This window comes from Bryocella sp., from assembly GCF_058498515.1.
Map to the genome: position 1 here is coordinate 1 of NZ_JBMHYI010000064.1, position 97,846 is coordinate 97,846.

Sequence of the window (97,846 nt, forward strand, 5' to 3'; positions counted from 1 at the left end):
CATTTACGCCGTTGCACGATCGCATTCTGGTTCGCCGCCTCGAAGAGGGCGAAAGCATCCGTGGCGGCATCATCATCCCCGACTCGGCCAAGGAAAAGCCGCAGCAGGGCGAAGTCATCTCCGTCGGCAAGGGTAAGTCCAACGACGAAGGCAAGACCTTCCCCCTCGACGTCAAAGCTGGCGACACCATCCTCTTCGGCAAGTACTCCGGCACCGAGATCAAGCTCGACGGCGAAGAGTTCCTCATCATGCGTGAAGAAGAAGTCCTCGGCATCCTCAAGAAGTAGCTCCTGAGCGGACGGTGGGATGCGGCTCTGCCGCATTGTTCGCCGGTTCTAGCCACAAAGGTAAGCGCACGGTTTTCAGCCGTGACACACAAGAACTCCCTGGTACGGCTCTTTAGCCTCACAGGGCAAAATTCAACGCAGCCTGATCGCTGCGAGGAGAACACAAATGGCAAAGCAAATCCTGCACGGTGAAGATTCCCGTCAAGCAATTCTCCGGGGCGTAAACGTCCTTGCGAATGCAGTTAAGGTCACTCTCGGTCCCAAGGGCCGCAACGTCGTCATCGAAAAGAAGTTTGGTTCCCCCACCATCACCAAGGACGGCGTCACCGTCGCCAAGGAGATCGAACTCTCTGACCCGATCGAAAATGTAGGCGCACAGCTCGTCAAGGAAGTCGCCTCCAAGACCTCCGACATCGCCGGTGACGGTACCACCACCGCGACTGTCCTCGCCCAGGCTATCTTCCGCGAAGGCGTGAAGACTGTTGCCGCCGGCGCAAACCCCGCCGCCCTCAAGCGCGGCATCGACAAGGCTGTTGAAGCCATCATCGGCAAGCGCGATGAGAACGGCGCAGTTGTCGGCGGCGCTCTCGCTGCCTTCTCCAAGCCTGTAACGGGCGACATGATCGCCCAGGTTGGCACTATCTCCGCCAACTCCGATGAGCAGATCGGCTCCATCATTGCAGCCGCGATGAAGAAGGTCGGCAAGGACGGCGTTATCACCGTTGAAGAGTCGCGCACGATGGAGACGCAGCTCGACGTCGTCGAAGGCATGCAGTTCGATCGCGGCTACCTCTCGCCCTACTTCGTCACCGACGCAGAGCGCATGGAAGCTGCCCTCGAGAACCCCTACATCCTCATCTACGAGAAGAAGATCTCCACGATGAAGGACCTCCTCCCGCTGCTCGAGCAGGTCGCCCGCACCGCCAAGCCCCTGCTCATCATCGCGGAGGACGTGGACGGTGAGGCTCTCGCGACTCTCGTCGTCAACAAGCTGCGTGGCACGCTCAACGTCGCGGCCGTCAAGGCTCCTGGCTTCGGCGATCGCCGCAAGGCCATGCTCGAGGACATCGCCAAGCTCACCGGCGCCAAGGCCATCACTGAGGACCTCGGCATCAAGCTCGAGGGAGTCAAGATCGAAGACCTCGGCACCGCCAAGCGCGTCACCATCGACAAGGACAACACCACCATCGTCGATGGCGGCGGCAACGAGGGCGACATCGAAGCCCGCGTCAAGGAGATCCGCGCTCAGGTCGAGAAGACCACCTCCGACTACGACCGCGAGAAGCTCCAGGAGCGCCTCGCCAAGCTCGTCGGTGGAGTCGCCGTCATCAAGGTCGGTGCTGCTACCGAGACCGAGATGAAGGAGAAGAAGGCCCGCGTTGAGGATGCGATGCACGCAACCCGCGCAGCCGTCGAGGAAGGTATCGTCCCGGGCGGCGGTGTGGCCCTCATCCGCACCATCCCCGCAGTCGATGCCCTCATCAAGACCCTCGAGGGTGACGAGAAGATCGGCGCCAACATCATCCGTCGCGCCATCGAAGAGCCCCTCCGCACCATCGTCGGCAACGCCGGCGAAGAAGGCTCCGTCGTCATCGGCAAGATCCACGAGTCCAAGGACACCAACTTCGGCTACAACGCCGGAACCGGCGTCTACGAGGACCTGGTCAAGGCCGGCGTCATCGACCCCACCAAGGTAACCCGCACTGCCCTGCAGAACGCAGCCAGCATCTCCGGCCTACTCCTCACGACCGAAGCGATCATCGCCGAGATCCCCGAGAAGAAGGAAGCAGCTGGCGGCGGACACAACCACGGCGGCGGCGGCATGGACGGCATGTACTAAACCACTGCGTGGTGGCCGGACGCGCTTCGCGCAAACTGCCAACACCAACAGCGAAGGCCCCGGAGAAATCCGGGGCCTTCGTCTTTCGCACCTGCCTTTCTGGTTTGTCATTCCCGAAGGGAATCTGCTTCTCAAACGCGAGGCGGCCCCGGAGGAATCCGGGCTTTCGCTTTTGCCCTTCTGGCTTGTCATTCCCGAAGGGAATCTGCTTCTCGACCAAGCAACGACCTCGGGTGGCCCATCCTTCGACAGCACCATCGTCGAAGGGTGGGGTCGGCCCAGCAACAAACAAGGCCCCGGAGAAATCAGGGGCCTTACTCTTGGGGATCTGACCATTAACTATGCGGGGATTTTGTAAATCGCCCTGTTTTCAGTAAAGTCCTTGCATCGGTTGCAAGTTCTTGTCGATTCGAGTCCACAGCATGAGGAGGCCCCATGCCACCCGCTCCAGACACGCTGGGCGATACGCTCAAACTCATCCAGATTGGGTTTTATTCAATCGGCGCAATCACGGCCGTGTTGACGTACCGCGCGGCAAAGCGCGGCCTCCTGAACAGCTCAACACTGAATACCAGAAACGCGTAATGGATCGCCTCCAAAAGCTCTCTGACGACCTCTATAGCGAGTTCGACCCATCCTCCGAGTTCTACTGGGCGAGAAAATCCCCGGTACAGTACGCGATAGACGAAATCAACAAATCCTTCGAAGACCACAAGGAAGAAATCCTCTCATACGGAGACTATCCCTTCGGCACTCCAAACACGCCGGACATGGAACGAGTCCAGCGCCTACTCGGTCCGATCATTTCCGATCCTTTTATTCCAGATGAGGTCCGCAACGCAGTGGTAGATCTGTTGGATAATCGTTTCGCCGTAATGCTTAGCACTTATTCCACAGTTTTGGAGAGATATTCAGAAGGCCTTGCGAAAGGCAAGCTCCAGCCCCTTATCGCCCCGGGTGACTGGGGTGGAATCCACAATGAGATTAAAGACGCGTTATATCTACGCGGCTGCGGCGTCTCGCAGATAGAAGCGGAAGTCAAAGAGATTCGACTCCGGATACAGGATTACTTCAACTCGTTCAACCCACACCGTCGCTGGTGGAGCACGAGGAAGTGGAGGAGACCGGGAAAGAAGCAGGAACAACCCACCGAGAGCGTTTCAGAAGAATGAACCCGTGCCTGCGCCCGACTCATGACGGGTCATCGTTATCAACGGTCACATCAACCACCCGTGGCCCCACCACAAACCGGGTGCCCCACGTCTCGCTTCTGAGACGTGGGTTCGCAGGATCTCCCAGGCAAACCACGAACGGCAGGTCACCCCTTCAGGGGTGACATCAGACACGCAACCAATCCGGCTTCAGCCGCCGAGGGACCAGCTCTCCGCGACCGGGCGAGACGCCAATCCCTACGCCGCCACCCGCTTCCTCTTGCCCTTCACCTCACGCCCCAGCGCCCGCATCACCGCCTCCGGCTCCTTCGCGATCACGGTCAGGTACGCCCGCGCCGAGACCTCTGGCTGCCGCCGCCCGCCCTCCCAATGCTTGATCGCATCCAGGCTGAACCCGAACGCCTCCGCGAACTTCGCCTGTGTCATCTGCAGCCGCCCGCGGATCTCCTTCACATCCACCGCCGCAGGCACATGTACGCGATAACCGTCCCGTTTCCCTTCCAGGAAGCCCTGGACCTCATCCAGCCCCTGCATCATGTCATCGAACATCTCGCTCATCGCCCCACTCCATACCCCGCAAAGATCGCGTCCGCCCGAGCCTTCAGTGCATTCCGCTCCGCAGCCGTCAGGTTCGCCTTCTCGTTCTTCGCATACACCGCGATCAGAAACACCGGCAACGACACATTGCGATACAGATAGATCACTCGAACGCCGCCGCGCTTGCCCATCCCCGGTCACGCCGCACGAAGCTTACGAAACCCACCCGTCCCAGGCATCACGTCCCCAGCCTCAGGGGCTTTGGCAATCGCATCGACAATCGCCTTCATCGTCGCCTCATCCAGAACCGACTCTGCACGCGTCAGGTAACTCGGCGTTTCCACAACCGTGTGCATTCCACCTTGTACTCCATTGGACACCTTAAATCAAGATTCCGATTTATCGCGCCAGCTCTTCAACGAATTCTTCGCCAAACGTGGCAGACTAACTCGCCCCGATAACTACACTAGACATAGGCCCGCAAATCACCCACAGAAGCCCATCTGCTCCAGGCCGGACAAGATCGACGCAGAAATCCAAGGTCCACCCTTAAAGTATCCATTTTCAACATTTGCGCAAAATGGGGGGGGAGGGGGGTACCTCGAATCACTCAACCGGAATCACCCTGGCTCCAACCAGGCCGTAACAGCCACAACCAATCCGGCTTCAGCCACTGAGGGACCAACCCGTCACCCCTCTGCCTTCTCCCGCTGAATCGCACCACCAGACACACCACGATCGCCACATTCAGCACCAGCACCACCACCTCCGTCGCGCTCGGGTGCCTCCAAATCTCGAAGAAACGTGGGTGCGCAGGATGCGTGCTGGCGCCCTCGATCCCAGGTGCCCCCGGGTCCCTCAAGGGAACCGGGTTTGCCGTCTAATGTCATTCTCGAGGGGGAACCTGTGTGCGCAGATCATCCTCGACTCTCTGCATCACTTCCGCCCAGTCGCCCGCCTTCTTTTGCCGGAGCAAGCGCATGCTCGGATACCAGGGCGTCGACAGGACATCCGTCATCCACCGCCAATCCGCCCGATCATGCAACAAGTTCCAAACAGGCCTGCCAAGGGCTCCGGCGACGTGCGCAATGGAAGTATCCACGGTAACGACGAGATCCATGCGTTCTATCGCCGCAGCCTCGGAAGCGAAATCGGTCAAAGCACTTCCTAGCGAGTGGATGCCCATCAGTTCCAGCTGATCGGGCAGTATCTCGCCATCCCGATGTTGCAGACTGAATAACTCCACTCCAGGGATACAAGTAAGCGGAGCGAACGTCTCCGGCGATAGAGACCGTTCTACATTCCTTGGATTCTTCTGCGATCCCGTCCAGACAATTCCAATCTTAAATCCGGATATATCTTCGATCGCCGCATCGATCGCGGAAAGATCTCCAGCTTGCGTCCCCAGATAAGGAATCGGCCCCGGAAGGTCTTCGATACGCAGTCCCAGCACACGCGGTACGCTCAATAACGGGAATTGCAGATCGGCTTCCACACAAGGTTCCGCCGCTCCGACCACACCCGACACGCCAGGGCAGCTAAGCAGGAAACGCTGCATACTTTCAGGGCACTCCACAAAGACTCTGAAACCCATCTGCGCGACAGGTTCGGCGAAGCGAAGAAACTGGATAAGATCCCCGGCCCCCTGCTCCGCACAAAGCAGCAACGTCTCATGGCTTCCGGCTTTTTCGTTCCAGAGTGGCTGCGGTCGGCCGGAACGCTGTGCAGGCATTCCACCGCACCCAAAACGCCATTCGTATTCCTGAAATCCCTCTTGGAAATTGCCCTGCCTGAGTAACACCAGGGCTAGATTGAGGTGGGCCTCACTGAAGGTCGGCTCCTCACGAATCGCTCGGCGGAGTGCCCCCTCCGCGATCCGATCCTCTCCGAGACCTATGTGGGCGAGAGCAAGGTTGAAGTGGGATAAGTGCCAATGTGGAGATAGCGTACAGGCGCGCTCAAATGCCGTTGCCGCTTCCGCAAGCCTGGTCTGCTTCAGGAGAGCGACCCCAAGAGAATTCAGAGGATAAGACCACTCCGGACGAGCTGCGATGACGCTGCGAAAGGCATCTTCCGCATCATCACATCTTCCTTCTTCCAGATAGCGATTCCCAAGGTTATAGAGGGACTCTATGCTGCTTGACATGCTTTGACCGCCGGCCTGAGAAACCTCATGTTTCCGCTTCTAGAGAAACGAAAACCTGCGTGCTAAATTTCAGCACGCAGGCCCGTTGCCGAATCACCGAAACATTAAAGCCGCATATCGGTCAGAATTGGCTCAGTGGCGCTCCCCTTGTTTTCGAAGGTAACCATCACGTCCGGGCTCTTGATTCCCTCCACCGTGAACCCATTGGAAGCGCTGATAACCACTGTATAGGGCGGTGCACCGACTGGCTTGAACGGTTTCGTATACTCTCCGTAAGTAAGTTCACCGGTGAGTTTCTCCGAGCTGTTGCCGCTTTGAGTCCACTTCAGCGGCCCTTTTCCACCATCGTTACCGTTCACATTGTTGACAATCATTCTCATTGCTCCTCTCTGATGTTTAGCAGTTTGAAATGAAGTTAAAACGAGCTCACGTACGGTTGCTGCTCATCCTAAGGTTTCGGGGGCCATGTAGACCTGAAAACCGCAAGAAGTTTTGCCCGAGTTCCGTTTTGGGAGTGATCCTCCTCCGAGATCTGCCTCCGCGAAAGACAGCGCTGACTCCTGAGGGACTCGCCCCTCAGCCCTCTGCCTTCTCCCGCTGAATCCGCACCACCAGATACACCACGATCGCCACATTCAGCACCAGCACCACCACCTTCGTCGCGCTCGGGTGCCGCACAATCTCAAACACCTCCAGCGGCACCAGCGAGCTCGTGATGATCACCGTGAACCACTCGCCCCAGCGCTTGCCCAGCCACAGCCCGGTCCCTTCCGTCAGGAATAGCGCCGCATACACAAAGCTGCCGATGCCCAGCTCCTTGTACCGCTCCGGCGAAACATGCGACACCATCGCCAGGAAATGATCGACGTATCGACCGCCCGGATTGAATCCCAGCCGCAACACCATCTGCGACAGTTTGTCCGTAGGATCGCCGCTATGCCCGAGCCTGATCGCGCCAATCCCGAGCACAATCAGGCTCACAGTCTTCACCAGTTTGAAGACCGCAATCAGCTTGAGGAACAGGGTGTTTCCTTGCTTCATCAGCGCCAGCCTCGCACGTTGATCATAGCCGCGCGGCCGCCGGCCCGTTCCTAATGTCATCCTCGCCGCATCACTCCACCGGGATCACCCGTCCCCCATCCACCGCCGACACGGTCATCACCTTCGCCACATGACGATCCGTCGCGCTCGTGATCGTCACCTTCTCACCCGGCATGACTTGCAGCACCACCTTCTCGGCAACCGGCAGCGCGATCACCGTGTGACGCACATGCGCCTCGCGCGACTTGCCGGACAGATTCATCAGCACCACCCGGATGGGCTCCACGCGACCGGACGACGGCCGCTGTTGAATCCCCTTCGCCGCTGTCGCAGCAGAGACAGGAGCCATGACGGCAAGGACGAGGACGAGGTACCGGAGACTACGCATCAGCAAGCCCTCCCAGGCTTCGAGCGCCAGCCTAGATCCCTACCCCGCCATTCCCCGCCCGCATTGTGTCCACCGGAAAATGATAAGGACGAGTAGCAATAGGCAGTGACGAATCGAAGTTCGCCCCAAGCCAGCCGGCCGCCGCTTGAGGCATCATCGTCCTGTGGAGAAAGAGCGAGTCTCATTCTGGCGATCCTTCGGCGTCGCGGTCGTCTGCTTCACCGCGATCGGGATCTTTCAGGGTTGGGGCATGTTCAGCGGCGACCGCGACGACCGCAACTATCTTCCCTACGCGCATTACTTCGTCTGGTCCGGTGCCGAAGCCTACGCCTGGGCCATCGTCACGCCCTTCATCTTCCTCTTCTCCCGTCGCTTCCCCTTCCAGCTCGACCGCTGGTTTCGCCGCCTGCTGCAGTACATGGTGCTGACGCTCGCCGTCACCTTCGTGCAGCCGCTGCTGAAGAGCGTCGGCTGGCTGTACAAGCCTGATCAGCACCAGACCTTCGTCGACACCTTCGATCACTTGCGGGAGAAGGAGTTCATCGGAAACATCCAGCTCTGCGTCTTCCTTTACGTCCTCGCGGCCTATCAAAATCACCGCCGCGAAATACTATGGCGCGACCGCTGGCGCGAACGCCGCGAAGCCGAACTCGAGGCCCGCGTCGTCACTGCGGAGCTGCATCTACTACGCACACAGCTGCAGCCGCACTTCCTCTTCAACACCCTGCAGGCCGCCATCGTCCTCGTGCAGGAAGACCCCGCCGCCGCCGAGGACGTCCTCCACCGCCTCAGCGAACTCCTCCGCGTCGTCCTCGACGACATGCGCAGCATGCAGGTCCCACTCGAGCAGGAGATCACCTTCCTCGAGCACTACGCCGAAATCCAGAAGCAACGCTTCCGCGACCGCCTCACCGTCCGCTTCAACATCGCTCCGGACACACGCTCCATCCCCGTCCCCAGCCTGCTCCTCCAGCCACTCGTCGAAAACGCCATCCACCACGGCATCGGCCGGCACAAAGGCAGCGATGTCGTTGAGATCTTCGCGCAGCGCGTCGGAACCACCCTTCTGCTCCAGGTCAAGAACTTCGCAAGCTCACTCACCGATGGCGAAACTTCCGGCCACGGCGTCGGTCTCAGCAACACGCGGGCCCGCCTGGACCAGATGTACGGCGATCGCGCCTCGCTCAGCCTAATGCCGCTCAGCCCCAGCGGTGTTTGCACCACCGTCATCCTCCCCGTGGAGAGTCCCGCTTGATCCGCGCCCTCATCGTCGATGACGAACCGCTCGCTCGCCGAGCTCTCGTTCGTATGCTCCAGGAGCATAACGACGTCCTCGTCGTCGCCGAGTCCGGCGATGGCGACTCCGCCATCGAGGAGATAGATCATTCGCGCCCCGATCTCGTCTTCCTCGACATCCGGATGCCCGGTCAGGACGGCCTCGGAATCGCTCGCCAACTCTTCCGCAACTATCGCGGGGCGCTCATCTTCGTCACCGCCCACGACAGCCACGCGCTCCAGGCCTTCGACCTCAACGCGCTCGACTACCTGCTCAAGCCCTTCACGCGTGAACGCCTCGCCCAGGCCCTCGCTCGCGTCCGCGACCGCGCCGCGCAACCCGTCTCCGCTGAATCATTGGAGCGATTGCTCGCCACCCTCCGCGACCGCCACGCCCAGCCCCGCTACCTAGAGCGCATCCCCGCCAATCGCAACGGTCGCATCCACCTCATCTCCGTAGCCTCCATCGAGCGCATCGACGCCATGGGCAACTACGCACAGATCCATGCGCGCTCCGAACGCTACGAGATTCGCGAAACGCTGCAATCGCTCGAGAAGAAGCTCGATCCCGCCTGCTTCGTTCGCGTCCATCGCTCCACCATCGTGAACATGGACTTCGTGCGCGAGATCCAAACCTGGTTCCGCGGTGGACACCAGGTTCTGATGAAGGATGGAGCTCTCGTGCGTCTCAGCCGCTACCAGACCGATGCGGTCGAACGGCTCACCGGAAGACGTCGCTCCAGCGGCTGAACTGGTCTGCGGAAAGCACTCTCCATCAAAGCTAGTTCCGCAACACAAAGGCCCCGAATCTCTCCGGGGCCTCTGCTCTTTCCAATCCTGTAACTGACCAGGGAGTTCTTACTGCTGGCTAGGTGGAGGCGGAGTCGCCGCAGGCTTCGCCGCCCCATTCTGCGGCACGTTGCGTTTCGGAACGTCCTTCCCGTGCTCTGGATCATAGTCATGGTTGACCATCCAGCGCTTGAAGTCCTCCACCGGCTCGGAGTTCATCCGGCCCTGGTTAGACGCATACGCAAAATCCTTCACGTCCGTGTTGATCGTGCACGTGAAGTAACTCCCCGACTTACCAAACTCCGGAAAAAGCACGACAAGTTGCTTGCCTGGTTTCTTCCACTTGGCAGGATAGGTCTCATACCCGAACGAAGCTTTGATCTTCTGCGAGCAGTCGAAGTTGAAGTCCAGCCCATGGGCCTCGCCGCCCTCGAAGAGGTTCGCGCGCCCCTCGCCCTTGGCGTTGTCCACCCACTCGTGGTGGTAGAAGGTCGTCTCGTTCTTGCTGAAGATGTGAAGTCGCAGCGGATATTCCGCGATGTTTTTGCTCTCCGCCTGCGCGGACAAACCCGCTCCCAGCGCCACCATGACGACGGTCAACCACATCAGCTTCGCGCGCATTCTCAGCTCCTTTGTTGAGGACGTTCGTGAGGTCTATGGACTCTTACTATCAGAAGCCATCCTCGCATGCAAGCGGCAGTTCGCAGGACAAGAAGCGACCGCAAGATCTTAAGATGCTGAACGCCTTGGAGCCTCCAGCCGGCGTCCGCACTGATCTCCCTGTCACGAGCCGTGACGCCACCCGTGACAATTCATGACAAGGCGCTACCCTCCGTGTGACCGCATCACCTCTCGCCACCTTCAGGAAGTTGACGTCACCGCCAACTAATTTCGCGCGGCCACGCATCTTTACCATGAGGCGCAACGTAGCATGCGGATGCTCTAGAATCACCCCCATGCGCCCCCTCCTCCTACTGCTCTTCTGCGCCTCCGCCATGGCGCAGGCGCCCATCGTCCTGAACGTCGGAACCCTGCTGGACGGAACTGGGAAAGTGCTCAGGAACCAGCAGGTCGTCATCGACCACGGCAAGATCACCTCCGTCGCCCCGGGCCACGCCAGGGCCGACTACGACCTCAGCAACGTCACCCTGATGCCCGGCTGGATCGACACCCACACGCACCTGCAGTGGCACATGAACGCCGACAACAAGGCCGTCGCCGGCGGCGTGCCGCCGGAAGAGATGGTGCTTTACGACGAGGCCGACGCTTGGCTCTCGCTGCAAGCCGGTTTCACCACCGTGCAGAGCCCTGGCTCACGCTTCGACAAACCCGTCCGCGACATGATTAACCAGGGCCTGCTCCCCGGACCGCACGTGCTCACCTCCCTCATCCAGATCCAGGGCACACGCGGCCAGGGTGCGGACGCCCACGTCCTTACTCCCGACGAACTCCGCGAACTCGTGCGTAAGACGAAGTCCGAAGGCGCGGACTTCGTTAAGCTCTTCGCCACCACCGGCCTTGGTGCAGGCGGTGGTCAAAGCGCCACCGACGAACAGATTCAGGCCGTCTGCTCTGAAGCCAAATCCGTCGGCCTCCGCGTCATCGTGCACGCCATCGGCGACGCCGGAGCCCGCGCTGCCGTGCTCGCCGGCTGCACCTCCATCGAACATGGAACCTTCGTCACGAATGAAACGCTGAAGCTGATGATCCAGCACGGCACCTACTTCGATCCCAACATGATCGTGCTGCATAACTATCTCGATACGCGCGACAGCTTCACCTTCACCCAGCAGCAACTCGACACCATCGAGAAAGGCATCGCCCCCACCGCCGACGTGCTAAAGCGTGCCCGCGCCCTCGGCGTCAAGATCATCTTCGGCACCGACGCTGTCGCCGGAACCCATGGCCGCAACGCCGAGGAATTCGTCTACCGCGTGCGCGAAGCAGGCGAGAAGCCCATGGATGCCATCATCAGCGCCACCTCAACCTCCGCAGAGTCGCTCGGTCTCGGCAAACAGATCGGCACCATCGCTCCAGGCTATAACGCAGATCTCGTCGCCGTAGCCGGCGACCCCCTCACTGACATCACCGCCGTACGCCATGTCGTCTTCGTGATGAAGGACGGCAAAGTCTACGTCGACCTACCACACTAGTTCTCCGTAGGAGTCTCCTCAATGTGGTCGATCACCAGCACGGGATAAGGACGCTTGGTCTTTTCTAGCTTCAACCCTAACTGCCGATAGACAGCGTCGAAGACCGAGACGGCCCCGTTGGGATCAGACCCGTTCGTGGCATCCGGAGTTGTCGGAAGGATCTTGTCGGCAGAGCTGAAGCTGAGAGTGAAGTCGTACGAACCCTTGATCCCTGTGCCATCGACGACGGGATTGTAGATATACCCGCCAGCCACGTGCTGCAGCTCGTCGCCAATCTGCGCGATCGTCATGTTCTGGCAGGTGATGAGCCGGTTGAGAATGGGATTCGCGACGCGTGGATCTTTCCCATCCGGGCCGGGGCCTTCCTTGCATTTCGTACGCTCGGTCGGGTCCGCGGTCGGCTTGAGTTTTGGCTTCACCGCCGTCAACGTGTACGCCGTCACCGGACGGTCCTCCATGTGCCACTTCATCTGAAACCGTTCCGAGATCATCGCCCGCAGCATGCTCCGCAAATCCTCATAGTTGATAAGGGTGCCGGAAGGGATCCGGTCCACGCGAACGTTCGCCCCGGCCTTCGCCAGAATGTCGAACTTAGCCGTGTCCAGCCACTTCGGCGCGTTGGCGACGCTCTCCTTGTTATTCGGATTCAAGTCCCACCCGAAGTCGATGAGAAACATAAGCGGGGTGGCGCGCGTCTGGATTTGGTCACCGGTGATGCGCCCGAAGCCCTGCTCGTCGGGGGCGCTCGGTTTGATGACGGTGGCCTCGAAGGGCAACGCGGGCGGTTCCGGAAGAGCTTCCGCTAAATTGGCCGCATTGGGCGTCGGTGTCTCATCCACGCTCGCAACCTCAAACACCGGACGGGGCGCAGTCTTCAGTTCGAGCTTCAGGCCCAGCTGCTTCTCGACAGCGGCGAAGATAGAGATACCATCCGCGCCCTGCTTTTCCAACTGGCCGCGGCCAGTCCACTTGATCGTGAAGTCCCACTCGCCGGCAAGGTTGGTTTCATCAACCACGGGCTGATCGAGATACCCGCCAGCGAAGTCATGCAGCGTGGCCGCAAGTGCAGCCATGGTGAGGTTCTTGCAGTTCACGATGATGTACGACGGCGCACCAGCAGGAGGGTTCGGCGGAGGAGGCACAGGAATGCAGGACGCATCGCCCGTACCTTCCGACTCGGTCATCTTCGGCTTTCCCGGCCCGGCGGAGAGGATGTAAGTCGGCATAGGAGCTGTGCCCGTCTTCACCACCAGGTGAAACCGATCCACCAGCAGGCTGCGAAGCATCAGCTTAATATCGTCCGGCGTGGTCTTGGGCGGCACCTTGGCGCGGATGTCGTAGCGATCCCGCTCCAGCCACGTCGGCCCCCCGTGCACGTTGACCGCATCGACTCCATACGCCGTGGCAATAAGATCGACCATGGTCGCCTGGGTGAGGAAGTAGCGGTCACCCTGGATCGAGTTGCCGTGCATGAACGGGTTCGCCGTGAACGGGCTGACGTGGACGTCGGCGACGACGAAGGATTTGGAGACGGCGGGGGTCTGCGCCATCGATGACACGGAGAGAAGCGCGAAGAGGGCGAAGGCTGCTCGCACAAGAACCTCACGGAGGTTGCAGAGTCAGGACAAAATCCCACAGGCCCGGAAGCGGCGACAGTGTCCGCCTGAATTGCCCCGCGCGAACGCACCACTGCAATCCAGAAACGGTGTTGGAGGCAACTGTACTTGCTGATAGACGCGGCGGCAGTAAAATCGTCGTGACAAATACTCCGCCCGCCGGCAGGAACCGTATACCTGCCCCGAAGCTTCTGCCGCACTAATTCGCCTTAGGAAGCTTCGCGTTCAGAATCACCACGGCCTGAACCTCCGCCTTCTGCGACACCAGACGAAGCCCGAGCTGCTCCTGCAGCGCTATAAACAGCGGCGGCAGCTCCTCCGCATTCGCGTCGGTCCCTCCCATCGCCTCGCGAGCCCACCGCAGCTTCCAGTCGAACTTCCCTTCCAGCCCCGTCCGATCCACGACCACCATGCCGTTCGCGTCGGGATAATCCGTCAGCCTGTCGGCTAGCTGCGCCATCGTCGTCGCGCGAGCTTCGAGGCTCCCCGTCGGCCCGACAATCCCATAGAACGTTCTTCCATCACCGGGATTCGTCGCCTTCACCTTCGATCCCCCCTTGGCTTCCACCAGCGCGAGCACCGGCATCACCACCTTCTTCTGCTCGACCTTCAGTTGGAATCGCTCCTCCAGCACACCCCGCACCAGCTCCCGCGTCAGCCGCCTCCACTCTTCCCGCCGCGCCGCAGCCAAGGTCTTCGCAAGTTCGTCCTCTTCTTTCGCAGTCACGTCAAAATGCTGCGACACCATCCATCCCTGCGCGCCCACGACCTGCCGTTCCGCGGAAAGTCCGTACGCAAACATGATCATGTCCCGCAGCGTGCGGTTCTCAAACCGCATCCGACCGGGCACAAACTCATTGCGCCAGTTCGTCGTCGTCGCCGGCGTGTCACGGATAACGATCGCCTCGAAACCAGAAGCAGCGTTCGGCTGCTGCCCCATCGCGCCCTGCGCCAGCAACGCCACTGCCACACCAGCCAGAAAACCCCATCGCTTCGGTTTCATGCCCGCAGTCTATAACGCCCGGGGAGCCTACTTGGCCTTCTCTCGAGGATCAGGCTTGATCGTCACCGGCTGCGTGTAGCTCTGGCCATCCACCGTCAGCCTCACGGTGTAGTCGCCCGACTGCAACCCCGGAGCCTGCCGCCCGCGGCGTTCCTGTGGTGCCGGAGCCGGCGTTCCCGCAGGATTGCAGGCATCCACCGGAGGCGGCGCGGGCGCACGCCCAAAACCTCCACCACCTCCGCGGCCCGTACGAACGTTCAGCGCCACACGATGCGACCCCGCCGCAGCCGAAGGTGGAGGCGTCGGCTCTTCCCAGATGGCCTGCACGTTGATCGCTTCGGTATCCACCGGCTTCACCGGAGTATCACTCGCGACGCACGCACGCACCGCCCCCTGCTTGTCCAGCAGCTCAATCTTCAACGCTCCCACAGGCGCACTCTGCAGCCAGTAATAGACCACCACACCCGCGGGCGGGTTCAGCTCCTGCGGCTCCTCGTGCGGCAGCGGCGTTCCATTCATGCCGCCTGTGCGCAGCGCGAACGTCCCGCCCGGCACGAACAGGTGCACCTTCGCCGACGCAATCCCCTGCCCCTCCGCCGCAATCTGCCGCAGCGACGTCATCTGGTCCAGCACCCAGAAGCCGCGCCCATACGTCGCAACCGCAAGATCGTCGCCATGCACCACGATGTCACGCACGGACGTCACCGGCATATTCAGCTGCAGCGGCTGCCAGTGGTCGCCATCATCAAACGACACATACACCCGGAGCTCGGTCGCCGCATACAGCAGCCCCTTCTGCTTCGTGTCTTCCTTCACCGAGTTCACATACGCTCCCTCGGGAATGCCATTGACCACGTTCTGCCAGCTCTTGCCGCCATCATGCGTGCGGTAGATATACGGCTTCATATCCGCCAGCCGATGCCGATCCACCGACGCATACGCTGTCGCCGCATCGAAGTGCCCGGCCTCCACTTGCGACACCTTGCTCCACGCCGTCATCGCCTCCGGCGTCACGTTGTTCCAGTGCGCTCCATCGTCGGTCGTCACATGGATCAACCCGTCATCCGTACCCACCCACACCGTCTTCGCCTCCAGCGGCGAAGGCCCAATCGTGTACACCACACCGAAGCGGTCCTTCATCGGCTGATCGATGTCCGTCGCCGTAATCGGGTCAAGGTTCCTCGGAACCTCCGGGTTCAACCGCGTCAAATCCGGGCTGATCTTCTCCCATGACTTGCCGCGATTGCGCGTACGAAACACAAACTGGTTCGAGTAATACAGCGCCTGGTCCGCCAGCGAGAACACCTCCGGCAGTGTCCACGTCTTGCGGTTCGGGTCCGCAGGATCGGGAGCCGGAAGCTCGCCCTGCATCGGCACGTTCACGTTCAGCTGCTGATCGCAACTCGCCGCTCCGCCACCGTACAACACACGCGCCCGCTTCGGGTCAGGATCAGGCACCACCGTGTTGCTCTCGCCCGCCAGGCACGTCGGCTCCCAGTCGCGGAAGCTCAGCACGCCGAACGGCGACCACGTATCCACACCCACGCCGCCCGAGTCCTGCTGCGCTCCATACAGGTGATAGGGAAAGTCGTTGCTCGCCGCCACGTGATAGATCTGCGCCGTCGGCTGGTTGTACCACGTACTCCACGACTGCGCTCCGTCCACCGACACCACCGTGCCCTGATCCGTGCTCAGCACCATCCGGTTGCCGTCCTTCGGATTGATCCACATCTGGTGATCGTCATCGCCACCCGGCGATCCCTTCACCGGAACAAACGTCTTGCCGCCATCCGTCGTCTCGTACGTGCCCGTGTTGATCACATACGCCCGGTCAGGATTCTTCGGATCCACCGTGACCGACTCGAAGTACCATCCGCGACCCCACAACCGCTGCTCCGCGTTTACCAGCTTCCACGTCGCGCCCGCATCATCGGAGGTATACACGCCGCCGCCCGTAGGCTTCGCAATCGCAGCCGCACCATTGCCCGGAGCTGCCGTCATCGCCTTCGCCACCGGAGCACCCAGGTCGTCCACCACCGCCCACAGCCGCTTCGGATTGCTCGGCGCCACAGCGATCCCGATCTTGCCCACGAACTCATCCGTCGGCAGACCGCCCGCAAGCTTCTTCCACGTCTCGCCGCCATCGGTCGACTTGAACAACCCACCGCCCGGAAGGTTCGTCGGCGCATATACCGACCACGGCGGACGCCGTGTTCCCCACAGTGACGCATATACCGTCTTCGGATGCACCGGGTCGATCGCCACTTCCACCGAGCCCACATCATTGGGCAGCTTCGGATCGCTCAGCACCTTCTTCCAGTGCGCTCCGCCATCTACCGAGCGATACAGCCCCCGCGTCGGATTCGCGTCATACACATGCCCCAGCACTGCCACGTACACCCGGTTCGCATCCGTAGGATCGACGGCGATGCGCCCGATCTGCCGGCTGTCTTCCAGGCCAATCGTCTTCCACGTCTTGCCCGCATCGGTCGACTTGAACATCCCAATGCCATACGAGTGCTGGCTGCGAATGTCCGGCTCGCCCGTCCCCACGTACACCACATCCGGGTTCGAAGGAGCCACGGCGATCGCGCCGATAGATCCAATCGGAATCCCCACATCGGAGATCGGGAACCACGTCCGCCCCGCATTCACCGTCTTCCACACGCCGCCACCCACCGATCCCATGTAGAAGGTGTCCGGCTGGCTCGCCGCCCCGGCCACGGCATACGCCCGGCCGCCCCGCATCGGACCCACGTCCCGCCACTCCAGGCCTCCCAGCAGGGACGCTGGATAAGGTCCAGCCGCCTGCGCGTGCAGTTGCGGCACAACGCCGCAGACCAAGAGGAAGAACAGGACGAAATGAATCGAGCAGAAAAAGCGCATGCACACCCCTGAACGCCGGCGATCACGGCGCCGGCGAGAAAAGCAGAATCCTATGGTCCCTGTTGCGTGTTCAGTGTAGACGGACGGCGACCTGCTCAAGACGCCGTTCACCACGTCACCTTGAAGGTGAAATCCGTAGGGCCCCACTTGCAATTGCCGCAATCTCACGCCACGAACTCGTCTCCCGCGGCGCAAGCGATCAGTCCGCTCCAGGCGATCTCTATAATGGAACCCAACGCCACCGACCCAACGGCTCCAGATGCCCACTGCCATCTACAACGAGTTCTTCTTTAACGATCAGCGAGACGCATCCCTGATTGCGGCTCGGGAAGTCTTACCGATCGCACTCGGCTACATACCCGCGAGGAGCCTCCTCGACGTCGGTTGCGGCGTTGGCACCTGGGTCGCCGCAGCCCTCCAGTCCGGCGTCTCCGATGCCAACGGGGTCGACGGAGACTACGTTCCCCGCGACCTGCTGATGATCCCCCCCGATCGCTTTCAGCCCAACGATCTCACGCGTAGCTTCGACCTGGGCCGCCGGTTCGATCTGGTGATCTCCATGGAGGTCGCAGAGCATATTCCTGCAGTGGCGGCCGACACCTTCCTAGAGAACCTCACCCGTCACGGCGACGCCATCCTGTTCTCCGCGGCGATTCCCGGCCAGGGCGGAACAAATCACATCAACGAACAGTGGCCACAATACTGGGAGGCCAAGTTCGCACGCTGTGGGTTTCGCATGTTCGATCTGATCCGCACCGCCATCTGGACCAATCAAGCAGTGCCGGCGTTCTACCGCCAGAATGCTTACCTCTACGTACGCGAGAGCGCGCTCGAGAGGTATCCGGCACTGGCTGGTTTGGGAGACAACTATCCCCGCCCGGTGGCGGTCGTCCACCCTGAGGTCTTCACCCGCCTGCTGAACCGCCCCGTCCGCGTACGCCGCATGATGCATGATCTCCCCGCCGCACTCCGGACCTTTCTTCGCGAACGCATCGGCAAAATTACGGGACGCTGACGATCTCAGGAAAATGGCCGCAACGCGCGTCCTGCGCATTGCGGCCATTTTCTTTGTGCTCCGGCTTCATCAGCCGCTGATATTTCCTTACTCGGTCATTCCCGGATGCACCATCTCCGGCGCATGCACCTTCACACCCTGCTGCGAGGTCTTCACCTTCAGCCGGTCCAGCGTGTTCGGCTTGCGGTTACCGGTACTCGCCATGAAGGTCACGAGATAGCTCTCTTTGATGGCACGCCCGAACTGCTCGAGGTACGGCCCAATGCTCACTGGAGGAATCGATCCATTGTTGAACACCTGCCCGCCGGTCGCGTCGCCCACCTGCGCGAGGTATCCCTGGCCGCTCAGGCTGCCGCGACCGCCGCGGAAGCCCGCATCCGGAAAGTAGATCGAGTACACCGGCACACCCGCACGCGCTGCATCGTTCTGCGCCGTCTCGACGTACGGACTGTCCTGGTTCATCAGCGACGTCGATCCGTTATACGGGTCCACGCCATTGGTGATCATCAGCACAAACCGCGCCGCCCGATGATCCGAAGGCCAGTTCTTCACGAAGTCCGAAAGGCAGAAGTACGGGCTTGCGCTCAGGCCTGGGATCGCAATCGACATATGCAGGCTCCTCAGGAGCCGCTCCCGATCCGTCGTGAATCCATCCGGCGACACCACGCGGCCGTTCTCCATATACCCGATCAGCACTTCGGTCGTCGGAGGAATGCTGCCCACAAACTGGCGAACATCGTTCAGCTGCTGATTGAAGGACGAGCGAAGGCCGCCATCGATCAGGATCGCCACCTGCGCGTGCTCCGCCATCACTGGCTGCACGCCGGTGATCTCGGCGTTATGTCCGTTGACCTGCACCTGCAGGCCCTTCGGATCGAGCTGCGCTCCGTTCTTCGACTCGACGTACATAATGGCAGTCGTCGGCGCAGGGCCTTCCACAGGGATCTCCTGCGCACACACAGCTGCAGACGCAAGACCCATGAGACCGATAAGACCCAGCGGGACGAGGAGGAATGGCTTCAACATGATCGCTTCCTTCTTTCTTCGAACATCTCTCTGAAGAGTTAGACGAGGTCTCGCCCCAGCAGGTGCACGAATGTCGACGATACGCCTTTGGAGCGATCTGCAATCGAAAACGGCCTCCGAGCCACTGTTGCGACGCAACAATCGCTCGAAGGCCGTGTCTAAGCCGCTACATCTTCTAGCGAGTTACTTGTCTCCGCCAAGCCGCAGCTTCAAGCCTGCACGCGCCGTCAGCGGTAGCCCCGGGAAGCCGATCGGCCCAATGTGCTGATCGTTGAGCAGATTGTTCACCTGCCCGAAGATCGTCAGACCGTACTTCCACGAGTACGTCGCGCCGAGGTCCAGCTTCACATAGCCGAAGTCCAGGTTGCGGTTCGGCAGGAGCAGAGTATTCGTGCCGAAGTAATCTTCCCCGTCCAGAAACGTGGAGTCGTCGCTGCGGCTCGCCATCGCGCCCAGCATCTGCAGTCCGAGGTGCTTGTACGTGTACTGCACGTCGAAGTACCCAGTATGCGGAGCACGCCGGAACGGACGCGCTCCCACCAGTGGACTTTCGGCGCCAATCGCAATATTCGGAAACGCCGGATTGATGGTCGGCGCTCCGCTGTTAGCCTCCACCGCATCCGACGCGAACGACTGCAACACCTGAGCATCGAGGTACGTGTAACCGCCGCGCACCAGCAGGCGCGGCAGAGGCTGCCACACGAGTTCCAGCTCCGCGCCCTGAGCGCGATACGCCAGCGAGTTCACATACGCCGAATACAACGTCGAAGGAGCGAACGTGTAGTTGAAATACTGGCTCAATGCCGTTGCACTGACGCCCTCCAGCTGGCGATCGAAGACGTTGTGGAAGTAGCCACCCTTCAGAACCAGCTTTTCGCCGAGGATGTTCTGGTCCACACCGACGTCATACGTGCGCGAGCGCTCCGCCGACTGCGGCCTAATGTGATACGCCTCAATGTCCGCGGTATCACCAATCGAAAGCAGCTGCTGGTACAGGCTCGAGTACTCGAGCGCAAGCGTCGGCTCCTGCACGCCCGTGGCGGCGTTAGCGCGCAACCTCGTGCCATGGAACCAACCCGCCTTGGGTCGCACTGGAACATAGCTCAGGCCAAAACGCGGTGTTCCCGCGATACCGTAGAGGTGATTCTTCTCTACCGCACCTCCAACCGAGTAGAAGAGCCGGTTCCAGAACTCGCCCTGGAAGCCAAGGTTGTATTCGAAGTTAGTGCGCCGCACCTTCTCGTTCTCTACGTAGGCATAGGCAGGAAGATAGTCGTTGAACGCGCCCCGCTCATTGTCGTAGCGGAAGCCGAAGAGTCCGATCAGATGCGGCGACCACGAATAGTCGCTCTGGTAATAGAGCTGGTCGCGATTGGAGGCCTGGTCGTCGTTGTTGCCGAAGAACAGCTGGGCCTGGCCCGTCGCCGTGTAGCCATTGGCGCCGCGGATCGTCACCACATTGCCTACATAGCCGAAGCCGCCAGCCACTCCTACTGGATTGCCTTCGTCGGCCTGCTCACGCTTGCGCGCGATGCCGTAGCGCACGAGGTTGTGCCACTTGTCGTGGAAGCGGTTCTCCAGCGTGATGCCGCTGTAGAGATCCTGATCGGCCTGATGGCCCGCCTCGGCGAGGCCCTGGAAGTCGTACCCGCCAGGAAGCCCCGCACGTGAAACCGTGCGGCGGATGGTGAAACGCAGCGTGGTATTGCCGTCAAAGTCATAGCCCAGGTTTCCGACGGCTGTGGCATTGTGATAGCGGTCGTTGGGCACGGCGTTCGACATGTCGAAGCGTGAGAAGCCGCCGAAGTAGTCCAGCCGCTGCCATGTGCCTCCGCCGGTCAGCTCGTCACGCCACTCGTGCAACGTGCCCGCGTCGCCCGAGTAGTTCAGCACCGGCTTCAGCGTGGTGCCGCGCTGCGTCTCGATGGTGACGACTCCCGCGCCGGCATCGGTGCCGAAGAGTGCAGAGTTGGGTCCGCGATAGATCTCCATCCGGCTGATAGCGGTCGAGCTCACATTGCCATAGTCGAACGTGCCGCCGACATCTTCCGCAGGAATCCCATCGATCGTCACCAGGTTCGCGGTGGAGTTGCCTCCACGCAGGAACAGCGACGTCACGCCGCCAGCCTCGCCCGTCTGCACCACGAACGCTCCCGGCGACTGGCGCACCAGGTCGTTCACGCCAAGCTGGTCGGCGAAGAGGTCGCCCGGAATCACCGTGACGGGAGAGGTCAGCTGCGGCAGCGGCGTAGGAATACCCGTCGCGCTCACCGAAATGTCCTGGCGCACGGTGTTCATCGCCAGCACCACGTCCTGTTGCAGGACGTCGGTGGCTCCGCCGTAGAAGTCGGGGCTGACGTACGGCAGAAACGGCGAGCCCGAGCCCAGCAGCGTAAACCGGCCGGCGTTGGAGTAGCGGATCTCATAGGAGCCATCCGTCCCCGCATACGCGAAGGCCACGGACTTGCCATTCTCGATCAGCTGCACGCGAGCGCCGGAGAGTGGAGCGCCGAGCGCGTCCGTGACGCGGCCCCGGACCACAACAGCATGGGCCGCGTGCATACCAAGCAGCGCCACGGCGAAGGCCGCTGCAGTGCGAAATGATCGTCGATTGGGAAAGGAGGTTGCAGCCGCTCGATGGCGGCACGAAACGAAGGATGTCATAGGTTCTCCTCACCTCCCCTTCGGAGGCGTGGCAGGCTGTACGCAGACGAACCGGTCTCCTGACTGGCGCGGTTACGGGCTGGACCTTGTAGAGAAGCCTTCCCTTCCCGATGCGCGAAGGCAACCAGTGGGAGCTTCGGTCCGGCCTCACCTGCAGCATCGCTGCAGGTACGCGCTTCACAGTTGCGGGGCAGTGGCGGAGTTTCACCGCGCTTCCCGAACATTCGCCAGCGGGTAGCAGTTGAAGGGTTCACGAGGCGCAGGTGCGCGGTCGCGAAGAATAGGCTGAGCTTCCAGTGTACGAGAGCCCTCGGCCGTGGAGAATCGGGCCCGTGCGATCCTCGAATTCAGGATTCGCGCCTACGGCAGCAGCAGGATCTTACCTGTGGTTTTGCGACCTGCCAAGTCGATGTGAGCTTGTGGCGCCTCTGCGAGTGGATAACGATGGCCGATGCGAACCTTCAGCTTGCCTTCTGCGATCCAGCGGAAGAGGTCGCCGGCACGCCGCTCCAGCTCTTCGCGAGTGGGCACGTAGTCCTTCAGCGTCGGCCGCGTGAGATAGAGCGACCCCGTCATGAGCCGAATGGGATCCATGGCAGGGACAGCGCCGCTGGAAGCTCCATAGAGCGCCATCAGGCCACGCGGGCGCAAACACTTCAGCGAGTCCTCAAAGGTCGTCTTGCCCACGGAGTCATACACCACCGGCAATCCCTTGCCTCCGGTAATCTCCTTCACCTGATCGACGAAGCTCTCGGTCGTGTAGTTGATGACGAAGTCTGCACCTGCGCCACGCGATAGCTCGGCCTTCTCCTCGGTAGAGACCGTTGTGATCACCTTCGCCCCCAGCATCTTCGCGACCTGCGTCAGCAGCAACCCCACCCCGCCAGCACCGGCATGCACCAGCACTGTATCGCCAGGCTGGATCGCGTAGGTGTCATGCGAGAGATAGTGAGCCGTAAGGCCCTGCGTCAGCAGCGCAGCAGCTGTGTCGAGATCGACGCTGTCCGGAACCTTCACGCACTCCGATGCCGGAGCGCAGGCGAGCTCCGCATACGTGCCGCGGCTTCCACCCCACGCGACGCGATCGCCAACCACGGACCCGGTGACGCCCTCGCCAAGCTCCACCACGGTTCCCGAAGCCTCTTGCCCCGGAATAAACGGCAGCGGCACGGGATAGCGGCCCTCGCGCAGATACGTGTCGATGAAGTTCACGCCCGCGGCGTGCACCTTCACCAGTAGCTGTCCAGCGGCAGGCTTCGGGTCATCGACCTCCACGAGTTGAAGTACCTCGGGGTCGCCCGTATGCGAAATCACAATTGCGTACATGTCTAGGTTGTCTCTTGGGAGAATAGGGATACGCGTTGTGCGCTAACGGGTCATGCTCTCTTCGCTGGGCTTCAGCCGCACCACGCGGTCGATGACATACGGCGTCCGCGCGGAGTCCGTGAAGTAGTGGCGCACCTGCAGTTCACCCAGCAGGCCGAAGCCTATCATCTGGATGCTGCCGAGCAACAGGACCGCAGCGATGATGAACCAGGGTCCATGGAGTCCGACGACGCTCTGCCCGGTGACCAGCTTCAGCACAAGCAGCCACATCGCAATGCCCGCGCCGGAGACGAGGCCCAGCGCGCCCAGGCCGCCGAAGAAGTGCAGCGGCCGCGTCATGTACTTCAGCAGGAACCGGATTGTGAGCAGATCGAACATCACGCGGAAGGTGCGCGAGATGCCGTAGTGGCTCTTGCCGGATTCACGTGCAGGATTGGAGATCGGGATCTCGCAGATCGACGCTCCATACCAGCTCGCGAGCGCCGGGATGAAGCGATGCATCTCGCCATACAGCGGCACGTTGCGGATGACCTCCCGGCGGTAGGCCTTGAAGGTGGTTCCAAAGTCGTGGATGTCGACTCCCGACAGCCGCGCCATCAGCCAATTGGCGATGGTCGATGGGATGCGCCGCATCACCACATTGTCCGCACGCTGCGCGCGCCAGCCACTCACCACGTCGTAGCCCTCTTCGAGCTTGGACAGGAACGCCGGGATCTCGGCTGGATCATGCTGGAGGTCGCCATCCATGGCGAGAATCGCCTCGCCCGAGGCGTGATCGAAGCCGGCAGCCAGCGCTGAGGTCTGCCCGAAGTTGCGGCGCAGTTTGATCAACAGCACGCGCGAATCGACGGCCGCAATCTCTTCCAGCAGCCTATAGGTGCGATCGCGTGAGCCATCGTCGACGAAGACCATCTCGAAGCTCTCGCCGACCTGCTCCATCACGTCCTTGACGCGGTCGTAGAGCTTCGTGACGTTCTCCTCTTCATTGTGGAACGGGACGACAATGGAGTACTTCGGCACGTCTTCGATGATACCCCCGCCCGCGGGTGCGATGGGGCCAAGAGAGCCCCACGACGACCCTGAACCCATGCAGGTCCCACCCTGGCCCTTGACCCTTTGGGTACCGCAACCGCCAATTGATCCCCACTGGGGCCCGGAGCGAGTCATCATAACGAATAACTTTGGCCGAAGCAGGGCCCGGACCAGCACGCGGTGCCGGTGCTCTCTTCGGCGGTCCTCCCTGGAGCAAGGAGTGCGGTCTTCATGAATCGTGTCGTGACGTTGGTCCTCTTGGTCTGTGTTGTGATCGGGGCATTCTGGCTCTATAAACAGCACGAGGCAGGCTCCACGCTGGGGAATGGCACAGTCACCTCTGCGGACGGCAGCGCTGTCTCCGGCGAACCTCAGGGAACCGGCGGCGGCCGCGTCAGCAATCAGCCTCCGGAGAGTTCCAAGGCCCAAACCGCCCAGGACAGCAACGGGCCGGTCGTCCTCCCTGCGAACTCCACTCAACTTCCCGTAGCCGACACCGTGGTTCCAAACCCTCCCAACGGACTCGCTTTTGGCGGCACCGGCCGCTACCAGTGGTACCGGCAGGACAACCTCACCTGGCGGGTAGATACTACCAGCGGTGAGGCCTGCATCGCGTTCGCCACGATGGACGAATGGAAAAAGCAGATCGTCTACAGCCACGGCTGCGGCAACGCCTAAGACATTGCATGACGACACCACAACGATTGATCTTCTCCTGTCCTTTTCACTCCCGCTCCCAAGGCGGGAGTTCTTATTTGCGAGCGACAGGAAGGCAGGTACACTGACGATGGTGGATCCGCTGGCCTCTGCGGCGCGCGTGTCCTCCGCCGCCACCTCAGGCTGGCCCGGTAGCTCAGTTGCATAGAGCAGCGCACTCCTAACGCGAAGGTCGCAGGTTGGACTCCTGCCCGGGCCACCACTCCAAAATCCCTATAAACATTAGCGATTTGCGGATCCCCTTCCAAGCCAGAGTGAGACAGGAAAATGGCCGTGTGATACAAAAGTGATACATCCTCAAATTATTCATGCACACCATCGCATCCAGGCGTTCATCGTCGCACTCCTGATCTTCTCCTTGAACATCATCACGGTGGACAGCATCTTCCACGCCCGATGAAGCCGCAAATCTGTGGCGGAGCTGGACACGCCAACGAGTCGTGCGATCTCTTCCACAGTGCATTCCACTGACCACCGGATGTCAGTCACCTCAACTTCCAATCAGCGGGTTATGGGCTGACCGTGGGGGCAGCCCAATCCTTTGTTTCCATTTCGGCGTCGATGCGTCACGTCATGTTGGCTCAGAGCGGATACCCGTATCGATCGCCTGCAGGCCAGCCATTGCTCGGAGGAAAACACCGATGACCAGCGCCACAGCAGTGAGCCTGAGAGATTCTCAGCCCCTCATGGCGCCGCCTGCTCCGAATCGGAAGCCAAAGGTAACCGTAGCTTTACGCAGGTTCCTTCCTCCGCGGCTCGGTCAAATTCGATTGTTCCCCCGACGCGGTTCACAATCAATTTGACGATAGACAGACCAAGGCCATTCCCAGACTCGGAGGATACGCCGCGTCCCCTATAAAAGCGCTCAAAGACCGCATCGAACTCGTTCTTCGCGATACCTGGTCCCTGATCCATCACATTCACGTAAGCGAAGGCCTCGTCGCTTGCGAGCTCCATTCGGACGGTGCCCTCTGGAGGAGAAAACTTCAGGGCGTTATGCAGAAGATTGATGATGGCCACGCGGAGCAGGCTTCTGTCGCCGCGAACTTTAGCGCTATCTTCGCTTCCTCGCACCAGAACCTGAATTCTTTTTTCTTCAGCGAGTACAGAGAGTATCGATGCAACCTCCAAAAGCAAAGGAGCAAGCGCCATGGCCTCCACGGTCGCGGAAGAATTTCCTGCTTCGGCGCGAGCGAGAAGAAGCAGGCTGTCGATGGTGTGATTGAGACGCTGAGTTTCTTCCAGAATGCTGCTGATGGCGTCTCGATATTGCTCGGGTGGCCGCTGCTGCGCGAGAGAGACCTCCCCGACGGTGCGCAGGGAAGCAAGAGGCGTGCGGAGCTCGTGAGCCGCATCTGCGGTGAAACGCTGCAGCTGCTGGAACGATTGCTCGAGGCGTTCCAGCAAGTGATTGAATACTGTTGCGAGAGCTCCTAGCTCATCTCGCGGATTCGCCACGACAAGACGATCATGGAGATTGTTTGCCGTGATTCCTTCCGCGCGTTCCGCCATAAGGCCGATAGGCCTCATGGCTTTGCCTGCAATCCACTGCCCGGTAATGCCCGCGAGGAGAATGGTGGCAAGCAGAGCGATCCCCAGCAGCCAAACGAATTGCCACATTCTCTCCCGAAGAGGCCGGAGACTGTAGCCAACACGGATGACGACGTCGCGACCGTGCATGCCGTGGATATGGCTGATAGCCGATACACGGGAACCATCCCTCAGCCGGACGATCCGCTCGTTCGCCGAGCCGTCCCCTTCACCGGCAATCAGGGGGCCCCCCAGGGACTCCCCGTCAAGACCTTTGCTGCGATAAAGCACCGTCCCGTTCAGATCCAGCACTTCCATCAGACGATCTACGAGAAGGTGGGACTGCGGACGGGAATAGTAGTCCTGCCGCAACTGCAGCTGCCCCGCGCCATCGAAGTACAGAAGACCTTCGACGGTTACCGCATCTTGCATCTCGTCATGAACAATCTGACGCGTCAAGGTCACGTACTGAAAGATGAAAACGATGATGGCGAAGATGAGGAGCAAGAAGGCAAGGACGCAGACGTACCAGGCGGTCAACCGCGTTCGAATGCTCCATCGCGCATCGACCTTCATCTCTACGGCTCCTGCAGGCAGAAACCGATGCCGCGAATCGTCCGGAGCAGCTTGACTCCAAAGGGATCGTCTACCTTCTTCCGCAACCGAGCCATTTGCACGTCGATCACATTGTCGATAGGCGTGTAGCGTGATGTTTCCTGCCAGACATCTTTCGCTAACATCTCGCGGGAGACAGTTCGCCCCTTGTTCTTGGAAAGGTAGAACAGCAGGTCAAACTCCCGAGCGGTGAGATCCAGCTTCTGGCCGTCTCTCCAAGCGGACCTGGCGGCGGAATCAAGTTCGAGATCACCGACTGTCAGTCGCCGCGGAGTCGATGGAAGTACCCTTCGCAGCAGGGCTTCAATGCGGGCAATGAGCTCAGGGAAAGAAAAGGGTTTGCCCATGTAGTCGTCGGCCCCGGTCTTGAGCCCGGCCACGCGGTCTTCAACCGTGTTGTGGGACGTGAGGATGAGAACCCGCGTGTCCAAACCCTCCTCGCGAAGCTGCTGAAGAATATCGAGACCGTTTCGCTGCGGGAGGGTCAGGTCAAGCAAGACCAGATCGGGGTGCAGGCGGTGTACCAGGAAGAATCCTTCCTCCGCGGACGAAGCGGCTTTGACTTCGTAGCCCGCCCCCTCGAGGCCGGAAGCAAGGGCTGTAGACAGTTTTCGGTCGTCTTCGATGATGACAATACGCGCGCGCTCATCCACCCTTTTGGGCCTCATGCCCATGATTTCGCAGGTTTAGCTGAGCCGCAAGAGAGCAATGTCGAATGTCAGAAAGATGTAAGGGTATGTAAGCGAAAGAGTTGGTCTACTCCGGTCAAGCGTTTTTGCTTCGGAGATTCCGTGCTTAGTCCCCTTATCGCTCTTGCTTTCGCTTCAAGCGTCGCAATTGCCCAGAATCCGACTCTTACGGCTCCGGCCACCCTGCCGATAACCTTTACCAAAACCGTCAGTGCGAATCGTGCGAAACTTGGCGACACAGTCGAAGCCAAGACCGTCCAGCGTGTTCAGCTCCCGGGTGGACGGAGCATTCCTTCCGGTGCGCGAGTTGTGGGTCACGTTGTCAACGCCAACGGCTTCATGTATGACAAGACTCCCTACGCACACCAGAAGGCGTCCGCTCTCAGAGTTCACTTCGACTCTATCGAGGTTAACGGTCAGGCAGTTCCGCTCAACGTGACCGTGCGGGCCATCGCCACACCAATCGCGACGTGGGATGCCGAGAAGCCACAAGCCAGCGACATGGACCCCTTGGCCACGACAACGCAAATCGGCGAAGATCAACTGATTCCGTCGCAGTCCGAAGTTCGCAACCTGGATGGTGATGTAGTCGCCTACAACAGGCGGGATGGAGTTTATGCCCATCTGATCGCACGAGGCGGCTGCGATGGGAGTGACGTTGAGGTGTCCGTTGGAATCTTCTCCGCGTCGGCTTGTGGCGCTTACGGGTTCGCCGATGTCCGCCTCGCAGAGCGCGGAACAGCAGCACAACCTTCCACGCTGACTCTTGTCTCGACTCACGGCTCTCCGGAAATCTGGAAGCACACCACCGCTTTGCTCGAAGTCATTCCACAGCAGACGGCATCACCGGGGCGATAATCGCGCATGACCTTGCGAGCCGTTGTCACCTTTTGCCTGCTGGGATGCGCCATGCCGTTCTGCCTCGGGCAGCAACCGGCGGTGCCCCAGCAAGCTACGCTGACCTTACAAGAAGCTGAGAACGTCGCTGTGGCGAACCAGCCGCGACTGCTCGCTGCTCAGCTTCGCGCGCGCGCGTCGGCTGAGCGCATCCGTCAAGCTCGATCCGGCCTGTTCCCAACGGTGCAAGCGAACGCAACGGGAACGTTAGTAGCAGACACAGGTACGGCTACCGCAGCTGGAAATCTTACGACTTCGTCCGTTTCGGATCGCTTCGCTTACGGGGGAAATCTGACCCAACTTGTCACGGACTTCGGTCGTACAAGCGCGTTGGTCGGCAGTACGCGTGCCACAGCTGCGGCGCAGAATGACGTGGCCACCCTCACGAGCGCACAGGTGCGGCTCAATGTACGTGAAGCCTACTTCCAGGTGCTCGGCGCGGAGGCTGTTCTGCGTGCTGCCAAGGCTGCGCAGGCGAACCGTCAGCTTGTCACGCGTCAACTGAGTACATTGGCTCAAAGCGAGTTGCGTTCGACGCTGGATGTGAACTTTGCCAAAGTTTTGGAGAGCGAAGCTGATCTAGCCGTTGTGCGCGCCGAGAGCGGTGTCGCCCAGGAGAGAACGCGGCTTGCAACCGCGATGGGAGCATCGCAACCGATCATCGCCGTGCTGGGCGATATCTCGCTCAGTGCTGAAGCACTTCCACCTTCGCCCGATGATCTACAGCAAGAAGCTGTGGCACAGCGTGCTGATCTCGGAGCTGCGCAGTCCGAGGAGAAAGCGGCAAAAGAATTTGCTCTCTCCGAAAAGCGCCGGAGCTACCCCTCCTTGAATATTCTCGGCGCTGCCGGCCAGGTTCCGTATCACGACCACACCCTGCACGAGCGTTATGTTGCAGCCGGTTTCAATCTCAACATTCCGATATTCAACGGAAATCTATTTTCGGCCCGACGCGCTGAGGCCGAACTAGAGGCGCAGGCCAGAACGCGCGACACCCAGGAACTACGGTTGCAGGTGAATCAGCAGGTTCTCAATGCGTGGTATCGAGCCAATGAGGCATTTCAGAGTCTTGATGTGACGGCACGGCTCGTGGCACAGAGTAAGGAGGCCCTGCGTTTGGCGCAGGACCGCTACCTAGCCGGTCTGGGTAGCATTGTCGAGTTGAACGAGGCACAGCTCAACGAGACCTCCGCCGAGATCAGCGCCGCCGATGCGAACTATACCTACTTGACTCGCCGCGCTGAGCTGGACTTCGCATCGGGATTACTGAATTGAAAGGACGCGCACCTTTGGAGCATTCGAAACGAGTCTTGGCTGCCGTCCTGATTAGCGGTGAGATTCTCACGCAGGGCTGTAAATCGGCGCCACTGCCGGTTGCGGCAATTCCGACTGTTCCAGTTGCCATGGCGGAGCCCGCAAATTTGGAAAACAATCTCGTGCTCTCCGCAGAGTTCCGCCCCTTCCAAGAGGTAGACGTAATGGCAAAAGTCGCGGGGTACGTCCGCGCGATCAATGTAGATATAGGTAGTCACGTCGGGCAAGACGCCGTCCTAGCGACGCTAGAAGTCCCAGAGATACAAGATGATCTCGCAAAAGCCAAGGCAGGAGTGGCAGCAGCTGAAGCAAACATCGCCACAGCCCAAGCGGGAGTGCAACGTGCACAGGCGGGAGCAAATATAGCAAGACTGTCGTTCCAGCGTATCCAGGACGTGGCCAACCGCGATAAAGGCTTGGTTCCCAAGCAGGATCTAGACGTGGCTCAGTCCAAGCAGCTCGAGGCCGATGCGCAGCTTGCAAGCGCCAATTCCATGTTGAAGTCGGCACAGCAAAGCAAATTCGAAGCGGAGTCAGAGTATTCCCGCGCTGAGGCGATGGTTCAGTACGCCACCATCCGTGCGCCTTTTACCGGTGTCGTCACAAAGCGCTACGCGAACACGGGCTCCATGATTCAGGCAGGGATCTCGTCTCAGACGCAGGCAATGCCGGTGGTGCGCCTGGCGCAAAATGATGTCCTTCGTTTGAGCCTTCCAGTTCCGGTGAGTGCCGTATCGGAGATTCGAGACGGCCAGGTCGTGGATGTCGATGTGACAAGCACAGTCCGCCACCTTCAGGGCAAGATCGCACGCTATGCCAATGCTGTGCAGATGGCCACAAGGACTATGGACACCGAGGTGGACGTTCCAAATTCCGATAGCTCGCTTGTGCCCGGGATGTACGCGGAGGTTCATCTTCATCTCACAGATCATCCTGCTGCCCTCAGCGTTCCTCTGGACGCTGTCGATGGCTTGGGAACGAGCGTGCAGCAGGTCTACGTCGTGCGCGATGGGATTGTGCATCTCGTGACCGTGAGCGTTGGCTTACAGACGCCGAACCGGGTCGAAATTCTTTCCGGCCTTCAGCGTGGTGACCAGGTCATCGTCGGTCGCCATACAAGTCTGTCTGACGGCGAGAAGGTGGATGCACGTCCTGCGGCATACGAGAGCAACGGCCAAAACTAACCCGAAAGGAAACATCACTGCCGCATGTCAGGTTTCTCCATCCGCAACCCGTACTTGATTGTGGTGCTATGTTTGGTCGTCACAATTCTTGGCACAGTGAGCGCTGGGGACATGCCGGTCGATATGTTTCCGTCGGTCAATCTTCCTGTGGTAGCTGTCGCGACCTTCTATTCCGGCATGCCGCCGCAGCAGATCGAAGCGAATATCACTTATCACCTTGAGCGACAGTTCACGCTGGCGGCAGGCATCGACCACATGGAGTCCCGGTCGCTCCCCGGCGTATCTCTGATCAAGGTCTACTTTCGCGCGGGCACTGATGCCGATGCAGACGCTGCGAGTATCTCGTCTCTTGCAAGCAGCGATCTCCGCGACATGCCTCCGGGTACATACCCGCCGATCGTGCTGAAGCAGGACGCTTCCAGCACGCCCGTCGCACTGGTGACTCTCAGTGGTTCGGGACTGAACGAAAGCAAGCTGAAGGACATCGGGCAAAACTTTGTCCGCAATCAACTTGCCAGCGTCCAGGGTGCATCTGTTACGCAGCCGTTTGGCGGGCGCTGGCGGCAGATCATGCTCTATGCCGACCCTTATAAGCTGGAGGCGAATCAACTTAGCCCGATGGATGTAGTTCGTGCCGTGAACGATGCCAATGTCATTCTGCCGGCTGGTGATGTGCAGATCGGCCGCTATGACTACAACATCTACACGAACTCGATGCTCGGCGGAGCTGCTGATATCGCCCAGGTTCCGCTCAAGATGGTCGGACAGTCGCCGGTGCGGGTCGGAGATGTAGCCAATCCGCAAGATTCGTTCGGCCTGCAATACAACATTGTTCGTGTGGACGGACAGCGTGGCGTCTACCTTCCGATCTTCAAGCAAGGGGGCGATTCGAACACCATCGCCATCGTCAATGGAGTAAGGGCTACGCTCAAGACACTTGTCGATGTCCCGGCGACACTGAAGACGGAGGTCGAATTCGACCAGTCGCGCTTCGTGAAGACCGCCATCGAAACCCTGGTGCACGAGGGGGCCGTGGGACTGTTTCTGACCTGCGTGATGATTCTCATCTTCCTGGGCAGTTTGCGCGCAATGATTGCAGTCTTCTTTTCCATCCCACTGTCCCTGCTCACCACGTTCTTCATCCTGAAGCTCACGGGCAGTTCCATCAACAGTATGGTTCTCGGAGGGCTTGCTCTTGCACTTTCCCGACTGATCGACAACTCGGTTGTGGTGCTGGAGAACATCTTTCGGCACATGGAGGAGGGTGAACCTCCCGTCGTCGCAGCAGAGAACGGCGGCAAGGAAGTCGCTCTGCCGGTACTCGCAGGTACGCTGACGACAGTCGTTGTCTTCTTCCCGGTCACGATGCTGTATGGCGTCAGCAAGTTCCTGTTTTCTGCCCTCGCGCTGGCCGTCGTAATTTCGCTCTTCGCCTCGTATTTTGTCGCGCTCACGGTCGTTCCCTTGTTTTGTGCGCGGTTCATCAAGAGCCCTCATGGCGAGGTGGTGCATGAGTCTGCTGAAGATGAAGTCGCTGTCACAGCAGATCCGAAGACGACACATCATGGACTGTGGTCACGCTTCAATGCTGCGTTCACCCGCGGCTTCGACGCCATGCTTCATCGTTATGACCGGCTCGTGGCCAGTGTTCTTGAGCGTCCCTGGGCGACGCTTGGGGCCGGGGCGGCCCTGCTCGCAGTTTCACTCTGCTTCTTCCCATGGATTGGGTTGTCCTTCTTTCCGCGCACCGATGCCGGGCAATTCGTTATCAGCTTCAAAGCGCCGTCCGGCACGAAACTCGAGGCCACCGAACAGGAAGCTGAGCGGATCGAGAACATCATTCACAGAATCGTCAACGAACATGACCTTGGCATCGTGGTTACCAACATCGGCGTTGATCCCGGATTTTCTGCACTCTTCTCTCCCAATGCGGCGATGCACACCGGTTTTACGCAGGTAGCTCTCGCAGAAGGGCACAAGGAGAGCAGTTTCCAATACATCGATCAGGTAAAGGCGGCAGTTGCAAATGAACTGCCGGAACTTCAGACGTTCTATTCGTCCGGCAGCCTGGTCGACGGTGTTCTCAATATGGGAGCGCCGGCGCCGATTGACATTCGAATTATCGGGAACGATGTAAACGCCGACTACGCACTTGCACAAAACCTTGCTGGCCAGATTCGTCCATTGCGTGAAGCGGCTGATGTCTTCATTCCGCAGGACATCGACTATCCTTCACTGCGAATCTCCATCGACCGTACTCGAGCCAGCGAGTTGGGTCTCACCGAGAAGGAGACCGTCTCCAACATCATCACGGCCCTGACCTCCAACCAGATGATCGCTCCCTCCATCTGGATCGATCCGACGAGTGGTAACAATTATTTCCTTACAGTGATGTACAAGGAAGGCCAGATCAAGTCCCTCGAAGACTTGAAGGCCATCCCACTGCATGGCACAAACGTCGCGCAACCTACACGCCTCGACATGGTTGCGAATATCGAGCAGTTCAATGCGCCCACAGAGATGGACCATACCCAGATTCGCCGCAACCTGGACATCTATGTTCGGCCACAGTCCGAGGATCTGGGCACGATCACGAAGCAGATTCAGAAGATCGTAGACGGAGCGAACGCGCCTCGCGGCATTAGCGTCTCTCTTACGGGCAGCGTGACCTCGATGAACGCGTCGTTCAAGAGCTTCGCAATCGGCCTCACCCTCTCGATCAGTCTGCTGTACCTGATCCTTGTCGCTCAGTTCCGGTCTTTCCTCGATCCGTTCATCATCATGCTTGCCCTCCCTCCGGGAATCGCGGGTGTCATCTTTGCGCTGTTGCTGTCGGGGACAACACTCAACGTGATGTCCTTGATGGGCGTCGTGATGCTTGCCGGAATCGCGCTATCGAACAGCATCCTGATCGTCGAATTCGCACACCATCTGATCAAGCAAGGGCGAGGCGTCCGAGAAGCGATCATCACCTCCTGCCGCGTCCGTCTTCGGCCCATTCTCATGACCTCTCTTGCCACGCTCATCGGGCTTCTGCCGATGGCTCTCAAGCTGGGAGAAGGCAGCGAAGCCTACGCTCCGCTCGCACAAGCGCTGATTGGCGGCTTGACATTGTCCGTCGGGCTGACCATCTTCTTGGTGCCAGCAGGCTTCTACCTTGCCTACGCTGGGCGCGCGGAAAGAAGCAGCACTCCTCCTGCGCTTGCTGATTGAAACCACCGCAAGCAGGACCGCACCTTCCGCCAACTGCACCCTCCACCCGAGGTGGCTGAGGTCGCCTGACCCATCCCGGATTGGACAACAATCTGGAGGCGATTTCCGTCGCTGGCACGCCAGCCTCCGCAAGCCAGTGGGCGAGGCCATAGATCTGCCCCACATCCATTACTGAAATCACCCATTGCGCGGGCCACCAGGAGACGACGGACGACTTCCAACGGTTGAACAATCGCATCGTCGGTCTTGCTCTTCGATGGCACAGGGTTTCGCTTCGTGGCGTTCAATATTGCTCCCGAGCCACGTAGGATTGTAGTCGTTACGAATTGCTTGAACCGGATGACGGTGTGGGTACTCTCACGCCTGTTCGCCACGAGTGCAATCCCACTCTTCCGTCGTTCTCCGGGCGAGATAGTAGTAACCCTGCTTACCGGCGAAATTCGCAATCAAGGTGATCGCATGTGGGAAGCCTTCTGATCTGGCGGGGTCGCCCCCAGCAAGCAGGTCATGTATCTGTTGCCTCGGGGCCATCCACCGCATCGGGGGGAGGCCCCGTCTGCGCATACCCCAGACAGTCTTCATCTTCGCCGGAGGCGTTCTTCCCCGCCGAAAGGGCCGGGGAAGATCCGATGAGTTAGTATTCGAACTTGATACCGAACTGGATTTGTCTTGACTGGGTCTGTCCAAGGGAACGCTGTGACGTAGACTGACCGAATGTCGTACTGATGATGCTTGAGGTCACGGGATTGAAGTTGCTGTGATTGAGAATGTTGAATACGTCCGCGCTGAACCGCATGTGAAGACGGTCGGTCAACGTGGTCCGCTTGTTTAGCTGGAAATCCCAGTTGAATATTCCAGGGTTGTGCAGGAGACCACGTGCCATTTTGGCGGTCGGGTCGATCACTCCTTTGCCCTGCGACAGCGGACAGTTTGGCAAAGTGATACATTCAGCGAAGTAATTGACCGTTCGCGAACCCCCGGTGAGCACTTTTTTCTGAGAAACGTTCAGGAGGCTCAGGGGACCAGTGACGACTGCCCGGTCGTTCGTGTCGCCATCGTAGTTGGCGTCGATGCCGGCCGTCGGTACAAATGGGAAGCCAACCTGAGCATCGATGATGGAGCCAAGGTTCCAGCCTGAGATCAGCCGATCCGTGACAGGGCCCGCGCTTGTCGCCAGCATTTTATTTCGGCCAAACGGGAGCTCATACATCACGCTGGACGCGAAACGGTTACGTACGTCGAAGTTCGAGTCGCCGTAATTCGCATGGAGCGGCTCGTACTGTGTATAGGTACCGACAAAAGTGGCTGCCGCCTGATTCAGCGTCAGCGTGGTGTTCCCTGTCACGCACCGCACCGCTGCCTGCATAGCAACGGCGCTGTTTGCACTTGGCGTAACAGCGACACCTCCATTGAGGGCCGCGGTCTGCGCTTGCATGCAGGCTCCATTGGCTGCCATCAGGGTCCCTAATTCGTTCTGAATGGTCGACTGCGGAAAGGCGGAATCTGACGAGCTCGAGATCTCGTCAGAAATGGTGTCTTTGCTGTGGGACCAGGTATACGAACCCTGCACGGAAAGCCCATTGGCGTAGCGGTGGTTAATGTCCACCAACAGGCCATGGTAGTTCGATCTACCGCTCGTGGTGCGTGTCTGCCAATCGGCGAACGGTGCGCGCACGATTCCGGCGTTGATGTCTGATTGCTGACGGGTGGCGGTGCCTTGGTTCGTCATGCGGAACTGACTCGCGAACGAGGTGCCGAAGTTGGGTTCGGTCGTCGCCAGGAGCTTGGTGCCCATGGCGCCCACATAGCTGACGTTGAGTACGGTGTTCTTCTCAAGTTCCTGAGAAATGCCTAGGGTGAAGCGCTGTGTATACGGGGTGCGGGACGCAGGATCAATCGTGACCAGGCTGAAAGGCGTCGTTGTATCCACCGCGGGCGCTCCGACATGTCCATCGTAGGATCCGGTGGAGAGTGTAACGTTCACCACATCCGGCGGGTTGAAGCGGGAATTCTCATACACGTTATTGAAGATGCGATCGAAGTAGACACCGTATCCACCCTTTAGGATCGTTTTGGCATTGCCCCGAGTGTCCCAGGTGAAGCCGACACGCGGAGCGACGTTGTTGTTATCCGCGCACATTTCACCTATGCCGAATTTCGTCGGATTGATGACTGCCATGGTGGAAAGCGCGGGCCCATAGGGAGTAGGTGCGCAGGCTTCGGGCCGGTTGTTTGCGTCCATCACGAAAGCGTTCGAGAGTTCGTTATTCTTTTCGGTGAACGGGGGAAACCGCTCGTAGCGCACGCCGTAGTCAATCTGAAAGGTCGGGAAGACGCGCCAGCTGTCTTCCGCGAAAAAGCCCATCTCCAGCGCGCGATAGTAGCGCATCGAGTTTCCGGTCAGGAAGAAGTTCTGGATCTGGCTGGTGAGCACGGCATTGCGAATGGAGGCAAACGCCGTGGTGGCTGCGGAAGAACTGTCGTTGAAGGTGACCTGCGGGCGGACATAGCGCGCGAAGACATCGTTATCCTGATCCAATTCCCATGAGAAGCCGATCTTGATCTGATGCTTGCCCTTTTGCCACAACACCGAATCAGCCACCTGGAACTGGGTATTAAAACGCGCCTGAGGCATGTTATAGGCTTGCCCTGTGCTGGCAAACGTACTGGCCGTGAAGACAAAGGAAGGAAAGCCATTCGGGTTGCCGGTGTCCGAGGAGTAAGGCTGGCCTGCATTCGGGCCGCTCGTACGCAGGACACCGGAGGCCAACATCGCAGCGCTTGGACTTTCCAAGGGATAAGTGATTGGCGTGTGCTGCACCGCAAAGCGCGCCTGGTTCACGATGGAGCTAGTGAACGTCTGGGTGTCGCCAAGCACGACGTGCCAGGGCGTCTCAAATGTGCCTACACCCTGATACGGCAGATTGCCAGTATTGCCAGAAACAGCTGGCGTTTCGTTCTGATAACTAAGCGTCGCAAACGCCTGGTTCTTTATTCCGATGTTCTGATCGATACGGCCGAATCCAGTATCGGCAAAGCTGTTATTTGCCTTGATACGGGTAAGCTTTGTTGTCCAGGTTGCCTTGTTCGTCGGGTCGAAGGCGACGCTGGAGATCGCCGGGTATCCTGCTGCAAAGATCGCATTCATGAGCGGGTTTGCGGCAGGCGCAGCGGGTTGACCCGCTACGCCGTAGTTTGTGGTGTACCAGGCGGAGGTTGTATCCGTCAGTGAGGCCGTGAATTGGCTAGTCGGAATTACTACCTGGCTCGAATTTTGCGAAACCTGGCGGAACCCTTCATAGGCTCCGGAGAAAAAAGCCTTGTCGCGGATGATCTTTCCGGCGACCCATGCACCGAACTCGCTCTGTTTGAACGGAGTCTTCGTTCCTACGTTGTCGAAGAATCCGCGGGTGTTGAGTACGGAGTTACGGAGAAACTCCCACGCGGTGAAGTGGAGCGCATTCGCGCCAGATTTGCTGACTACATTGACCACAGCCCCCGAGCTGCGGCCAAACTCGGCTGGAGCGTTGCTGGTAATCACGGTAAATTCGCCAAGAGCATCCAACGGGATCGCGCTGACAGAGTTCGAGACGTTCCCTGCGGTACCTGAAGGCACTGTCGGATCGTTGGCGTCGCCACCGTCTATCAAGTAATTGTTGACGGTCGACCGCGCCCCAGCCGCGGTCACACCGGAACCCTGTCCCGATGCACCAGACGAACGCGAGGTGCCAGGGGCAAGGAATACGAGGGCCTGATAGTCGCGGCCATTCAGCGGCAACTCTTTAATTTGACGGGAATCGACCAGCGCCCCTGTCGCAATCTGCTCTGTCGTCACGCTAGCGCTTGTTGCGGTCACATCGACTGTCTGGCTGATCTCGCCAACGGTCAAGAGCACATCCAGACTGCGGGTCTGATTCAGGGTAACTTCTACACCTGTCACCTTGGATATCTCAAAACCCGCTGCTTCGACGACTACCGTGTAGATACCAGGAGGCACATCATCTAATGCGTAATGCCCCGCATGATCTATCTTGTCGACTCTCTCGGAGGAGGTGGCTTCGCTGATAAGCCTCACCGTGCCACCGCCCACCATTGCGCCGCTTGTATCCTTAACGGAACCAGTCAGTCCGCCGCCAGTCTGACCTTGTGACCACGCCTGCCCCTGACCCAACAGCATCCAGAGAAATGCCACCAAACCAGCCCTAAACGTGCTTCTCATTCATTACCCTCCCGGGAAAGTAGAGTACGCTGTGCCTCCTTCGAAGGCAGGCTGCTTTGAACGTCTATATCTGCACCATGGACACGCCTGCGCATACCCTCTGCCAAATGGCGGACACAGGAAAGACGGGACAGATGGGCAACAGCCGACGTCGGCATCAGCCAAAAGCTGGGCATGCAAAGCAGAGATGTTTCGCGATATAGGCTACGGTAATGAAAGAGCGTCAAGGAAGTCTTGCACTTGCCTAACAAATATTCGCAAAATTAGCATTCGCATGATGACGGTATTCAGACGGTGTTAAGCCCAGGTGTTTTTTGAAGGCCACGGAGAAATGACTCTGGTCTGAATACCCTGCAGAGAGAGCAATCTCTACGATGGAACGTGACGTATTCCGCAGGTCCTTGCATGCGACTCCGAACCGAAGCTCACGTAGGCGCTCTCCGACGGTGCGTTTGTAGTGCTGCCGGTATTCACGTGCCAGATGCACCGGATGGACTTTGACGGCTCTTGCGATTTCATCAAGCAGCACGTGCTTCGGATAGTTGTTGCAGATATACGTTTCGGCCTCAGCTAGCCAACTTGGCCGCCGCTTTGGGCCAAAACTTTGTTGCCGGAAGATCTGGACCAGAAAGCGCATCGCCAGGCCATCGAGGAGTAAGGGCGAGAATGTGTCCGGGGACTGGAATTCCTTGTACAGTTGCTGGGCCGCAAGTTGAGGTGGACCTCCGCGAAGTACTATGAACCTCTGGCTGTCCAGCCCAGCTGACGTGAAGCGTTGCAGGACACGTGCCGACACCTCTATATGGAGCAGGCGAACTCCTGTCTCAGAATAGTGGCTTTCATGCGGCACGCCGGCAGGGGTGAAAGTGATGTTGCCGGGCCGAAACTCCTGCCTTTCACCCTTCCGCATCTGCGTATAAACACCGTGCAGCGTCACGCCCACAAACGCTCGCGTGTGAGCATGAACCGGCAGGCGTGTGTTCGGCGCATAGTTCCTTTCCGTGACCCGAAATGCTTCGCCTGAAAACTCTCGAACTGCTGCACCAGTGAAAGGCATACAACCGACATGTTGCAGACTCATGCCACCATCCAGTATTTGTAAATTTTCAGTTAGTCAGGCCGCCAAGCGATGCCGAATCGCAGCGAAGCAAATACAAACAACGCCCTGGGGCGCGATGTGAGTAGATACCATTTGTGACCCTCGGCACCAAGACCGCTCTTCTGGAACTTCACATCATCGAGAACGACCTTTGCGGCTTTTCGGCTATGTCGTGGATCGTGACGGATCGCATCGCGCATTCTGTGAAAAAAATGGAGTCACGCCCGCTGAGACGTGACTCAATTCCCTCTCTTCAAGGCATCGGCCGTCCGCTATCTAAGGCCAAGGGCACTGGCTCCGGGTGCGGATCGTCTGCCGATGCGTTGCTTTGGACCACCTTCGCTAGACGATCGACTGACCGGCAAAGGGATAGCGTTGGGCCGCATCGCGACAGCGCGTATTACTTGCTGTACTCGTCGCGCAGGATCGTCTGGCGGCTGACCATCTCCATGGCCTTGCCGTCGATGAAGACCTGCTTGACGTCCGTGCGCGCATCGAGCGGGTCGCCATTGGCAATGATGACGTTCGCGACCTTGCCTACGTCGAGAGAGCCGTACTTATCTCCCATGCCCAGCATCTCTGCCGGGTTCAGGGTGATTGACTTCAGCGCCTCGTCATACGGCATGCCATAAGCGGCCGCGAAGCCCGCGGCATACGGAAGGTTGCGATCTTTCTGCATGTTATCGGTAGCGATCGCCACCTTGATGCCGCGCTTCGCCATCTCGCCAGGCATGGAATACACCGCATCGAAGCGTTCATCCGCATCAGGCAGTTCCCAGATCGAACTGAAGATCACAGGCACGCGATAAGCAGCGATCTTATCCAGATCGTCTTGCGCGTGACTGAGGTGATTGAGGATGACCTTGAGGTGAAACTCCTGCGCCACCTGCATGAATGGCTCGAGATCCTGCGCGTCGATGATGCCCGCGATGACAGGTTTTTCGCCCGCGAGGTAAGGCAGCAACGCCTCATACCGCAAGTCAACCTTGAAGGCCGGGCCGGGCTTCTTTCCCGCGGCTTCTTTCTTGGCCTTGTACTCCAGCGCATCGTTGAACGCCTGCCGCAGCTGTGTGATCAGTCCCATCCGAGTCATGGGATAGGAACCGCCGCCCCCGCGACCTCCTGTGATCCGCCGCTGTGCCGGAGTGAAGTTTACGGCGAGCGCGATATCCCTCTGCAGGATCATCTCATCGCGGTCCTTGCCATCGAGCTGGATGAACATGTCCTGCCCGGCAATGCTGTCCCGAGCAGCCGGGGCGACGACCGCGGTCGTGATCCCGTTGAGGCGGGCGATGGGAATTCGCGTCGTCTCCGCGTGGAAGGCGTCGTAGACATGCATGTGCGGCATGATTTCGTCGCTGGGTTCGGCCGTGTCCGTGGTCATCTGGTCGGAACCAATCTCCACGAGCCCGAGATTGGTTTCGGCATCGACCAGCCCGGGATACACGGTCATCCCGGAGGCATCGATCACCTTCGCGCCCTGCGGGACCTTGACGGTCCCCGCCGAGCCGATAGCAGCGATCTTTCCATCGATCAAGACGATGGTTCCCTTTTCAATCACACCGTGCGAGATGGTGAGCAGCTTGCCTCCAATGATGGCGACCGGGCCCGCCACCGGAGTTGGAGCCGGTGGGATTGCAGCGGAGGCCGCCGCAATGGCCACGTTCAAGCCAACGAAAGACGTGAGTTGTGCGAGTGTGCGCATGGTCATACTGGTCTGCATTAGTTCGCTCCCGTCTGGTCATCGTCGCCATCATCGTCTGCGCCGCCGAAGCCGCCCGTATGCATTGCGCCATGGAAGCGCGTGGTGCCGTAGCCAGGCAGAGACCGGTCGAAGTACAACACGCCATCGATGTACACCTTCTCCGCATGGGCGTAGATCGACAGCGGATCGGCGCTCCAGAGGACGATGTCGGCATCCTTGCCTGTGTCGATCGATCCAACCTTGTCGTCCACGCCGATGATCCAAGCGGGGTTCAGCGTGATCATCTTCAGTGCCTCTTCTTCGGTGGCGCCGCCGTAGTGAACCATTTTGGCCGCCTCCACGTTCAGGTGCCGGATGTCATCCTCCGAGTCGCTCTTGAGAGCAACGCGCATCCCTTTACGCATGCTCAGCACGGCATTCCAAGGAATCGCATCCGCAGCCTCATCCTTGAATCCAAACCAATCGGCCCAGGTTGCCATTCCTGTTCCATCGGCAGCAATCTTGCCAGCGACTTTGTACATCTCCACCGCATGATGGAAGGCGCGAATCTTGTATCCATACTCGTGGGCGATCGCCTCTTCAGTGAGGAACTCGTCGGCGCGGTAGCAATGGATCTGCACCTGGAGCTTGCCGCGCAGCACATCGGCAAGAGCCTCCATCTTCAAGTCGCGATGCGGAGTCGTGACATCCTTATCGCCCTTGGCGATCTTGGCGTTGTAACTGTCCCACTCCTTCATATAGGTACGCGCATCCTCGAAGGACTGCCGCATCACTTCGAAGTTGCCCATGCGGGTCGATGGAAGCTCGCCCTTGGCGCCATAGACGCGCTTGGGGTTTTCGCCGCTGGCAAACTTGATGGAACGCGGAGCACCTACGAAGAACATAGCGTCGCGATCATCGCCGAACCTGTTCTTGATGATGAGCGCTTGTCCGCCGATCATGTTCGCCGACCCGTGCAGCAGCATCTCGGTGGTGACGCCTCCAGCAAGCGCCTGGTAGAGCGACTTATCGCGGTTATCGAAGGCATCGCTCATGATCATGTGCGGCGTCACCGGTGACGTCATCTCATTCACATCGTTACCGAGCGCCGAGTGCGAATGCGGATCGATGATGCCAGGCGTGAGGTACAGGCCCGAGGCGTCGACGACCGTAGCAGCCGCCGGCGCGTTGACGGAAGGCCCGAAGCCCGCGATCTTTCCCTTGTGAACCCAGACACTGCCATGCTCGATCGTGCCATGGGTGACGGTCATGACGGTTGCGTTCTTGAAGACGATGTCGCCGGTCGCAGGCACGCTGGATTGTGCCCAGCCGCTACAGGCACCGGTCAGCAACAGCGGAGCGGCGAAGACTGCCGCCATGCGCTTGCATGAGGACGAAGTCATCCGCAACCGTCGGATATGAGTTGTCATTTCGAAATTCGCTTTCACGTTACGTTCACCTTTCGATCTCGGAGGATACGAGTTCTGTGGAAATGCACGCTGGCCAGAACGGATTGGCCGGAGCGAGCCTGTAGCGAAACAAAGAGTGCGGAGTGTTATTCAGTCGACTTGATATAGAGGATGTTCGCGTCGCGCATCGCTGCGTTGAGCTTGACGAGATCCACATCCACGAGAGTGCGAAGCTTCCTCAGTGCCTCCTCCTGGACAGGAACAAGATCATCAAGCTGATCGACGTCCTCCTTTCTCGGCGCTGCCGTGTAGCTCTCCACGATGAAGAGCACGCGCGCGATCCGCTGCGTTACGGGTGGAGGAACATACTTCACTGCCGTATCCTGGCGCGAGGTGATGAAGAGTGGAGAGAGCGAGTCCAGCTCCTTCGAGAAGGCATCGAGGCTCGCCTGCATTGCCGGCGAGGCCTTGGCCGCGCCGCTCTTCTTCAGCTCTTCGGTCACGGCGGTGAAGTTTGTCTTCACTGCCTTGAACTGCTTGTCTGCTTCGACCCCAGTCTTGTAAAGGCCATAAGCACGAACGATGACCTGCCGCCGCGCCGCGCGATCCTGGGGTGAGATCGTGACCTTGGGATCGTCGACGACCTCGACAGTAGTGGAGACCTTGTCAGGCCCGGTGGCGACCTCAACGGTGTACGTGCCTGGCTCGGCGAGAGGGCCTTCTACACTCTGGTAGAAGAAGCCCGTGGCCACAGCCCACTCCTGCTCGGCGGTGGGCTTGACGAAGGTTGGATAGTGAAGATCCCAGCTGACACGATTGATACCCGCATCGCCAGTGCCCTCAAACTCGCGCACGAGGTTGCCCGCAGTGTCGCTCACCTTGATCTTCACGGGCTCCTTCGTAGCCCGCTTCAGGCGATAGTTGATCAGCGCACCATAAGCGGGATTCTCGCCTTCGAACGGAAGATCTCCATCCATCGCCCCAGTGGTTTCAATCTGGCGATAGCTGATGGCCTTGCGAATACCAAAGAGATCGAGCTCTCCATCCTGTGACGTGACGCCCGGGTTCTCCAGCGCCATAAGATCATCGAGAATCCAGAGCGATCGGCCATACGTTGCAAGGATGAGGTCGTGCTCACGAGGCTGGATGCGGATGTCGTCGACACGCACGGTAGGCAGGCTGCCAGTCATCAGCGTCCAGTGATGCCCACGATCGAGCGAGAGAAAAGCACCGAACTCCGTTCCCAGGAAGAGAAGGTTCGGGTTCACCGGGTCTTCGCGCACGACCCGTGTGACACCTGCGCTATGCGGAAGGCCGTCGGTCAGAGATTGCCACGTCTTGCCGAAGTCGGGTGTGAAGTACACATGCGAGTTGAAGTCGTCGCTATTGTGGCCATCCAGCGTAATGTACGCTCCACCGCGGCTGGCATGCGAAGCATCGATGCCGCTGACGTAAAGATCCTGCACGCTATGCGGAAGCGTCGCCGCCACGGAGTGCCACGTCTTGCCGCCATCCTCGGTGACCTGCAGGCTCCCGTCCTCAGCGCCGGCCCACACAACATTCTCATCGACAGGAGACTCCGAGATGCGCGTGATGGTCGGATACCATTCCACGCCGTAGTTGCGCGAGAGAATCGGCGAAGGCGGAGTCTTCCCAAGGATCGGCAGCTTATTCCTGTCGACGCCAGTAGTCAGATCCGGACTAATGCGCTGCCAGCTATCGCCACGATCGTCGGAACGGAACAGATACTGCGCACCGAAGTAGATTCTTCCCGTCTTGTGCGTGGAGACGATCATCGGAGCATTCCACTCGAAGCGGTAGGGCTCGTCGTCGGGCTTTGGCTGCGGCACCACGTTGGCCCACTCGTGCGTCGTCAGGTTCAAGCGAAGCAGCGTGCCATCCTGTGACTCGACATAGATAAGGTTGGCGTCGTCCAGATCGGGTTGGCAGGTGAAACCATCACCGGCCAGCACATCCATCCACTCTCCGTTGTGGATGCCGTTGATGCCGCGCGTCCGCGAAGGCCCCCAGGCGGAGCCGTTGTCTTGGAACCCTGCGCACACGTTATACGGCTGAGCCATGTCGAACCCGACATGATAAGCCTGCCCGATGGGAATGTTGTTGAGGTGCTGCCAGTGGTTGCCGAGATCGCGCGAGACATACATTCCGCCATCCACGCCGATGATCATGTGGCCCGAATCCGCGGGATCGATCCACATCGCGTGGAAGTCGGGATGAACCCGAACGCCGCGATTGGGCATGAAGGTCTTACCGCCATCCTCCGAGAGCGCGACACCCGCAAGCTGTCCGCTGCCCTGCAGCGCGGCGACCCAGATCCGCAGATCGTTGTTGGGATCGATATAGAAGTTGCTGAAGTAGGGAGCGTTGGGATCGACGTCGCTCATCTTCTTCCACGTGACGCCAGCATCGTCGCTGCGGAACAAGCCACCCTTCTCGTGCTGCACCTCGGCGTAGACGATGCGCGGATCACGCGGATAGACAGCGATGCCGATGCGCCCCGTGTCCCCGCCGTCCGCATAAGGCAAGCCCTGCGTCAGCTTCGTCCATGTTGCGCCGCCATCGGTGGACTTATAGAGCGCGCTCGCGGGTCCGCCACCATTGAAGCCGAACACCGTACGCCGGCGCTCGTAAGCTGCGGCATAGAGCGTAGAAGGATTCGAGGGATCAAGCTTGACGTCGACGACGCCCGTGTCCTGGTTGAGGAACAGTACCCGCTTCCAACTCTTGCCGCCATCGATCGTCTTGTAGAGCCCGCGATCTTCATTCGCTCCCCACAGATGGCCAAGAGCCGCCACATAGACGACATCGGTGTTCGTGGGATCGATCACGATGCGGCCGATGTGCTGCGTCTCGGCCAGCCCCATGAAAGCCCATGTGGAACCGCCGTCGCTCGACTTGTAGACACCCCCACCCCACGAAGAGCTCTGCCGGTTGTTCGCTTCCCCTGTCCCCACCCACACGGTCGATGAATCGCGCTGACTGAGGGCAACGGCGCCGATGGACATCGGACCCACATGCTCGAAGACAGGCTTCCAGACGATCCCACCATCGGTGGTCTTCCATACGCCGCCGGTCGCGGTGCCAACGTACATCAGGTTCGGGTTCGCATTCAGCACGGCAAAGTCATCAATGCGGCCGGCGACCGACGCGGGACCGATCGACCGCCACTGCATGGCTCCCAGCACAGCATCTCTGCCCTCGCCTTCCACCGCGGGAGAGGCATCGTGAGGCAAAGGACCAATCTGCGAGACGGCAGCGCACGGCGCGTACGTCAGGACCACGAGGACGAGTGACTGCAGAAGACCGTTGCTGCGCGCGAACAACTTCATCATGGCTGGAGCCTTCAGTGCCGTTCCTGGGAGTGGGTGGTTGCAGGCGCAGCTTGTCGCGCTCGCTGTGCGCAGGGTTATTGGTTCGCCGTGGCTGCGTCGTAGAACTTGCGCAGATCGGCGCGGAAGCTCTTCAGCGCCTCGACATTGAGATAGACCATGTGGCCAGCCGGGTAATAGCCGAAGCTGATGTTCTGCTGTCGCTCGCGGCTCAACGGAAGCCCCTCCAGCGCAATCTCCGTCGCGGTGAAAGGCGTGGCCAGGTCATAGAGCCCGTTCGCGGAGAACACCTTCAACCCGGGGTTGCGCCGCATCGCCTCGCCGAGGTCGGCAGCCGTGTCTGGCTCGTGCTCCTGCGCCTCCGGCTGCAGATACGTCGAAAGGTTCTTGTGGTTCCAGTCCCAGATGTTCGCTACTGGAGCAGAGGGAGCAAAGTCCGCAGTTGACTTGTTGAGGTCCTTCTGCAGGTACTCGCGGAAGCCCGAAGCGTAAGCCCCGCTCATGCCCGCGTTGGTGGGATCGAAGCTCGCGTCGCTGCCGACCGCGTCAGCCTCGAACTGGGCGAAGCGCCCATCGAAGCGGCCAATCACCTTGCCCTGCTTGCGAAGCAGCTCGCGGCGGAAGCGCACCGGATCGATCTTCAGGTTCGACCGTTTGATGTAGTCGACATCGAGCCCCGTGAAGTGGCTGATCTTCTGTGCAAGTTGGTCGACCTGCTGTTCACTGAGGCGGTTGCCCTGCAGTAGGCCTTCGACATACTCCGTCAGCGCGAATGTTCGCGCCTCGTTGACAAAGGCTTCCGTGCTTGGCGCGTCCTGACCCGCAAGCTTGTAATACCGAGCAATCGCAGCGTACGTTGGGAGGTAGCCAAAGTAGGTGTTCACCAACCCCGAGGCGCGCCAGTTATAGTTCAGGATCGACGACAGCAGGATGACGCCGTTGCACTCGACACCGTGAGCCTGCAGCGTGGCGGCAAGCGCGGCCGAGCGCGGCGTGCCGTAGGACTCACCGAAGAGAAACTTCGGGCTGTTCCAGCGATTGTTGACCGTAATGTAGCGCCGGATGAAGGCGTCGAACGCGGCAACGTCCTGGTCAACTCCCGCAATGTCCTTGATAGTCCCCTTCCCGATAGGGTGGCCGAAGCCGGTAGAGGGTGCATCGATGAAGACCATGTCCGTCTGGTCAAGCAACGTGTACTCGTTCTGGACGAGCTGATACGGCGGAGGGCCTGAGGGATCCGGGCTCTTCGTGATGACGCGTACGGGCGCGAACGATCCGATGTTCAACGTCGCCGTGCTTCCGCCGGGCCCTCCGTTATAGATGAAGGTGACAGCCCGCTTCGCTTCCTCCGCGCCATCTAGCATGTAGGCCCGATAGGACATCACATGGTACGGCTCATTCTTCTCGTTGTAGATGACGATGTTGCCGACCGTCGCCGTGTATGCGAGCTCCTTACCGCCCAGCTTCAGGGTGTGGTGCGTGGTGACCACAGCCTCCAGAGCTGCGACGTTCACAGCATCGCTTTTCTCATGCGGCTCAGAAGCCGAGGGCTTATCAACAGCCTGGGCATAGAACGGCGCAGGCAGCAGGAGCACTGCAGCCAACAGAGAGAGAGCCTTCATCGTTGATCCTCGGAGTGGAAGTGCATGGGGTGGAGCGCCGGGTATAGCGCGACAAGAAGGTTGATGGAAAGATCGAACGGGCTTCCGCGCCGGCTCACACGTTTTGCGAGCCGGCGGGGTGACCGCCGTTCCTATTCGGGGCCTGGCAGCGTTAGAACAGTATCTTGCCGGAGACCTGGATCTGCCGGGCCGTGCCGAAGCCGATGCTGCTGCCGACAGTGGAGGTGATCTGGCCGAAGGTCGCTGAGCCGGCCGAAGAGTAGGTGGCCGAGGGAGCCGCCAGATTCGGATGGTTCAAGATGTTGAAGAACTCCCCGCGAAGCTGGAACCGGGCATGCTCTCCGATCGGAGTCTCCTTGGTAGCCGAAACGTCCAACTGCGCGAACTTCGGACCGTAGAAGAGACCGACAGGCGAGTTACCGAACTGGCCAGGGATGCCGCCCGCACCGCCGACTGGAGCGACTGCTGCCTGCGGCAGAGCGAAGGCATTGAAGTTCAGCCACGGCACCGCGTTGGCAGTCGTCTTCGAGTGGCTGGTGGTGTAGATGCCTACTCCGGCCACGCGATTGGGACGCTGATTCGTGGTGTCACCGTTTCCGTACGTGCTGCTGCTCTGGTAGACCGTGGACGCTACGCCGGAGTGGATGATGCTCAGACCGGAGAGGCTCCATCCGCCAATAAGCGAACGGACCACCGGCGGCGCGCCCCCGAAGAAAGGCTTACCAGCCCCGAAAGGAAGCTGGTAGAGGACGTTGAGGGCGAGGTTGTGGCGGACATCATTGCTCGCATTGCCATACTCTGCAGCAAGGTTGAAGGACTGCTGCGGGTTCTGCGAGTAAAGGCCACCATCGTTCTGGTTGGCCAGAGCGTGCGCGAAGCTGTAGTCAACAGTCCCCGTAAGGCCCTGGGCCACGGCCTGCTTCACTTCTATCTGCATGGCGTTGTAATTGGACTCGCCTGCCCAGGTGGTGACGGTGATGTTCGAGTAGCTCGGGTAGGGACGAACGCCGGTGACAGGGTTCACGTAGTTGATCCCTTCCGGCACTGACAACCGCGTGGCGTGATTCCCCACGTAGGCGATCGACGCCGTCGTCTTCGGCCCAACCTCAGCGCCGATGCTCGCCGACCACTGATTGTTCAGCGGGTTGCGGGGCGTGGGTTGGAAGCCACTGACGCTCGGAAGTGCCGTAGACGCAGAGTTCAAGTACGGCGTCACTGGATACGAGAGGCCTGGAATGTTGGCGCTGCTCAGGGTTGTGGTTCCAGGAGTCGTGTTGGTGATCTCGTTATAGAAGCTCCCGATCTGGAAGGCTTCGTTGTAGACGCCATAGCCGGCCCGGGCGACGATCTTGGCTGTGGGCGACCAAGCCACAGCGACACGAGGTTGGAAGTTCTTGTAGTAGCCATTGAAGTACGGGCTCCCGGGCGTCGTGAGCGAGTTGGTCGACTGCGCCCACACAGACGCGGCGGTCTCGTCGTGAGGCACCTGGTTCCAGTCCCAACGCATGCCGAGGCTTACCGTAAAGTTCGGGCGAAGCTGCCATGTGTCGGCGGCGAAGGTGCCCACCTGGTTCATCCTCGTCGTGTTGTTTGGGAAGATAGCAGTGATCGAGGCGCTGTTGACCTGGTTGTTATAGAAGGCCGTGAGCGAAGCAAAGCTGACGGAGGGAGCGCTGATATAGCCGTGGAACGGCTCAAACAGTGTCCACACCCCCACGCCGAACTTGAGCGTGTGCTTGCCCTTCACCCACGTAACGGAGTCCGAGTACTGGATGTCCTTCGGCTCGCGTCCATAGAGGCCACGATTGCCGGGCGAGAAGTTGAGGCCGCCGATGGTGATCGTCGGCAGCGTCTCCGCCTCGTCGAACGCGGTGATGTACTGCTGGATGCCGGCCAGGAAGTTGTTCAGCAGGGTGGGCGAGAAGATGTGAGTCTCGCTTACGGCAACGTTGGTCGTGTTCGATGGCACGAGCTGATGATCGTTGATGCCGAAGGCGGTCGGATAGACCGTGATCAGAGGGCCGTTCACGATGGAGTAGTTGGTGTTGTAGCGAATGAACGACGTGTCCTTCGAACCCCAGATGTTGTCCAGGCGCAGGCTGCCCAGGTTCTCGCGAACGTGGTTCGTAGCCATGAAGTTTGCCGTCACGACGTTCGGATCCGTTGTTGGGCTCAGCGTCACGCCGTGGATGTAGTTCGACACGGTGCTCGACGTGGGCATCGCCTGCAGGATCGGGGTGAGCGCAGGCTGCGTCGCCTCTAGGCTGGCGACCTTAGCCGGACTCAGCTCAGTGCCCGAGCCGACGATACCGATAGACTGGCGCGTAGCCTCGTAGTTCGCAAAGAAGAACATCTTGTCGTGCAGGACCGGGCCACTAACGTTCCCACCAAAGTCATTGAAGCGCTTCGGAGCGGGAGTGCCCGGCTGCTGGAAGTAGTTCTTCGCATCCATGTAGTCGTTGCGGAAGTAGTCGTAGGCCCCCCCATGGAAGGTATTCCCGCCGGACTTGGTGACGATGTTGACGATGCCGCCGGAGGCCCTCCCATAATCCGCGGTGTAGTTGCTGGAGAGCGTCTTGAACTCCGCGATCGTGTCGAGGCTGCCCGTCAGCAAACGTGCGCCACGCTCTGATCCGTTCGCCATGTAGGCTCCGTCCACGCGGGTGGCGTCGATGCCGTCGATCGTGAACTGATTGTTCGTCGACTGCATACCGTTGAAGGTGATGTCGGCGATCTGGCTGGTGCGCAGCACGGCGCCCGGCGTCAGCAGGCTGAACCGACCATAATCACGCCCGTTGATCGGCAGGTCGGCAATCTGCTTGGTCTGGAATGTGCCGCTGATGGAGGCGTTGGAAGTCTCCAGCGCCTGGGCTCCAGCGGAGACCGTCACATCCTCTGTGCGTACCCCAACTTCGAGCGTCAGATTCAGGCGCAGGTTCTGGTCGACGTTGAGCGTCACGGTAGCGACCGCTTCTCCGAAGCCGGCACCCGTCGCCGAGATGGTATAGGTCCCGATCGGCAAGCTCGGAACCACATACAACCCATCGCCGTCAGTCTTCGTCTCGCTGACATGCCCGGTGCTGACGCTGACAACCTTAATAGCGGCGCCAGTGATCGCCGAGTGAGTCGCATCGGTGATCTGGCCATTGATCTGGCCAGTCGTCGTCTGACCAACAAGCCGGTGTCCCCCTGCCAGGAAAACCAGCAGGAGGGCAAGAGTGCTTCCAAGACGAGATGGACGGATTAGGGAACGTACGTTCAACACGACCTCCAAGTAGAAACAAGACGACTTCAGTGATCAGTTCCGGCTTATGGGTCCGGAGCAGAAATGGGGGACGAGAGAGGAATGGAATGGCGCAGCCGCCACTGGGACGGGCAACCACCGAATGGAGAGCTCCTGCTTGTGCGATGTTGCGACTCTAGGCTGGAGTGCAGAGGCCAACAAGGTGCGCTACGGTGTCCCTGGCAGGTATTGCACTGGAACTCCCGCCACAACAACGAGTTCCACACTTCGTCCCGAGGTGGCGAGAAAAAGGCGATACCGTGCGGTCGCTCCGCGCTACGTAAAAAACTGATGATTTTTCAGCGCGACAAGCTCTTCCGGCGGTGCTACTATCGGGACCACAGCTTTTGTCGTTTTCGCGATTTCGACAACAGCCTATCTAGCTCATCTACGGCTCTTCCCCACGCCACCGCATGGCAGTTCCACATGTGGGATGGCGGTTGCGTCTCCAGATTCAGCTTGCAAGCAACAACTTGTCCTCGCGCCGAACTAACGATGTTTCAGCCGATGGCTCTCCCTTCGAGCCGAAGAGCGAAGAGCAATGGTTCACGGAAGCGGAGAGCGCCATCACTCTCCGGGAAGATGAGGTCCATGCGGATTGTCACGCAAAACGCCCCTCAACCGATGCAGCTCCTGCTGCACCCTGCGGTCGCCAGGCCATCACTCCGCCTGACCACCTGTTGACCGGACGCCCCCAGCCGCTACCGTTCTCCAGCAGAGCCTTCCCGGAACTTAGAGCAACCTGCGGCATCGATCCGCCATCGTGGCCTATTCGCCGGGAAGAATTTCTTCTTGCGCAACATGGACGAATCCGAAGGTGTGGCAGCGCAGTAAGGGAGTGACCCCGCATGGTGAGAAGCGCCAGTAGCATCACCAATCCCGTTTTCCCCGACTTCACGGAATCCGAACGAGCCGCCATCCAGGAAGAGCTTCATCGCATCCTGCTCAGCAAGCACTTCAAGAGCAGCAAGCGCTGCCCTCTCTTTCTCCGCTTCATCGTCGAGCGAACGCTCGTCGATGACACCGAGCGAATCAAAGAGCGGATGCTTGGCATTGAGCTCTTCGGAAGGTCGCCGAACTATATAACGGCAGATGATCCCATCGTTCGCGTGACGGCAGGTGAGGTGCGTAAGCGGCTGGCCCGCTACTATCAGGATTTGGCCCCTGGCCCCCAGGTCCAGATCTATCTTCCGGTCGGCTCTTATATCCCCGAGTTCAGATTGCCAGCTCCAGAGTCCGAACTCCGGGCACGCGTCGCTGTGCCGGAGGAACTGCGTCAGGCACCGGTTCCGACGCCCATGCCCACCCCCAGAAGGCCGGTCGAACTCCAGGCCGTTCCCCGCCCCAACCGGCTCTCGTGGCTGCAGCGATCTAGGCTTCACCTGACCTACGGCCTTGTCATCCTGCTTTTGCTTGCGAGCCTCGTCACCCTGCTTTTCCGGCAGCGGCAGGCCTCCGCTACAGCAGTCGCCGCCCGTGCCAGCACACCCAGTCCCGTCGTCCTCGACCGTCTGTGGGAACCGATTCTGGATTTCTCGGGAACGCTGAATCTCTACTCCGAATCCGTAAGTGTTCCGCCCGATAACGGACGCATCACGCTCGATAAGTTGCCCATCGCTGACTTCGAGACGAAGGCCGACCTTATGCCTGAGTCAACCGCGTTCGCAGGCATGGCGACATTCACTTACCTGATGGACCACAAAAAGCACTTCGTGCTCCGGGTCGGCCAAAGGGCGGACTTCCAGAGCTTTCAGAACGGTCCCTCCATCATCCTGGGCCTATCGAATGACTTCTGGGTCAGGAAAGCGACGGACCAGATGCGATATGTGATTGTCTCCAGCGGAAAGGGAGTAGTCTCCATCCAAGATCGTGAGCACGCCGGTCACCCTCTGGCCTCAGTCAACACCAACACGCCGTATGGGGCGACCTCGGACGACTACGCCATCGTCGGCCGTGTCCGGGACCATGACTCAGGCCACTGGCTGCTGGTCGCCACCGGCATTGGCGATGCCGGTATGCTGGCCGCCGGGCGCTTTCTTCGCAATCCCCAATACTCCGAGGGGCTCCTGAAGACGGCACACCAGCAGTGGGGCACCGACAAGAATGTGGAGATCATTCTCTCCGCTCACGTCATCAACGGCATGGGCGGCCCGCCGCAGATCTTGACGACAGTCGCCTGGTAAAGCGACGCCGCCGGAGTATCCGCACGACTACTTCACCGCCCTCGCGATCCTCATGACCGCAAAATTTATCCAATCCGCAAATGCATAACAGGCTTTAGTAACGATGGCATTCGCGCTTCACCGAGCTTCCCACCTCACCAGCGACGGAACGGAGGATGGAGCGGTCGGCCGGGCAGCCGCAATCGGTTTGAAGTACTTCGTGAATCGCGGTCCAACGTTCGGTCCAATGCGTCCCGAAGACCACTGCCTGATTAGTCTTAAGTCACTGAAATTGTTTTAGCAGGAAGATTGGGAGGCGGCGCATGCGCCGCTCTAACCGAGGGTCAAAATATCGTCTTAGCTCAAAGGCCCTCCGTTGTAGAAATGGAAATCGATTCGAGACGGGGATCGTTGATCACACTTCCCTAAAGGCCACAAGTAGAGACGTGGCCACCTGGTTTCGGCCTTCGCGCTTGGCCTTATACAGTGCGTTATCCGCGGCAAGAAGCAGACTTTCTGGCATTCGCATCGTGCCACCATGTCGCGAGACCGCCGTGGCTACGCCGACACTCGCCGTGACTCTGTTTCGTCCCTCAGGATTGTCCTCATGGGTGATTTCAAGGGCTTCGACAGCTAACCTGACTTTTTCTGCTACTGCGATTGCACCTGCCGTGTCCGTGGAAGGGAGAATGACGGCGATCTCCTCGCCACCATAGCGGGCTGCGATGTCGGTCGCGCGCACAGCCTCTCTTACTGCTGCAGCGACCGCTCGTAAGCAGTCATCTCCTACTTGATGCCCGTAGTGGTCATTGAATTCCTTGAAATGATCGATATCAAGCAGAAGAAGTGAAATCTGAGATCCTTCCCGCAACGTCCTCTTCCATTCCCGATCCACTGACTCATCGAATGCGCGCCGATTTGCAAGGCCGGTCAGGCCGTCAGTGAGAGCCAATTCTTCGGTGCAGGATACGCAGGATGATCTGGAAATCGCCAAAGCGCAGCTTGGACTCGACACGGACCAGTTAGATGATGCACAGGAAGACTTAGCACGAGCCTCTGGAGATGACCGGGCGCAGATTCAGAGCGAGCTGCAGGATCATGAAGCCGCGATGAAGGGCTACGACAGCGGACAGGCTGCTGGAAAACAGGTCGCAGTACTCTCGGCCAAGCGCTATGGGACACTTTCCGCGCTGATCGAAGCATGGAGCAGCCAGCGCTCGCGACACACGCTGATCCAACAGGCACAGCAGCAGGCGCTTGCCGATGTCTCCACACTGACCTCCGAGCACAACGCTTTGCAGGCCAAGACCAACGCCACTCTCCAAGCGGGCACAACGCCCGACAGCTCAGATCACGCCACGCGACTTGCGGCCATCAATGAACGCAGCGCGCAACGTCAACTCCTCAGCATCTACGACGACCGCATTCAGACCGAGCAGCAGTTGGCGGCTGTCTACAGCAAGTGGGCCAGCCAGGTGCTCCTGCAGCACCGCATCGTGATGCACTTGATCCTCGGGGCGCTCAGCTGGATTGCGGTCATTATCATCGTGATGCTGCTATGCGATGCCCTACTGGCCAGGTTGATGGCGTGGCCAAACCGCGACCGCCGCCAGCTGCTGACGCTGCGTGCGATGTCACGGCTCTCGCTGCAGATCCTGGGGGGGCTGCTGATGGCGCTGGCCGTCTTCGGCTCCCCACAGCAGATGCCCACGATCCTGGGCCTCGCCACGGCCGGCCTCACAGTGGTCCTGCAGGACTTCATCCTCGCGTTCTTCGGCTTGTTCGTGCTCATGGGCAAGCATGGCATCCACGTTGGCGACTGGGTGGAGATCAATGGCGTCGGCGGCGAGGTGACGGAGATCGGGCTCTTCCGCACCACGCTGCTAGAAACCGGCAACTGGACCGATACCGGGCACCCCACGGGACGCCGCGTGACCTTCATCAACAGCTTCGCGATCCGAGGGCAGTTCTTCAACTTCTCGACCTCCGGCCAGTGGATGTGGGATGAGCTCTCGGTGAGTGTTCCGTCAGGCGAAGATACATACGCCATGGTCGAAGATATCCATAAAACAGTGATCGAGGCGACCGAAAAGGACGCCGAGATAGCCGAGCAGGAGTGGAAACGCGGCTCGCGGTCCGATGGACTGGGACAGTTCACTGCAAAAGCCACCGTCAATGTACGCCCCTCAGCCTCCGGCGTGGACGTGTTTGTACGGTATGTCACGCGAGCCTCGGAACGCGCGGAGATGCGTAACAAGCTCTTCCAGAAGGTGCTTGAGGTCCTACGCCAGCCTGGACTTTCCAGCAAGTAACAAGTGCTCTGCGGGCTGGATGCGGAGGCCTGTCCCACGAAGTGCACACGCCATCCAAGGACGCTGCCGCGTCACCCCTCAGCACGCGATCCGGGATGTGCAGGAGAGTGTGTCTCAAATCCTCAAGTTCCACTTGGATTAGCTTTGGGTTTTGGGGTCAGCTGCGGTGGCGCATGGTCTCAATATTTCTTTCTGAATGAGGCAACCGGTTGGCACAAAGTTCTCCGGCCTGCTGCACATAGAGGAAGGAGAACTCTACATGAGAAGGATCTACCCCCTGCTCGGGGCATTAGCAATGTGTGCCATGTCCTGGTCTCAGACACCCGGCTATGAGAAGGCCCCTGCCGTGATGACCGCGATGCTGGAAGCCGACCATACCCCCACTGTCTCACTCTCACCTTCCGCTCCAGGTCCGCGCCGGCTGGCCATCCTTCAGCCGGCGGGCCTTCCTACCATCCAGGACCTGGCGCAGCCCGAGTACCGCCTGGCCGGTCTGCGTTTCAATCCGGAGATGCGGTTCCTCGGCCGCAGGCAGGTGAAGTATCTTTCGTTGAAACTAAAGGCCCTGCCCGACGGCAAGGAAGTTGCCGTAACAGGCTTCCCCGCGGAGGCAAAGCTGATCGAAGCTGACTGGTCTCCCGACGGGAGGAAGCTGGTGGCCGTCGCGGCCACGACCGCGGGCCTCAGTCTATGGATCGTCGATGCCGTCACGGCCCATGCAATGTTTGTCCCGGGCATAAAGCTCAATGCCATTCTGAACAAGCCCTGCATGTGGGTCAGCGATAGCAAGAAGGTCGTGTGCCTTGCAATTCCGGCGAATCCCGGCGCCGCACCGAAGGAGGGTGGCGTACCGACAGGGCCTGCGATTCAACAAAACCTTGGCCGCGTGACACCTGCCCGCACCAATGAGGATATGCTGCAAACGCCGCTGGAAGAGAGGATCTTCGAGTACTACGCGAGCTCCGTCCCCACGGTCATTACTCTCACCGGTGCCACGCGTGCACTCGCCAGGCCGGCGCTCTACGAGAAGGCGACACCCTCCCCCAACGGCAGGTATGTCCTCCTTGAAGCGAGGCACCGGCCTTTCTCCTACCTGATCCCGGTACATAACTTCCCGCTTCTCTCCACCATCGTGGAGACGAGCACCGGGCAGCAGGTCAAGCTGCTGGGCGACAAGCCCATGTCCGATGCGATCCCGATCTCCTTCGACGCCGTAGAACCTGGTGCTCGCGGTTACGGCTGGCGCTCGGACGCCCCGGCCACGGTGAGCTGGGTCTATGCCGAGGATGGCGGCGATCCGAAGAACAAGGCTTCGGTCCGCGACGCCATCTATACCCTGGATGCTCCGTTCCGGGGAGAGCCAAAGAAGATCGCCGCGCTGCCTCTGCGCGTCATCGAAGTGACCTACCTGAAGGGAGACGTGGGCATCACCTGGGGCAACGACCACGTGGCTCTGGCCCAACAGGAGTGGCACAAGGATCGCGAGCTTCGGTTCACGGCAATCAATCCTTCAACCGGTGACACGCACGATGTGATCTCCGTATCGCTGGAGGACCACTACGCAGATCCCGGCCTGCCGCTGAGCCATGTAAACGCGTCTGGCGCCCCGGTGCTCGATCTCACTGAAGATGGCACCAGCGCATATTTCACGGGAGTTGGGTCCACGCCCCGGGGCGATCATCCGTTCATCAGCAGCGTCAACCTCGACACCGGCAAGCGGACAGAGATGTGGAGGTCCGCGGACAAGATGTACGATTTTCCCTATGCGCGGGTAGAGGCTTCGACGTTCCTGGTGCGGCGCGAGAGCCCGACCATGCCGCCGAACTACTTCCTGACGACGCTTCCCGCAAATGACTGGAAGCAACTCACGGCCTTCGCGAATCCGTACGGCAATATTCCATTGCCGGAGAAGAAGGTCCTGCACTACAAGCGTAAGGACGGTGTAGAGCTGAGCGCAGATCTGTATCTGCCGCCCGGGTACAAGACAGCCGACGACCCCCTGCCCACGCTGATGCATGCGTATCCGGTGGAGTACAAGAGCCGCGACGCTGCGGGTCAGGTCACAGGTTCCGAGTACATGTTCCCACGCTACACCTTCACAACCATCCCAATCCTGTTCACGACCCAGGGCTACGCCGTGATGCAGAACACCGCCATCCCGATCGTAGGCCAGGGGAAGGAGGAGCCGAACGACACCTATGTGGAGCAGATCGTTGCCGGAGCGCAGGCAGCCGTCGACGAAGGCCGCAGGCTGGGTGTGGTCGATCCGAATCGTGTGGCCGTGATCGGGCACTCCTATGGAGCATTCATGACATCGGACCTGCTGGCACACAGCAACCTGTTCAAAACTGGCATCTCGATGAGCGGCGCCTACAACCGTACGTTGACGCCGTTCGGATTCCAGCGCGAAGAACGTGTCTACTGGCAGGTGTCGAAGCTCTACTATGACATGTCACCCTTCTCCTTTGCGGACAGAATCAAGACGCCGATCCTGCTCTTCCATGGAGCCGCCGATGACAATCAGGGAACCTTCCCCATCCAGAGCGATCGCTTCTATGCCGCGCTGAAGGGCAACGGAGCCACCGTACGATTCGTGTCGCTGCCGCTGGAGGCGCATGTCTATGCTGCACGTGAATCACTCGAAACTGTCATCGCGGAGACGAAAGCGTGGCTCGATACCTACGTGAAGAACGCGCCGGCCAGTCGCTAGAGCATTTTCCTATAGGTGTATAGGAGAGGTTTGATTCCCATGGGCGTTTCCTCCCCATGAAAACGCCACTGCAAGCCTCTTTCGGGATACCCGGCAATTGGGGAAATGCTCTAAACCTTTCCCATTCGCAAAAGGAAAGGCGCTCCTATAAAGGAGCGCCTTTCTTCCATTCTGTTACACTTTCATCCGGTTTACTTCGCGCTGGCAGCCCGGGCTTCATCATCCTTCTGCCACCAGGACTCGGGATGCACCGTGGCCTTGGGATAGACCTCGTTGAGGGTATCGCCGTCGTAAAGTATGCCTCCACGCATCACCCAGTGGATCGAGTTCGTGTTGTGGATGTCCCGCAGCGGACTCTTGTCGAGAACGATCAGGTCAGCCAGCTTGCTAACCTCGAGCGAGCCAAGGTCCTTGTCGAAACCGATGGCCTTGGCGCCGTTGAGCGTCGCGACGCGAATGACTTCGAGCGGGGTCATGCCACCCATGGAAAAGGCCCACATCTCCCACTGGCATTGAATGCCCTGCATCTGCCCGTGACCTCCTAGATTCACCAGCCCTCCCGCACGCAGGATCTTCGCGGCATCGGCAGCCTGCTGCGGGAAGATGTACTCAGGGTCACGGACCCACTGGGCTCGTTCGGCGTCCATGTGAAGGATGAGCGGCGGCGTGAAGTGCCTCAGCTTCTTATCGTTGAACAGGTCCGTGTGCTCGACGAAGTACTCGGTCGCTGTAGGGCCGCCATAGGCAACGACCAGCGTCGGCGTGTAGCTGGTACCCGACTTCGCCTGCAACTGAACGATGTCGTTGTACAGCGGGGTCTGCGGGAGGTTGTGCTCGTTCCCCGTGAAGCCATCGATGACCTGGCTCATGTCCATCTTTGTATCGAGACCGCCCTCGGTCGTAGGCATCGCGTGCAGTTCGGCAGAGGCCTGCACCATCCATTCACGCTGCTGGCGGTTGCCGACCTCGTAGCTCTTGAGCAGGTGCGTGCGATAGTAGCGCGTGTAGCGCTCAATCACGTGACGCGCATCGTCGAGCGAATGCAGATCGTTCTCGGCGAAGATGCCGGGACCGGTCGAATAAGCTCGGGGCCCAAGGACGCGGCCCGTATCGGCGAGGTCCTGATAGGCGAAGATATCGGTGGAGAAGGTCTGGGGATCGCGCGTGGCCGTGACACCGTAGGCAAGGTTGGCCTCCATGGGCCAACTGTTGAGTTCAAGGAGGCCGCGGCGTAGAGGTGTGAAATGTGCGTGCGCATCAATGATGCCGGGCATGATGGTTTTACCTACGACGTTGAGTACCTTAGCTCCGGCAGGCACGGAGACCTTGCCCTGGGTTCCGATTTCCACGATACGATCGCCGGTGATGACGATGTCTGCGTGCTGCAGAACCTCATCGCCCTTCATCGTGATGACCGTTGCGCCGCGCAGAACAACGGAGCCTTCAGGCACCAGGCGAGGCTCCTCGACGTGCAAGGGCATCTCGGTGGGCTTCAGCGCCGCAGCCTGCGTAGCCGCATCAGTTGGCGGTGCCGGGGGCGTGGAAGGAGCTACGGGGATCAGATCTGTCGCTATCGCAGACTCGACCTTCGCAAGCGGTATGCGGAAGAGTGTAGCGCCGATGGTCCACAGGATCTGATCTCCCTTCGGTGACCACGACAGGGAGTCTGCGCCATCAACGGTGAGGCGTTTGCCCGCGATGCTGGGCTTATCGATATCGACTTCTATCGCGGGGCCACCGACCTGAGGCAGCTTGAAGAGCCACACCTGATGGTTGATGAGGCTGAGAACAGAGCTGTGGTCTGGACTGATAGCGACGTCACGCGCGACGACAGGATCATGCTTGCCCTGCACATCTTTGCCCTTGAAGACGATCAACTCTTGAGGGTCGGAGCCATCCATGCGCATCGACACGAGGCCCTTTCCTGAATCAAGGAAGAGCCTATCGAAGCCTGCGACGAACTGCGGACGTGAGGCACCACGTGCAGGAGCCACCCGTTGGAAGTCGCCTCCGGAGGATGGCACTCGAACGATGTCATCGCCAACGAGCACCTCATCAGGGTTGAACTGCGTCTCCAGGCGCCGGAGACGCCTGTCCTCCACCGAGGAGCGCACCGCGAAGACCTGGGCACCATCCGGCGACCACACCGGCTGGCGATAGTACCCCGCCACGGTCGTAAGGCGTGTGGGCTCGCCTGATCCGTCGGCGGCCATCTTCCAGATCGCGCCTCCGCTGATCGCATCCCACGTCACGTAGGCGATGGTCTTTCCATCGGGTGACCAGGCGGGTTGAAACTCGGCGTCGTCGGACTTGGTCAGCCTCTGCGGCGCGCCTCCTGCGATGGATGACACCCACAGATGGGCGAGTGCGGAAAATGCGACATGCTCCCCATCAGGCGAAAGCACGGGATCCGATGCGATGCGCGCGACGACCTGACCTCCTTCCACGCGATGTTCTGAGTGGACCAGCGGGCCCAGGGGCTGCTTGACCTCTGCGGTGAAGGGGATATCGACCGCGTTTCCTGACGCCACATCCACCCGATGGATGTGGCCTCCATACGAGATAACGATGGACTTGCTATCCGGAGTGAAGGCATAACCGGGAAGCAGGTCCCTCGCGGCGATGCCTTCCTGGTCATCGCGGTCCAGGCCATAGCGCACCCAGTGCTCGGCGCCGGTATGCAGATCCCGCGCAAGCAGCCCCGTCTTCACATCTTCGCGCGTCCCGTAGACCAGCCATCGCCCATCGGGCGAGATACGCGGACGAATCGCACTACCCACCTGCGCGGTAATGGTGTCATCCATCCCGTTTGTGGTGTCGCGCCGGATGATCTGCCATAGCGGGAACTTCGCGTTATATCCGAACAGGCCATTCCGCTGGCTGTAGTACAGGTATCTGCCATCGGGGGAAGAAACAGCGCCGGCGACGTTGACCTGGCGGTCGCTCGGTGTCTTGGGCGCGGGCGATGCCTTGGTGATCTGGATGCCAGCGCCGCCGTTGATGTCATACATCCACAGCTCGCGGCCACCGAAGACATCCGAACCGCGCTCAGCCAGGATGAAGCGTCCATCCGGGGTCCACTCCGGGGAGATCCAGTCGGTGTGCTTCTCTTTCGTCAGCGCATAGGGGTGCGAACCGTCCGCATCCGAGATCCAGAGATTGTCCGCCCCGGTCCGGTCGCTGAGGAAGACGAGCTTTCTGCCGTCCGGAGAGTAGCGTGGCTGGCTGTCATACGCCATACCGGTCATGAGCGGCTTCGCGGCGCCACCGCTCGCTGGCAGCGTGTAAAGATCACCCAGCAGCTCAAAGACGATCGTCTTTCCATCGGGAGAGAGGTCGAGCGAGATCCACGTTCCTTCCGTCGTTGAAAAATCGATCGACCGTGTGGAAGCGAGCGTCAGCGGCGCAGGCTCATCGGATTTCTGTGCCGCCTGCGACCACGCAGAGCCGATGCTGAAGACGATGATCCCGGCGGCAATGGCCGCGCGGCGATGAAGGAACAGCCGTATCCGATGTGTCAAACTCTCTCCCCCGCATGAAGCTGATGCTGTGTATGTTCCTATGCAGCTCAGGACGGCGGAATGTACCAACCGTGGGAACAACTTTTCCCGGCGCGCAAAATGGGGCGTTCGGGGAGTCAAGGTGGTAAGTTGGAAAGATACCCTGTTGAGCAAGACCGACTGCCCTGAACCCAGCTCCTGTTTCAGCGAGAGGCGATTGCGAACCAAAGTTATCGTCGAATCAAGAACGGCGGAGACGCTCTTGCACCTGGATGTTCTGTCCGATGAGGACCTCATCAACCGGGTTCGCGACGGCGTGGATGCAGCATACTCCGCTCTCTTCAATCGGCATTATCCCCAGGTTCTCAAGGTCGCCAATCGTATCCTGCGCAATCACGAAGAGGCAGAGGATGCGGCCCAGACCGTGTTCTGGGACATCTCGCGCGCATTCCACCTCTATGACGCCTCGCGGGGATCGTTCCGTACGTGGCTCATGCAGTATGCGTATCATCGCAGCATCAATCACAAGAAGTCCCTGCAGTCGCGGGGGTACTACCAGCAGCACGCGATCGATTTGATCGATCGGCAGGTGCTGCAGGAGGCACTGCATGCCACCTCGCGCAACTTGTTGCCCAGCGAGGCAGGCCACGCCATTCACCAGGCCCTCACTCATCTCACCGAGCCGCAGCGCGAGACTCTCAAGTTGACTTTCCTCGAAGGACTCACCTTCGAGGATGTCGCGCAACGCTTGAATCAGAGCGAGGGCAATGTGCGCCACCACTACTACCGCGGCATGCGCAAGCTACGGGAGATCTTGCTGAAGAAGCGATAAAGGGGCGGACCTCACGTTCAGCCCGCCCCGCATCGTTATTGCAGATGGGAGTCGTACCAGGCCAGCACGCGTGTCAGCAGGTCGATCTGGTGGTCCATCTCCGCGAAGACGTGCGGCTCACGTGGATAGCGAACCATCTGGGTCTCACGCCCCATGAAGCGAAGCGCGTTGTAGAACTCCTGCCCCTGGAAGGTAGGCACGCGTTCGTCGGCATCACCGTGGATCACGAGCGTCGGAGTATGGCATTCATTGATGGAGCGCATCGGGGAGTGCGCATCATACATGGCGTGCCCCGTATCGAATGCGCCAAGGTACCCCCCGAGGAAGTCCGGTGCGATATCCGTCGTCGTCGCCATGGAGAAGAGGTCGGTCACCCCCGCGCCCATAATCGCAGCCTTGAAGCGATCCGTATGAGTCACGGACCATGATGTCATAAAGCCACCGTAGCTCCACCCACCCACCACCAGCTCGTGCGGATCTGCGATTCCCTGCGCCACGACAGCATCGACACCATCCATGACGTCCTGAAAATCACCGCCACCCCAGTCCTGGTAATTCAGCTCAGTGAAGGCCGTGCCCTGTCCATCGGAGCCGCGCGGATTGGGCAGAAACACCGCATATCCGTGGGTCGTCAGCAGGCGCGCCCAATCATGCCACGATCCCAGCCAGCCGATGTCCCACGAGCCTTCTGGCCCACCGTGCAGCTGCACCAGCGTCTTGTACTTCTGGCCAGTTCGATAGTCAGTCGGCAACAGCAGCACTCCATAGATGGTCCTTCCATCTCGCTTGCTTTTCCAACTCATCTCGCGAACATCACCCAGATGCCATCCAGCGACCTGCGGGTTGGTCTCAGTGAGCGTGGTCCATTGTGTCCCCGTCAGGATCGAAACCTCGCCGGGATGCGAGGTCGTCTCCGCAATCGTAGCCAGCATCGAACCATCGCGGCTCATCGAGACATTGCGCTGAGCAAAGCTCTTCTCCGATCGCACCGTCACATCGCCGGTAGAAAGGGTGACATCACCCACAACGCCGATCGTGCGTTCGATCCCGGTGAGCACCAGATGCGAGCCATCGCCGCTCCAGGTGAGCGTATTCCACGTCGCCGGAACGTTCTTGCCCACCACCACCTCTTTGCCGCTGGAGAGGCTGTACAGCACCGGTACGCCAGTGATGCCCTTCTCGGTCTCGCGGCTATAGGTAAGGTGATCCCCGTCGTGCGACCAATGCACGCCCGCGGAGGACGCGTGTTCACATACTGTCTTCTCTACCTCGCCGGTGGCCGAGCTCAGAATCTGGATCTTCGATACGCGCCAGTAGTCATTGATTCGCGGAGTCGGCGAGATGCGAGCAACGATTTTTGTGCCGTCCGGCGACCAGTCGATGTTGTCGATATTGCGCTCCCCAGTCGTGAGAAGGCGAGCCGTATGGCTTGCAAGATCGTAAAGATAGATGCGGCCGAATCGATAGTCGCTATCGACGACATAGGAATCATCCTTCCGCTCCTTCTTGTCATGGAGCGCCTTCGAGTCCTCGTCCTGACGGATGAACGCGATCGTCTTACCATCCGGAGACCAGCTGAAGGCCTTCACCGCCCCCGGGATGCCGGTAAGAGGCGTAGCTTCACCGCCGGCCAGCGGCATGATCCAGATCTGGTTCGTCGGCTTGTCCTTGCCATCAGCCGGAGACGCTGGCTTGTTGAGAGCTTCCACCAGTTCGGGGCGGCTCTCCACGCCAGTGAGGTGGAACGGAAACGGACTGGTGGAACTGAGCGTGATGGGGTTCTTGCGATCGGAGAGGAATGCGAGAGTCTTCCCGTCAGGTGAGAACCTCGGCGAGGTCTCCGTGGCTTCGCTGAGCGTCAGGATATGCGCCTTTCCCGGAGCAGACGTCGAGGTGATCCAGATATGCGTGCTCTTCTGAGTATTATCCGGGGCGGGGGTAGAGACGGTGTAAGCGATGGTCGATCCGTCGGGCGTCATCTGAACATCGGCGACCTTGCGCAGGCTGATGATGTCTTTCGGAGTGATCTGGGCAATAACGGAGGACGTTGCGACAAGCAAAGCAGCTACGCCAACACACAAGGGACGACGATTCATACGCAGAATTCCTCTTGGTAGTTAAAGGGAAAGGACCGCCGCGCTCTCTGAAGACAAGCACGGCGGTCCGTGTTGATTTAGAACTTGTACTTCACAGCGAACTCAATCTGCCGCGACGTTCCGAAGCCGATCGTGTTGCCGAAGGTGCTAGTGATGCTGCCAAAGCTGGCAGAACCGTACGTTGTGGTGGGAAAGCCGAAGTTGGGGTGGTTGAGGAAGTCGAAGAACTCCGCACGGAACTCCAGCGTTTGGCCCTCGCGAATCTCGGTGTCCTTAAGAAGCGAGATGTCGGACTGCGTAAAGTGAGGTCCGTAAGTCCCGTTGCGGGCAGAGTTGCCGAAGGTGCCTGTGGCAGGCGTAGCCCAACCAGAAGGATTGAGATAGCCCACATAGCCAGTCGTCGGGTTTATCTGCGTCGTGACGTACATGGCGGCTCCAGCCACGCGGTCTGGCCGCTGGTTGATGAAGTCTCCATTGCCGTACGTGTTGATGCTCTGCTGCACGTTCTCAGCAACGCCCGAACGGAAGATGCCCAGAGAGTTGACGCTCCAGCCCGACGCCATCAGCAACACGGGAGCAGGTGCGGAGCCAAGGAATGAATGTCCCTTGCCCATCGGAAGCTCGTAGAGCACGTTGTAGGTGAAGTTGTGACGCACATCGCCGGAGCCATTGCCGCGCTCTGCAGCGATATTGTTGTTGTCCTGGGCCTCGCTGGAATAAATGCCCTGGTCCTGCACGTTGTCGATCGCGTGACCGTAGCTGTAGTTGGCCGCGAGGTTGAGCGACTTGCTCAAGCGCTCCTTGAGTGAAAACTGGAAGCCGTTATAGTTGCTGAGACCGTTGTTTCCTTCCAGGTAGATGTCGCCATACTTGGAGTTGGGGCGTACCGTTGTCCCCTTGTTGTAGAGGTTGATATCCGTCTCACGCCAAATATTGACTCCGTGGTTGCCCACATACGAGACCTGGACGGAGGTTCCCTGGGAGAGCTCCTGCGCAACGCTCAGGTTGTACTGCGTCGCGTAGATGTCGGGCTTGGATGACGGGAAGCCGTAGACGTTCGGGGTGGGAGCAACGCCGCTGGCGAGATAGCTGGTGTACGGATAGCTCAATCCGGGGATGGCCGACTGGGTCAGCGTCAGGTTGCCCTGGATGGTATTGGTCGGTACATAGTACGAACCGAAGCCGACCGGATACGCCTGGTAGAAGATTCCGGCGCCGGCGCGCACCACAGTACGCTGCGTGGGCGAATACGCTACTCCGAGACGCGGGCCGAAGTCCCGGTAGTTCTTCTTGAAGTACTCCGTGCCCGGAGCAGCCAACGCCCCTGTGGAAGGCAGATAGGTCTGGGTGGAGTAGAACTTGTCGTGCGGTGTGGTCTCAAAGTCCCAGCGCACGCCATAGTTGATGACCAGGTTCGGACGCAGCTGCCAGTTGTCCTGGGCGTACACGCCAAGCTGCGATGCCCTTGTACCGTGGCCTGGGTTACCGGCGGTCTGCGTCACCTGCGTCACGACGTTGTTTTCAAAGTTCGCCACCGAGGTGTACGTCACCGTGGCGTTCGTGATGCTCTTGGCATTTAGCTGGATCCGGTAGAACGTGCCACCGACCTTGAGCGTGTGGTTGTGGCGCACCAGCGTCAGGGAGTCGCCATACTGGTAGCTGTTGTTATTGCCCAGCGAGTTCCCGCGCGAACCGACAACGGCATCGATCCCCGTGATGGAGATCTGCGGGATCGCTTCGGAGGAGTCCAGTGTGCTGGCCCAGCGCTGGAAGCCGGCCAGCGCATCGTTCATGAACGTCGGGCTGAAGATGTGCTGCTCATGGATGGCGATGTTCGTGGTCGTCAGCGGCACCGTCTGGTGATCGTTGACACCGAGTGCCGAGGTGGTGACGCCGAAGAGCGGCCCATGCGTGAACGTCTCGTTCACGTTGAAACGCCCGAAGATGGAGTCCTTCGCGCTGAAGTTGTGGTCGATACGGGCGCTGCCCGTGTTCTCGGTCACGCTGGTGTCGGACACGACCGAGTAAGTGGCGAAATTCGGGGTCGCGGGGTTATCGACGCCAATCGGTTCGTCGGCGAGGATCGGCGCAAGCTCCGGGTGCAGCGACAGAGCAGTCCCCCGGGCCGTGGAGCTAAGCACCTGGCCCGAGCCTAGGATGCCGATCTGCTGGCGCGAACCCTCGTAGTTCGCGAAGAAGAAGGTCTTGTCCTTATAGATGGGCCCACTGACGTTTCCGCCGAAGTCGTTGAAGCGGAAGCGCGGCTTGGACGCTCGTGCGAAGAAGTTCCGCGCGTCCAGTGCCTCGTTACGGAAGAAGTCGTAAGCTTCGCCGTGGAACTTGTTCGCTCCGCTCTTGGTCACGATGTTGATGGCCGAACCGGCGGAGCGGCCATACTCAGCCTGGTAGCCGCTGGTCTGTGCGCGGAACTCGGCGATGGTCTCCAGGCTTCCCGTCAGCAGTCGAGCACCACGCTCGAAGCCGTTTGCCATGTAAGGCTGGTCGACGCGCGAAGCATCCACGCCGTCAATCGAGTACTGGTTATGCACGGAGTGCAGGCCGTCGAAGCTGATGTCGGCGATATAGCGGCTGCGTGCGACGGCGCCCGGAGTGAGCAGGCTGAGACGAGCGTAGTCGCGGCCGTTCATCGGCAGCTGCTCAATCGTCCGCTCCTTCATCGTGTCGCCGAGGCTGGCGGAACTGCGATCCAGCTCCGGAGCTACAGCATCCACCGTAACCACATCGCTGACGTCGCCAACGTGCAGGCTGAAATCCACAGAGGCCGGGGCAGCGGCGTTGAGAGCGACCGCGGACGTGAGGTCCGACTTGAAGCCGTTGGCTTCGACCTTGACGCTGTAATTGCCAGGCTCAAGGCTGGGAAAGGTGTAAAACCCGCTCGATGACGTAACCGTCGTGCGGCTGATGCCGGTTGCAGCATTGGTGACCGTGACCTTGGCTCCCGTGACAACTGACTTCGACGGGTCGGAAACCGTGCCGGAAAGGCCGCTGAGCGCCTGACCGAGCATCGCGGTCGTGGCAGCCGCACAGATAACGGCGACCGAAAGAAAGCGGTTGAGCTTTTGCAAATGACCTCCAAAGGACAGGGGGGATCGTCCGCGTGAAGCCGGCATTGCCGGCGACATCGTCGCAACGAGCTGAGTTTTCCTGTACTGGGGTATGCAGAAGGTGGCGGCAATCTGTACCAGGGCTGGTGAAGAAAAACGAACTTTTTCATCACCCCTTGACGACGGGCAGGTCACGGCTCCCCTTGACGATAACGGGCGCAAAGAGGAGCGAAAGCTTGCGTTATAGTGGAACTTGGTTTAGCAGCCCTTGGATAATCCGCACACAATCTTTGAAGAGCTCTGCATGATGGCGGCAGCGCAACAGCTTTCGCCCTTTGACCGGCGCAGGCTGGATGATCATCTCTCTGTGTGCGAGGCTTGCAGCGAATTCTATCGGGATATGGCTCTGCTCGGAGGCGCTCTTGCAACCTCTGACGCGGTAGTCTCAACGCCGCTGAGCTTCAACGGAAGCTCAGCGATCGCCCCGTCGACACCACCGCCGCCTCCTACTTCGGCGCATGCTGCCCCAGCTGCGGGAAGCTCCCGCCTCCCGGCCTGGTGGGGCATCGCTGCAGCTGGCATCGTGTGCTTCGCCGGTGGACTCGCAACCGCGCATTATGCAGCGCGATGGAACCCACAGCCCGTCGCATCGGTGGCGTCCGTACACAACACCTCCACCCACGAGAGTGCCTCCACAAACGCCGCGCCGCAGCCAGGCAGCGAATCCCCGACAGCGACACAAGAGGCATTCGTAAGCCGCGACCACGAGGCAAGCCTTGAGTCGGAGCTGTTACAGCTTCGTCACGAGTTCGAAGCCAGCGAGAGCGAGCTGAACACGCTTCGCCGGCAGCAGCAGGATGACACGCAGACCAATCAGGACCTCACGGCCAATCTGACCAAGCTTCACATGGAGAACGATACGCAGCAGGCGCTCATCCGGCAGATCCAGATGCAGCTCGATCAGGCCCGCAGCGCTCACGCGCAGGACGTAAAGCTTATCGCCATGCGCGATGACCAGGTACGCGAGCTGACTACGAACGTCGCCGCCAGTGTGAGCGAAGCCGCAGATGTCCGCAGGCGCAACGAGGCCTCCCACCTGATGGAGCAGCGCAATCTGCATGTCGTCGACGTCTACGACAACAATACGAAGGGCCAGCGCTCACCCTCCTTCGGCCGCGTGTTCTACAGCGAGGGTGGCCCCATGATGTTCGTCGCCTTTGACCTGCCCACCTCCGGGCGCAGCGGCAAGACGACCTACCACGCATGGGGACAGACGGAAGGTTCTTCGAAGATCCCACTCCAACTGGGGACCTTCACCGAGGATGATGCCGCGTTGCAGCGTTGGGTCCTGCGCGTCACCGACGCGCAGCTGCTCAAGCAGGTCGATGCTGTGTTCATCACAGCGGACCATGGAATGGAGGTCCGCACGCCAAGCGGACCGCCGCTACTCTATGCGTATCTCCACCAGGTACCGAACCATCCATGACGATGGCTCGCGGCTCTGGCTTCAGCCGCACACCTTTCCTGAATTCCTGGTTCTATCTCACTCTGCTGCTTTGTACGCTGAGCCTGCCGTGCCGGGCGCAGATCGAGTCAGCCACGCTCTCCGGCCGCGTCACCACGGAGTCAGGTGAGCCGATCCGCAACGCGCTCGTCACCGCGACACAGATCATCTCGACGACATCGACCTCGACCCACACCAATGCCCAGGGCGTGTACCTGCTCACCGGCCTTACGTCGGGTATCTATCGCGTCAGCGTACAGCGGTTCGGCTTCAAGGTGACCGTACATTCCGACGTCCACCTCCACATGCAGAGCCAGGTCTCCGAGAATCTCGTCATGGAGCTTGGCTACTCCTCTGAGACCGTCAGTTCGCGTTCACTCAACTGGTCCGGGGCCCCTGCTCCCACCGCCTCCGCACTGCTGGACAGAAACTTCCCCAGTGAAATCCCCCTCAACGGACGGAGCTTTCAACCACTCCTGAAGCTGACTCCCGGGCACGTGACCGCAGCGACCTATTTCACCAGCCCCGGGCAATCCAGCATCGATGGACGAAGAACCACGGAGAACTACACGACCGTCGATGGCGTGAGCGTCAACTTCGGCGTGGCGCAGGGCGCGGATGTGACCCTGGGCGAAGGCGCCGGAGAATCTTTGCTGGCCGTCTCAGTGGTGGGAGGCACCAACTCGGTCGTATCGCTGGATGAGATTGAGGAGTTGCGTATTCAAGGCTCTTCCTACTCCCCGCAATATGGCCGGTTGCCCGGCGCGCAGATCGCGATCATCACGCGCTCCGGCACAAACGAGTTTCACGGCAAGCTCTTTGAGTACTTTCGCAACGACGCCCTGGACGCCGCCGATTGGTTCAGCAAACACAACGGCCTTGGGCGCGCGCGAGAGAGCCAGGACGACTTCGGTTTCACTGCCTCCGGCCCCCTATGGCGGCGCAAAGCCTACTTCTTCAACTCCCAGGAGTGGCTTCGGCTCATCGTTCCGCAGACACGCGCGGAGTATGTTCCCAGCCTCAGTGCCCGGGAGGATGCGCCTTCCTCCATCCAGCCGCTGCTGAATGCGTTCCCGCAGCCGAATCGTCCCGCAACCAACTCCCTGCTCGGCATCTTCGCGACCAATCCTGAAAACCTGGCCCACCTCTCCACCACTAGCGCGCGCTTCGATTGGACTCCCGCCGAACACCAGTCGTACTTCCTGCGCGGCAGCTATTCGCCGTCATACCAATCGCAACGGGGAGCCTTCAACTTCTACACCACCAGCACCACAAGCGTGACGGACGTCAACGTCCTTACCCTCACCTTGGGTGCAACCACGCGCTTCAATGGTTCAAGCTACAACGACCTTCGCCTCGGACTCAGCACCTATAGGTCGGGCACGCTTGCCACAGCGGATGGCTACGGTGGCGCCACCCCGGCCCCGCTCAACTACCTCTTCAGCTCCTATCCCACAGCGGCAAGCCCAGCCAGCAACTTCGTCGCCACGTTGCAGCCCGACATCAACGGTTTGTATGAAGGCCGCGATGTCGATAATCGACAGACCCAGTGGACGCTCGTCGATGGTCTCCACGGCACCTTTGGCAGCCATGAGCTTTCGGTGGGCCTGGATGCCCGCTGGCTGCTGCCCGTCAATGCTTACAGACGGTACACGGGTGCGTATGCGTTCAATGGCATCGCCGGGGCTCTCAACGCGATGACCACGACAGCGAAGGTGGAGACCTCGGAGAGCGGTGACATCCATCTCCGCTTCCGCAATACATCCCTGTTCGCACAGGACACATGGCGCGTCGCGCCCAGCCTGACCCTCACGTATGGCCTCCGCTGGGAGTCCGACGCCACGCCTGGGAGCAGCGCAGCTCTGCCGCTGCGTACCGTACGCAATCTCGACAACCCAGCGGATCTCGTCCTTGCCCCAGCCTCTGCCGGACTGTGGCAAGCGGATCAGCTCGACCTTGCGCCGCGGTTCGGTGTGGCATACCAGTTCTCCCGTGCTCCAGGCTGGGAGACGCAACTCCGAGGCAGCTTCGGGATCTTCTATGGCCTGGCCAGCAGCGCCGCCTCGCGGGTTGCGCAAGGTGCGCCCTACCTGACGACGACCACCTACACCAACACCTCATTTCCGCTCACGACCTCTCAGGCCGCCCCTTCGCCCGCTATCCTGTCGACGCCCTACAGCCTACTCTATGCGTTCCCACAGGACCTGCATGCTCCCCGCGTCGCCGAGTGGAACGCCGGAGTCGAGCAGCGGCTCGATGGGCAGATGATGCTTCTCGTCAACTACGTGGGATCGAGCGGATCTCGCCTGCTGCACCGTGAGGTGCTGCTGCCGGCCGAAGGCCTGAACCCCGATTTCACTATGGTCGAAGTGGTCAACAACCACGCTCGCTCCTCCTATCAATCGATGCAGGTCCTATTCGAACGAAAGTTCGGCAGGGGGCCTGGCATCTGGTCCACCTACACTCTCTCCAAGTCCCTGGACACAGTCTCGAGCATGGCGCACCCCGCGCCCTATTACCTCACCTACGACCCCGCCCAGGATTATGGACCATCGGAATTTGACGTCCGGCATAACTTCTCGACGACAGTCACGTTTTCCCTGCCAACGCCTCGACAGCGGCTCGCGAAGGCCATACTGGGAGCCTGGTCCGTCACCGGGCTCACGTATCTCTCCTCCGCAATGCCCGTGAACGTTCTCACCGGCACCGACCTGATCGACCTGACCTACACGAAGTCCTACTACCAGCGGCCCAACCGCAATCCAGGTGTGCCGCTCTATCTTCTCGGAAAGCAATACCCCGGCGGCAAGGCTCTGAATCCCTCCGCATTCTCCGCAGTGACGAATACGTTCCAGGGCAATCTCGGCAGGAATGCATTGCGCGGATTTGGCATGTTCCAGCAGGACATCAGCGTGGAGCGCGAGATCCGCTTCAAGGACGGCTTTGCGGCCCAGTTCCGTGCCGAGGTTCTCAACCTGACCAATCATCCGAACTTTGGCAATCCCGGCACCGGTTCAACGAACACCAATGTCCTGAACGCCGCAGGCTTCGGGATGTCATCCATGAGTCTGGCGCAAAGCCTCGGCACCGGCGGCGCAGACGGCGGCTTCAATCCCATCTACCAGACCGGCGGCCCCAGAGCGATCCAGCTGGTCTTGCGGCTGATCTTCTAAGATGCCCCGCAGACTCTGTCGAGCCCTGCCCACGGCATAGCTCTCCGTCACCGCTTCGCAACTCTCAGGCACTCACGAGAGAACCGGGCCCCAACAGCGGAGCTTGCAGGAGTCCGTTTCGCTGGGAATGGAGCAAATCCTGAACTTCAACCTACCGGATGACCGCCCGTGCGTCCTTCTGCCGCTACGTTCGTTCAAAGCAGCTTGCGCGATTCGGACGATAGAGGGAAGTCAACCCGGTCGCCCTCTCCCCATTCAGGTCGAGGACCTGCTCAAATTAGCCAGACGCAAGGTCACACTCGCGACACAAAACGACGCCAACACATTAACGGCAGCAAGCCGAACGCTTCCTGCATCTATCTGATTGCAAAGTTTGTCGGTAGGCCTGATCGGGATCGCAGTATCCCGGACATTCAGACTACGTAAGTTATTGATTTTGCAATTGCGGAATATCCACAATTTCCACCATTGCCGACTCGGCTGTACGTTTTTTGTACGAACGTACATTCCTTCCCGGCAGCAATAAATGGCCTCAACACATGGTGGATGTGAAGCGATGAGCATCACATGCTCCGCGACATATTCGATGGCGATTCCGCTTGCCGTCTGGCGATCAAGTGTGTCCTTGGCGCCCTGAAAGCTCCCGCCCACCAACCAGATCCAGGCGAAGATCAGTCCGCCGAGACTGATCTTTGTCAGCCCGCGGCGGAAATCATCGCCCATTCCGGTTGTTACCGCTCCAACCACAAATTGCAAAGGGGTCGCCGTGCTCTCGGGTAAGCGCTCTGGAAAACGCTTCCCCAAAGAAGACCCGAGACCGAATTTGATCCCAGACGAAAACATGGTGGCCTCAGTTCGAGGGACTTGCGTCAATTCGACCGCAACAGGTAGATCGACCAGGGCTGGGTGGAATCAACCCCGAGAGCGAAGATCGCTAACTGGCCCTGAAGCTGCCCCACGATGGCCACGGCGGAGAAGGACTCGGCAATTTTGGTGGTATTGGCTGGGTAGGTCGCACCGATATAGACCTTAGCCGCGGGAAAGATGCCATAGCTGCCATCGTTCTTCGGATTCTCGACTCCGAGGTCAATGGCGAAGTTGCACAAGCCGGAGCCATCCGGCGAGGTGGATGGATCGTTGTTGGTCAAGGTCCCACCATAGATCGTCGTCGTTGTGCTGGCAGAGAAGGAGGAGGAACAACTTGACGAGACACCGGAGGAACCAAACGAAGCGAGATTGGACGACCAGCCTGTGGCAATCCCAGCCCTGGTGAATGTTCCCGCTCCATAGATGAAGCCGAGGTATTGCATGCCACTGAGTGCAGACGAGGCAACAGCAGAGGTGGGCCTGGGCAGGCCGACGGCTCCCGTGCCTGCGCCAAGGACGTTCTCGTACGCGCTTTTGGTAACACCAGCGCCGGTTCCATTGTCTTCGACGAGGAGACCAGAGGGCCCAATATTCGCAATAGCCTGGACAGGGACAGAAATTGTCTGACCGCCGGAGTTCGGATCCGAAACACTGATCTGCCCGGGGACGGAGATGGTGTTGCCATAAGAACTCAAGCCGCAGGCTCCGGGAACGGAGCCCATGGGGCTTGCGATAGAGGGGCTGCCTCCGCCGAGCGTGAACTGCTTGATGTTGGCGAAGTTCACCGTGCTGCCCGTGGTGCTCACGTCAACGCTTCCATAGGCGGTATCGGTTAAGGGGTTCCAGGTGTAGGCCTGTGGAGCGGCGCTGGTCTGGATGAGCGAGCCCGGAATGGTAAGGAACTGAAAGGTCTTCGTCGCCCCAATGTTAGGACATTGCGTGCTGGGAACCAGAGGCGCTACCGGCTGTCCCCCAAGCTGCACCAGAGCTCCAGCCTGACCGGCAAGTTCCAGAGCGAAGCTCGGGGGCATGCTGAACGGAGGCGTAGTAACCGCAAAGCTGGATTGACTGTTGTAGATAACAGAGATTCCCAGGTCGAGCAGCCCGCGCGACGAAGGGCCGATCGTGCCGGCGGTGAGCAGCTGATTGCCCATCTGCTGGTCGGTGACTTGGAAGAGGCTCTGGGTGAAGGCTCCTCCGGCATCGTCGAAAGTATAGTTCAGCGGCGCGAATAGGGGGGTGCTGAGGTTGGTAGTGCCCGCCATTACGGGTGCGAAATAGGATTGAGGCGCAGCTGGTGTAGCCGTCTGTGGAGGTGCTGCCGTGGTGGTGCCTCCACCGCATCCGCCGGCCAGAACGAGCAGAAGCAGAACTCCAAGCGAAGACGCCTTATCCCATCCTGAACGGGATCCATGTTGTCTCTTGTTCACGTACGGCATAGAGGTCTCTCTCCTGAACGACTCAAAAACGTCTCTCGACTCCTTGGGTCTAGTGGCTGTTCGACATGAAGACGGCAGGCTCAAAACTGGCCCTTCAACCCAAACTGCAGAATGCGCGGATCGTGCCCGTCGACGGGATGAAGAAAGGAGTTACCGGCAAGGCAGCCGGTGGCGCCCGCGGAGTAGAGTTCGGTCTGGCTGCCGTAGCAGTTGATCACGTTGTTGCCGGTGTTTCCTGGATTGGCAGGATCGGTGATGCGGAACTGAGTGTGGTTGAAGACGTTGTAGGCCTCGGCGCGAAATTCAATGTCGAGACGCTCTTTGAATGGTTTGAAGTGCTTGAAGAGGGACATGTTGAAGTTGGTGCGGGAGGGGTTGCGCAGATAGTTGCGGCCCGAGGTGCCGAAGGTGAGGCCACGAGGAGCGGCGAAGGCGCCAGGATTGAGCAGAAGCGGCCCAACGTTATTGCTATTCGGCGCGACGAACGGCTTGCCAGTCTTGGCATCGCCGATCACGTCGGCATAGGAGCCGATTCCGAGACCGTCGCCCACCCCGGCGTTGTCGGCAGCGCCGGTGCCATCGTCGCTGCCGCCATTGATGACGCTGAAGGGAGTTCCCGTCTGAAAGGTGGTGATGCCGCTGATCTGCCAGCCGCCGAGCCACGTTCTGACCTGAGGACCGGCAATCCACTGGGAGTCATCCGGCGAATCGCCGCCGTTTCCAAGGAGGTGGGTAAAGCCCTGCAGAAGCTTGACAAGGGAAGGTCGTAGATGTAGTTGACGTTGAGGATGTGGCGCTGATCGAAGTCGGAACTGGCCCGGTTGGAGCGGAGATCGAGCGAGTTGGCGAAGTTGGCCGAACTCCGGTCGGAGGAGTCGTCCATCGAGTGGCTGTAGGTGTAGGCGAGGCCAACCGTGAAAGCCCCCACGGTCTGGCGCAGCGTCGCTTGGAGCGCGTTATATTTTGAGCCCGCGATGTTATCGACCGAGATAATGTTGCTGAAGCCTGGATAGGGACGGTCGGAATCCGGGCTGAACCCCAGGGGTTGACCGTTGCTGTTATTAGCAAAGCCGGGATTGCCGCTGCAGGCGACCACTATATTGCGATAACCGGGGCTCTTCGGGCCGACGGCGGGCGCGGAGGGGATGAGATTGCTACCCGGCTGGTTCACTGTGACCGGGAAGAAGCCAAGGTTTGCGCCGCTGGAGCAGATCCCGGAAGTAATGGGCTGGCCGGGACCGAAGGGGTTCAACCCGTCGCCGAGTGGGGAAAGCTGATTGAGGTCGCGCACAGCCGTCAGATGGGTCCCCTTCGATCCGACATAGGCAAGCTGTCCTACGAGGTTTCTGCCCACCTGGTGTTCCAGGCTAAGACTCCATTGCTGGACGTATGAGTAGATTGCCTTGTTCGGGATCGAGGTGACGTTGAGAGGATAGGTGCTGGTGTTACAGAGGCTGGTACTGTTGCAAAAGCTATTGTTCGTTGAGTTATTGGGTGGGAGCAGATGGGCGACCGGTCTTTGTTCCGCGCGCAGCGGCGCCGGCTCCTTTCGAACCAACGCCGGTTCCGCCTACGATGGCGCCCGAACAAATGGAGGCAGTGTTCCGTCATAACCTCCTCGGCGAGGCCGAGTAACGACCCTCTCAGAGCACCAATGAAACTTCCTACTGCCCGGCGTCTGCAAAGCGCATCAACCGGGCGGTTTCGTAGTACCCACTAGGAAGAGAGCGCAAGCTTGCATGCGGGGGAGGGCGGCAGCGCCACCACCTCCCTGTGCATCGGGCAATGCTTCTGCCCAGTGACCTCGAAGATCGCGCGGCAGTACTCGCACTCCACCGCCGCAACCTCGTCAATCTCTGGGTCGTTGCAACGCTGGCAGACGCCGTCGACGAAGAGGTGACCATTCTCCGAGCACTCACGGTTGGTCTCTTCGCGCCTCTTCTTGGGCCGGTACTGTTGGGTGTCTTCTCCTAGCCACCGTTTACCGGCGGCAGCAGTGATGTTGAACCGCTCCCACAGGTCCAGGCGCTTCCAGGTGAGGTGAACCGTACCCTTCTTGAAGAAACGACCATCGAAGTACTCGGACTCGAATACGGCGCCTCCCTGGACTACACCCCTGCCAAGGGAGCGGCATTTCGCTTCAATCGCTTCCCCAATGGTGTAGCAGTCAGCCAGCGTCTTGCCGTCCAGGACACACAGAATGCGATCGACGTCTGAGTAGATTGTGCGGCCCTCACCGTATGAAAGATGGAAACCGCTGAAGCTCTCGTAATCCACTCCTCGCAGGAAGATCAGCTTCTTGTTGACCTTGAAGCTGTCATTCGTCTTCCATCCTGCGCTTCGGTTCCAGCCCCGCTTGAGCTGCTCTGGCATCACAGGTCCTGATCCGTTCTCGACCGCATGGCTGCACAGGTCATCGAACACGCGGGCAACGCTTTCATCGAACAGCTTCGTGCGCGAACGAAAGACATTCTCCAACGTGCCGCGAATGTTCTCCGCGGTAAATGGGATTATGCTGTCGCGTGATACGTCGCGCATGAACGCGTCTTGCTGCTTGCTGTCGAGCCAGCGCTCGAACTCCATTTGCTGGAACACAGATGTCCACGCACGCCGGCGGTGACTCCGAAGAAACTCCGCCCGGCAGGTCTGGACGTTCTCGAGGGCTAACACAAGGATCTTTCCGAAATCGTCGCTTCGCGTCACCCCGATTTTGTTTTGATCCATGAAGAACTTCGCCTTCCGGATGTGGGTGATGGCTTCCATCCAGTGCTGGTTGGCCATGTTGTACCAATGTTCCATGTTGCCCAAATTGTCCTTGATAGCCAACATCTTCACATCGCCGTCGAAGCCTGCCCCGTACTCCTTCTCGGTGGTCGTATGCTTTGCCCAGAGATCCTGAAGATCGTCCGCAGCCTCCTTCTTCAGGTAGACCATCGCCACGTTGACTGAGGTCTTGCGCTCGGCACTGATCCTTCATCTTGAAGCCGTACTTGGACCCAACGAAGATGCGAATCGGCGCTCGTGCACGGACCGCCCTCTAAGAGGGCGGCCACAATCTTCAGCACTCCAATTTCGGCGAACAAGTCACTGGGATCTGTGAGAGAGCAGCATGTCCAGTTCCAATTCAGCCGTGCGCTCCTGAGCCTGGTCGGATACATACGTTTCGAAGTAAATACGTTTGTCTCCTCCGATGAAGAAGGTCGTAGGAAAATGACTCACGGAGTAAACAGACCTTGCCCATTCAAAGTTGCTCCTCAAGGGAACAAAGCTATAGCCTGCACTCTTAAGAAACGGCAGCACAAAGGCTTCCTGCCCCTCGGTTGCATTGATAGCGAGTACGTCAACGCCCTTGTCGCGATATCTACTGGCAAGCTGTTGAAGGAACGGGAAAGACTCCCTACACGGCCCGCAATTTGGAAACCAGAAATCCACGATCACGACTCGGCCTTTGTAATCGGCCAAGGTAACCTGGCTAGAGTCGGTGAATTTCTTCAGCGTGAACGGGATCTCGGGAGTAGACTCCGCCTGAACCGCCGACCAGACAGCCGCTTCAATCTCCTGCTTCCCTTTCCCCAATTTAGCGCCGTACTCATCAACGCCAGTCCGAATTTCATCCGTCGGATGTTTGACATAGATCCCCAGCAGGCTCGAATAAGCTTCGGGCGTCTTGCCTAGCAGATCGAGAGCTTGCGCCTCAAGCAGATTTTTGCGGTCCATATTGAACTGCCGCGAGGAAGGCGACTTTACGGTTTGTAGAATCGCCAGTGCGTCGGACGGCTGATGATCTGACACTTTCTGCTCTGCTCTCGCCATCGCATCGGCGTAGGCCGCCTCCGCAATCAAGGCGTCGTCCTTAGGATCAGCACTTAGCAACTCGTGGGCAAGGGCCTGCGCCTTCTTTGGATCGGAACGATCATAGATGCCGAAGAGATCGGTGACACCCTGCTGAGAACCGGAGAACTTGTCCGGCGGGAATTGCTTGCGCAGCTGTTCGAAGATCTCGATTTTTGCCGCATCGTCCTTCTGTTTCGCGCCATAGGAATAGAGCATCTGGGCTGCGTCTGATGAATCGGGAAACCGCTTAACATAAGCCATTACTGCGGGTCGAAATGCTGCCGAATCATTCCGCAGAAAATATACATAGTTAGCTATCACGTCCGGGTTGTTGGGATCGAGCTCCATCACCTTGCGCTGATAGTCGATTGCGCTCGCATCGTCTCCGCGAAGACTTGCAATTGACGCAAGACACTGGTACCCAGGAGAGAAATGCGGGTCGATCTGAATCGCTTCCCGGCAGTGTTGTTCCTCGGTGAGCGGATTAATCTCGTTATAGACCTGCGCGAGTGCCCAGGAATAGACAGCCTTATCCGGATGCTCTCGTATGAGTGCCTGGTATTCGAGGATCACATCACTAGCGGCTTTGTTTTGAGCGGCAGTCAGGTCCTCTTGCTGCTTTGCACTGAGCTTCTTACCGCTCGCAATCAGATCCAGTTCCGGCCCCGCCGGCGCCATGATCCGAGCCTGAAGATACCTCTGGTGGGCCTCCAGAAAGTTCGGATCGAGCGCGATAGCCCTCTTATAGCCCTCAATGGCGACGTTGTATCTGCCGCTGTCAAAGGCCTTCTCGCCACTCTGAAATTCCTGTTTCGCGGCGGCGCTTCCGTCGTATTGTGCCTGCATGGTCGACCCGCATACCAGCAAGAGTGCGATAGCGAAATGTCTTCTAAGATTGCGCATGGAGTTTCACCAGAACTATTGTGTCGAGCGTGAGAGTCCGACCGCGAGCGTGCCGGAACAAAACGAGAAAGTGCGTCGATGCTCGCCACAGTCAGCGGCTGATAGTCGTCGCCAGGTGAGTGGTCGTCGGCGGCAGGCAAATATGGTCATCGCACGCCTGGTAGCGGACATCTATCGATAACTTGGGAGGTCCGGCCTTTGTGGCTTTGAGTGGAACAATGAACGTAGCCTCGCCGCGATAAAGGCGGGCCTCCATGTTGAAGGTCGGATCGTGCACACTTGTTGGCTGCGTTTGGTCAATGTCCCCCTCTAGTACGAATGCTTGGTCGAGCGGCACGATGACTCTCGCGGCTATAGGGCCGCCGGGCCTCTGGTCCATCGCATACACGTGCCAGCCTGGCTGAATAGCGGCATGGACATGCGCCGTAACCTCCGAACCTTTTCGAAGAGGAAGATGGCTTCGCACCGATGCAGCAAGCGTCCACTGGATAGGCTCTGGAGCGGCGGAGAATACCTGGGCTGTCCCCGCGATAGACAACGCGGCGAAGGCGACAGCAGGAAATGCGGTGGCCGTGCTTGATTTCTTCATGGTCTCCAACATTCTCGAATCAGGGGGAGCGCCTGCCAATAGCGGCGATCGCCAAGAGTGGCGCTCCCTCCAAATCCGATGAACCTTACGACTTCGTTAGAATTCAAACCTTAGTGCCAACTGCACGGCACGGGGGCCGCCCTGCTGAAAGAGCGAACCCAATCCGCCCGCACCACTTGAAATCGACGAGCTGGATTCGCCGAATCCGAAGGGAGGACCCCCAGGAGTTCCGACCTGTGAAACATCTGGATAATCCACCATGTTCGTGTTTCCTAAACCAGGGTTGGAGAAGTTTGGATGATTGGTAATGTTGAACAGCTCGGCGCGGAACTGAAACCCTGCCGATTCCGTGACTGGGAACCGTCGCTGCACTCCAAGGTCAAGCTGCGCCAAATTGAAACCCCGCAGGGAATTGCGGCGTAGATTTCCCTCCAATATGTTGGCGCCGTTGCAGATCGCGGTCCCAACAGGCGGGCAAGCGGCATTTGCGAAGGCCAGATAGTTAAGGTACTTACCCCCCGGAGTAAGAAGCCCTCCCGGCAAATGCTTGGCATAGATCCACTGTGGCTGGCCAGGCACAACGTCGGCGCGAACCAGATAAGAACCGCCTGTGACCGTGTAATTCACGATGCTATTGTCGCCGTTCACATCGAATGGCAGCGGGGTATGCAGCGACAGCAGATCGTTCAGAGACCAGTCCTGAACGATGTAGCGGAGCGGGTTATGCCATCGCACGGAAGGAATCTTATACGTCAGCGCCTCGCTAAAGCTGCTGCGGACGTCATAATCGGAGTCGCCGCGATTGATATTAGGATTTGCGATTCCGCTCGGAATCACCTGAACCGCGTCGTTCGATCCATTGTCAACCGCGTGCGACCAGGTAAACGAAGCCAGGGATTCAAATTGCTTGCTGAAGCGACTGTGGAACTTCGCCTGCAAACTGTTGTAACTTCCGAAGCCTTGATTGCCGATAATGGAAAGGCCCAGGAAATTTGTGCTGGTCGGCACCCCCGGAGTGCCGGGGGGCGCAAATTGGTATTGCTCCAGAGACTGCAAGTCGCGGCTTACCGATCCTACATACGCAATCGAGAAGACGGTATTGGGTCCGAAGGATTGCTCGACAGTCAGGTTTCCCTCGTACGACCGCGGCAATTTGTAGTTAGGTGCCGCCACCGTAACCTGCGCCGGATTTGCAGGGCTAGGCGTCAGGTCCGGTGCCGGTCCATGAAGGTAAGCGACTGGAACGGGCAGAGTGAGGGTCGGGTACGAAGCAAGGTTGGCCGGAGTAGGCTCATAAGGGGCTACGGAATATTGCTGCGAGTTGGGGAAGGAAATAGCGCCAAAACCGGTCTGCCCAAGATCATAAAACATACCGGCGCCGCCGCGCACTACAAGCTCATGGCCTCTATCAGGATGCACGATGTAGGCGAAACCAAATCGTGGCGCAAAGTCTGTATAGCTTGTCTTATAGAGTGGCGTGCCGGCAGGCGCGAACTGAAGATAGCTGAAGTCAAGCGTGTTTTGATTGAGGCTTGTGACAGTGAGCGGATCTTTTCCGTTCTTACCGTTCGGCGCCGGATTGATCTCCCACCGCACGCCGTAGACCAGCGTTAGCCTGGGAAGAGCCCTCCAGGTATCCTGCGCGTAAGTTGACAGTGTTTTATAAGCAAGCGCATATCCCTGGGAGTAACCAACATCGCCTACAAAGAAGCCGCCCGTTTCAAGTTCTGAGATTGAGGTAAAGACCTGGGCAGTGGACAACTGGCTGGTCGGGACGATCGGGGAAACATACCGATAGTCTGCACCGAACTTTAGTTGATGGTTGCCAAGTTTATAGCTAAGGTGATCCACCCCATTGATCTGGCGGGTCTTCGAGGTCGAGGGATTGGCGAGACTAAGAGATGCCTCGGGAATAGAGCCTATGGCTCCAATCGTAATGCTTCCAGAGCATCCATTGCAGTTGCCGGCGGGAATCAGGACGGAACTGGGAAGAGGAATAGCTCCCTTGAAGTTATCCGTAGTTTGGCTCGATAGGGCCGTCTGAGAGCTCCCATTGATCGTAAATTGATTGACGAGACGCGAAGTAATCGCTTGGGTGGCTCCTATCGTGAGCGTGTCGGTCTTCATGTCGCTATTACTTACGTTAGCCGTATCGCCTTCCCCGCTACCATTCCTGCTCGACTGGGCGTCTCTGGCGCGGTTATAGCGGACGAAGAACGTGTATTTCTCGTGAACTTGCTGGTCGAGGCGCAAACTCCAGACGTTCTCTCTCGATGGATTCGAAAAGCCAGTGCTGTCATACGCTTCGTTGAAGGGCTGGCAATTGGGAGTACCCGGTGTGCAAATTGTGTGCCCGAAGATATTGAATTGATCCAGGCCGATGGAAAACGGCTGGGCATAAATCTCCGCGCCGTTGGGTAGCGGAAAAGCACTCAGTATCTGCTTCGCCACTGCCGTCGGCGCGTTCTCCCTTGCGGCGAGGTCGGGGACGACCGACACGATCGCAGGTTGGGGCTGAACAAAGCGGTGCCCCTCATAGGAGAAGAAGAAGAAAGTCTGATGTTTGCGCCCGTCATACTTCGGTAGCAGGATCGGGCCACCAACCACGCCCCCAAAGTCGTTGTACCGAAGGGGCGTCTTCCCGGTCTTGAGGTAATTTGAGAACCAGTCCGATGCGTCCAGTGCATCGTTCCGGAAGTAATCGTACAAAGCGCCGTGAAACTTTTCTTCACCGGCGCGGGTGACCATGGAAATCTGCGCACCTGGGCTTCGGCCGAATTCCGGCGCGAACGTCGACGTCTGAATCTGAATTTCCTGCAGATCGTCGATTGAGACCAGGTTTGCGAAGGATCCGATCGAGTTTGTGGCGGGTGTGGCGCCCGCGCCCGCGCTACCTGGAACGGGTACGCCGGAAGCTCCAAAATTTGCGCTTACACCGTCGACAGTAAAGTAATTCGAGTCGGAGCGCATGCCGTTCACGCTGAACTGCCCGGGGTTCGATCCTCCTCCTGCCTGGGGAGCGATTTGGACTCCCGGACTCAGCGTAATCAAAGACTGGATGCTTCTGCCGTCCAATGGCAGAGCGGAGACGAGTTGGTGGTCAATGGTGCTCGTCACCGCGGGGGAGAGATTGATTAGGTCTGGGCGATCATTCACGGTGACGGTGTCCGCCCCGCCCGCAGGGCTAAGAACGACCTTTAGAAACAATGAATCGTTGGCACTCAGGTAAATGTTCGAGACAACAGTGGAGTTGAAACCTGGCTGGCTTGCTGAAAGGAAGTACTTACCAGGTTTAAGGGCGACAATGCTGAAACTCCCGCTCCCATTTGTTTTCACGACACGGTTTGCGCCTTCGGCTGCATTTGTGAGTGCAACGACCGCGCCGACGATCAGGGCACCCGTGGAATCGGTAACGGTGCCGCTAAGGTTTGCGGAAATGCCCGCCTGCCCATACGCGGATGTGACGACCAATAGCGCCGCTACCAGAGCTCCCGCCGCCCGATAGAAGGCGGCCCACAAGCCGTCCAGATAGGTTCGGTCGTCTGCCGGCATTAAGCCTCGAGGCGGTTGCGATGCTGTTCCTGTGAGAGAGTTATGCACGTCGATCCTCCATTGAATTGCAGATAGTGCTCGCCGTCTTGAGTTGAGGTCAATAACCGGGGATAGGAACCCTGCGGTCTGAGGCTGAGGAGTGTCGCGGTCGCTCTTGCACTGCGCGACTAAGCCTGCGACGGGGTTGATACATAGCCCTTCTTCCTCAGCCTCACGGCCAACCGGTGAGTAGCTGCCATGAGCGATGCGCCTTACTTGCAGACGGTTCCGTTCAACGTGAACATTGCAGGTACGGCATTGACGCTGTTATTCCAGGTCCCGTTGAATCCCAGACCGGAATAGCTGGCGCCAGCTGGCAGGGGGCCATATTCCGTCCCGGGGTTGTATGCCGTAACGGTCGACCCGCTTTGCGTCACATTGCCGCCCCAGGACTGCGCGACCGTTTGTCCGTCCGCGAAAGACCAGGTAAGTGTCCAGCCTTCGAGATTGATTGCACTGTCGTTATGAATGGTGATGGACGTGTTGAAGGCACCCGACCATTGGCTCTCGATGGTATAGGTCACGTGACAGGAGCTGGATGGACCAAGGGGCGCTCCAGCCAGAGCGTTGATAAAGTTCTGCCCGTTCGGACTTCCCCAGCCTGTAACCAGATCGTAGCCAGTGACTGCGCCGAACGCTCCATTACTGCCGCTGGTGATGTCATGGAAATCGCTTGTATAGCTGGCGCTCTTACCGATCGCATAAATAGCAGGGTTGATAAATCCGACGGTAGGTCTTCCTGCAGCCGTCGCCTGCTGATTCACAAGCGCTGTAAAGGCGGCCCAAAGTGGACTAGCAAGACTGGTCCCAACCCATGAACTGCATTGTCCCAGCGGGCAACTATAAATGCCGCTCCCACCATTCGCGGCAACGTCTGGTATGTTGCGGAGAAATGCGGAGCCCCCATTCAATGAATTGGCCACACCCGCCTGGTAATTCGGCAAGTTGTACTTGGCTGACCAGTCGGCCATACTGATCCCGTCAGGGCTGACGCCGCCGGTGCTCGCACATACCCCGGTGCAATAGCCGGTGCCCCATGCCACTTCCGGCCACGGGAGGGTGTAGGCCGGCAATAGCGTACCGCCGACAGCCGTGACCCAGGGATCTTCGGCTGGGTAGGCAATGGACCCGCCACTCTCCGCGTACGAGCCGCCGTCCCCTGACGCAGCAAAAATGGTCTGCCCCTGTGATGCCATCTCGGCGAAGATAGGTTCATCGGTGTCCGGATCATCCGGCGACCAAAGCCAGGAAACGCTGATTTGCTTGGCGATATTCTCTTCAGCCATCTTGTTGAAGATGTCAGCATCGTTGCTTCCGATGTAGACACGGACCTGGCTAAGCCCCGGGGCCATGCCGATCGCTCCAACGATGTCCAACACGGTCTCGCCGTCACCACCACCCGCGCCAGGATCGGCGCCATCGAGCACAACATTGTTGACCGGAACCTTCTCGGTCTGTCCAGCGCTAGTAAAACTCTTTGTAACATCGCTCATGTTGTAACCGCCAAACTCAAACAGGCCGACCACCTGCCCTACTCCGGTGAGAACGGTGCCGCCATAGTACGCAGCCTGCATATCACTTCCGAGGTAGATACCATTCGGTCCCGAAGCCTGGTACACACCTGCAGGTTCCGCTTGTAGCGCGGATGCAGCACGGTGCGGTTTCGAGAAGCTGTTCAGCCCGGCGATATGGGTCAACGGCACACCCAGCGCGGGTGACGGCTCAGCATCCGGCGAATAAAAGACGCGGTCCTCCGTCGGATGCTGATAAACGTTCATTTTGACGTTGAATGCCCTTTCGATTTGTTCCGCGGTAGCGCTCACGGGCACAGTCATGCGATTCGCAGGCTCATCAGTAACGCTGAAGCCACTTGCCTTCGCGAAATCAACCACGGCCTTGAAGTCCTCGGCCGTGGGGCCGAACTTTTCGGTGAACTCGGCGACGCTTAGGAATTTCCGATAATCCGGGCTCGACGGGTCGTAAAGTCGGCTCAGCAGGCTTCGCAATTCAGCCTCGTTGCGCAGAGGCAGCGTAAGTGAGAGATTGAGGCGTTGGCCAGATGGCAGTCGCCCCACCAGTCTTGCCTCCCCGTTTGCCACCACTGGACGAACATGATGATGCAGTCCTAGAAGTGGGTGCTGGGCCTGCACTAGAACACCGGCGGCCAGAAACGCGGCCGCACATAATGCGGCGGTCGCTCTCCGGGAGATCGAGAAGCATTTAATGATCGACGAGTTTCTCCATGAATTCATGACAAGTCTCCTATCTAGAGGTCCGTGAAGTTAGTTCCAAACTCTTGAAGCGATGCATTTTGAAGCATGAAAGGTTATTAGACCTATCGCAAGTGCGCTAGGCGACGGTTCTTCTGTTGCCAATCTGGTATATCCGACTTACAGAGCAACCCTCTCGAGCGGCCCTTATCAGAATTGAAGGCGTAGGCTTAGTTGCAGCGAGCGCGATGCCCCCATTGCGTAAAACTCCGAATTACTGGATCCAATCGTAGTTGTTCCACCGGCCACTACTTCGCCAAACGTCGGACTTGGCAACGTTGCGTCGGGAGAGCCCAGGTTGGGATGGTTCAGGATGTTGAACGCTTCCGCGCGCAAGTTAACACGGAGCTGATCATGAATAGGGAAGCTGCGTTGCAAGGCAGTGTTAAGCGTCCAGAAATCGTTGGTGCGAACGAAATTCCTTCCGAGTATCCCCTGGCGAACCGGAATGTTACCCTCACAGGGCACTATGCTGCCCAAAGTAGGCACGCAGGCAAAGGCGCTTGGATTGAGACGCCAACCTCCCGGGGCTGGCTGACCTTCTATATAGGCTGCTCTTCCGTGGAGATAGATCGGTACGCCCCGCACCAGGTCAGGATGATACTCACTAGTCTCTCCTCCAGGTAACGCGACCTGAGTCTGAACAATATCTATCGGATATCCGCTCTGTGCGGAGAAACGGTTGGCGAACAGCCATCGCCCCATCAGCGCGCGCAGGAAACCTCTACCCTCATCCGTGGGTGACTGGTAATTCAATGCAAGGTTAAGGACGCGGCGCAGATCGTTATCGGAATTTCCCCGTTCGGGAAAGTCGGCGGAGCTGTCGTTAGAAGCATTATCGAGCGCATGGGCCCATGTGAACGAACCTACTAAATCCAGCCCCCACATGATCCGACCTACATCCTGGATCTGCAGCGCGTTGTAGTTGGATTGGGAGCCGTTGTTTGTGTAATAGAGGCCATGGGGGAAGTTCTGATTACCGAAGGGAGCGCTGCCATACTCCTGGGTGAAAATCAGCTTCCTGCCGTTGTTTCCCACATACGATAGCGTGAGTTTGTTCCGTGAGTTAGGCGATGCATCAAGTGCGAGGTTCCATTGCTCCGTATAGGGCAACGTCAGATTCTGGGTTGAGATATTCGACAGCATCGGAAAGGGCGGCTTCATCGCGGCGCTAGGATCTGGTAGCGCCATGGACGCCTGTGTCATCGGCAGGGGGACATTGGATTGTTCCTTAGTCAACTCGAGCGGGAATCCTCCCATGAACGCATTTCCTGCAATCGTGGAGTTGGTATCGTAGAAGATACCGAAGCCACCGCGTAATGTGATGGGGTGGTCTGAAGACGAGACCGCATTCCAGACGAAGCCAATGCGAGGAGCAAACTTGTCATATTGATTCTTGTAGGGCGGAGTTCCTATCGGAGCTAGCGTTGCCGTGGCAAGCTCGCCTGATGTAAGGACAGCTGGGTAAATTCCATTCTCTGCTCCCGGTGCCGGGTTGAATTCCCAGCGCAGGCCATAGTCGATACCAAGCCGCGGATTGATGCTCCAATGGTCTTGAGCGTAGATCGATAGTTGATCGAACACCGCCGCCGTAGCTGAATTCGTGCTGACTTGATTGAGATCCGCGCATCCATACTGAAAGGAGGATGAGCTGGTCGCCTGGATCATATCGGTATAGGGCATCTGCTGATAGGTGGGTGCTAGCCGGCGCCAGTCGGCGCCTACTTTCACGCTGTGCTTCCCCCGCGTCCAGATCAGGCTATCGACGAGTTGGTATTGCCGCTGCGCGGTATTCTCTCCGCCGTATTCGGAAAGGCTTGCCACGGAAGTGCCTGGAATGATGAGCAACGCGATTGCGGAGGCGTAATAACTTTCGTACTGCGTCGGGATAAGTAGGCCCCGCTCAAATGGAACCGACCCGCCGATCGATCTCAGGTTCTCGATCTGCTCCTGCCCGTCGCGGCTGAAATTGAATCGGAAATCGTCGACCACCGAGGGCGTAAGGGTCGCCGTTAGCCCAGCTGTCCAAGTGTGTGTATTTATGCCGATGCTTTCAGTCGTCTCCGCACCTGTAACTTGAGTGCTCGGCGTGTCTGAATATCGGGCAAAAGCATGTAGCTGGGATGTAAAGCTGTGGTCGATCCGAATACTATCGTTGTCCACCGAGTTCGGGAAGGAGTACCCGTGGGTAAACATGCCTGCGCACACGGTCAGTTGCCCGGTTGCAACGTCAGGAACCGAGCAGCCTCCAGCCCCTGCTGTGGTCTTCTGATTGGGAAGCGGAACGGCATTCAAGAATGGCCGGATGCCGGGCGCTGCCCATGCACGAAAGGCCAGACTGGGAACATATTCGCTCTCAAATGCCGGCAGCAACAGGCGGAGTCCTTCATAAGAAAAGAAGTAGAAGGTCTTATCCTTGCCATCGTATAGTTTGGGTATGATCAGGGAGCCGCTTATGGTTCCTCCAAAGTCGTTCTGATGTTCGCCTGTCTTGGGGTACCCATAGTAGTCATTCTGAACGGTATTGGCGTCGAGAACCGTGTTCCGGAGGTACTCAAAGAGCGCCCCGTGAGTGCTGTTAGTGCCCGACCGCGTGGTGAATTGAATCTGTGCGCCCGGTGTGCGGCCATAGTCGGCGAGATATCCGGACGTCTGAATGGTGAATTCCTGGAGAGACTCGACGGACGCCATGCTCTGCGTTGTTCCAAGCGTCGTCTCCGATGGCGTGTCCCCGCTCATGCCGGCGCCCCCGGCAGTGCTGGCGTTTCGGAAGCCGCCTACGTTCGCGGAGACCCCGTCCACCGTGTAGATGTTTGTGTCTGTCCTCTGGCCGTCAACACTATAGTTCCCCTGTCTATCGCTCACCACGCCCGGCGCCAGTTGGATCAGGTCCTGAAAGCTCCTGCCATTCAGTGGCATGTTTTCGACAAACTCCTGCGATACCGTCATGCTGACTGCGGAGGTATCCTTTGTGAGCGAGTTAACACTGGTGGTGATCGACTCCCGCAGAGAGCCTATCTTGAGCCTGACGATAATCGCGACATTGTCGGACGTATGCAAGATGATGTCTTTCACTTCGGATATCGCAAAGCCGTCTCTCTGGACCCTCAACGCATACGTGCCCGGATCGAGAGAGGGCATCACAAATTGGCCCGAATGATTGGTTAGGCCTGTTCGCACCGTACCGGTCGCTGTATTCTCGAGAGCGACAACTGCCTTCGGGATGGCGGCCCCACTCGCGTCAGTAACCGTGCCGTTGAGCGTGGCCGCATTCGATTGAGCGACTGCGAATGAAATAGAGCACACGACGAACGCGGGGATCACCAGAAGGATGATGACGGTGCTTACACGAATGCCTATCTCCACTCGAGTGCTCCTTTCCTCTGTTGTCGTGATCGGCTTCTGGTTTCTCTAGGATGACGGAGAAGCCCTTGAGTCTGCTGAATTGTGGCTAATGGACGACCTGGCTGACTTCCAAGTTCTCGGCACGATGTTCGATTTCACGGATCGCCCGGTCGGCATTTGCAGTGAGAAGCTGTAACTTCTGACACAGTGCGTCAACGTCCTGAGGAGGATAGCCCGACGCTGTCAAAGTAGACCTGAGAACGCTGTCGGCTTTGGAGCTCTGCTCTAGAAGTTGATCGGAAAGCGCTTGAATTGAGGCCTGATCCAGCGACGGAGATGGCGCCGAGTCTGCAACACTCCGTTTGCTCCCTGTCCCATCGCTCGAACCAGCTGGGGCGAGCACATCGAGCGATTGATGGATGGCCTGCATTTCAGACTGGAGGGTTGTAGAGTGGCGCAGGTAGAGCGCAATCCACTGCCTGCGGTCCTCCTGACTCATGTGTTGTAGGTCGCTCATATTGAACGACGAGGCGAGGCTATGTAGCGTCCACGCCTGCTGCAAGGCCCGGGACGAGTGCCGGAGAGCCTCCTGGCAGAAGCTTTCAATTTCACTATCCAACTCCTTACCGGAATAACCGCGATTGGAGAAATAGGTTTTCAGTCGCACCTGCGCAGGTATGGTCTGCGCATCGATCTCATAACTCTTGATCGCAACTTGAGACGCCTTCGAAGCGAAGTGACCCGTCGTGAGGGGCGGCTTCAAATTGTCTGCAGAAGCCAGCGCAATATCAACGGAGGGGTTCCCCTCCATTGGGGCAAGCGCATGCCGGACTTGCGCGAGTCGCTCATCGGAGGAAAGAATGCCCCGTATGCTGAGGTGGTCAGGTGGCAGACGTGTGACTGTGATTTGCTCTCCGCTATCAGCATTTACGGCATTCAGAAGCATAAATGCTTCCAGGTTGAGGTGCGCCAGGGAGGCGCCGCCGCCGTGAGGCAACGCAGGCTCGCCTCTGACAGGCTGATAGCCACGGGAGAGATTTGCGCTGGGGGAGAATATGCCCATATCGGCCGAAGTGGCTTCGCGGTTTTCGTAACCGATCTCGTTGTAGCTGTAACGACGCACCTCTCCGTTTCGCTCGATCCAGAGCACTTCGTGAACGGCGCGACGATTACTATCCAGCGTGAGAACTGCATCGATCAGATGGGGACGAGCATTATCCGGATCCTGCGACACAGGCTGATAGTCGATCATGGAATTCTTGTGGAATGAATGAAGGAGGATGGCGCCCCGACCTGCAGCAAGCTCCTTGAAGTCGCCAGCCAGGGGTTCCTTCATCCACATAGATCCTGGGTCGCCGGTGGTGACCGCGTCCTGGAGCTTACGCGGGGCCGCTGCGTGAGTGGTCAGCTTTTTATCTTTGTACGCGAGATAGGTTCCATCGGCAGTCTCCCACAGGCCCTCCTTCAGCTTGCCGTCCGGGGAGGACAATAGCATCGCCAACTGCTTCTTATCGGAGCCCCTCCAGATATTCACCGTTCCACGCTCGATTGTCTGTTGCCCGTCGAGTGAGGTCTCCTCGAATTCAAGGACGCGATGAGTTAGGTATCCCGCTTGAATTGGACGGTTTTCTCTTTGGGCTACCTCAGTCAGTAGAGCCCCAACCTCGCGGGATCCCTGGTTCGAACGAGCGAAGTAGAGGCCCGCAACCGCCCCAAAGATTAGGAAAAATGCGCTGGCAAGGGCCAGTGGTCGGAAGGAGTCCAGCCACCCGGATAACCGCTCGCGCACGGATGCAAGGAACGGCTTGGTCGCTCGATCCCACCAGCCGAGGGTAACTCCGCTGTTCTTTCCGGTGCCTGCGACTAACTGCAGGCTGTGATCAGACTCTGCACCTGAGAGATCGATCGCGTTTACCAGCAGAGAATCACTGTATGTAACCTCGAGCGAGAGATCGGAAGAAGTGATTTCAAGGACAGCCTGCAGTGATCGGCCGGCACTCAGAGAGACGTCCTGGAAGAGCGTCTCCTGGCCATCGAGGGGCGGATGGCGTGTACTGATAAAAGCAAGCCGAACTCCCTGCTCACTGAAGATCTCAACGAAATCGACTGCGGCCTCGTGGCTTATGTGGATGTATTGCTTGTTATGGTCCGAGGCTACGTCCTGTGCGGCCACGATCTCGCCGTTCACCGCGACAAACAATTTCCTGGGCCGATGTTCAAAGCACTCCCGCAGGCGCGACTGTGCCACCCTGAGAATGCTGCCTTTTGCTGCAAGCATCTCCTTGAATGCTTGTTCGTAGCGCATCTGGGCGCCTCCAACTTTTGAAGCTCTGCGGATGGTAGTGCCGCTCTCTCCTGAACCGCCGCGATAACGGCCGAGTCGTTCGCCCGGGAAACGGTCCGACAGCGGGGGCATTTGCAAGTGATGGTTGACAGCGTCCAGGCACGGCGGGCAACTCACGAGGTGCGCCAGAAGTCCGCGATCGATCGAGACGACGTTGTCTTTGTTCTTCTTGCTCGACAGGAGAGAAGGCGCGCTGTAGTGCCGGAGCAATTCTTCTTTCGGCAGGCAGGCATCTGCTCGATTCGCGAGGATGATCTGATCCAACGCGTGGAGAAATTCCGCTGCGGGAACCGCAAAGAGCTTCGGCTCAAAACCGGGCACGAACTCGAACTCACCGCGCTGTTTATCCTTCGTGCCGCCGGGCATAAAGTGGAGCTTCCCCGGATTCGAGAGCGAAAGCTTCGCCTCACCCGACGCAACCCGGATGCCGTGGTCCACGACGTTGCGAGACGTACGTGCGATACGTACGATCTCTTCGGGATAGTAGCCATGAAAGAACCGGAGGATCAGGTAGCTTGCCGACTTCGCACTGGCTTTCCGCCAGCAGAGAAAGGCGCAGGTCCGGCGAAGATCGTTCTGCACTTCGGTCCGGTCCACATCGTAGGAAGAACGCAACGCCAGATCGACGGAGTCGAACTCGACGAGAGAAATCTGGCGCAGAGGGTCATGTTTCGCTCTCCGAAGCAGCGCCAAATGAAGATGCTTCAGAACCGCATAGAGATAGCCGTCGATATTCCCTACGGCCGAGAGATCTGGCTGACGCAGCGTGAACTGCACAAAGGCTTCATGGAGCAGATCTTCTGCCTGCTCGCGATCTCCCTCGGTTAAACGCAAGGCCCATTGCGACAGCAGACCATATTTCTCAACGAAGATCTCTTCCGCCGGAGAGATAGACGGGGAGTGCGGGCTCGTAGATGGATACGGCGTAGGCATAATGAATTGTGTCTGTACCCTTACTGAGTCGATCGACCCCGCGAATCGTATGTGGAAAACTCAAAAAGATTGCAGAAGATTAAAGAAGCGGTTGCAGAAGGTTCATCTAATGGGTTGCGTGTCTCCCAGCGACAGGAACGCGTGTCCGGGGGGGACATCGCGGAATGCAGCAAATCTCCCACTGAAGTCGCACAAACACTTGCGTTCATCACCCCTTCGTCTCATGTCTGTGGCTTCCTGGCGTCGCGGATTGGAGTGTGTATGGATCGGCGCCCCACCTTCATGCAAGTCGCATGAAGGTGGGGCGCCCGGACTCACGAAGTACGACTACCTTCCCCGGTCACTGCATACCCGGGCCATTCTGCTGCTTCGTGGCTGCCGGCATCGCGATTGTGATATCGACAGGGTGGGCTGGACCTAGGTTCAGGTCGGTCAACGGGGCGCCATACTGAGTCTCGTTGCCCACAACCAGGACCGCCAGCTTGGAGGGATCGATGTACTTCTTCGCAACGCGATCCAGGTCGGCCAGCGTGACCGCCTCGATCCCTACCCGGTACTTCTCCAGAAAGTCCTTAGGATAGCCATAAAATTCCAGCATTCTGGCCTCCATCAGCACCTTCTCTCGGCTGTCGTAGTGGAAGATGAAGGAGCTCAGCAGCTGGTCTTTGGCACTCGTCAGCTCGGCGTCCGTAAACGGCTTCGACTTCAGCATGGCGATCTGATCGAGAATCGCCTGCGTGGCCTTTACCGTACTTTCGCTTTTCGTAGAGGTGGCCGCATAGAACATCCCTGGATGATCGTACGAAAATCCGTAACCTCCGCTGACGGAATAGGCCAAGCCCTGTTTCGTGCGCACATCCTGGAACAGGCGTGACCCAAATCCCCCTCCAAAGATCTGGTTCATGACTGAGAGCGCATAGTAATCCGGATTGCTCCGCTCTGTGCCGAGACCCACAATCCACACATTGCTCTGGTTGACGTCCGTTTTATTGATCGAGTAGACGCCTGGTTTGGGTCCCGGAAATGCAGCCTTCGGCTTGGGCAATTCGGGACCACGCGGCATGTCTTCAAATGCCGTTCGCAACTGTTTCTCCATGACCACCGGATCAAAGTCGCCCTCAACCGAGACAATCATATTGTTCGGATGGACTGATTTCGCGTGCCAGGCTTTCAGATCGTCTATCGCCACCTGGGACACTGTGCTGAATTCCGGTTGCCGCGCATAAGGACTGTCCTGGCCGTAGACCAGTCGCGACGCCTCGCGTTGTGCGATGCCGGCTGCATTGTCGTTGCGACGCGCGATGATCGTGGTTGACCGCTGCTTTGCCAACACGAGTTTCTGCGCATCGAAGGCCGGATGCTCCAGCAGATCCACAGCTGTTCCAAAGACCTGATCTTCATCCGCGGCCAGGCAGGACCACATCAGGAACGTTGAGTCGAGACCACCGCCTGTCTCTACCTTTGCGGCCCTGGCTTCGAGCATGTCATCCAGCTTGTCGCCGCTCACAGTTGCTGTTCCGCTCGTGCGCCATGTGCCTCCGTAGAGATCCACCAAGCCAGCTTTGTCCGCAGGAAGGTCGCGGGAGCCGCCGCGAATCATGATCGAGCCATCGATGAATGGAAGCTCGTGATCGGGTTCGAGCAAAATGACCAGGCCGTTTTTCAGCTCAATCCGGGTTGGCTGCTCGGGATGGAATGGATGCAGCGGAGGAACCGGGACCTTCGTCCATGCCTGACCCTGCGCTGCGACCTTGGCATCCGGAGGGACAACCGGCGTGGATGCTTGCTGCGCCGAAGCAAAGCCGCAACTGGAGATGAGGCTGGGGACGAGGAGAAAAGCAGTATGCTTCAAATTCACTTTCCACCTCCTACGGTCGCCGCAGCTTGTTTTGGAGCTTCGTACTCCACCATCGCGTAAGTGCGGTTATTCGGCACAAACACCTGATTCGCCACGCGTCGTATGTCTGCCTTTGTTACCGCATCGATCTTGTGCAACTGAGTGAAGAGCGCTCTCCAATCTCCATATCGAAGCTGGGAGTATGCCAGGCCCGCGGCGAGCCCCTGGTTGTCGTCCAGGCCACGGAGCAGGTTCGCGCGCGCACGCGTCTTGAACATCGCAAGCTCTTCGTCCGTCACATCCGACGTCTTGAGTTTGTCGATCTCCTTATGAAGGGCAACGCGCATTTCCTCCGACGTGTGCCCCTGGTTCGGCACGGCGAAGAATGCGAATAATCCCGGATACTTGTCTCCGGGAAATCCGGTGAAACCCTCTGCTGCCGCCGCAATCTGTTGATCCCGAACCAGGGACCGAAACAGCCGAGACGTGCGGCCATTGCTCAGGATGTCCTGGATCGCGTCATAGACGGAGTCATCCGGATCGAGGTAATCGGGCCTGTGATAGCCCTCGAGATACATAGGCTGCGTTGCTTCCCTCAGCACAACGGTCTTCTCCGCTGTCTGCGGTGGCTCGACCGTGGTCATCTCCTCTGGCTTCGGACCGCCAGGGATGGCGCCGAAGTACTTCTCCAGCATTGCCATGTCGGCCGGACTGACATCTCCCGCTACAGCAACCGTAATATTCGCCGGCACATAATACTTCCGGTGAAAGGCTTCTGCCTCCGTCGCAGTAATCTGGCTCAACTCACTTGCCCATCCGACATTCGGACGATGATAAGGATGCGCTGCGTAAGCCGCTGCCAGAAACTGCTCTCCTAACCGGCCCTGTGGACTGGAATCCACGCGCATGCGCCGCTCTTCCATCACGACATCCCGCTCCCGGTAAAACTGCCGGGGCACCGGATTGGCGATGCGATCGCTTTCGAGAGACGCCCACAGTTCCAATCGGTTCGAAGGCATGCTCCAAAAGTACTGAGTGGCATCCAGGCTGGTCTCGGCATTCAATCCTGTAGCCCCGTTCGCCTCCGCAATCTCCGTGAACTCATTTGGAATGACGTAGGCGTTCGCTGCTTTCTCGGCATCATCAAAAGATGCTTTGAGCTGTTTCAACCTGGCAGGGTCCTGCCCGACACGCTTGCGGTACTCCTCGTCATAAGCCGCATAGGCGCTCTCCACTTTGGCCAGCGCTTCCTTCTCCGCGGGATAGTTGGTTGTGCCAATCTCCTTCGAACCCTTGAAGGCCAGGTGCTCGAACATGTGCGCGAGTCCGGACTCGCTGCTGGGATCATTCGCATCGCCTGCATCGACGAGCGTGAAATAAGAAAACACCGGGGCTTCGGGCCGTTCGCAAATGATCAGCGTGAGGCCATTCGGAAGCACTTTGACCGTGACTCGTTTTTCGAAGCTCGCCAGATCCTGACCAAAACAATAGCTAGTCAGGAGACACCATGAGAACGCCAGCAGGCGCACAGAAGAACGCAATTTCATTCCTACCTCATATAGGTTCAAGACAATGCACAGAACAAATGAACCGAGGTGCCCGCTTCCCTCAGCCGGAAGACAAGCCGACGTGGGGAAGCTCCATTCGCCATGCGGCGCGGGCATCCGGATTCTTTGCTGTACCTCTACTGAGTGCGGAGAAGGGTGAAATCGTACACGCGGACAGAGAGAAATTTGTGAACGCCGCGAGAGATTGTCTTTGCTCTTCTCAATCGGGCTCTCAAATAACTTCGGGGTGAACCGGCCGCTGAGATTCGCGGCCGCCGCGTACACCACAACCGGGCATAGTGAATGCCCGCCGAAACGGACCGAGCATTCAGAGGTGCTTGCGCGGCGACTGCACTGAGCGTGCGTATGAGAGCGACAAGCAAAAGAGACAGGGATCTCCTGAAGGCTCTTCGTAGAGGCCTTGAATCATGCGGGAGATGTGAAAGGCGGTGCGGAGTCCGGAATGCTCCGGGGCTGAAGAACCGGCTACGAGGGGAACAACTTGGTTCAATCTGGTGCAGATGGCGTACGACTATTCTCCCGGCGGGCCGTCTTTGCTGCGATCGGAGCGGCGTCTTTTGGGTGAGACCATTCAGCACGGAGAATTTGCCAAAATGAGTAAATTACCGGAACGTTAATCAGGAACATAGAGCACTGTCCAGGGAATGTCAAACGAAAAATAAGGAAATCATGCTTGCGTCTGGATCGAGGCGCTGACGGGGTGCCCTGCACTCCCTCAACCCCAACCCAGAATCGGGCACGGCTTCCATGACTCCAGGCTTGGCTCAGGCCCTTGTGTCATCTATCGGCTTCAATCCTGCACCGTTAAAATTGTTTATCGGCCACGCCAAAATGGATGGTTTGCCGTTAGCACGTGCGTTGAAGTATCAGATTGACGAGCTCAGGTGGTTGCCGAAGTTTTATGACGCAGACGATTTGCCTCCCGGCTGCGACTGGCAGGCCGAATTATAAAAGAACGCCGGCGCTTCTTTGATCGTGATGCTTCGCACGGACGAATACGACAACCGGCACTGGTGCCAGCAAGAAGTGTTGTGGGCGGACGAATATGCGACGCCAGCAGTGCTCGTAGATGCACGAACGAACTTGGCTTATCCGGCTGGCAGCTTGCCGTTAGACCGCGTTCCCAGTGTGAGAATTCCTGACGGAAACCTCGTCCGCGTTCTTTTTCTTGCTTTGAGAGAAGACCTGCGCTTCCTGCATTTCATGCGCCGCGTGGAAGAGATGAAATCTAGCGGTGCTCTTCCCAATCCAGTTGAGTTGCGGGTGTTCAGCTTTCAACCCAGCATGGCAGCATTGCTGAGGACCTGTCGGGTGCTGAGCAGTTCGACCGCTGATCCAGCAGTGCCGCGCACTATTCTCTACCCTGACCGTCCCTTCCGTGCCGGGCTATACGAAGCTGCAGATGCCTTGGTCAAAGGCTACGGTCCAGCCGGGACACGGCTTGTCACGCCCAACACACTTTCAGCGTTGAAAGGAGCGACGCCATGAGCCCGATTCAACGACCGCTTGCCGGATTCGTTGTGAACGTATCCGTTTCGGAAAGCGACGACAGCGAAGAGCGCGGATTCCCGTCCTGGCAAGTCAACCGGGTCACGGTGCAACTCGTAGCTGCTCTGTTCGGTCAAGGTGCAAGTCTCGTTTTCGGTCACGACTGGCGCGAAGACGGCGTGATGGAAGCTATCTATGGTTTTGCTCGGCAGGTCCACACCTTCCTCCTCATAAAGCTTGTCCAGATCATTGAAGACCATGGCATTTCCGCCGCACTGCGCGGCCGTCTCAAGCACGGCGACTTCTTTATCCCGTTGAGTTCCTTGGCGGGCATAGACTGGTCTGCCCGATCTTTTGAACCAGTTGGATTGTTAGTGTAGCGCAGCGATTTGGAGGTTCTGATCGTTGCAGGATTCGGCGGGAAGGGATGGCAGGAGCGGAGCGAGTGCCATCCCATCCCGCC

At 59.1% G+C, this 97,846-nt stretch carries 62 protein-coding genes, 1 tRNA gene, 1 pseudogene and 1 riboswitch; of the genes and pseudogenes, 22 read left to right on the forward strand and 42 right to left on the reverse strand.

Features of this window, described 5'->3' with window-relative positions:
- The 4 genes from AC5E6W_RS18715 to AC5E6W_RS18730 form a co-directional block, all read left to right on the forward strand.
- The coding region (locus AC5E6W_RS18715; RefSeq protein ID WP_491753855.1) for a co-chaperone GroES at positions 1-287 on the forward strand (287 nt) is incomplete at its 5' end.
- Positions 288-453: 166 nt separating this feature from the next.
- Positions 454-2,127 (forward strand): chaperonin GroEL, encoded by a 1,674-nt coding sequence (gene groL, locus AC5E6W_RS18720; protein WP_491753856.1) that lies wholly within the window; start codon positions 454-456, stop codon positions 2,125-2,127.
- 435 nt (positions 2,128-2,562) lie between these two features.
- Positions 2,563-2,712 (forward strand): hypothetical protein, encoded by a 150-nt coding sequence (locus tag AC5E6W_RS18725; RefSeq protein ID WP_491753857.1) that lies wholly within the window; start codon positions 2,563-2,565, stop codon positions 2,710-2,712.
- Positions 2,712-3,299, forward strand: a complete 588-nt coding sequence (locus AC5E6W_RS18730; RefSeq protein WP_491753858.1) for a hypothetical protein — start codon at positions 2,712-2,714, stop codon at positions 3,297-3,299. The genes AC5E6W_RS18725 and AC5E6W_RS18730 overlap by 1 nt, the downstream gene beginning before the upstream one ends.
- Positions 3,300-3,536: 237 nt before the next feature.
- On the opposite strand, the gene AC5E6W_RS18735 is transcribed toward AC5E6W_RS18730, so the two are convergent.
- The 7 genes from AC5E6W_RS18735 to AC5E6W_RS18765 all read right to left on the reverse strand — a co-directional run bounded on the left by AC5E6W_RS18735 (position 3,537) and on the right by AC5E6W_RS18765 (position 7,411).
- On the reverse strand, positions 3,537-3,857 hold the full coding sequence (locus tag AC5E6W_RS18735) for a helix-turn-helix domain-containing protein (protein WP_491753859.1): 321 nt from the start codon (positions 3,855-3,857) through the stop codon (positions 3,537-3,539).
- Positions 3,854-4,027, reverse strand: coding sequence for a type II toxin-antitoxin system RelE/ParE family toxin (locus AC5E6W_RS18740; protein ID WP_491753860.1), 174 nt, complete (start codon positions 4,025-4,027; stop codon positions 3,854-3,856). Before AC5E6W_RS18740 ends, AC5E6W_RS18735 begins: the two co-directional genes overlap by 4 nt.
- Before the next feature lie 6 nt (positions 4,028-4,033).
- Positions 4,034-4,192 carry a hypothetical protein gene (locus AC5E6W_RS18745; RefSeq protein WP_491753861.1) on the reverse strand — a complete coding sequence of 53 codons (159 nt, stop codon included), beginning with the start codon at positions 4,190-4,192 and terminating at the stop codon, positions 4,034-4,036.
- A 530-nt stretch (positions 4,193-4,722) separates the two neighbouring features.
- Positions 4,723-5,982, reverse strand: coding sequence for a tetratricopeptide repeat protein (locus AC5E6W_RS18750; RefSeq protein ID WP_491753862.1), 1,260 nt, complete (start codon positions 5,980-5,982; stop codon positions 4,723-4,725).
- A 104-nt stretch (positions 5,983-6,086) separates the two neighbouring features.
- On the reverse strand, positions 6,087-6,356 hold the full coding sequence (locus AC5E6W_RS18755; RefSeq protein ID WP_491753863.1) for a hypothetical protein: 270 nt from the start codon (positions 6,354-6,356) through the stop codon (positions 6,087-6,089).
- A 202-nt stretch (positions 6,357-6,558) separates the two neighbouring features.
- On the reverse strand, positions 6,559-7,023 hold the full coding sequence (locus AC5E6W_RS18760) for a DUF2127 domain-containing protein (RefSeq protein WP_491753864.1): 465 nt from the start codon (positions 7,021-7,023) through the stop codon (positions 6,559-6,561).
- Positions 7,024-7,093: 70 nt separating this feature from the next.
- Positions 7,094-7,411 carry a hypothetical protein gene (locus tag AC5E6W_RS18765; RefSeq protein ID WP_491753865.1) on the reverse strand — a complete coding sequence of 106 codons (318 nt, stop codon included), beginning with the start codon at positions 7,409-7,411 and terminating at the stop codon, positions 7,094-7,096.
- A gap of 163 nt (positions 7,412-7,574) precedes the next feature.
- Here AC5E6W_RS18765 and AC5E6W_RS18770 point away from each other — a divergent pair, with 163 nt between their 5' ends.
- Both AC5E6W_RS18770 and AC5E6W_RS18775 read left to right on the forward strand, forming a co-directional pair.
- Positions 7,575-8,666: a sensor histidine kinase gene (locus AC5E6W_RS18770; protein WP_491753866.1), complete on the forward strand. Its 1,092-nt coding sequence runs from the start codon at positions 7,575-7,577 to the stop codon at positions 8,664-8,666.
- The gene (locus AC5E6W_RS18775; protein ID WP_491753867.1) at positions 8,663-9,436 is read left to right on the forward strand and encodes a LytR/AlgR family response regulator transcription factor; all 774 of its coding nucleotides are present in this window, start codon (positions 8,663-8,665) and stop codon (positions 9,434-9,436) included. The genes AC5E6W_RS18770 and AC5E6W_RS18775 overlap by 4 nt, the downstream gene beginning before the upstream one ends.
- Before the next feature lie 108 nt (positions 9,437-9,544).
- Here AC5E6W_RS18775 and AC5E6W_RS18780 read toward each other — a convergent pair whose 3' ends face one another.
- Positions 9,545-10,096 (reverse strand): hypothetical protein, encoded by a 552-nt coding sequence (locus tag AC5E6W_RS18780; RefSeq protein ID WP_491753868.1) that lies wholly within the window; start codon positions 10,094-10,096, stop codon positions 9,545-9,547.
- A gap of 335 nt (positions 10,097-10,431) precedes the next feature.
- Between AC5E6W_RS18780 and AC5E6W_RS18785 the strand changes: the two genes are divergently transcribed.
- Positions 10,432-11,628, forward strand: a complete 1,197-nt coding sequence (locus AC5E6W_RS18785; protein WP_491753869.1) for an amidohydrolase family protein — start codon at positions 10,432-10,434, stop codon at positions 11,626-11,628.
- On the opposite strand, the gene AC5E6W_RS18790 is transcribed toward AC5E6W_RS18785, so the two are convergent.
- From AC5E6W_RS18790 to AC5E6W_RS18800, 3 genes are all read right to left on the reverse strand, one after another.
- Complete coding sequence (locus AC5E6W_RS18790; RefSeq protein WP_491753870.1) at positions 11,625-13,223, reverse strand: TIGR03435 family protein; 1,599 nt, start codon at positions 13,221-13,223, stop codon at positions 11,625-11,627. The genes AC5E6W_RS18785 and AC5E6W_RS18790 overlap by 4 nt on opposite strands.
- A 220-nt stretch (positions 13,224-13,443) precedes the next feature.
- Complete coding sequence (locus AC5E6W_RS18795; RefSeq protein WP_491753871.1) at positions 13,444-14,247, reverse strand: TIGR03435 family protein; 804 nt, start codon at positions 14,245-14,247, stop codon at positions 13,444-13,446.
- A gap of 27 nt (positions 14,248-14,274) precedes the next feature.
- Positions 14,275-17,004, reverse strand: coding sequence for a WD40/YVTN/BNR-like repeat-containing protein (locus AC5E6W_RS18800; RefSeq protein ID WP_491753872.1), 2,730 nt, complete (start codon positions 17,002-17,004; stop codon positions 14,275-14,277).
- 388 nt (positions 17,005-17,392) lie between these two features.
- On the opposite strand from AC5E6W_RS18800, the gene AC5E6W_RS18805 reads away from it, so the two are divergent.
- Positions 17,393-18,148 (forward strand): class I SAM-dependent methyltransferase, encoded by a 756-nt coding sequence (locus AC5E6W_RS18805; RefSeq protein WP_491753873.1) that lies wholly within the window; start codon positions 17,393-17,395, stop codon positions 18,146-18,148.
- A gap of 87 nt (positions 18,149-18,235) precedes the next feature.
- Here AC5E6W_RS18805 and AC5E6W_RS18810 read toward each other — a convergent pair whose 3' ends face one another.
- The 4 genes from AC5E6W_RS18810 to AC5E6W_RS18825 all read right to left on the reverse strand — a co-directional run bounded on the left by AC5E6W_RS18810 (position 18,236) and on the right by AC5E6W_RS18825 (position 24,184).
- Positions 18,236-19,174 carry a hypothetical protein gene (locus AC5E6W_RS18810; RefSeq protein ID WP_491753874.1) on the reverse strand — a complete coding sequence of 313 codons (939 nt, stop codon included), beginning with the start codon at positions 19,172-19,174 and terminating at the stop codon, positions 18,236-18,238.
- A gap of 183 nt (positions 19,175-19,357) precedes the next feature.
- Entirely contained in the window at positions 19,358-21,838 is a 2,481-nt protein-coding gene (locus AC5E6W_RS18815; protein ID WP_491753875.1) for a TonB-dependent receptor, read from the reverse strand.
- 32 nt (positions 21,839-21,870) lie between these two features.
- Positions 21,871-22,081: riboswitch (cobalamin riboswitch) on the reverse strand.
- A gap of 117 nt (positions 22,082-22,198) precedes the next feature.
- Entirely contained in the window at positions 22,199-23,164 is a 966-nt protein-coding gene (locus tag AC5E6W_RS18820; RefSeq protein ID WP_491753876.1) for a quinone oxidoreductase family protein, read from the reverse strand.
- Between the two features lie 42 nt (positions 23,165-23,206).
- Complete coding sequence (locus AC5E6W_RS18825; RefSeq protein WP_491753912.1) at positions 23,207-24,184, reverse strand: glycosyltransferase family 2 protein; 978 nt, start codon at positions 24,182-24,184, stop codon at positions 23,207-23,209.
- A gap of 243 nt (positions 24,185-24,427) precedes the next feature.
- Here AC5E6W_RS18825 and AC5E6W_RS18830 point away from each other — a divergent pair, with 243 nt between their 5' ends.
- Positions 24,428-24,874 carry a hypothetical protein gene (locus AC5E6W_RS18830; protein ID WP_491753877.1) on the forward strand — a complete coding sequence of 149 codons (447 nt, stop codon included), beginning with the start codon at positions 24,428-24,430 and terminating at the stop codon, positions 24,872-24,874.
- 164 nt (positions 24,875-25,038) lie between these two features.
- Positions 25,039-25,115, forward strand: a tRNA-Arg gene (locus AC5E6W_RS18835).
- Positions 25,116-25,597: 482 nt separating this feature from the next.
- On the opposite strand, the gene AC5E6W_RS18840 is transcribed toward AC5E6W_RS18835, so the two are convergent.
- Both AC5E6W_RS18840 and AC5E6W_RS18845 read right to left on the reverse strand, forming a co-directional pair.
- The gene (locus AC5E6W_RS18840) at positions 25,598-27,019 is read right to left on the reverse strand and encodes a sensor histidine kinase (protein ID WP_491753878.1); all 1,422 of its coding nucleotides are present in this window, start codon (positions 27,017-27,019) and stop codon (positions 25,598-25,600) included.
- A 2-nt stretch (positions 27,020-27,021) separates the two neighbouring features.
- Positions 27,022-27,711, reverse strand: a complete 690-nt coding sequence (locus AC5E6W_RS18845) for a response regulator transcription factor (protein WP_491753879.1) — start codon at positions 27,709-27,711, stop codon at positions 27,022-27,024.
- Positions 27,712-28,056: 345 nt separating this feature from the next.
- On the opposite strand from AC5E6W_RS18845, the gene AC5E6W_RS18850 reads away from it, so the two are divergent.
- The 4 genes from AC5E6W_RS18850 to AC5E6W_RS18865 are packed head-to-tail and all read left to right on the forward strand — an operon-like array spanning position 28,057 to position 34,355.
- Complete coding sequence (locus AC5E6W_RS18850; RefSeq protein ID WP_491753880.1) at positions 28,057-28,605, forward strand: hypothetical protein; 549 nt, start codon at positions 28,057-28,059, stop codon at positions 28,603-28,605.
- A gap of 6 nt (positions 28,606-28,611) precedes the next feature.
- Positions 28,612-29,919, forward strand: coding sequence for a TolC family protein (locus tag AC5E6W_RS18855; protein WP_491753881.1), 1,308 nt, complete (start codon positions 28,612-28,614; stop codon positions 29,917-29,919).
- Positions 29,920-29,954: 35 nt separating this feature from the next.
- Positions 29,955-31,142, forward strand: a complete 1,188-nt coding sequence (locus tag AC5E6W_RS18860) for an efflux RND transporter periplasmic adaptor subunit (RefSeq protein ID WP_491753882.1) — start codon at positions 29,955-29,957, stop codon at positions 31,140-31,142.
- A gap of 24 nt (positions 31,143-31,166) precedes the next feature.
- Positions 31,167-34,355: an efflux RND transporter permease subunit gene (locus tag AC5E6W_RS18865; protein WP_491753883.1), complete on the forward strand. Its 3,189-nt coding sequence runs from the start codon at positions 31,167-31,169 to the stop codon at positions 34,353-34,355.
- A gap of 634 nt (positions 34,356-34,989) precedes the next feature.
- Here AC5E6W_RS18865 and AC5E6W_RS18870 read toward each other — a convergent pair.
- The 7 genes from AC5E6W_RS18870 to AC5E6W_RS18900 all read right to left on the reverse strand — a co-directional run bounded on the left by AC5E6W_RS18870 (position 34,990) and on the right by AC5E6W_RS18900 (position 51,000).
- Positions 34,990-38,574: a carboxypeptidase-like regulatory domain-containing protein gene (locus AC5E6W_RS18870; protein WP_491753884.1), complete on the reverse strand. Its 3,585-nt coding sequence runs from the start codon at positions 38,572-38,574 to the stop codon at positions 34,990-34,992.
- A gap of 244 nt (positions 38,575-38,818) precedes the next feature.
- Positions 38,819-39,655, reverse strand: a complete 837-nt coding sequence (locus AC5E6W_RS18875; protein ID WP_491753885.1) for a helix-turn-helix transcriptional regulator — start codon at positions 39,653-39,655, stop codon at positions 38,819-38,821.
- A gap of 418 nt (positions 39,656-40,073) precedes the next feature.
- Positions 40,074-41,396, reverse strand: a complete 1,323-nt coding sequence (locus AC5E6W_RS18880; protein ID WP_491753886.1) for an amidohydrolase family protein — start codon at positions 41,394-41,396, stop codon at positions 40,074-40,076.
- A complete protein-coding gene (locus AC5E6W_RS18885; RefSeq protein ID WP_491753887.1) occupies positions 41,396-42,787 on the reverse strand; it encodes an amidohydrolase in 1,392 nt (463 codons plus the stop codon). The genes AC5E6W_RS18880 and AC5E6W_RS18885 overlap by 1 nt, the downstream gene beginning before the upstream one ends.
- A gap of 125 nt (positions 42,788-42,912) precedes the next feature.
- Complete coding sequence (locus AC5E6W_RS18890; RefSeq protein ID WP_491753888.1) at positions 42,913-46,119, reverse strand: WD40/YVTN/BNR-like repeat-containing protein; 3,207 nt, start codon at positions 46,117-46,119, stop codon at positions 42,913-42,915.
- Between the two features lie 74 nt (positions 46,120-46,193).
- Positions 46,194-47,738 carry a S10 family peptidase gene (locus tag AC5E6W_RS18895; protein WP_491753889.1) on the reverse strand — a complete coding sequence of 515 codons (1,545 nt, stop codon included), beginning with the start codon at positions 47,736-47,738 and terminating at the stop codon, positions 46,194-46,196.
- A 151-nt stretch (positions 47,739-47,889) separates the two neighbouring features.
- On the reverse strand, positions 47,890-51,000 hold the full coding sequence (locus AC5E6W_RS18900; RefSeq protein ID WP_491753890.1) for a TonB-dependent receptor: 3,111 nt from the start codon (positions 50,998-51,000) through the stop codon (positions 47,890-47,892).
- Between the two features lie 869 nt (positions 51,001-51,869).
- Between AC5E6W_RS18900 and AC5E6W_RS18905 the strand changes: the two genes are divergently transcribed.
- Entirely contained in the window at positions 51,870-53,204 is a 1,335-nt protein-coding gene (locus AC5E6W_RS18905) for a hypothetical protein (protein WP_491753891.1), read from the forward strand.
- Positions 53,205-53,598: 394 nt separating this feature from the next.
- On the opposite strand, the gene AC5E6W_RS18910 is transcribed toward AC5E6W_RS18905, so the two are convergent.
- Positions 53,599-54,177: a diguanylate cyclase gene (locus tag AC5E6W_RS18910; protein WP_491753892.1), complete on the reverse strand. Its 579-nt coding sequence runs from the start codon at positions 54,175-54,177 to the stop codon at positions 53,599-53,601.
- Positions 54,178-54,292: 115 nt separating this feature from the next.
- On the opposite strand from AC5E6W_RS18910, the gene AC5E6W_RS18915 reads away from it, so the two are divergent.
- Both AC5E6W_RS18915 and AC5E6W_RS18920 read left to right on the forward strand, forming a co-directional pair.
- Positions 54,293-55,495, forward strand: coding sequence for a mechanosensitive ion channel family protein (locus AC5E6W_RS18915; RefSeq protein WP_491753893.1), 1,203 nt, complete (start codon positions 54,293-54,295; stop codon positions 55,493-55,495).
- A gap of 304 nt (positions 55,496-55,799) precedes the next feature.
- A complete protein-coding gene (locus AC5E6W_RS18920; protein ID WP_491753894.1) occupies positions 55,800-58,205 on the forward strand; it encodes an alpha/beta hydrolase family protein in 2,406 nt (801 codons plus the stop codon).
- Positions 58,206-58,396: 191 nt separating this feature from the next.
- On the opposite strand, the gene AC5E6W_RS18925 is transcribed toward AC5E6W_RS18920, so the two are convergent.
- Positions 58,397-61,726 (reverse strand): amidohydrolase family protein, encoded by a 3,330-nt coding sequence (locus AC5E6W_RS18925; protein WP_491753895.1) that lies wholly within the window; start codon positions 61,724-61,726, stop codon positions 58,397-58,399.
- A 241-nt stretch (positions 61,727-61,967) separates the two neighbouring features.
- On the opposite strand from AC5E6W_RS18925, the gene AC5E6W_RS18930 reads away from it, so the two are divergent.
- Positions 61,968-62,537 (forward strand): RNA polymerase sigma factor, encoded by a 570-nt coding sequence (locus tag AC5E6W_RS18930; RefSeq protein WP_491753896.1) that lies wholly within the window; start codon positions 61,968-61,970, stop codon positions 62,535-62,537.
- A gap of 35 nt (positions 62,538-62,572) precedes the next feature.
- Here AC5E6W_RS18930 and AC5E6W_RS18935 read toward each other — a convergent pair whose 3' ends face one another.
- On the reverse strand, positions 62,573-64,633 hold the full coding sequence (locus AC5E6W_RS18935) for a S9 family peptidase (protein WP_491753897.1): 2,061 nt from the start codon (positions 64,631-64,633) through the stop codon (positions 62,573-62,575).
- Between the two features lie 77 nt (positions 64,634-64,710).
- Positions 64,711-67,719: a TonB-dependent receptor gene (locus tag AC5E6W_RS18940; protein ID WP_491753898.1), complete on the reverse strand. Its 3,009-nt coding sequence runs from the start codon at positions 67,717-67,719 to the stop codon at positions 64,711-64,713.
- A gap of 379 nt (positions 67,720-68,098) precedes the next feature.
- On the opposite strand from AC5E6W_RS18940, the gene AC5E6W_RS18945 reads away from it, so the two are divergent.
- Together AC5E6W_RS18945 and AC5E6W_RS18950 are read left to right on the forward strand one after the other, a co-directional pair.
- Positions 68,099-69,184: a hypothetical protein gene (locus AC5E6W_RS18945; protein WP_491753899.1), complete on the forward strand. Its 1,086-nt coding sequence runs from the start codon at positions 68,099-68,101 to the stop codon at positions 69,182-69,184.
- The gene (locus tag AC5E6W_RS18950) at positions 69,181-72,375 is read left to right on the forward strand and encodes a TonB-dependent receptor (RefSeq protein ID WP_491753900.1); all 3,195 of its coding nucleotides are present in this window, start codon (positions 69,181-69,183) and stop codon (positions 72,373-72,375) included. Before AC5E6W_RS18945 ends, AC5E6W_RS18950 begins: the two co-directional genes overlap by 4 nt.
- 255 nt (positions 72,376-72,630) lie before the next feature.
- Here the strand turns inward: AC5E6W_RS18950 and AC5E6W_RS18955 are convergent, their stop codons facing one another.
- The 14 genes and pseudogenes from AC5E6W_RS18955 to AC5E6W_RS19020 form a co-directional block, all read right to left on the reverse strand.
- A complete protein-coding gene (locus AC5E6W_RS18955) occupies positions 72,631-73,131 on the reverse strand; it encodes a hypothetical protein (protein ID WP_491753901.1) in 501 nt (166 codons plus the stop codon).
- A 113-nt stretch (positions 73,132-73,244) separates the two neighbouring features.
- Positions 73,245-74,507: a hypothetical protein gene (locus tag AC5E6W_RS18960; RefSeq protein WP_491753902.1), complete on the reverse strand. Its 1,263-nt coding sequence runs from the start codon at positions 74,505-74,507 to the stop codon at positions 73,245-73,247.
- 254 nt (positions 74,508-74,761) lie between these two features.
- A complete protein-coding gene (locus AC5E6W_RS18965) occupies positions 74,762-75,427 on the reverse strand; it encodes an outer membrane beta-barrel protein (protein WP_491753913.1) in 666 nt (221 codons plus the stop codon).
- A gap of 68 nt (positions 75,428-75,495) precedes the next feature.
- A pseudogene (locus AC5E6W_RS18970) lies at positions 75,496-76,239 on the reverse strand (outer membrane beta-barrel protein); the annotation flags it as partial.
- A gap of 158 nt (positions 76,240-76,397) precedes the next feature.
- A complete protein-coding gene (locus AC5E6W_RS18975) occupies positions 76,398-77,615 on the reverse strand; it encodes a DUF4942 domain-containing protein (RefSeq protein ID WP_491753914.1) in 1,218 nt (405 codons plus the stop codon).
- 150 nt (positions 77,616-77,765) lie between these two features.
- The gene (locus AC5E6W_RS18980; RefSeq protein ID WP_491753903.1) at positions 77,766-79,361 is read right to left on the reverse strand and encodes a redoxin family protein; all 1,596 of its coding nucleotides are present in this window, start codon (positions 79,359-79,361) and stop codon (positions 77,766-77,768) included.
- A gap of 148 nt (positions 79,362-79,509) precedes the next feature.
- Positions 79,510-80,007 (reverse strand): protein-disulfide reductase DsbD N-terminal domain-containing protein, encoded by a 498-nt coding sequence (locus AC5E6W_RS18985; protein ID WP_491753904.1) that lies wholly within the window; start codon positions 80,005-80,007, stop codon positions 79,510-79,512.
- Positions 80,008-80,103: 96 nt separating this feature from the next.
- Positions 80,104-83,478, reverse strand: a complete 3,375-nt coding sequence (locus AC5E6W_RS18990) for a TonB-dependent receptor (protein WP_491753905.1) — start codon at positions 83,476-83,478, stop codon at positions 80,104-80,106.
- Between the two features lie 332 nt (positions 83,479-83,810).
- Positions 83,811-85,850 (reverse strand): protease pro-enzyme activation domain-containing protein, encoded by a 2,040-nt coding sequence (locus tag AC5E6W_RS18995; RefSeq protein WP_491753906.1) that lies wholly within the window; start codon positions 85,848-85,850, stop codon positions 83,811-83,813.
- Positions 85,851-86,018: 168 nt separating this feature from the next.
- Positions 86,019-89,192: a TonB-dependent receptor gene (locus AC5E6W_RS19000; protein ID WP_491753915.1), complete on the reverse strand. Its 3,174-nt coding sequence runs from the start codon at positions 89,190-89,192 to the stop codon at positions 86,019-86,021.
- Positions 89,110-89,286, reverse strand: coding sequence for a transposase (locus AC5E6W_RS19005; protein WP_491753916.1), 177 nt, complete (start codon positions 89,284-89,286; stop codon positions 89,110-89,112). The genes AC5E6W_RS19000 and AC5E6W_RS19005 overlap by 83 nt, the downstream gene beginning before the upstream one ends.
- 33 nt (positions 89,287-89,319) lie before the next feature.
- Complete coding sequence (locus AC5E6W_RS19010; RefSeq protein ID WP_491753907.1) at positions 89,320-92,490, reverse strand: RNA polymerase sigma factor; 3,171 nt, start codon at positions 92,488-92,490, stop codon at positions 89,320-89,322.
- Positions 92,491-92,830: 340 nt separating this feature from the next.
- Positions 92,831-94,090 (reverse strand): M16 family metallopeptidase, encoded by a 1,260-nt coding sequence (locus tag AC5E6W_RS19015; RefSeq protein ID WP_491753908.1) that lies wholly within the window; start codon positions 94,088-94,090, stop codon positions 92,831-92,833.
- Between the two features lie 254 nt (positions 94,091-94,344).
- Positions 94,345-95,991: a M16 family metallopeptidase gene (locus AC5E6W_RS19020; RefSeq protein WP_491753909.1), complete on the reverse strand. Its 1,647-nt coding sequence runs from the start codon at positions 95,989-95,991 to the stop codon at positions 94,345-94,347.
- Positions 95,992-96,873: 882 nt separating this feature from the next.
- On the opposite strand from AC5E6W_RS19020, the gene AC5E6W_RS19025 reads away from it, so the two are divergent.
- Entirely contained in the window at positions 96,874-97,383 is a 510-nt protein-coding gene (locus tag AC5E6W_RS19025) for a hypothetical protein (RefSeq protein WP_491753910.1), read from the forward strand.
- Complete coding sequence (locus AC5E6W_RS19030) at positions 97,380-97,763, forward strand: hypothetical protein (RefSeq protein ID WP_491753911.1); 384 nt, start codon at positions 97,380-97,382, stop codon at positions 97,761-97,763. Before AC5E6W_RS19025 ends, AC5E6W_RS19030 begins: the two co-directional genes overlap by 4 nt.
- Positions 97,764-97,846 lie beyond the last annotated feature (83 nt).

Coding starts and splice junctions, on each gene's coding strand:
- AC5E6W_RS18820 (WP_491753876.1), bottom strand. CDS start 23,164: ATGTACGCAATTGTGATTTCGCATACGGGCGACCCCGAGGTACTTCAA.
- AC5E6W_RS18865 (WP_491753883.1), top strand. CDS start 31,167: ATGTCAGGTTTCTCCATCCGCAACCCGTACTTGATTGTGGTGCTATGT.
- AC5E6W_RS18945 (WP_491753899.1), top strand. CDS start 68,099: ATGGCTCTGCTCGGAGGCGCTCTTGCAACCTCTGACGCGGTAGTCTCA.
- AC5E6W_RS18920 (WP_491753894.1), top strand. CDS start 55,800: ATGTCCTGGTCTCAGACACCCGGCTATGAGAAGGCCCCTGCCGTGATG.
- AC5E6W_RS18980 (WP_491753903.1), bottom strand. CDS start 79,361: ATGCAGGCACAATACGACGGAAGCGCCGCCGCGAAACAGGAATTTCAG.
- AC5E6W_RS18975 (WP_491753914.1), bottom strand. CDS start 77,615: ATGGTCTACCTGAAGAAGGAGGCTGCGGACGATCTTCAGGATCTCTGG.
- AC5E6W_RS18890 (WP_491753888.1), bottom strand. CDS start 46,119: ATGATGAAGTTGTTCGCGCGCAGCAACGGTCTTCTGCAGTCACTCGTC.
- AC5E6W_RS18950 (WP_491753900.1), top strand. CDS start 69,181: ATGACGATGGCTCGCGGCTCTGGCTTCAGCCGCACACCTTTCCTGAAT.
- AC5E6W_RS18815 (WP_491753875.1), bottom strand. CDS start 21,838: ATGACATCCTTCGTTTCGTGCCGCCATCGAGCGGCTGCAACCTCCTTT.
- AC5E6W_RS18785 (WP_491753869.1), top strand. CDS start 10,432: ATGCGCCCCCTCCTCCTACTGCTCTTCTGCGCCTCCGCCATGGCGCAG.
- AC5E6W_RS18740 (WP_491753860.1), bottom strand. CDS start 4,027: ATGGGCAAGCGCGGCGGCGTTCGAGTGATCTATCTGTATCGCAATGTG.
- AC5E6W_RS18870 (WP_491753884.1), bottom strand. CDS start 38,574: ATGAGAAGCACGTTTAGGGCTGGTTTGGTGGCATTTCTCTGGATGCTG.
- AC5E6W_RS19010 (WP_491753907.1), bottom strand. CDS start 92,490: ATGCCTACGCCGTATCCATCTACGAGCCCGCACTCCCCGTCTATCTCT.
- AC5E6W_RS18760 (WP_491753864.1), bottom strand. CDS start 7,023: ATGAAGCAAGGAAACACCCTGTTCCTCAAGCTGATTGCGGTCTTCAAA.
- AC5E6W_RS18795 (WP_491753871.1), bottom strand. CDS start 14,247: ATGAAACCGAAGCGATGGGGTTTTCTGGCTGGTGTGGCAGTGGCGTTG.
- AC5E6W_RS18745 (WP_491753861.1), bottom strand. CDS start 4,192: ATGCACACGGTTGTGGAAACGCCGAGTTACCTGACGCGTGCAGAGTCG.
- AC5E6W_RS18735 (WP_491753859.1), bottom strand. CDS start 3,857: ATGAGCGAGATGTTCGATGACATGATGCAGGGGCTGGATGAGGTCCAG.
- AC5E6W_RS18780 (WP_491753868.1), bottom strand. CDS start 10,096: ATGCGCGCGAAGCTGATGTGGTTGACCGTCGTCATGGTGGCGCTGGGA.
- AC5E6W_RS18880 (WP_491753886.1), bottom strand. CDS start 41,396: ATGCAGACCAGTATGACCATGCGCACACTCGCACAACTCACGTCTTTC.
- AC5E6W_RS18730 (WP_491753858.1), top strand. CDS start 2,712: ATGGATCGCCTCCAAAAGCTCTCTGACGACCTCTATAGCGAGTTCGAC.
- AC5E6W_RS19020 (WP_491753909.1), bottom strand. CDS start 95,991: ATGCCCGCGCCGCATGGCGAATGGAGCTTCCCCACGTCGGCTTGTCTT.
- AC5E6W_RS18725 (WP_491753857.1), top strand. CDS start 2,563: ATGCCACCCGCTCCAGACACGCTGGGCGATACGCTCAAACTCATCCAG.
- AC5E6W_RS19030 (WP_491753911.1), top strand. CDS start 97,380: ATGAGCCCGATTCAACGACCGCTTGCCGGATTCGTTGTGAACGTATCC.
- AC5E6W_RS18875 (WP_491753885.1), bottom strand. CDS start 39,655: ATGAGTCTGCAACATGTCGGTTGTATGCCTTTCACTGGTGCAGCAGTT.
- AC5E6W_RS18805 (WP_491753873.1), top strand. CDS start 17,393: ATGCCCACTGCCATCTACAACGAGTTCTTCTTTAACGATCAGCGAGAC.
- AC5E6W_RS18765 (WP_491753865.1), bottom strand. CDS start 7,411: ATGCGTAGTCTCCGGTACCTCGTCCTCGTCCTTGCCGTCATGGCTCCT.
- AC5E6W_RS18855 (WP_491753881.1), top strand. CDS start 28,612: ATGACCTTGCGAGCCGTTGTCACCTTTTGCCTGCTGGGATGCGCCATG.
- AC5E6W_RS18810 (WP_491753874.1), bottom strand. CDS start 19,174: ATGTTGAAGCCATTCCTCCTCGTCCCGCTGGGTCTTATCGGTCTCATG.
- AC5E6W_RS18960 (WP_491753902.1), bottom strand. CDS start 74,507: ATGGCGGGCACTACCAACCTCAGCACCCCCCTATTCGCGCCGCTGAAC.
- AC5E6W_RS18885 (WP_491753887.1), bottom strand. CDS start 42,787: ATGACAACTCATATCCGACGGTTGCGGATGACTTCGTCCTCATGCAAG.
- AC5E6W_RS18755 (WP_491753863.1), bottom strand. CDS start 6,356: ATGATTGTCAACAATGTGAACGGTAACGATGGTGGAAAAGGGCCGCTG.
- AC5E6W_RS18830 (WP_491753877.1), top strand. CDS start 24,428: ATGAATCGTGTCGTGACGTTGGTCCTCTTGGTCTGTGTTGTGATCGGG.
- AC5E6W_RS18840 (WP_491753878.1), bottom strand. CDS start 27,019: ATGAAGGTCGATGCGCGATGGAGCATTCGAACGCGGTTGACCGCCTGG.
- AC5E6W_RS18995 (WP_491753906.1), bottom strand. CDS start 85,850: ATGAATTCATGGAGAAACTCGTCGATCATTAAATGCTTCTCGATCTCC.
- AC5E6W_RS18915 (WP_491753893.1), top strand. CDS start 54,293: ATGAAGGGCTACGACAGCGGACAGGCTGCTGGAAAACAGGTCGCAGTA.
- AC5E6W_RS18905 (WP_491753891.1), top strand. CDS start 51,870: ATGGTGAGAAGCGCCAGTAGCATCACCAATCCCGTTTTCCCCGACTTC.
- AC5E6W_RS19025 (WP_491753910.1), top strand. CDS start 96,874: ATGCTTCGCACGGACGAATACGACAACCGGCACTGGTGCCAGCAAGAA.
- AC5E6W_RS18985 (WP_491753904.1), bottom strand. CDS start 80,007: ATGAAGAAATCAAGCACGGCCACCGCATTTCCTGCTGTCGCCTTCGCC.
- AC5E6W_RS18935 (WP_491753897.1), bottom strand. CDS start 64,633: ATGAATCGTCGTCCCTTGTGTGTTGGCGTAGCTGCTTTGCTTGTCGCA.
- groL (WP_491753856.1), top strand. CDS start 454: ATGGCAAAGCAAATCCTGCACGGTGAAGATTCCCGTCAAGCAATTCTC.
- AC5E6W_RS18750 (WP_491753862.1), bottom strand. CDS start 5,982: ATGTCAAGCAGCATAGAGTCCCTCTATAACCTTGGGAATCGCTATCTG.
- AC5E6W_RS19015 (WP_491753908.1), bottom strand. CDS start 94,090: ATGATTCGCGGCGGCTCCCGCGACCTTCCTGCGGACAAAGCTGGCTTG.
- AC5E6W_RS18895 (WP_491753889.1), bottom strand. CDS start 47,738: ATGAAGGCTCTCTCTCTGTTGGCTGCAGTGCTCCTGCTGCCTGCGCCG.